General features: G+C 65.9%; 81 protein-coding genes and 11 pseudogenes. 34 read left to right on the top strand and 58 right to left on the bottom strand.

Translation table 11 applies throughout. The features are described 5' to 3' along the window. Positions 1-867: 867 nt before the first annotated feature. Positions 868-2184 carry a group II intron reverse transcriptase/maturase gene (gene ltrA / locus DXZ73_RS00440; RefSeq protein ID WP_205519306.1) on the top strand — a complete coding sequence of 439 codons (1317 nt, stop codon included), beginning with the start codon at positions 868-870 and terminating at the stop codon, positions 2182-2184. Positions 2185-2279: 95 nt separating this feature from the next. On the opposite strand, the pseudogene DXZ73_RS00435 reads toward ltrA, so the two are convergent. Then, positions 2280-2966 (bottom strand): annotated as a pseudogene (locus DXZ73_RS00435) (transposase family protein); the annotation flags it as partial. A gap of 101 nt (positions 2967-3067) precedes the next feature. Further along, entirely contained in the window at positions 3068-3343 is a 276-nt protein-coding gene (locus DXZ73_RS00430; RefSeq protein WP_116209076.1) for a WhiB family transcriptional regulator, read from the bottom strand. 2145 nt (positions 3344-5488) lie between these two features. On the opposite strand from DXZ73_RS00430, the gene DXZ73_RS00420 reads away from it, so the two are divergent. Next, positions 5489-5818 carry a histone-like nucleoid-structuring protein Lsr2 gene (locus tag DXZ73_RS00420; protein WP_116215332.1) on the top strand — a complete coding sequence of 110 codons (330 nt, stop codon included), beginning with the start codon at positions 5489-5491 and terminating at the stop codon, positions 5816-5818. 389 nt (positions 5819-6207) lie between these two features. After that, the gene (locus DXZ73_RS37750) at positions 6208-6348 is read left to right on the top strand and encodes a hypothetical protein (protein ID WP_162889908.1); all 141 of its coding nucleotides are present in this window, start codon (positions 6208-6210) and stop codon (positions 6346-6348) included. Positions 6349-7001: 653 nt separating this feature from the next. Here the strand turns inward: DXZ73_RS37750 and DXZ73_RS00415 are convergent. The 20 genes and pseudogenes from DXZ73_RS00415 to DXZ73_RS00330 form a co-directional block, all read right to left on the bottom strand. Then, a complete protein-coding gene (locus DXZ73_RS00415; protein WP_116209073.1) occupies positions 7002-8054 on the bottom strand; it encodes a hypothetical protein in 1053 nt (350 codons plus the stop codon). 28 nt (positions 8055-8082) lie between these two features. After that, the gene (locus tag DXZ73_RS00410) at positions 8083-9780 is read right to left on the bottom strand and encodes a hypothetical protein (protein WP_116209071.1); all 1698 of its coding nucleotides are present in this window, start codon (positions 9778-9780) and stop codon (positions 8083-8085) included. Next, the gene (locus tag DXZ73_RS00405) at positions 9777-12086 is read right to left on the bottom strand and encodes a hypothetical protein (RefSeq protein ID WP_162889907.1); all 2310 of its coding nucleotides are present in this window, start codon (positions 12084-12086) and stop codon (positions 9777-9779) included. The genes DXZ73_RS00410 and DXZ73_RS00405 overlap by 4 nt, the downstream gene beginning before the upstream one ends. Before the next feature lie 98 nt (positions 12087-12184). Then, a pseudogene (locus DXZ73_RS38980) lies at positions 12185-12700 on the bottom strand (transposase); the annotation flags it as partial. 72 nt (positions 12701-12772) lie between these two features. Beyond that, positions 12773-13015, bottom strand: a pseudogene (locus tag DXZ73_RS40230) (DDE-type integrase/transposase/recombinase); the annotation flags it as partial. Between the two features lie 185 nt (positions 13016-13200). After that, positions 13201-13377, bottom strand: a complete 177-nt coding sequence (locus tag DXZ73_RS00395; RefSeq protein WP_162889906.1) for a helix-turn-helix domain-containing protein — start codon at positions 13375-13377, stop codon at positions 13201-13203. 265 nt (positions 13378-13642) lie between these two features. Further along, positions 13643-15238: a hypothetical protein gene (locus DXZ73_RS37745; protein ID WP_162889905.1), complete on the bottom strand. Its 1596-nt coding sequence runs from the start codon at positions 15236-15238 to the stop codon at positions 13643-13645. Between the two features lie 43 nt (positions 15239-15281). Continuing rightward, positions 15282-18818: a hypothetical protein gene (locus DXZ73_RS00390; RefSeq protein ID WP_116209064.1), complete on the bottom strand. Its 3537-nt coding sequence runs from the start codon at positions 18816-18818 to the stop codon at positions 15282-15284. A gap of 17 nt (positions 18819-18835) precedes the next feature. Next, positions 18836-21361: a cellulose binding domain-containing protein gene (locus tag DXZ73_RS00385; protein ID WP_116209063.1), complete on the bottom strand. Its 2526-nt coding sequence runs from the start codon at positions 21359-21361 to the stop codon at positions 18836-18838. A gap of 32 nt (positions 21362-21393) precedes the next feature. Then, positions 21394-24090, bottom strand: coding sequence for a DUF6603 domain-containing protein (locus DXZ73_RS00380; RefSeq protein WP_162889904.1), 2697 nt, complete (start codon positions 24088-24090; stop codon positions 21394-21396). Between the two features lie 82 nt (positions 24091-24172). Further along, on the bottom strand, positions 24173-24484 hold the full coding sequence (locus DXZ73_RS40395; RefSeq protein ID WP_425315897.1) for a transposase family protein: 312 nt from the start codon (positions 24482-24484) through the stop codon (positions 24173-24175). A gap of 416 nt (positions 24485-24900) precedes the next feature. Then, on the bottom strand, positions 24901-26835 hold the full coding sequence (locus DXZ73_RS00370) for a M91 family zinc metallopeptidase (protein WP_162889903.1): 1935 nt from the start codon (positions 26833-26835) through the stop codon (positions 24901-24903). A 309-nt stretch (positions 26836-27144) separates the two neighbouring features. Next, positions 27145-28923 carry a hypothetical protein gene (locus DXZ73_RS00365; protein ID WP_116209058.1) on the bottom strand — a complete coding sequence of 593 codons (1779 nt, stop codon included), beginning with the start codon at positions 28921-28923 and terminating at the stop codon, positions 27145-27147. A gap of 204 nt (positions 28924-29127) precedes the next feature. Then, complete coding sequence (locus DXZ73_RS00360; protein ID WP_162889902.1) at positions 29128-29589, bottom strand: hypothetical protein; 462 nt, start codon at positions 29587-29589, stop codon at positions 29128-29130. 80 nt (positions 29590-29669) lie between these two features. Further along, positions 29670-30428, bottom strand: a complete 759-nt coding sequence (locus tag DXZ73_RS00355) for a transposase family protein (RefSeq protein WP_425315896.1) — start codon at positions 30426-30428, stop codon at positions 29670-29672. Between the two features lie 339 nt (positions 30429-30767). Continuing rightward, positions 30768-31892: a hypothetical protein gene (locus DXZ73_RS00350; protein ID WP_116209052.1), complete on the bottom strand. Its 1125-nt coding sequence runs from the start codon at positions 31890-31892 to the stop codon at positions 30768-30770. Beyond that, a complete protein-coding gene (locus DXZ73_RS00345; RefSeq protein WP_116209051.1) occupies positions 31889-32956 on the bottom strand; it encodes a hypothetical protein in 1068 nt (355 codons plus the stop codon). Before DXZ73_RS00345 ends, DXZ73_RS00350 begins: the two co-directional genes overlap by 4 nt. Positions 32957-33034: 78 nt before the next feature. Continuing rightward, positions 33035-36580 (bottom strand): hypothetical protein, encoded by a 3546-nt coding sequence (locus tag DXZ73_RS00340; protein WP_116209049.1) that lies wholly within the window; start codon positions 36578-36580, stop codon positions 33035-33037. Between the two features lies 1 nt (position 36581). Next, complete coding sequence (locus DXZ73_RS00335; protein WP_162889901.1) at positions 36582-38723, bottom strand: hypothetical protein; 2142 nt, start codon at positions 38721-38723, stop codon at positions 36582-36584. A gap of 23 nt (positions 38724-38746) precedes the next feature. Beyond that, complete coding sequence (locus DXZ73_RS00330) at positions 38747-41425, bottom strand: DUF6603 domain-containing protein (protein WP_162889900.1); 2679 nt, start codon at positions 41423-41425, stop codon at positions 38747-38749. Between the two features lie 342 nt (positions 41426-41767). Here DXZ73_RS00330 and DXZ73_RS40390 point away from each other — a divergent pair. Next, positions 41768-41875, top strand: a pseudogene (locus DXZ73_RS40390) (S-adenosylmethionine-dependent methyltransferase); the annotation flags it as partial. 425 nt (positions 41876-42300) lie between these two features. On the opposite strand, the gene DXZ73_RS00320 reads toward DXZ73_RS40390, so the two are convergent. Then, complete coding sequence (locus DXZ73_RS00320) at positions 42301-43674, bottom strand: FAD-binding oxidoreductase (RefSeq protein WP_116209043.1); 1374 nt, start codon at positions 43672-43674, stop codon at positions 42301-42303. A 172-nt stretch (positions 43675-43846) separates the two neighbouring features. Here DXZ73_RS00320 and DXZ73_RS00315 point away from each other — a divergent pair, with 172 nt between their 5' ends. Next, positions 43847-44806: a beta-ketoacyl-ACP synthase III gene (locus tag DXZ73_RS00315; RefSeq protein WP_116209041.1), complete on the top strand. Its 960-nt coding sequence runs from the start codon at positions 43847-43849 to the stop codon at positions 44804-44806. Here the strand turns inward: DXZ73_RS00315 and DXZ73_RS38970 are convergent. The 8 genes from DXZ73_RS38970 to DXZ73_RS00285 form a co-directional block, all read right to left on the bottom strand. Beyond that, complete coding sequence (locus DXZ73_RS38970; protein ID WP_240351842.1) at positions 44794-44943, bottom strand: hypothetical protein; 150 nt, start codon at positions 44941-44943, stop codon at positions 44794-44796. The two genes, DXZ73_RS00315 and DXZ73_RS38970, sit on opposite strands and share 13 nt — an antisense overlap. After that, a complete protein-coding gene (locus DXZ73_RS00310; RefSeq protein WP_425315801.1) occupies positions 44907-45989 on the bottom strand; it encodes an ISAs1 family transposase in 1083 nt (360 codons plus the stop codon). Before DXZ73_RS00310 ends, DXZ73_RS38970 begins: the two co-directional genes overlap by 37 nt. A gap of 174 nt (positions 45990-46163) precedes the next feature. Next, positions 46164-48074: a hypothetical protein gene (locus tag DXZ73_RS00305; protein WP_205519064.1), complete on the bottom strand. Its 1911-nt coding sequence runs from the start codon at positions 48072-48074 to the stop codon at positions 46164-46166. 70 nt (positions 48075-48144) lie between these two features. Next, positions 48145-48294 carry a hypothetical protein gene (locus DXZ73_RS38965; protein ID WP_240351842.1) on the bottom strand — a complete coding sequence of 50 codons (150 nt, stop codon included), beginning with the start codon at positions 48292-48294 and terminating at the stop codon, positions 48145-48147. Further along, the gene (locus DXZ73_RS00300) at positions 48258-49340 is read right to left on the bottom strand and encodes an ISAs1 family transposase (RefSeq protein WP_425315801.1); all 1083 of its coding nucleotides are present in this window, start codon (positions 49338-49340) and stop codon (positions 48258-48260) included. The genes DXZ73_RS38965 and DXZ73_RS00300 overlap by 37 nt, the downstream gene beginning before the upstream one ends. A gap of 173 nt (positions 49341-49513) precedes the next feature. Continuing rightward, entirely contained in the window at positions 49514-50788 is a 1275-nt protein-coding gene (locus tag DXZ73_RS00295; RefSeq protein WP_116209039.1) for a Tat pathway signal protein, read from the bottom strand. Between the two features lie 96 nt (positions 50789-50884). Beyond that, on the bottom strand, positions 50885-52762 hold the full coding sequence (locus DXZ73_RS37740; protein WP_162889899.1) for a hypothetical protein: 1878 nt from the start codon (positions 52760-52762) through the stop codon (positions 50885-50887). A 109-nt stretch (positions 52763-52871) separates the two neighbouring features. After that, complete coding sequence (locus DXZ73_RS00285) at positions 52872-53177, bottom strand: transposase family protein (RefSeq protein ID WP_162889898.1); 306 nt, start codon at positions 53175-53177, stop codon at positions 52872-52874. A 158-nt stretch (positions 53178-53335) separates the two neighbouring features. Between DXZ73_RS00285 and DXZ73_RS00280 the strand changes: the two genes are divergently transcribed. Together DXZ73_RS00280 and DXZ73_RS38960 are read left to right on the top strand one after the other, a co-directional pair. Then, on the top strand, positions 53336-54418 hold the full coding sequence (locus tag DXZ73_RS00280) for an ISAs1 family transposase (protein ID WP_425315801.1): 1083 nt from the start codon (positions 53336-53338) through the stop codon (positions 54416-54418). Continuing rightward, positions 54382-54531, top strand: coding sequence for a hypothetical protein (locus tag DXZ73_RS38960; RefSeq protein WP_240351842.1), 150 nt, complete (start codon positions 54382-54384; stop codon positions 54529-54531). Before DXZ73_RS00280 ends, DXZ73_RS38960 begins: the two co-directional genes overlap by 37 nt. A 333-nt stretch (positions 54532-54864) precedes the next feature. On the opposite strand, the gene DXZ73_RS39980 is transcribed toward DXZ73_RS38960, so the two are convergent. Further along, positions 54865-55059, bottom strand: a complete 195-nt coding sequence (locus tag DXZ73_RS39980; protein WP_162889897.1) for a transposase — start codon at positions 55057-55059, stop codon at positions 54865-54867. A gap of 92 nt (positions 55060-55151) precedes the next feature. Between DXZ73_RS39980 and DXZ73_RS00270 the strand changes: the two genes are divergently transcribed. From DXZ73_RS00270 to DXZ73_RS00225, 11 genes and pseudogenes are all read left to right on the top strand, one after another. After that, entirely contained in the window at positions 55152-55352 is a 201-nt protein-coding gene (locus DXZ73_RS00270; RefSeq protein ID WP_116215330.1) for a transposase, read from the top strand. A gap of 1263 nt (positions 55353-56615) precedes the next feature. After that, complete coding sequence (locus tag DXZ73_RS00265; RefSeq protein WP_162889896.1) at positions 56616-56903, top strand: hypothetical protein; 288 nt, start codon at positions 56616-56618, stop codon at positions 56901-56903. A gap of 713 nt (positions 56904-57616) precedes the next feature. Continuing rightward, positions 57617-58600: an AMP-binding protein gene (locus DXZ73_RS00260; protein ID WP_338059101.1), complete on the top strand. Its 984-nt coding sequence runs from the start codon at positions 57617-57619 to the stop codon at positions 58598-58600. Further along, on the top strand, positions 58600-59970 hold the full coding sequence (locus tag DXZ73_RS00255) for an aldehyde dehydrogenase family protein (protein WP_205519063.1): 1371 nt from the start codon (positions 58600-58602) through the stop codon (positions 59968-59970). Before DXZ73_RS00260 ends, DXZ73_RS00255 begins: the two co-directional genes overlap by 1 nt. Before the next feature lie 216 nt (positions 59971-60186). Then, entirely contained in the window at positions 60187-61164 is a 978-nt protein-coding gene (gene pseB, locus DXZ73_RS00250; protein WP_205519062.1) for a UDP-N-acetylglucosamine 4,6-dehydratase (inverting), read from the top strand. An 87-nt stretch (positions 61165-61251) separates the two neighbouring features. Further along, the gene (locus tag DXZ73_RS37735) at positions 61252-62265 is read left to right on the top strand and encodes a hypothetical protein (protein ID WP_162889895.1); all 1014 of its coding nucleotides are present in this window, start codon (positions 61252-61254) and stop codon (positions 62263-62265) included. 8 nt (positions 62266-62273) lie between these two features. Further along, positions 62274-63221, top strand: a complete 948-nt coding sequence (locus tag DXZ73_RS00245) for an NAD-dependent epimerase/dehydratase family protein (RefSeq protein ID WP_240351670.1) — start codon at positions 62274-62276, stop codon at positions 63219-63221. Beyond that, on the top strand, positions 63221-64255 hold the full coding sequence (locus DXZ73_RS00240; protein ID WP_162889893.1) for a PseG/SpsG family protein: 1035 nt from the start codon (positions 63221-63223) through the stop codon (positions 64253-64255). The genes DXZ73_RS00245 and DXZ73_RS00240 overlap by 1 nt, the downstream gene beginning before the upstream one ends. 156 nt (positions 64256-64411) lie before the next feature. Continuing rightward, positions 64412-64831, top strand: coding sequence for a YybH family protein (locus DXZ73_RS00235; protein ID WP_162889892.1), 420 nt, complete (start codon positions 64412-64414; stop codon positions 64829-64831). A gap of 133 nt (positions 64832-64964) precedes the next feature. Beyond that, positions 64965-66419 (top strand): amidase, encoded by a 1455-nt coding sequence (locus DXZ73_RS00230; protein WP_116209021.1) that lies wholly within the window; start codon positions 64965-64967, stop codon positions 66417-66419. A gap of 185 nt (positions 66420-66604) precedes the next feature. Continuing rightward, positions 66605-66956 (top strand): annotated as a pseudogene (locus tag DXZ73_RS00225) (transposase family protein); the annotation flags it as partial. 2140 nt (positions 66957-69096) lie between these two features. Here DXZ73_RS00225 and DXZ73_RS38950 read toward each other — a convergent pair. Continuing rightward, positions 69097-69706, bottom strand: a pseudogene (locus tag DXZ73_RS38950) (transposase family protein); the annotation flags it as partial. An 819-nt stretch (positions 69707-70525) separates the two neighbouring features. Continuing rightward, the gene (locus DXZ73_RS00210) at positions 70526-71194 is read right to left on the bottom strand and encodes a TetR/AcrR family transcriptional regulator (protein WP_240351018.1); all 669 of its coding nucleotides are present in this window, start codon (positions 71192-71194) and stop codon (positions 70526-70528) included. A 128-nt stretch (positions 71195-71322) separates the two neighbouring features. Here DXZ73_RS00210 and DXZ73_RS00205 point away from each other — a divergent pair. Beyond that, positions 71323-72531, top strand: a pseudogene (locus DXZ73_RS00205) (MFS transporter); the annotation flags it as partial. Positions 72532-72580: 49 nt separating this feature from the next. On the opposite strand, the pseudogene DXZ73_RS40385 reads toward DXZ73_RS00205, so the two are convergent. Both DXZ73_RS40385 and DXZ73_RS00195 read right to left on the bottom strand, forming a co-directional pair. Next, positions 72581-73153, bottom strand: a pseudogene (locus DXZ73_RS40385) (helix-turn-helix domain-containing protein); the annotation flags it as partial. Between the two features lie 695 nt (positions 73154-73848). Continuing rightward, on the bottom strand, positions 73849-74394 hold the full coding sequence (locus tag DXZ73_RS00195; RefSeq protein WP_116215323.1) for a Uma2 family endonuclease: 546 nt from the start codon (positions 74392-74394) through the stop codon (positions 73849-73851). 510 nt (positions 74395-74904) lie between these two features. Here DXZ73_RS00195 and DXZ73_RS38940 point away from each other — a divergent pair. The 4 genes from DXZ73_RS38940 to DXZ73_RS37730 all read left to right on the top strand — a co-directional run bounded on the left by DXZ73_RS38940 (position 74905) and on the right by DXZ73_RS37730 (position 79699). Further along, positions 74905-75291, top strand: a complete 387-nt coding sequence (locus DXZ73_RS38940) for a transposase family protein (RefSeq protein ID WP_240351017.1) — start codon at positions 74905-74907, stop codon at positions 75289-75291. Between the two features lie 448 nt (positions 75292-75739). After that, on the top strand, positions 75740-77332 hold the full coding sequence (locus DXZ73_RS00185; RefSeq protein WP_240351015.1) for a sensor histidine kinase: 1593 nt from the start codon (positions 75740-75742) through the stop codon (positions 77330-77332). Positions 77333-77348: 16 nt separating this feature from the next. Next, positions 77349-78002: a response regulator gene (locus tag DXZ73_RS00180; protein WP_116209012.1), complete on the top strand. Its 654-nt coding sequence runs from the start codon at positions 77349-77351 to the stop codon at positions 78000-78002. A gap of 1163 nt (positions 78003-79165) precedes the next feature. Further along, positions 79166-79699: a chorismate mutase gene (locus tag DXZ73_RS37730; RefSeq protein ID WP_162889891.1), complete on the top strand. Its 534-nt coding sequence runs from the start codon at positions 79166-79168 to the stop codon at positions 79697-79699. A 1525-nt stretch (positions 79700-81224) separates the two neighbouring features. Here the strand turns inward: DXZ73_RS37730 and istB are convergent. Beyond that, positions 81225-82049 (bottom strand): IS21-like element helper ATPase IstB, encoded by an 825-nt coding sequence (istB, locus tag DXZ73_RS00165; protein ID WP_116209007.1) that lies wholly within the window; start codon positions 82047-82049, stop codon positions 81225-81227. Continuing rightward, on the bottom strand, positions 82046-83683 hold the full coding sequence (gene istA / locus DXZ73_RS00160; protein ID WP_116209005.1) for an IS21 family transposase: 1638 nt from the start codon (positions 83681-83683) through the stop codon (positions 82046-82048). The genes istB and istA overlap by 4 nt, the downstream gene beginning before the upstream one ends. 981 nt (positions 83684-84664) lie before the next feature. On the opposite strand from istA, the gene DXZ73_RS00155 reads away from it, so the two are divergent. After that, a complete protein-coding gene (locus DXZ73_RS00155; protein WP_162889890.1) occupies positions 84665-85027 on the top strand; it encodes a beta/gamma crystallin domain-containing protein in 363 nt (120 codons plus the stop codon). Between the two features lie 285 nt (positions 85028-85312). Here the strand turns inward: DXZ73_RS00155 and DXZ73_RS00145 are convergent, their stop codons facing one another. The 3 genes and pseudogenes from DXZ73_RS00145 to DXZ73_RS40380 form a co-directional block, all read right to left on the bottom strand. Continuing rightward, positions 85313-85969 carry a hypothetical protein gene (locus DXZ73_RS00145; protein ID WP_116208999.1) on the bottom strand — a complete coding sequence of 219 codons (657 nt, stop codon included), beginning with the start codon at positions 85967-85969 and terminating at the stop codon, positions 85313-85315. A 1076-nt stretch (positions 85970-87045) separates the two neighbouring features. Continuing rightward, positions 87046-88818, bottom strand: a complete 1773-nt coding sequence (locus DXZ73_RS00140; protein WP_240351668.1) for a group II intron reverse transcriptase/maturase — start codon at positions 88816-88818, stop codon at positions 87046-87048. Between the two features lie 686 nt (positions 88819-89504). After that, positions 89505-90451, bottom strand: a pseudogene (locus DXZ73_RS40380) (IS630 family transposase); the annotation flags it as partial. Between the two features lie 101 nt (positions 90452-90552). Here DXZ73_RS40380 and DXZ73_RS00125 point away from each other — a divergent pair. Beyond that, a pseudogene (locus DXZ73_RS00125) lies at positions 90553-90990 on the top strand (transcriptional regulator); the annotation flags it as partial. A gap of 86 nt (positions 90991-91076) precedes the next feature. Here the strand turns inward: DXZ73_RS00125 and DXZ73_RS00120 are convergent. The 3 genes from DXZ73_RS00120 to DXZ73_RS00110 all read right to left on the bottom strand — a co-directional run bounded on the left by DXZ73_RS00120 (position 91077) and on the right by DXZ73_RS00110 (position 93623). Further along, positions 91077-91451, bottom strand: a complete 375-nt coding sequence (locus tag DXZ73_RS00120) for a DUF6573 family protein (protein ID WP_116208997.1) — start codon at positions 91449-91451, stop codon at positions 91077-91079. A 136-nt stretch (positions 91452-91587) separates the two neighbouring features. After that, positions 91588-92127: a hypothetical protein gene (locus DXZ73_RS00115; protein WP_162889889.1), complete on the bottom strand. Its 540-nt coding sequence runs from the start codon at positions 92125-92127 to the stop codon at positions 91588-91590. Positions 92128-92663: 536 nt separating this feature from the next. Beyond that, positions 92664-93623, bottom strand: a complete 960-nt coding sequence (locus DXZ73_RS00110) for a hypothetical protein (RefSeq protein WP_116208994.1) — start codon at positions 93621-93623, stop codon at positions 92664-92666. Here DXZ73_RS00110 and DXZ73_RS38935 point away from each other — a divergent pair. The 3 genes from DXZ73_RS38935 to DXZ73_RS00100 are packed head-to-tail and all read left to right on the top strand — an operon-like array spanning position 93603 to position 95642. After that, the gene (locus tag DXZ73_RS38935; RefSeq protein WP_162889888.1) at positions 93603-93914 is read left to right on the top strand and encodes a hypothetical protein; all 312 of its coding nucleotides are present in this window, start codon (positions 93603-93605) and stop codon (positions 93912-93914) included. The genes DXZ73_RS00110 and DXZ73_RS38935 overlap by 21 nt on opposite strands. After that, positions 93911-94810: an aldo/keto reductase gene (locus tag DXZ73_RS00105; protein WP_162889887.1), complete on the top strand. Its 900-nt coding sequence runs from the start codon at positions 93911-93913 to the stop codon at positions 94808-94810. Before DXZ73_RS38935 ends, DXZ73_RS00105 begins: the two co-directional genes overlap by 4 nt. 19 nt (positions 94811-94829) lie before the next feature. Further along, a complete protein-coding gene (locus DXZ73_RS00100; protein ID WP_116208990.1) occupies positions 94830-95642 on the top strand; it encodes a hypothetical protein in 813 nt (270 codons plus the stop codon). A gap of 53 nt (positions 95643-95695) precedes the next feature. Here the strand turns inward: DXZ73_RS00100 and DXZ73_RS00095 are convergent, their stop codons facing one another. From DXZ73_RS00095 to DXZ73_RS00085, 3 genes are read right to left on the bottom strand one after another with little or no spacing between them, the layout of a single operon-like run. Next, positions 95696-96016: a helicase associated domain-containing protein gene (locus DXZ73_RS00095; RefSeq protein ID WP_275898553.1), complete on the bottom strand. Its 321-nt coding sequence runs from the start codon at positions 96014-96016 to the stop codon at positions 95696-95698. Then, entirely contained in the window at positions 96013-96567 is a 555-nt protein-coding gene (locus DXZ73_RS00090) for an IS630 family transposase (protein ID WP_116208986.1), read from the bottom strand. The genes DXZ73_RS00095 and DXZ73_RS00090 overlap by 4 nt, the downstream gene beginning before the upstream one ends. Then, a complete protein-coding gene (locus tag DXZ73_RS00085) occupies positions 96564-97145 on the bottom strand; it encodes a helix-turn-helix domain-containing protein (RefSeq protein ID WP_116208984.1) in 582 nt (193 codons plus the stop codon). The genes DXZ73_RS00090 and DXZ73_RS00085 overlap by 4 nt, the downstream gene beginning before the upstream one ends. Before the next feature lie 132 nt (positions 97146-97277). Between DXZ73_RS00085 and DXZ73_RS00080 the strand changes: the two genes are divergently transcribed. After that, positions 97278-98462 carry an IS701 family transposase gene (locus DXZ73_RS00080; protein WP_116208983.1) on the top strand — a complete coding sequence of 395 codons (1185 nt, stop codon included), beginning with the start codon at positions 97278-97280 and terminating at the stop codon, positions 98460-98462. Between the two features lie 140 nt (positions 98463-98602). Here DXZ73_RS00080 and DXZ73_RS00070 read toward each other — a convergent pair whose 3' ends face one another. The 3 genes and pseudogenes from DXZ73_RS00070 to DXZ73_RS00060 all read right to left on the bottom strand — a co-directional run bounded on the left by DXZ73_RS00070 (position 98603) and on the right by DXZ73_RS00060 (position 100996). Then, complete coding sequence (locus DXZ73_RS00070) at positions 98603-99313, bottom strand: helicase associated domain-containing protein (RefSeq protein WP_240351014.1); 711 nt, start codon at positions 99311-99313, stop codon at positions 98603-98605. Positions 99314-99518: 205 nt separating this feature from the next. Next, positions 99519-99941, bottom strand: a pseudogene (locus tag DXZ73_RS40375) (TniQ family protein); the annotation flags it as partial. A gap of 77 nt (positions 99942-100018) precedes the next feature. Further along, a complete protein-coding gene (locus DXZ73_RS00060; RefSeq protein ID WP_162890488.1) occupies positions 100019-100996 on the bottom strand; it encodes an ATP-binding protein in 978 nt (325 codons plus the stop codon). 307 nt (positions 100997-101303) lie between these two features. Between DXZ73_RS00060 and DXZ73_RS40225 the strand changes: the two genes are divergently transcribed. Beyond that, a complete protein-coding gene (locus tag DXZ73_RS40225) occupies positions 101304-101762 on the top strand; it encodes a hypothetical protein (protein WP_338059100.1) in 459 nt (152 codons plus the stop codon). Here the strand turns inward: DXZ73_RS40225 and DXZ73_RS40220 are convergent. The 4 genes from DXZ73_RS40220 to DXZ73_RS00035 form a co-directional block, all read right to left on the bottom strand. After that, positions 101716-102162: a hypothetical protein gene (locus DXZ73_RS40220; protein WP_338059099.1), complete on the bottom strand. Its 447-nt coding sequence runs from the start codon at positions 102160-102162 to the stop codon at positions 101716-101718. The genes DXZ73_RS40225 and DXZ73_RS40220 overlap by 47 nt on opposite strands. 128 nt (positions 102163-102290) lie before the next feature. After that, positions 102291-103361 (bottom strand): hypothetical protein, encoded by a 1071-nt coding sequence (locus DXZ73_RS40215; RefSeq protein ID WP_338059098.1) that lies wholly within the window; start codon positions 103359-103361, stop codon positions 102291-102293. 5 nt (positions 103362-103366) lie between these two features. After that, positions 103367-104944 carry a TnsA-like heteromeric transposase endonuclease subunit gene (locus DXZ73_RS40370; RefSeq protein WP_425315800.1) on the bottom strand — a complete coding sequence of 526 codons (1578 nt, stop codon included), beginning with the start codon at positions 104942-104944 and terminating at the stop codon, positions 103367-103369. Between the two features lie 1265 nt (positions 104945-106209). Beyond that, a complete protein-coding gene (locus DXZ73_RS00035) occupies positions 106210-106755 on the bottom strand; it encodes a Uma2 family endonuclease (RefSeq protein ID WP_116208978.1) in 546 nt (181 codons plus the stop codon). 1283 nt (positions 106756-108038) lie between these two features. Here DXZ73_RS00035 and DXZ73_RS40210 point away from each other — a divergent pair. After that, positions 108039-108437, top strand: a complete 399-nt coding sequence (locus DXZ73_RS40210; RefSeq protein WP_338059097.1) for a DEAD/DEAH box helicase family protein — start codon at positions 108039-108041, stop codon at positions 108435-108437. A gap of 235 nt (positions 108438-108672) precedes the next feature. Next, positions 108673-109155, top strand: coding sequence for a helicase associated domain-containing protein (locus DXZ73_RS38925; protein WP_240351011.1), 483 nt, complete (start codon positions 108673-108675; stop codon positions 109153-109155). A gap of 115 nt (positions 109156-109270) precedes the next feature. Here the strand turns inward: DXZ73_RS38925 and DXZ73_RS38920 are convergent, their stop codons facing one another. From DXZ73_RS38920 to DXZ73_RS00015, 4 genes are all read right to left on the bottom strand, one after another. Next, entirely contained in the window at positions 109271-109531 is a 261-nt protein-coding gene (locus DXZ73_RS38920) for a hypothetical protein (RefSeq protein ID WP_240351009.1), read from the bottom strand. A gap of 401 nt (positions 109532-109932) precedes the next feature. Beyond that, positions 109933-110961 (bottom strand): hypothetical protein, encoded by a 1029-nt coding sequence (locus DXZ73_RS00025; protein ID WP_116208976.1) that lies wholly within the window; start codon positions 110959-110961, stop codon positions 109933-109935. Then, positions 110958-111734 (bottom strand): ATP-binding protein, encoded by a 777-nt coding sequence (locus DXZ73_RS00020; RefSeq protein WP_116208974.1) that lies wholly within the window; start codon positions 111732-111734, stop codon positions 110958-110960. The genes DXZ73_RS00025 and DXZ73_RS00020 overlap by 4 nt, the downstream gene beginning before the upstream one ends. Continuing rightward, positions 111721-113256: a Mu transposase C-terminal domain-containing protein gene (locus DXZ73_RS00015; protein ID WP_398502653.1), complete on the bottom strand. Its 1536-nt coding sequence runs from the start codon at positions 113254-113256 to the stop codon at positions 111721-111723. The genes DXZ73_RS00020 and DXZ73_RS00015 overlap by 14 nt, the downstream gene beginning before the upstream one ends. A gap of 368 nt (positions 113257-113624) precedes the next feature. Here DXZ73_RS00015 and DXZ73_RS00010 point away from each other — a divergent pair, with 368 nt between their 5' ends. After that, on the top strand, positions 113625-114410 hold the full coding sequence (locus DXZ73_RS00010; RefSeq protein WP_162889886.1) for a hypothetical protein: 786 nt from the start codon (positions 113625-113627) through the stop codon (positions 114408-114410). Positions 114411-114480: 70 nt separating this feature from the next. Next, complete coding sequence (locus DXZ73_RS00005) at positions 114481-115221, top strand: hypothetical protein (RefSeq protein WP_116208968.1); 741 nt, start codon at positions 114481-114483, stop codon at positions 115219-115221. The last annotated feature ends 122 nt before the right edge of the window (positions 115222-115343 follow it).

Here is a 115343-nt window from a genome sequence, read left to right as displayed (position 1 = left end):
CCGCCGGCTGAGGACAACACTGCGGACTCGTGCACACGGCGCGGGTCAGAACAGCCCTGAGATGGCCTTCACCCCCGCCGTAAACGGCGGAGCACTGGCCAAGATCAAAGGTAGAGAACACCAGCGCAACGACCAGGAGCCTCGCGTCGTCACACCCTCTGACCAGCCCGTTTCACCCTGCAGAGACAGGTTGAAAGAGGTTCAGTGAACCTCTTTCGTGCGCCCAGTAGAGCAGGAGGTGGCACCGTGACGTAGCGGTGTTCTTGCTGTTCGGAAGCTCGTCGTCGCCTGCCGGTGGAAGTCCGGTCCGGGTAGCTGCCAGGAGGCCCGGTAGCAGGCTGGCGGCGTCGGAGGGAAACGTCCGGCGTCGAAGCCCAGCGTCAAAGGCCCTGTAAAGGGGGAGCGACGATACGGTCCGTAGCATCACGCGAAGCCTGCGGCGTCGTTACTCAGCCACCCTTTCGGGTGGAACGAGGGAGTGCCGAGCCTCTCGAAATCGGGGCGAAGGCCATGGAAGCGGTGAAGATCCTGGACGGGCAGCCGTGAAGGACTCCCCGGCGTATGGGGCGCGGAACGTATCGAAGGTGGCGGCGGGAACTGGGGAGGCCCTCCCCGGCCCGATGACCTGCGGATATTCGTCATCGGAAGCGGCGCGTCCTATAACCGGCGATCCCGGGAAGTGGGCGCGGGCCGGGTGGGCGTCGGAGGTGGCCGTAGTACCGGTTGCAGCCGGGAGACAACACAACTCCCGGTGAGGGAAGGGCCACTGCTTCGTCGGTGCGTGTGGTGTGAAGGAGGGGCCCGGTGAGTGCCCAGGTGGCTATTCCCGCCGTCGGGGGACGTTCTCCCTCGGATACGGTCCGTGCCTTGCAGCATGCGCTTTACCGGGCGGCCAAGGCCGATCCCGGACGGCGGTTCCATGCGCTGGCAGACAAGATCCACCGCAGGGACGTTCTGCGGCGCGCGTGGGCTGCGGTGCGTGCGAACAATGGCGCACCAGGCATCGATAACACCACCCTGGCCCACGTTGAGGAGTATGGCATTGACCGTCTTCTCGGTGAGCTGGCTGGCGAGTTGCGGGCGGGCCGGTATCGGCCGCTGCCCACCCGGAGGGTGCTGATCCTCAAGCCGGGGACCGCGGGGGAGCGCAGGCCGCTTTCCATTCCTTCGGTTCGCGACCGGATCGTGCAGGCCGCGCTGAAGATCGTGCTTGAGCCGGTCTTCGAGGCGGACATGCTCGACTGCAGCTTCGGGTTCCGCCCGAAGCGGTCGGCGCACGATGCCCTGCAGGTGCTCGTAGACGAGCACGCGCGAGGGCGCCGGTGGGTGGTGGAGACGGACATCGCCGAGTGCTTCTCGGCGATTCCGCATGACGAGTTGATGCAAGCGGTTGAGGAGCGCGTGTGCGACCAGTCCGTCCTCAAGCTCCTGCGGCAGATCCTGCGGGCTGGAGTGCTGGAGGACGGGCGGGTGCGGCGGCCGGTGACAGGGACACCGCAGGGCGGCGTTGTTTCGCCCGTCTTGTGCAACATCTACCTGCACCGGCTCGACCGGGCCTGGGACGAGCACGACGGGATCCTGGTGCGTTACGCCGACGATGCCGTCGTGATGTGCTGGTCACGCAGCCAGGCCGAACGCGCACTCGCGCGGCTGACCGAGCTGCTGGCCCAACTCGGCCTGGAACCCAAGGCGTCCAAGACCCGCATCGTGCACCTGCAGACGGGCGGGGAAGGTTTTGACTTCCTCGGTTTTCACCATCGCCAGGTGTGTTCACGCGGGCTGCACGGGCGCCGGCGGTTCGAATTCCTCGCCCGCTGGCCCTCGGACAGGGCCATGCAGCACGCCCGCGACCGAATCCGGGAAATCACCGGACGGCGCTGGCTCCCGCTGCGAGTCGAAGCGATCGTGGAGGAGGCCAACATGTTCCTCCGGGGCTGGATGGCGTATTTCAAGTACGGCCATTCCGCCCGGCGCTTCAGCAAGATCGGCCGATACGCAGAGAAGCGGATCGCGCACTTCATCAGCAAGAAGCACCGGCGCAGCCGGGCCTTCGGATGGTGGGTACTCGCGGTCTCGTCCTCGAACCGGCTCGGCCTGATCAGCCCTTACGGAACCGTCGTTGCACCCAGGGCAGGCAAGCCCTGGCGGGAGAGACCGAATGCCGCCGGTGAACGGCGTCGGTGAGCCGTGTGCGGGAGAACCGCATGCACGGTTCGAAGCGGCGGGGGCTGGAAACGGAGCGGATGTACTCCGCCACCGCGCCAGCCCCCGACCCTACAACCTGAATAGTCGCTGGTCAGGAGGGTGCGGACTGCAGCGGTGATGGTTCCGGTCCGGTTTGGTGGAGTATCGGGTCCGGTGCAGGATGTGTCAGGTCTTCAGCCGGGCGTAGGCGCGTTCGCCGGGGGTTCGCAGTCTGGCGTGGCCGTGGGTGCGGGCGGTGGCGCCGGCTCTCTGGCAGGCGCGGGTCGGCCAGGACGAGGATCTGCCGGGTGAGGCACGCCTGGAGGGTTCTGTGTGCCCGGGCCGCGGTCAGGTCGTGCATCCTCCCGGCAGTGCGGGGGAGAGCTACAGAGGGGTCCCGTCCGGGCGAGTGATGGCCTGCATGTTGATGCTGTGCCGTCGGTGCTTCTGCGAGAAGTACGGCTCGTCCGCGGCGACCCGGTCGGTCGGGATCAGCGTCCCGTCAACGACGGCGAAGTCGCCCTTACCCAGGCCCACCAGGGCCGCCCGCGGGCCCGGGTACCCAGATCGCGAGGGCCTCAAGGGTATCGGCAGGCTGTGGACTCCGGGACACCGAAATCGGCACCGACCTGTGCGAACGTCTCGTTCTTCCGCATTGAAGACCGGGTGTCGAGCTCACGCTGACGGGCGTGGATCTGCTACGAGACATGCTCGACCAGCTGATAGGAGACGTCGAGCGTGGCTTGATGCGGGATCAAGCAGGGTTCCTTGGGACGAAGCATGGTGCGTAGAGAGCACCAGCGCAAACGACCAGGAGCCTCGCGTCGTCACACCACTCCTCTGGCCAGCCCGTTTCACCCCCCAGAACCAGGATGAAAGAATTTCAGCAAGGGGTGCTGTTGCTCGAAATCTTGAATCGACGTTTTCCCAAGCTGTCCCAGCCACGTTCTCGCGCAGTCGTACCTCCCCAAATTCCGTATGGCTCTGGGGCTTTCTGCGCATGTTCCAGGCATTCGTTTGTAACGGGACATGAACCGCATATCTTGAGAGCTATCTCGGTTTGCTCTCCTTCCCTTCTTCCTGCGATGAAAAACAGTTCAGGATCAACATCGCTACAGGCCGCTCTTTGGTACCAACTGGCGAGAGTGTGGAGCCCCATGAGGTAGCGGGGGAGTCGTCGTCTGGAGAGCGGGTCGATATCAGGAGAGCTAATTGGACGTGTCACGCTGGCTCAAGTTTTCAAGCGGGATGATTGTTTGATGCTGCGATCTGCTTCCTGAGCTAAATCCCCACTCTTGAAAGTTGGGGCCAGCTTGTGTTACGCCAGTCGTAGCGATCGATCTGGTGACTGTGCTGCCGAGGGCGGAGGTAAGAAGATGCCCGTGGCGTGAGTTGACGCGCTTCACGAAACCTACTTCGGTATGGGCAGATGCGTTTACCTGTCTATGATGCATCCTGCACTTGCCCTTGAGCCTCACACGATCGTATCCGTCGTTAAAAGCTTTATTCGTACACGTGCGTACAACTTTAGTTTAGGGACCGTCTGGCTGGTGAGTCTGCAGCAGCAGGTGAGGGCGCGGGCTGCGGCGTCCCGGGAGTCATGTCATGGTGCGTTTCGTCGGTCCATCGATGGCGGCTCAGCCGCTCAACAAGCTTTGTTGCCGCCTCACTCTGGTCCGGCAAGATCACGCAAACGAAATGACTTGCCAGCAGGTTCTTGTGGTGCGACACGACAGCGTATCCAGACCTTCTGTTGCGCCCGGGGTACAGTAAGACCAGGCGCTTCAGGAAGGAAATGAAGGGGTGCTCAATCGGCGACTGCTCTGTTCAGCACTGCCCCTGGAAAGCGTTGACTACTTCTGCATGGGCCTGTAAGTATTCCTGTGGACCCCATGGTAGTTGATCTAGAGGCGGGGCGACGAGCGTATTGCTGGTCATGGGTGACCGCGTCTATCCCTGGATCTACCTGTCCGGACTTCATGGGGTTTCCAAACTTCTAAGAGGATTCGGACCCAGCATGGTCCGGAGTGTCAGGAATAAGTGAAAGCGTAAGGCGCTGGCGCCTAATTCTATGAGCCGGGCTGGATCTCGAAATCGTATACCTAGGACTGAGGGGCGTGAATTCTTGCCTACCTACCCTTCGCTCACGCACGCGTTGACGGAAATTTCCGTCAATCTCGCCTGGTTCCTATCCTCTGCGGAGGAAGATCAACTCGACCCGACGGTTTCCATTAAAGAGCTGGAAGGGATGGCGTCCGTCTTGGAAAGGCTGTCCGAGTCTCAAATGGCTGATCTTTCGGATTCCCTCAGCTGGCTAATGGCCCAAGAGACCTCGGCGGTCCCGCGAAAATTCCTCTCATCGCTCTTGAGTATGTTTGGTGTCAGGGAATTCGAGAGTTGATTCGCGTATGTGACGCAGAATCACTACCTCCGAGAGGGCGCTAGCGCTCGGCTCCTGGACTGGACAGCAACTTCTGAGGATTTTTCTTTGGAGAGGCGGTCATGATGGAGCGAAGATCGGTTCGCGGAAGGCTTTTTCTCAGCTTTGATGCCGTGGCTCTGCCTTGACTCGTCTTCGAAGCGCAGCCACGTGCCCTGGTCCCTCAGTGTCTTTCCCTGCGCGGCCAGATTTCGGGTTCATCCGCGAGGCCCGCCCGATGGCTCCTTCGAGTGCAGAGACTCCGCACCGCCCTCCAGCTGGGCCGTATTGCCAGGCATGGGCCGGCTTCCGCGACACAGGCATCCGCCCGGCCGCCACTGGCAGAGAAGCCTCTACGGCAGGCAACCCGGCAGTCTCAAAACGGACTTGCTCTCTTACGGCCTGGTGCCCCGAGGGCACCCCCATTGGGATACCTCACCACACCGTCATGCATCCGCAGGCTGATCCGCCGTCACTCCGAAGGGAAAATCCCAGTTCATTGAGGGCTTCTGCAATCAGCGAAGACTGCGTTCCGTATTGGGTGCCAGTCTGGAAGTCTTTGACGGTGGTGACCGAGAGGCAATGCAGTCTGATGTGGCCAATTGACCGCAAGTCGGAGCCTTCGGGCATGTGTCAGACTGAGGGTCTTTTCGTTCTCTGGTCAGGAAGCTATCCGAACGCAGTCACCGTGCGGCGGCGGGGAAGTGTGAGGACACAAACCACGTCGGCAGGGCTGTCGCCACCGTTCATATCATCGAGACTGCCTGGCGCTTGAGGCGAGAAGGATTTAAGGAGACATGGGCCGTACAGAATCCTCTGCAGAACGGAGCTTTCTATTTTGTGGAAAATCAGGCGCCCTGGCCTCACATACTCTATAGTTTCCCCATGGCGCAGAAAATCATCACCATCTACACCGACGACCTCACGGGCCAGGAGTCCGCAGAGGCGGAAACTCACATCTTCTCCCTGGATGGTGTGGCATATGAAGTCGATCTCGGGCCAGACAGCTACGAGAGGTTGCTCGAAGCGGTGGCCCCCTTCGTGAAGGCCGGTCGCAAGCAGGGGAAGGGTAAGAAGTCGTCGGACCGGGGCGCTGGAACCCGGCCTGCTGAAGACACTGCCAAGATCCGTGCCTGGGCCAAGAAGAACGGGTACAACGTGAACGATCGTGGTCGCGTACCAGCTGGTATTCGTGAGGCTTACAGCAAGGCATAGCAACGGCTGACAGGATGAGTTGCCCGTCCCAACCTGATGTGAGGGGGACGGGCGGTTGGGCTGTGCGTAGTGGCGAAGCTCCCGGTAGATGGGTTGTCGACCAAGATCGACTGCCTGCACTGGGAGCTTCGTGTGCTTCTGATCCTCCGTCTCCGGGAGTGACGTCATGGGCTATTGAGGGTGAGTCCGGTTTCGGTGATGAAGCTGTTGAGGAGGCCGGGGCGGTGCTACATTTTCTGAGTCTGACCCGGGTCAAATCGGCGAGGGCGTCGATGCCGCAGGCGGCCATGTTGGCTAGGGCACATTTGAGGTGCGACCACACACCCTCAGCGGGGTTGAGGTCCGGTGCGTACGGGGAGGGATCCGGGAGGCCGCCAGTCAGGTGCTGTGTGCTGCTTCGAGTTGTCCTGTACCAGTACGAGGTTCCCGCCGAGCTGCTGGTGGGCCGTGTCGAGGGGGCGGGCGAAGCCGTCCTCGCGAAAGCCTCTCTTTCTGTGTTCCTGCGGCCAAGGTGGACGATCATCTGGTAGACCAGCCGCATGCGCTCGCCAGGCCTGCAGCAGACGAGACCGGCCATGCAGATCCGTCCGGAGACCCTGACACGGGTCCGGACCACGGGTGTGACGCCTCGGTGGGACCAGGCGCGTGCTTTTGTGGCCGCAGGCCTTGCATGGACTCGTCCCGAAGCACAGCCAGGCATCCCAGCCCCTCACTGTTTTTCCATGTGCGGCCACACCTCTTCAACCACACCGCCAAGGCCGCGTCGTCCCGTTCGGCGGCTCGGCGGCTCGGCGCACCGGGATCCGGGGCCGACGCCCAACTGCCGCAGGATGGCCCACGTCTGCGTGATGCCGAGGCGGAGCCACCCACTTCTCAGACAACTCCGCAGCCTTGAGGCACACGTGCCCGGCGCGCTGGCGGCCCGCTGATCAGGGGACAGGTCACCTCATCGGGATACCGCATCCCAGCCGGCATACCCGAATCCGCCACCTGCGTCACCCCGAAGAAGAATCAGAAGCACACCGGAACCGTCTACGAATCACATCTATGGCCCTGCACCAGGCGGGCCTCAGGGCTGACTTGCTGCCCACAGGGCGGCCATCACACGGTGGAACCAGGCTCAGCTGACCAGCACCGCTCCGAGATCACCAGACTTTTTCAGTTATTCTGGGGAGATGCGTTTTCAGGGTTTCGCGGCAAACGCCGGGTAGGCCGGGGCTACTTCAGCAGGTCGTCCGAAAGGATACCGTGGTCCGCCCGGCTGGTTGAATTCTGCCTTTCCTTCCCACTGTTCCTTCGTGAGCTTGACGAAATTCGTGGAGCCGGGGGCGTAGATGGTGGGGGTGGTCTTCGTGTCCACCGGGGCCCAGTATCCGATGAGTCCAAGATACCGGCCCTGGGATAACTCGTACGGATCGAATTGGTATTTCTCGTCGAACGACGTGTTGGTGGCGATATCGAGTCCGACATCATAGACCAGTTTGGCGATCTGTCTCGGAGCGGTCTTGATCCGGGTAAACCTGACCTTTATCGCCTGCCTGATGAGCTGCGGAGGAATATGCAGTACGGCATCCCATTCCGTAGCCTCGCGGGACAGTTTGACTGCGCGCGGCCCGGACAGCCGGCGGCGCTGCGGGTTTTGAAGATTTTCCTCGACGCTCACATAGTGCGGATCCGGCTTGATCACATACAGCCACCCCTCCACCCATCCGGCGGCCTTCCGATTCTCGGCCGCCGTCTGGGCCTTTTTGAGCGTCTCGAGCTCCTTCTTTTGGAGGTCTATAAGGATCTTGAGTCTCGCTGCCGGGTTCAGGCTCAGCTGTGCACGGAGCTCCGGATCGCTGGCCTGTTCGACGATTCGGCTGTAGTCACTCATGTACTTGGCCAGCTTCACGTCGATACCCCATGCCTTGGTCAGATCAGCCTTGCTGACCTTCCAGCTGATGAACATGTTCAAGGCAGTGGTTACGTCCGAAGCCGTGCTCACGAAGCCGCTTCGGCGCTGATACGCACTGAATCCGGCCACATGTCGGCACAGATCGAACCCGACCCCCCAGGCCCAGAACCCATCCTGAAACAGCTCCGTTGGCTCCCGCAGGTCGAAGCGGAACACATGAGGCGGCACCGGGCGCCGGAGGTAGGGGAACACGGGAATCTTGGGCAGATTACTCAGTACGGGATCGCCTAGCGTGGTTCCGCTTACTGTCGGTTCGTTCAGCATAACGTCGTCGAGCATGAGAAAAAGTCCAATCTGTGCCACTGTGTCATTGCTTTGTCGCGACCAGGCTGCAGGACGTCCAGGGGGAATTGAAACCCAGCACGAGATTCGAAGTGTCCTGCACACTGGTGTAGATTAATTTCGCCTCCTTGATCTCTGGCAGGATTTCCTCCGGGAACTCAGCCGGCAGTGACGCCCCGAAATATCGGACGAGCCGGGCCACCGGCAGCGGCGTGACGTTCTTCCAGCCAAGCTCGACCTCTACGTTCTTCTGGCTGAACGCAGAACTTCCAGTGAAGAGCAGGGGGAAGACATCGGGGGAGGAGAAGTCATCGATCAGCAGTCCGGCGTTCAGCCCCGTCCCTTGGGCAGTCTTCTCCGCAACGACGCCGAGTTCCAGGAACAGGTCCTGGAATTTCAGTGAGGCGTCACACATGGCGGTGAAGTCGCCAGAGGTGAAGGAGTAGATGACGCTCACCGCGTCGAGAGTGATCTGCGCGGGGACCGGGATGCCCATCCATTCGAGCACGGCAGGCACATCCACATCACTTACCGTGCCCTGGAATTCCCAACCGTCGGCCTTCACGAGCGTCACCGCGCAGCGCGCCCCGGCGATCTCCGCCCGCGCGCCTGCGGTAACCGTCAGGCCTGCGCCCTGGTCTGACGTCTCGACCGTGAGTCCGTCCAAACTCGTCTTCCCGGTGCTCAGCGATCCATCCCAACGGCACCCGAGCGTCCAGGACTTGCGGAGCAGATTCGCCTCGCCGTAGATACTGATGCCCGGCTTCTCGAGTGACAACCCGGTGCCGTTCCACTGCTGCTGTGCCGCCGCCGGCAAGGCCCCGGACATCGAGGCGTCCGGCAAATAGCCCACGAAGGACAGGTCCATCTGGGGCAAGGCCACCGAGACGTTCACCTCCGTTCCCGCAAGCGCGACGGTCGCGCTGAGGCCCGCCGACACCGCCGGGGGCGCCGGTGCAGGGGGAAACGCGACGGTGAAGCCGATCGCCACGTGCCTCAGCGCCAGTACGGAGACGTCTTTCGAGATCTCCCAGTCGGGCGTCAGCACCTGGATCTGCACGGATTCGAGACGGGAGCCGCGTGGGTCGACGACGAACCGCAGCGCCCCCAGACGCAGACCCGTCATGGGGATCTCTGAGGGGACAGTGAACGCACAGCTCTTCAGCTGGGGCAGCTTGATCAGCTCGTCCAGGGAGGAAAGCGGTGCCGTCTGGTCCGGCGGTGAGACGAGCACCAGCCTCTGCTCATCCTCCTCCTGGGACAGCAGCAGCACGAACGATGTGCCCCCGGAGACGGTGAGGGGCAGTTCGACACACGAGGTGTATGCACCGCCCAGAGGGGCGGTGATGACCGCCGTCGGCGTCGGCGGCGTGGCGCTGCCTTGCGGATACAGCGCTTTGCGCACCGCCGCCAGATCGTAGCTCCGCTCAGTGTCGCCGTAAGTCCAGCCGGGGCGGGGCAGGCGCAGCGTCAGCGAGGTGACAGGGTCCCCGGTGAAGAGAAAGTGAGCTTGGACGGGATCCTGCCCGGGAAGAGCGACGGTGCCCCGCACAGCCAATGTCTGGTCTCGGGGGGAGATCTCGACCTCGGTTGCCGTCACCGTGTCCGCGCCACTGAGGCAGTCCCACAGCTCCGCGAAGGAGGTGCCGAGCTCGTCGGCGGGAAGGCTGAGCACCTTGTCGGTGATGTGGTCCAGGATCTGCTGTCGCGTGGGCCCGGTCATGAGCTTCCTCCGTCATCTTCAGGGGGAGGGATCGTCAGCGTGGTTTCCGGTAGTTGCAGGATCACGGTGGCCAATGGCTGCGCTTTTGGGTCGACGGAGGCTACGGCTGTCCACCGGGCGGGAGTTCCGGGCTCGGTAGGCCGGTCGCTTGTGGCGGCCACCGGCAGCAGCAGCGGTGAGCCGACTGGTGCCTGCCACGGCCAGGCGCGTGCCGCGTCCCGGTCTGGTCGGCCGGAGACCACCGTCAGCGCCGCAGGTGCGGTGAACAGCCGCGGGCCCGTGGGCACCGCGCACAGGGCGGCGGCCGTCTGCGCCGCCGCCGCGTCGGTGTCCGAGGTCAGCACCAGGCGCAGACCCCCGGCGGACACCAGCACCATGGCACTGCCGCCCGCCGAATCGGTGCTGCTCGCCGACAGATTGGCGCCGAGTACCTGGAGAGCGGCGGGGCCCAGCGTAGCGAAGGGGCGGTCGGGGCAGCTGTACGCGGCGGGGAAGGGGCGTGCGTTGTGGGCCGTGAGCCACTGGGAGATGCTGTTGCCGGTCAGCGGCAGGGGTGCCTTGTCCCGTCCGGGCGCCCCCGCGTAGTGGACGGCTCCGATCTCGAGATCCCTGGTGACGGCGGGCAGCAGGTTGTAGCGCCGGGGCACGTCGCCGGTGAGCAGTACCAGGTCCAGTACGGGACGGTTTGTTGAACCCCTGGGCAGCCGGGCGAGCACCTTGGCCAACTTCTCTGCGTGCACCGCGGCATCGGCAGCCCCTACGCATCCGCCGTCGATCAGGGCCGTACGGGCACGTCCGCCGTCGGTCCCATGCACCTGCAGTAGGTGATAGTCGGCCTCGTCCGTGTCGGGGAGAAACAGCTCCAGCGAGACGGGCTGGGGTGTGGCTCTTCTGGAGGTACCAGCGGCCCCTTCCATACCTGCGGTTTCACAGTCGCTAGTTGACAGTTCCGGGCTTCTGGCCCGCATATCCATGATCCCGGTCGCCTGCGAGGACGCCCCCGTGGCCAATGATGGCGCAACTGATCGAACTGCCGAACCATCAGGTTGCGGTGCCCCTCCAGAGGAGCTGCCCCCGACGGACTTCGCGTCCCTGACCTCGGCCTGGTTCCGGACCGCCAAATCATCTGGCTCCCCGGCAACCACCTTCAATACCACGGGAAGGGCGGGAGCATCGGGCTCCAGATAGCGCGCCAGCTGCTCTGTGAGCGGTGCGCTCAGGGTCTTGCCGGTAGGGTCGGCATCGAGCGAGACCTTGACCAGGCCCCATATGTTCTTCTGGTAGCGGAGCGCTCCCTTTTCCTGCTCGGTCGCGCGGGATGCTTCGCAGTAGACGTTGTACTGGACTTCTCCGGCGAGGATGTTCCGTTTCTCGGTGTTTTTGAGATCGGAGCCACTGAGGCCCAACTCGACGGCCGTGATCGTGTCCGTCACCATCCGCGCGAGGGTCTCCGTGTACGCCTCGTCGACGTCCGTGCTCTCGGCTTGCAATCCGCAGCCGCGGCGGGATTGTGCATGGGTGAGTTCATGGGCCAGCAGATGCCGGCGTGCCTTGGGGTGCCGGTCGGCCTTCAGGGCGAGGTGGTACGTGATGGATTCCGGTGGTGCGTCTTCTTTGATTTCCTTGAAGACTGCCACACTCCGGGCCCGGCTCACAGCGGGGTTGTGCGATGTCTCGCCCGAACTGGGGTGCACGACGACTCCGGATTCCCGAAGCCTCTTCAGCAGCGTCTCACCTTCCGGCTGCTTGCCTAGCTGGCCGAACTCGCTTGACGGGAGGACACTGTCCCAGTTCAGCTCCGCAGACAGGACGGAATCGATTCTGAGCACCCGGTCGATTCCATCCTCCGCCAGGAAGTGGACGCGGTCCGCGATGCCTGGGAGCACCTCGGGCGCGGTCACCTTCAGTACCGCCGAGACCGCGAGTAAGACGCAGCGGAACCCCTCCGTCAGGAGATCCGCGTCCTCACTGCCGCCCGGCTTCCTGTAAGACGCAACCGCCGTGGCCACTGTCTCCCAGTACCACTCCGGCCGCGCCGACCCTACCCAGATCTCCTCGTGACCTTCCTCGGGTGCGTACCAGTAATTCTTCTGACACCACAGGATATTCGCGGGAAGTTTTACTTCGTTTTTCCCTTCATTGTCCTTCGATAGTGTATAGATCCGCCGCCCCTTAAAGTCCTTCGCGGACGTCCGCACATATCGCTCGTCGTTGGGGCGGGCCAGCTTTTCGCCCTTTTCGCGGCCGAGCCCCGGGACGCTGGCTATATCACTGAGGGTGAGCTGTCCCGGCTCTGGATTACCCATAACTGCTCCTGGGGAGTTATCGAGTTGCACGCATGGTCGGCGCCTTTGCGGATGAATGCCATTCAGGCGGACGCCTTACTGATTCCCAATGTTGGTTGTCAACCCTGGTTGGTGGCCCACTGTGAGCAGTTCAGCCCAGGGGGCGGAGTGGTTTCGAAAGTGTGGCCGTCGCGTATGAGGGCCCACAGGACGTTCAGGCGCCGTCGTGCGATGGCAATGACGGCTTGCTTATGGCTCTTCTTCTCGGCTCGTTTGCGGTCGTGGAAGGCTTTGGATGTGGGACAGCACCGGGCGGCGACCTGGGCGGAGATGTAGAAGACCTGCATCAGGCGGCGGCAGTAGTGCCGGGGCCTGCGCATGTTGCCGCTGATGCGCCCGGAGTCCTTGGGGACCGGGTGCCAGGCCGGCGACACCGCCAGGCGGTCGGGGCTGCCGAAGATACTCATGTCGCGGCCGGTGTGGGCGATGAACTCGGCGCCCAGGACCGGGCCGAGGCCAGGCATGCTCAGGATGGCCTCGGCGTGCGGGTGGTCGCGAAACCGGCCCTCGATCAGGGCGTCGGTCTCGGCGATCTCCTCATCGAGGGCCATCACCTCCTTCGCCAGCCTGGCCACCCCAGGACAGCGATGAGAAAGGTTCGCGGTGACGCCGTTCTCCCGGTAGGCGCGCTCGAACAGCACCTCGGCGGTGCGGGGTCTGGCGAACCGGCCGGTGAACTGTTTGCCGTTGTCGGTGAGGATCTCGGTTGGCACCCCGTAGGTACGCATCGCGCGCACGAACCCGTCGGCGACTGCCCGGCCGGACGGCACGGCCAGGACGGTGGTGATGACGACGAACCGGGAGTGATCACTGATCCCGGTGAGCATCTTGCACTCGCGGCCGTCGGCCAGGAAGATCCCGCCGGCCAGGTCCAGCTGCCACAGGTGCATCGGTGTCTCGCGCTGCCAACGTTTGCACTTGCGGTTCTGCTGCTTCTGGTGCCGGATGAGCCCGTTGCGTTCAAGATCGCGGTGCACCGTCGCCTGCGACGGCGCCGTGGCAGGGCTCGTCCGCGCGATCCTATAAGGCTATTCGCCGGGCACCCCAGCGCCTCGACCTCAGCCGGAAGCCGGTATCAGGCTCGTTCGCGGAAGCCAGGACTTTCTCCCGCAGCCCTTGAAACCCTCGGCTCGTACTTCGACGTCCACGTGCAGACCGCCTGGCGTGACACGCCGCACGAGATGGCCACCTCGCTGACCGGTGAGCCGCCGCGCAACTCAAGCACCGCCCGGTACCGCTGTTCAACCAGCAATACCGGGCCATGCTGCCCGGATGCGTCTCCCTCTTCTATAGCCGTTCATGATCCAGGATCAGCTGCGACGCCGTCAAGAATGTCCCGAGCCACCTTCAAGCCTCTCCCGGGACTCTTCTGCCAACTATCTCTTTGAGGCCCCACACGACACTGCAGGAACGGCATCTTGGCTGACATCCACACTACGCGGAATCCCGATGCTTTACAGCAGCTTCCCTAAGCCGCATGACATGCCTGTCGAGACTCTATCTTCTCGGCATTGTTTTTAAAATCCGCCCGAGCCGAGCGGAATCCAATAGGCGGATATACTTGAGAGTCGTTCCAGTGTGGTAATCTTGAATTCGTGATCCCTTTTTACAGGCAGGGTGCATGTGTCGTAGTAGTTCCAGTTGCTGGCAACCACATAGCCGGAAACCGACACCTCACCCGTAGTTATGGTCACGCCTCCAACTACTCCGCTTTTATAGTTAGCCTGAAATGTGACAATAACGAGACCGTCCGATGGGGCCGTAAAAGTTCCTCCTCCCCCGGATAGAGGCAGCTTCTGCCAACCCCCAAATATGTTGGACCTGGAGTCCACGTAGAGCTTTTTCATGCCCTTGAAGGACACGTCTCCGTTTGTCGTGAGTGACCCGCTTACGGTCAGGCTATTTGCTGCTGTCATGCTCCCGGTGGTGCTGAGGTTCTTGGTGATGCTTGCGTTGCCGTTGACCGTGAGGCCCGTTGCTGTAATGCTTCCCGTGTCGATTCCATTTGTGGTGAATGTGGCGTCTGCTTTGAAGCCTCCACCGGCAACATGGCTGATCGAATTGTAGTCCTTGTCGGTGCCCAGGTATAGCCTTTGTTTGGACCAAAGGTATCCTACTGCTGTAATGTTGGATTTACTCTCGATGTATCCCGCTGCTGTAATGTTGGATTTACTCTCGATGTATCCCGCTGCTGTAATGCTGGATTTACCTTCAATGACCCCTGTTGCCGTGACATTACTGCACTCAACATTTCCTGCTGTAAGTTTTTGTGTGATTTGCGCTGTTCCTATCGTTGCGGATTCGATGATAGGGTTGGTGACTCCTATGGTCGTGGTGAGATAGGCGGTGCGTTGGTGCGTGTCTTTCTGGTATGTGGCGTGGAGGGTAAAGGTGGTGTCGCGCTCAACGCCTCCCTCCACGACGTAGAAGCGGGTAGCGCTAGGGAGTGTCACCTCGCCTTTGAAGATGGCAGGGCTGTGTAGGGTGTAGTCGGTGTCGGGTCCGTCCCATTTGAGGGTGAATTTATCGCCTTTTCCGACTTGAGTGACTATTGTGTCGCCACTTTGGTCTCCTTTGACGATGCGGAGGTTGGCGAGGGGGACGAGGTCGGGCCGGGCCGGATATTTATCGAGTCTGTGGTATTCCGTCTCCCATGCGTAGTCAGTGTCACCTGGATTCCTTATATGGGTGCGGACTGCGATGGTGGCGGTGCCGACTTCACTGTTGACGCTGAAACCATCCAGGTGTAGGCGCAGTCCGTTCTCGGTAAAGGAATTGCTATCCGAAGATTTGAATATGATCTTTTTGTTTGCGCCGGGGAAGACGTATTCTTCCCCGGTGGGGATGCCTTCCAGGACACCGTCTTCAACCTCGCTGAAGCTCCAGGCTCTGGGACGGTCGTTGGCTGACGCCTGTATTTTTTCGCTGGTTTTAATGAGATCTTGAGCCAGAGTGCCTGCCGGGAGTATCACGATGATCTGGTCGCAGTAAACTTCGCGCTGTCCGCCGTTGGAGATGATGATGTCCAGCGCGGCGGGCTGGCTGATAGCGAGTGGGACGGGGTCGGTGAGGACTGCTGTGGTCAGGGCTTTACGGGGGGGTGCAGTAGTCATTTGGGCTCTCCGTATTCAGAGTGGCGCGGGGGCGCAGAGGTGGTCATGGGGTGTTGCCGGGTTCGCCGGGTGAGGCAGGGGTGAGTTTAAGGAGCCCGTTGCGTACAGCGGGCGGGGTGTCGCTGGCCCGGGGCTGTGTGTCGGCGGGTACCAGAGGCAGAGTGACGGCTGTGCCGTCAGGGGAGTGTTCGGTCCAGTTCCAGGTGCCGACGCGTAGTGATGGGCGCGGGGCTGCCAGGACGGTGTCCGGTGCCTGGCCGTGTCCGTTGTCAGTGGTGCGGGTGACTGTGAGGAGGGGACCGGCGCGGAAGAACACCTCAAGGGTGTTGAGCGGGTGCTGAGTGAAGCGGGCGGGCAGGCTCAGGCTGGCTGTGGGGACGATGCCGGTGGTTGCGTGGGCTTGTGCGGACGGGTCGAGGAGCAAGGTGAGGTAGAGAGCCTCAGGGTCGGCCAAGTTTCTGGTATGGGGATGGTGGTGGGCTTTGAGACGGGGGTAGTTGCTGGGGGTGATGGCTTTGAGGAATGCACTGTCGTCTTCTGTGGGGTGGACGGTGAAAATGGGGCCGTGTGTGTCGTGCTGGTATGCCAGCAGGCCGTCGCCGAGCCGGTCGTACTCGCCGAGCTGTACTGGCCATTCGTAGTTGGGGAATTCGGGTGCTGGGCGGTCAAGTACGTGCTGCCAGGTGGGGTCGGTGATGGGGCGCGAGTCGAGTTCGAGGGACAGTCGGCTGCGGACGAGGGCCAGTGGCCGCCCTGCGAGAACAGCGGGTGTGGTGTCGGCATGGGCGGTACCGGGGTGGATGCTGTTGAGTGTGTTGTCGATGGAGCGGAGTACCGCAGCGAGTGCAGCTGTGCCCCCGGTGCGGATGGGGTTGAGGAAACGGTGCAGGTGGGGCATCTGCTCTGACAGGCTTTCGAAGGTTCCGGCGGGAGACCCGGGCAGTGGGTACCAGGTCACGTCGGTGGTACCGGCCGTGTTGGTGACGGGGCGGAGTTCTCCTAGCGCTCTGCCGTCGGGTGTGTAGCAGGCGAGGGCTTGGTCGATATGGTTGGGTTGCAGCCATCCGCAGACTGGGTTGGCCCGGGGGTCGTGGTCTACCCGGATGCCGTCGTTGGTTGTGTCGACGAGGTCGAAGCACAGGCGTGCGCCTTGGACGAGGCGGGGCCGCAGATGCACTCCGCGTTTGTCGAGTCCAGTCACCTCGTCCTTGCTGGGGGTGGTGTCGGATGTTCTCTCCGGCGCCCACTGTTTTTCCTGGTTCTGTTCGATGATGACGTGGGCGCGCCCGAAGCGGTCGACGATCTTGAGCTCGGTGAACTCGAACTGCCCGGCTCGGATCTGCTGGAAGGGCGAAGAAGGATAGTTTTTGAACGGCTGGGGAAGCGGGCCGGGGTCGGGTGCGCTGCGCCAGCCTGGTCCGACGAGGTCGCGCAGTTCGCCGTCTGGTTGTACGTTTCGGGACTGGTCGTGGCAGGCGAGCTGGGCGGTGAAGCCCCCCAGGGACTGGGCGAGCAGGTCCCATTCCCTGGTGGAGTCGGCGAATTTTTCCAGGCGGTCGCGGACGTTGCTGTCGGGGTGGTGTTTGGCGTGCTGGCGGATGCGGGCTGCCATGTTGAACGCGGTGTGGGCGCTGAGCATGGAGCGGCCGTTGAGTGTGATGTGGATCTGGGGCTTTTCATCGCCTTCCTGTGATTTCCACTCGTAGCGTTTGCCGTTGAAGGCCCAGTTCGGTTTGCCGTTGCTCGCTGTGTGGGGGATCGGGTAATACCGCACCTGCCATTCCAGATACAGCGGCTGCCAGGGCTGGGTCCAGGGGCACAGGACGAAAGCCGGCGGAGGGATGGCCCCGTCGGGCAGTTCCGCCTTGTCCGTGTTGCCTGTCGTGTACCAGGCTGATTCGTGTGCTAATGCGCGTACGGGTGCGGGGACGTTGGCGAGCAGGCCGTCGATGGTGGCTTTGTGCTCGTCGCCTGGTCTCGGTGGGGCAATTGCTTCGACGGGGCGGCATGGCACGGTGGTGGCGGTGTCCATCGGTTCGTGCATGCCGGCGCCGCAGATGAGAACGACAGGGTCTTGCGGGGTATGGAACGGGGCCGCCGGGGCACGCCTGAGAAGCAGCCCTCCGGGAGCGGGGGGGTCGTTGGTGACAAGGGTCAGGCCAAGGCCGATCAGCCGTTCGACACGCTCCTGGACACGGAAGGCCAGGCTGTCTGCGCGGGCACTGCGAGCTTGGCCGTTGACAGAAACAGGCTCGCCGATCCTCTCGATCTCCTCGCGGACGCGCTGGGCGAGACTGCCGTCGGCCTTCGGATCGATTTTGCGGGCAAACACGCCGTAGTCCAGGTCACGGGGTAGGACGGGCAGACTGTGCAGCCACCAGGCATCGTAGAGCTGGCGGCGCAGGTCATGGAGTTCCCTCACCGCTGTGTCATAGGCGGCCTGGGCATCGTTTAGTTCAGCCAGGGCAGTACGCTGCTTTTCGTTGACCGCTGGGATGCTGTCGGCGGCCTTGGCAGCGTCAGTGATCTGCCACAGGAATCCGCCGGGCGCGTGAGTGAACCATTGCTTCTGTATCTGCTGCTCCAAGTCCAGCATGCCGTCAGGCTGGGAGATTTTGTCGAGCATCCCGTACTGGAGGGCTTCCAGCAGAGCGGATGAGGAGGCCAGTACGGAATCGGGTGAACTGTTGGACTCGACCATCGCGACCAGCGCATCCAGTGAACTGTTGCCCACGGCGACGCGAGTTTCCAGGGAGGTGCTTCCGGGCAGCTTGTCGGGGTGCCAGTCCACCAGACAGGTCATGCCCGCGTAATAGGAACGCTGGGCTGTGCCCTGGCCAGGCCGGACCTGCTCCCAGTGGAAGTCAGTGAGTATCCGGCTGAGGCCCTCCGCACTGTTAGCCGCGGCGAGCGGGTCGCAGCCAGGGGCCGAGTACCAGCCGACGACCAGGTAGCTGAATTTTTCGTCAGTATGCCTGTGGTCGTCGAGTGGGTCATGGAAGGAGAAGACGTTCTCGTTATAGGGCTGGTACTGGCTGAAGGCCGGGATGCCAGGTCCGTGCGCGGTCAGGAACGTACCGGGCTCGGGTTTCCATGCTTCGGCAGGCGGATCGGGCTCGGCCCAGGGCTGGTCGGTGGTTTCCACCTCGCGGCCGATACAGGTGATCCGGCGGACCCCGTCGCGGTCGGTGTACAGGAAAGGGGAGGTTCCGGTGATGCGGTCGAGATGGTCGCTTTCAACGACCCACATCTTGATATCGCTGCAGCGGCGGACGATCAGCCAGCGATTGGGGACCACGGGGAAGGAAGTGGTGTCCTTGTCCGCGTCGTGGGTGCCGCGGCGCAGTGCGTCGGGGATCTCCCATTGCAGGTACACGCCTTGGCGGCTGACGTCGGAGCTCATGCCGAGATCGAGGTCGCCGAAGGGGTCAGGTTCAGGGTTCAGGTGCAGGTTAAGGCGGTGGAAGTTGAGCTGCCAGCGCTGGAAGTTCCAGTGTGTCTGGACAGCTTCGTTGACGATCAGGGCTGAGAGCTTGACAGGGACGACAAGGCCGTCCTGGAGTGTGCTGGGCTGGTCCATGGCGAGTCCTCCAGTGGTCAGGGGCGTTGCAGGGTGATTTTTTCCGATGATTTGATCATCTGGAGGGCGAACTCGGAGGGCGTGAGGGAGTTGCTCCCGCCGGGCCTGAGTGCTCGGGCGATGGATTCCGCGAGGTCTGCAGCGCGGAGGGTTTCGATGCCGTCGGCAGACCGGCGGAGGAAGTCCTTCACCTCCATGGGTGCGAGCGTTGTTTCCTGGTCGCCAGCGTTGTCGGGGCTGACACTGCGTAATTCGATGGTGTTCTCAGTGGTGACGCCGAAGTGCAGTCCCTGGTGGGGCTCGGCCAGTTCGATGGTTTGAGGGACGCCGTCGAAAAGGACCAGGAGTGTGTCCTGGTCCAGGCGTTCATAGCGCAATGCCTTCAGCTGGTTGCTGTCCTGGTCGGTGGCTGTGACGGTCAGAGCGGGCCAGCCGCGTACCAGGGCGGAGCGGATGAGGATCCCGGCGGCGGGCGCCGAGGGCTCCTGAGGGGAGACCAGTTCGGAGAGGATTTTGTCAACCGGACCTTGTTCGCTGCGGTTTCTTCCGATGCTCAGGGCGCCGTCCCGCAGCACTCGCTGCCACGTCTCGTCGATGTGGAAGAAGCGCAGGCTTTCGTCCGGAAGCATGGTCGGGTCGGGGACGAGATGGGCGAACGGCACCGGCGTCAGCAGGGCCAGGCTGTTCAGCCACGGCAGGATGTGCGCGGCGGGCTGACCGAGCGTGGTCTTGGGGTCATGTGCTTCTTCGGCCAGGATGCTGTGGTGGTCCAGGACCGGCGGGGATTGACGCAGGGCTCCGCTGCTGGGCGGCGGGTGCTCGGAACCGGCACCAGGGGTGGGGGTGAAAAGCTGGCACAGTTCACCCTCGAGCCCCTCCTGGAGGAGGCTGTCCAGCATCGCGAGAGGGTCAGGTGTCCCGCCGGTGGACGGACTTTCGGCCCTGGTGGTGAGCCTGCTGCGGGCCAGGATGCCTGCAGCAGTGCCATTGACCTTGAAGCTAGCGGGGAAGGGCTCCATGTCGCCTTGGATCATTACGCTCACCCAACGGTTTTCACCCGCTGGGATCGGCGGCCAGTCCTTCGAAACCGTGCCGGTGACGTGGTTCCCATTCTGTTCAACCAAGATGTGCGTGCCATTACGAGCTGTCTGCCCCGGTGACAGGTCGAATTCCAGCGTCGTCACCTTCAAAGGGCTGGCAGTGTGGTTGTGGATGGCGAGTTTGACGGTGCCGCCGTCGTACCACCGCTCGTGAATGGTCGGCTCTACGAAGACCGTATATGCCGGTTTTACAGGTCTCATCAGGACTGGATACCTGGCGTGTTGGGCCATGAGCGCGAGGCGTTCGGCGGCAGTACGGCGGAACGCTGCCAGCTGGGTGGTGAAGTGCGGATCGGCCAGGGCCAGAGCGCGGCCGAGGCTGAAGGCGTTGGCGTAGCTGACGTCGAACACCCCGCTGTCCTTGACATAGATGAGGGCTTGCGAGGGGTGGGTGCACACCTTCGGCACAGGAGCGCTGACTGACGGGACGGGGATCAGCGGCCCGCGGTACCAGGCGAAGGTGCATGGCCCGGGGGCAGTGTGGTGGGCAAGCGGTAAGTAGCCATCACGCAGCCGTGCAACGGAGGGAGTGTCGTCCTCGGCGGGCAGGGGGCGGCGCAGTACCCCTGTGCGTCCGTCTTTATCCGGCTCGGGATGAGCGAGGTGTTCTGCCAGGGGGCCGAAGCCTCCGGTTTCGTCGGGGTGGGAGGTGAAGGCCCACGAAGCCAGGGAGAACATGCGCACCGGCCGGTCGGGGGTGGTTCCCAGGACGGTGTGGTGGCCTTCGAGGGATACCAGGTGTGCGGTGTAGGTGCCTGGGCTTTTGGCAGGGAAACGGTTGGCGATGATCACCGAGTACGGTTCCTCGCCTGGGGAAGGAGGAGAGTCCTGGGCAGGAGTGTCGTCGCGAGTGGCATCGGTGCCGCCGGAGCGGACGTGGGCCAGCAGGTTCAGATCCGCACGGGCGGGCAGCAGGGCTGCCGCCAGGGCGGGGGACAGGTCCACAGTGGTGCACGCCCCGGCTTCCTCCTGCGCGGTGAATTCAGCCTTCTCCAGGGCAGGGAGGCGAACGCTGGGATCGTCGGCAAGGGCCTCACGGACGGTCCAGGTCCGGGGCACGACCTTATCAGCGGGGGTCAGCACGAGTAACGCGAGCCACGCGGGCCCGTCGGTATCGGTGCTTCCCGGGGCCAGAGAGCGCTCCCATGGGAGCAGGGCGCGACTGAGGGCGATGTGCGGCAGGACTGAGTGGAAGGCCCCGTTCATCCCCGGTGGGGGATAGAGGGCGTGGACGCAACTGGCGTCCAGGTGGAACTGAGGGGCGCGGACCACGAAGTCATGTGTGGTTGGTTGGAGGTATTCGGTGCCGTCGACAAAGGTATTGAGATTGTCGATCTCCTGGGTAACGGTGAGGGTGTAGGTGCCGGCCCCTACTGCGGGTCGGAGGTCGTCGGTGAATTTCACCGTCTGCGAGGTCGGGCCGGGGGCGGGAGTACGGGGCATGAGGTCACCTCGGGGACATGCGAAAGAAGGGATCAGGAGGTTGCAACGAGGGGCTCATCGGCGAACAGGCGACCGGCCTGGTCAGCGAAGGGCGTCAGATCACCGTTCGAGTCCGGACCGAGGGGCATTCCCCATGCCCTCAGCCGCTCGAACAGGTCGGTACGGCTCCGGACAATATCTGCATCCATCACCTTGCTGCTGATCAGCTTGACCACACCATCCTTCCGTTCGGAGGAAAGAACTGCGGAACGGTCGTCGGCAGTACCCAGCGGGTTTATCCCATGGGTAAGTGCCGTGCTTGCCAGCTTGGCAGCCTTCACACACAGGGAGGTGCCGGGGACAGGCCCGGGCGCGGTGATACGGACGCCGGTGATCTGCCCGGCAACCAGCTGCTTGTCGGCAGACAGTACGTATGCCGTGTCGTCGGTGTACTGCCCCCACAGAGCACTTGGCACCAGGGCACGCTGGGCGCTGACGGTCCACTCGTGGCCGCGAGGGTCAAATGGGGTTCGTTCGCCGTTGTCGCCGTGTTTCACGAGAGCGATGCAGTGCCGCGATATGAGGCCCTGCCCGGCGTCGTGCATCGGCCGGATGTTCACCCGGGCCGGCTTGGGGTCCTGGAGCTCCTCTGCCAGGGGCTTTCCCCCGATGACCAGCTCGGAGGCCGGGACTGCGGTACGGGTCTCCAAGGTGAATCCGTGGCTGGAGAAGACCCAGAAGCCTGGCGCAGGGGCGGATGAACCAGCCGGGGTAGGAGGAGGAGGCATGAGGCCGTTAACCGGGAGGATCTGCAGGATCTGCTCCCGCTTGGGGAGGAGCGTGGTGAACTCTTCCCAGTCCAGTTTCGGGTCGGGTGCGGTGGCGGGTTCGCCGAAGCTGATGGTGATACCGATGCCGAGGACGTGGACGGTGACTTTGCCGCCGGTGGGTGGTCCCCATAGGTGCATGTCGGCGCCGACTTCGACGGTCCAGGTGCCGAAGATGTGGGTGTTGAGGGAGGCGCCGAGGGAGATGCCGGCGGTGAAGTCGAAGTGGAAGGGCTTCCACTGGATGAGGGCGTCGATGTGGGCGGTGAGCCAGGCGCGTACGTTTCCGGAGTGGTAGCGGATGTCCAGGCTGCTGCCGACCATGAATGCGGAGGGGGTCAGCGCGAGGTAGGAGCCGCCTTTGATGCTGACGGTGTCGCTGACGTCCCAGTTGATGCCGAGGCGGGGTGGGTTGGGGTAGTGGGAAGGGGGTTTGAACTGGGGGTGGTAGCCGCCGAGGCTGAGGACGAAGTCGCCGGGGTGTTCGCTGCCGTCGAACCAGCAGTGAAGGGCGAATCCGCCGGTGAGGTGGCAGGCGGGGTCGAGGAGGAATGACCGGGGGGTGAGCAGCGCGTCGACGGCCAGCATCGCTTTTTTGGTGCTGTAGACCGCTTCCAGTTCGAGTTCGATGTTGGCGTACTTGGGGGTTGTGACTCCGGATTCTTCGGGCGGGAAGGAAGCGTCAGCCAGGCCGAGGAGGCTGATGGTGAAACCGGAACCGAACTCTGCTGTGAGGAGCGCGCGGGCGTTGATGAGTTCGAAAAGTTTGAACGTCAGGCCTGCAGCGATCCAGATCTCGCCGTCGGCTGGTGTGACCCAGGCGTTGGTGCCGGTGGTGAGGCTGCCGAGTGTGGTGAGCAGTTCCTTCTTCTGGTCTTTGGCGCTTGTGGCGGCGGGGGTGGGGCCGCTGGAGGGCTTGCTGGAGAGGCCGGTGAGCAGGGGGAAACCGGATACTTCTTCCAGGGTGGGGATACGCAGGCTGCTGTTGTAGCCGAAGCCGCCCATCAGCCCGGTGACGATGAATGGCGGGGGTCCGCCGATCTCGGCGCCGACCTCGCCGAACAGGAACAGTGACGGGCGGCCTCCGGGCTTGTGAAGGTAGGCGCCGACAGCGCCGAAAGAGTACTTCGATGCCTTGACCATGAGCAGTCCGGAGATGTCCAGGTCGTAGCCTTCGGGCGGTATGCCCTTGAGGAATGCTCCGGCGATCTCCAGGGAAGGCGTGGAGTAGTCGATGCTCAGGCCGGACAGCCTTCCGTCGATATCAAGATCGCCCTTGAAAAGCTTGTCCAGCCGTACGCCGAGGCCGAGGCCGTCGACGCCGATGGCCAGTGGCCCGGCCTTCATGGTCGCGTCCGTCAGGACGGAAAGCTCCTGGTCGTGGTACCCGACACCGATCCGGCGCACTGTCAGCGGACCGAGTGTCTTGTTGACGTTCAGCCATGCTGCAGCCGGCGCCGCAGGAATGGGATCAGGGGCAGTCGGGGCACTGCGCCGGATCTGTGCCCTCATCGGAGGAGAGGGTATGTCAGCCTGGTCTTTGCTGCGGCCGGAGTCACCGAGGCGCAAACGGAAGGTGTGTGCCAGCTGGGGCGACACCGTGCAGGTCGTCTCGAGGGTAACCCCTTTGCCTACCTTGCCTGGCAGTAGTGGGGACGGCCGGTCTGGTCCGAGCGATTCCAGTAGCTGGTTGACCGCCTCGGCTTTCTCTGGTGGCAGGTCCTTGGAAGAGGCGATGAACCGCAGTCCAGAGAACTTGACATCTTCCGTCTCTGGGATCTCGTCACCGACGAGAGGAAGCTGGCGGAGTCCGAACTGGGCGCTGTGCTCGACCATGAGTACGTAGGTGTGGCCAGCGGGTTTCTTGGCGTCCTTGTCGTCGGTAGCGGTAAGCGGTGCGACGGGACGAGATGTCGGGTCCATGGAAATTCCTCGATCGGGGGAGAAGGAGTGATGTGGGGTTCCCTCTCGGGAGTGGGGCGCCGGAAGTCTTTTCACGTGTAGATCAGAGGGCGGGGATTGCTGCGGCGAATGACGTGAGCCTGTTCGGGCTGGTGCGGGCGCGGCGGAAGATCCCCCACTGCTTGATCCGGGAGATGGTCTGTTCGACGGATACCCGCAGGGCGGCGTGGACTTTGTTCGGCTTCTTCTGTTTGCCGGGCAGTTCGGTGTTCAGCCGGCGCTTGATCGGGGTGATGACGGTGCCGCTGGTGCCGGTGTAGTCCTTGTCGGCGAGAACCTCGAGGTCCGGCTGTGCGCAGGCCTCGACGATGCAGCGCTCACGGGCGGCCCGGACGTTGTGGGTGTATCCGAACAGGGCAGACGAGAGCCACAGAAACTTCGTTCGTCCGCTGTGATGACCTGCAGGTTCACGCCCTTGCAGCGGACCTTGCCGGAGAAACGGCCCTCGGCCTGGACCCGGTCGGTCTCTGTGACGGTGCCGTCTAACAGGACGTATCCGTCCGCGTGGTGACTGGCGAATGCTTCCATCAACAACGGCGCGAACGCGGCGAGCTGCTCGATCGTGTCATTCACGTAACGCCAGGCGGTGGCCATGTCCGATCGACACCCGGCGGCGAGTTGCCAGGCTGCAAGCCCCCGGCGAACGGGCCTTGCCCGGCTGAAGTCCTGACACATGCTCCGCCGGGCCCGGATGCTCCACCAACTGCATCAGCCGCATCGTCGCCACGATCTACACCGTCCTGACCAGCGACGGTTGAGGATGAAAGAGGTTCACTCGTCATCAACGAACCCGTGCAGGCTCCGGTCCCAGCCGGGCTGCGGCTGGGCAAGGCGCGCGGTGCACCAGGTGTTGGCGACTTCCCAGGGGACGATGATCTCGTCGCCTTCCTCTCCTTCAGCTGCGGCCATCGCGAGAATGATGCTCCGGGTACCCAGGGCATCCATGAGTCGTTGCTGCCCGGGGATCCCATAGTGCCGCTTGAGGGATTCGGCCTTCTGCGCTCCGGTCTTTTCACCGAGCGTAAAGAAGCTATCTGGTACGTAATGGAGCTCGAGCTTGGGAGCATCTTGACCGAGATGGATCTCCAGCAGCTGACAGGTCTTTGTCTCGGCCGGATCATCGGCGACCATATATCCGATACTGACGGCCCGTGTGCTGCCGATGTACATGGCTGCCCAGTCCTTGTTACCCTGTGAACTGTTATCGCTGCTTGAGTGGATCCTCTCCAGCATGCTGTCGGTTACGGCCTTCCGTCCGCCGAGAAAGCCGATCCGCCCAGGGAGGAGTGAGCTCACTGTGATCTCAGGGACTGTCATGCCCTGCCCTGGCCGTGGATTCGGTTCGGTGTCCGTGGAGACCATGGAATTCCCGACATCCTGCAGAGTCCCACGAGCTTCGTTCAGCAATGCGGCTGGAAGGGCCTCCTGTGGCACACAGTGGCCCATGGATTCCTCGTGACTTGTGCAGAGCACCTGCCGGACCACACCTGGTCCGACGGGGGCAGGGTTCTGGAGATCTGCGATATAGCGCTCGATTTCCGCCGCCGTCGTGGCATCCCCTGCCTCCTTCAATCCTTCCGCTAGTTGCGCGAGGTGATGTGCGTGTAGCGCCTGGTCAGGTACTGCGGATCTCGGCACTGTTGCGAACACGAGGCGGAGCCAGCCGGTCAGAGTGTCGTACGCGACTCTGGTCCTCAGATTCAACTCGCTGGCGATGCGGACCTCCGTGATACCACGGATGCGCAGGCGGGCATCTTTGATGGCATAGGCCAGGGAGACGGCGGCATCGATCTCGGCCGCATGCCTACCGGCCGCACGCCGGGCCGCCGCGGCAACATTGCCCAGCGCTACTTCGTCTGAGGCCAATTCACGGCGGGAGGGTTTGAGTACGATCTTCCCGTTCTTCTTCTCTGCTCCGTCGATCCATGCAAGTGCGACCTGATTGCCGTGTGTTCTGTACTCCTCATACGTGATCCCGTAGAGAAGTTCAATGCTGCCGTCCGGAGATTCGGCTACCGGTACGGGTTGTTCCTGCTTCCATGCCTGCTTGCGGAAATAAGCACGGTGGCTCTCATACTGGGCGATCGCGTTCTCCAGCTTCTTCCGCATCTCGGGAGTGACTTTTGCGTTCCTTAAAAATTTTTCGCGGTCTTGCTCGGTGCCCTTGGCCAAGCGCTTGACTATCCCGATGGGGGTCTTGGGATCCTTGACTGTGAGCGCGTGTGTTGCGTAGTCGTCTTCCTCTCCGGGTAAAGCTTTCATGTCTCCCAGACGTTGCTTGCCAGCTTCCTCCTCCAGAGTTCCCGAGAGAGCATGCGCAGCATGTATGAGCTCGTGCGCGAGGGTTAGTTCAGGGGGCAGTGCCACATCGTCGAAGAGCGTGAATTTCCTCGGATCCACGATGACCATGGAGAAAGCGCCCCTGCCGTCGCTTCTCGCGTCCTCGTCCCACGAGTGCTGCCCGGCCTTGCCCGTGGTGGACTGGACAATGAGAACATTCGTTGGCACGGATCTGCCGCGGCTGTCCCGCGCGTCCGGGCTTCTGGTGTTCATTCCGTGCATGGGGTGCGGGGGCCCGAATCCCCCGTCATCATCCGGAATCGGTCGTGCCTGGCCGAAGAACTCGAGCAGGCTTCTGCCCGACCGGCTCTGCTCGATCCGCCCCAGCAGGTCGTTGATTTCCTCGAGGAACTGCGCTTCGGGCAACGGCGGCCGGGCCGGTGAGCGTTTGCTCGGAGCATTCAATGGATGGCCCCACCGTTGCTCTGCAGTAACCGCGATACCAGGTCTTAGCTCTCGGGCGCTGATGGTCTCGCCGCCTGCCCAGGCGATGCTGACGGACCGGCCCCTTGGGCGCGGTGGACGTGCTCGTTCCACAAGGCGTTGTGCGCGGTTTGCGATGAGTTCGAAGAAGGACGCGGGGCGTTCAGCGGGCATGACGCGGATCCGTTTCGCTAGGTACCCGTGCGGTGACGGACAGGCGGGTAAAGGGCGGTGAATGGGGCAGGGAAAGGTTCAGAGCGCGGCAACCGCGGCCCGTGTGTGGCCGGTGCGGGTAAGCAGGCTGAGCATGCGACCACCGTTGCCTGGTGCGGTCCGCAGGGCGAGCTCGTTGATGTGCGCGTCGGGAAGATCGCCGACCATTACGCCGAAGGGCGAGAAGATTTCGGAGAGTGCCACGCCTCGCTCTCCGGTCCACGAGGCACTGAAGTGAGGATCTGCAGTACCGGTGGCGAGCTCTGCCAGGAAGTACGCCTGCTCAGGAGCGGCGTCCTTGGCCGGCAGATCGACGGACAGCGCCGCGGACACTTCAGTGTCCAGCGCAGCGCCGACGGCTTTGCCCTTGGTCAGGGACGCGTCCATGGAAGCGTCGACCTGCAGCGTACTGCTGAGCGGCAGGCTGCCGGTGACTCCGATGTCGAAGCGGGGACCGCTGGTGTCAAAGGACAGGAGCAGGTTCTCAACGATGAGATCCCGCACTGCGGCTGGGAGTCCGCTGCCATGGGTCTTGCGCAACCAGGCGTCCAGTGCCGTGAGGCTGATGTCACGTGCTCGGCCACTGACATGCCAGCCCTGTGCGTTGCCTCCGGCGTCCAGCCAGGCTTGGGACGAGCCGATCTCCAGCGTGCCGAGCAGGCCCGCTGTTGGGACCTGGCCACGTCCCCCGCTCAAAGTGAGAATGAGCCCGCGCAACGTGATGGGGTCGACGATGGTCCAGTCCGCCTTCAGTCCACACATGAGGACGTAGGTGCGCTGTCTGATATCGCAGCGCGCGTAGACGAAGTCCGGTGGCTCAAGGCCCTCTCCCAGGCCCGTTCCCGAGAGGTGGCGGGCAAGGAACTGATGATCGGGCACAGTCCCGAGTGTGGCCGTGAGGACCAGGTCCGGCACGCTGATCGTGGCCGCCATGTCGATGCCCATAGCGGTGAGGCGAGCCGTCAGTTCCGTACGGATCGCCCGACGGGCACTGTCGGCTCCTGGCTGGGTGCTCTTCTGGGGCGGTGGGCCGATGTGGAATTCGGCATGCAGGTCACGCAGCGTCAGATGGCCCGGGACAATGGGCCATCCGCTGGCTATGCCGACATCGACCCAGGCGCTGGTCACAGTGTGTGTTTTCGGCTGGTAGACCAACTGCAGCCCGTGGAGGGTGAGCGTGACAGCAGTGTGGGGCACTTGAGGCGGCAGGGCGAGATCGGTTGCCGTGAGATCTCGTGGAAGGCCTGGTGTTTGAGCGAGGGCTGCCAGGTCTGTCAGCGGCAGGCCTTCGCCGAACGCCCCGTTGATGATGTAGTCGCCCTCAGGCTCGCGCTGTGAAACCAGCGCAGTGAACCGCTGATCGGTCCCCGATGAACCGGCTCGCGAGAACGATACGGCCGCTTCGGCCAGGCTCACCGTCTTCCCGGACTTATCGGGCAGTAGGGACAGCACGAGATGCGGGGCAGTGAATCCGAGAAGCCGCAGGCCGCTCAGATCCACGTGCAGGAAGTCCGCGGCTACAGTCCATTGCGGAAGATCGACCGTGATGACGAGACCGGTAACGACGTCGTTTTCGGGGTCCCGGGCGAACTCCACCACCGCGGAGAGCTCCGAGGAGCTGACAGCGGGCAAGGAGAGAGTCCCCTGGAGTGTCAGGCTTTCAGAGTCGAATACTGGCTTGGCCAGCCGTAGTTCACCGCCGAGGAACCGGGCGAAGAATCGATCCTGAGTTTCGATGGCCAGCTGTTCCGCCGACAGGGTAAACGGGTCTTGTCCTTGAGAAGCGAGCCTGCGTAAAGCAGCTACTGAAAGTGTCATATCTCTCTCCGCTACTGGACGTCTCTCATCCTGTTCACCTTAAAGGAGTATCTCCGCGCTCCCGATCGCCATGGTCGCTGCGATCGCGGCATCGACCGGTATGTCGGTTTTCTTGCTGATCCGGAATTTGAAATCAGTGAGCCTGAGCGGTGACTCGCTCCGGTTCGGCCTCGGATCCGGTATGTGCAGGTCGGATTCGAGAGATTATTCGGCGGAGAACTCCTTGCTTCTGAACCCGTACTCCGCACGGAGATCGCGAAGGTGAACGCTTCCGTCTTCGAGATGCAGAGGTCCGATTTCTGTCACCTCGCGATAGCGGAGACTTTCCGGGTTGTGAGCGGTGAGCCGAAGGATGGGGTCGGGGAAGGTCGCCGAGGCGGTGAGCTCGATGTCCGCGGAGATCTTGCCGTGTGCGGTCAGGCCGCCGTGCAGCCGGTGGTCACTGCCGGCGTGAGGAGCCAGGACGAACCACAGTTGGACATCCTCGAGTGTCAGCAGGTCAGGTATGAGGGGCCAATGTCCTGTGGCCGTCACTTCCAGTTCTGGACTGGCCAGCGTCATGGACGGCAGGTCGAAGCACACCGACAGTCCGTTGATCGAAACCTGACCGATGAGTTCTGCCAGCTCTTGTGGGATGGCAGTGGAAAGATCGTGTCTGGCAGACATGAACGGAAGCTGGGACATGTCCTTGAGGCCGTTGAGAGCGGGGGTCTCGGCGAAACGTCCCGACCGTCAGTGAACTTCTTTCATCCTGAGCTCTCGCGGGTCAGCAGGGTGTGGACGGCCTGAATGATGCGGTTGGTTGAGCACCGGGCCCGGCGTAGGACACGCCAGGTCTTGAGCCGGGCGGAGGCGCGTTCGCCGGGAGTCCGGAGGCGGGCATGGGCGCGGTTGAACCTCCTGTAGTGCTTGGGGAGTTCGCGGTGGCCGTAGTGCGGGGTACGGACGGTGGCGCCGGCGCCCTGGTACGCGCGGTCGGCCAGCACCAGGATCTGCCGGGTGAGGCAGGCCTGGACGATGCCGTGGGCCCGGGCGGCGGTCAGGTCGTGGATCTGTCCCGGCAGCGCGCGGGAGAACCACAGCGGGGTTCCGTCCGGGCGGGCGACGACCTGCACGTTCATGCCATGCCGCTTGTGCTTCTGGGTGTCGTACGGTTCGTCCGCGGCGACGCGATCGGTGGGGATGAGGGTGCCGTCAATGATGACGAAGTCTCCTTCACCCAGGCCGACGAGGGCCTCGCGCAGGCCCGGGGCCCGGGCGGCCGGGGCCTCCAGTGTCTTGTCGACATACCTCCAGGCCGTAGCCTCCGAGGCATCGAAACCGCCTGCGACCTGGGCGAACGTCTCGTTCTTCCGTAGATGTGCCAGCACCAGCAGGGCCTGCTTGAAGCAGCCCAACCGCCTCCATCTGGTGACGAGTTCCTGTCGGCGAGCATGGATGGGCAAGGAGACATGCTCAACGAGCTCGTACGGAACGTCGAGTGTGGAAGGATACGGGACCAACAGAGCCCCTTGGCGCCGGTGTCGAGTGAGATCAACACCCCAACGACAAGGGGCTCTGCCATTTCACCAACCATCGCCTCTGACCTGCCCGTTTCACCCCCGTGGGACAGGATGAAAGAGGTTCACTGAAGCAACCCAGCTTTTTCCACGGAGACTTCAGCTCACGTCGACGGGCTTGGGTCGGCCAGGAGGCATGCTCGACGAGCTCGTAAGGGGCGTCGAGCATGGCAGGGTACGGAACCAACAGGGCCCCCGGAAGGCGAGGCAGCCGGGTAACGGTTTTCGTGCCGTCTACGGTTCCACGGCCCGGTGCAGGGCTACGCCGGGCCGCGCACTTCGATTTCACGTGGGGAACACGTGATTTCCCCACGTGATGGTGACCTTCGCGGCGCCGGTGTTGGTCACGTCGGCGGAGACGAGGGTGGCCTTGCCCGCGTCGAAGTAGCTGTCGCCGCCGTGGCCGCCGGTACCGCCGCCTCCGCCGGCTCCGCCGCCTCCGCCGCCGCCGCCTCCGCCTCCGGCGTACCAGCCCCACAGCCCTTGCCCGGAGCCGGCTCCTCCGCCTCCTCCGCCGCCCTGGCCCGTTGCGCCGCTGCGGCCGCCACTCGCGGTCCCGGAGCCGCTGCCGTTCGCTCCGCCGCGGCCGCCTTGCCCGCCGTCGCCGCCGCTACCGCCCGTGCCGCCCCATCCCCCGCGGTTGGAACCGTCGTCGGTGACGGGCGAGCCCTGCGAGCCACCGCTTTGTCCGGAGCCGTCGCCGCCACCGCTTCCGCCTTGGCTGCCGCCGCCACCGCCGGATCCGGCCGTGGACAACGTCCCTCCTCCGCCTCCTCCTCCGCCACCGCCGCCGTTGTAGGCCCCCGAGCCGTAGCCGTTGCCGCCGCTGCCTCCCCAGTCGCCCGAGCTTCCGTCGGTCGCGTTCCTGCCCGCGGTGCCCGCGAACGTTCCGCCGACGGCGTCGGCGAGTCCGGCATCGCCCCCGGAGCCTCCCTGTCCTCCGCTGCCACCGGTGCCGCCGGATCCGCCGCCGCCCCCGGTCGTCGAGCCGCCGCCGCCGCTGTCCCCGGCGGCTCCGTCGCTGCCACGGCCGCCCGGCGAACCGGCGTCCCCGCCGCTGCCCGCGCCCGCGATCAGCGTGTCGCCGTGGAAGACCTGTGCCGAGGCCGCCCTTGCTCCGTAGCGGGCGACGCGGACGCCGATGACGTCCCCGGGAGTGACGTAGAGCAGGGTCTGGATGTCGGCGCCCTTGCCCCCGCTCACCCCGTAGGCATCATTGCCCCCGGCGCCCTGGAGATGCAGCGAGAGGATGGTGACGTGGTCGGGGACGGTGAACGTTCGCTTTTCGTCCGTGCCCTCATAGAAGAAGTCCTGGCTGCGGCCCGCCGGGTTGCGGATCTTCAGGTGGCCGTCAGTCTTGACGTTTCCCGTGGCCTTGAGGCGTCCGCCGATGGTAATTTTGCCGGTCATGTCAGCTTCCCTCGCAGTGGTGTGCCCTTGGGGTCGAGGAACTGCGCGTCGGTCGTGATGTCCCCGGTCGCTTCGACGGCGCCGGCGACGTTCATGTCCTTGCTGACGGTGAGGTCCTTCTGCGCGACCACGTCATCGCCCACGGTGAGCGTGCCCTTTCCGCCGCACACGGTTCCGAAGAAGTGGCTCTCCTTTTCGACTCTGAGGGCTCCGTCGATGGTGAGGAGCTTGCTTCCGCGCCAGTTCTCCTCGCCGTTTGCGGTGATCTTGTCGACCGTCAGATGCGGGAAGCTGGGCTCTTCGACGGCGATGGTGGTGGTGAGGTAGGAGTCTTTTTGGTGTCCTACGCTCTGGGCTGTTGCGCAGAGGGTGAAGGTGGTGTCTCGTTCCACGCCTTTTTCGATGGTGTGGTCTCGTACGGTGTCGGCCAGGTCGGTTTTTCCGTTTGGCAGGGTGGGGCTGTAGAGGGTGTAGGCCGTGTTGGGGCCGTCCCATTTGAGGGTGAATTTTTGGTTGCGTTCGGTCTGGGTGATGACGGTTTCGCTGCTGGCGCCTCCTTGGACGATGCGGAGGTTGGTGAGGGGGACGAGGTCGGGGCGGGCGGGATATTTGTCGAGGTAGTGGTGGGAGTATTCCCATGTCCAGGTGTCGTTGGTGCCGGGATGGCGGACGTGGGTGCGGACTTCGAGGCGGGCGGTGCCGACTTCTTCGTTGGTGTGGAAGTTGTCGAGGCGGAGACGGAGTCCGGCTCTGGTGAAGGCGTGGGTGGTGTTGTCGGTGTCCGGGGTAGCTTTGTAGAAGGTGTGTTCCTCGTCTGGGGGCTGGCCTTCGATGACGCCGGGCTGGATCTGGGTGAAAGTCCAGGTTCTGGTGGTGTCGTGGGCGGTGGTGTTGGGCCGTTCGCCGGGGGCGAGGAGGTCCTGGGCGAGGTGGCCGGCGGGGAGGACGATGATGATCTGGTCGCAGTGGACGGGGTGTTGACCGCCGTTGGAGATGATGATGTCCAGTGCGGCGGGCTGGCCGACCGCGAGGGGGACGGGCTGGGTCAGGACGGCTGTGGTCAAGGACTGATTTTGGATAGCAGTAGTCATGAATCTCTCCGATATGTGGCAGGGCCTGTGGCCAGGGCCAGTTGTCGTGGATCAGGAAGTGCGGTCGGCCTGGTCAGGATCGGCGGGGGTGAGCGTGAGGAATCCGTTGCGTACGACGGGCTTGCCGTCGGTGAAGCGCGGTCGGCCATCGGATGGGGTGAGGGGGAGGGAACTCTCAGCGCCTTCGCGGTCGCGCTCGGCCCAGGCCCACGTGCCGACGCGGAGTGAAGGTCGGGGGGCAACGAGGACAGTGTCGGGAATCTGGTCGCCGCTGGTGGTGCGGGAGACGGTGAGCAGTGGACCGACGCGGAAGAAGAGTTCGAGAGAGTTCAGAGGGCGCTGGGTGAATCGGCCGGGCAGGCTCAGGACTGCCGTGGGCAGGATTCCGGTGGTGGCGTGTATGAGAGCGGACGGGTCGATGAGCAGCGTGAGGTACTGGATGTCCTGGTCCGGGGTGGTCGGCCTGTGGGGGTGGTGGCGGGCTTTGAGGCGTGGGGAGTTGTCAGGGGTGATGTGACGCAGACAGTCAGTGGGGTCCTGCGGGGGGTGGATCGTGTAGATGTGGTCGGGATCGTGGTCGGGGTGAAAGGCGAGCAGGCCGTCGCCGAGCCGGTCGGGTTCGCCCAGTCGTACTGCCCAGTCGTAGTCGGGGAAGTCGGATTGCGGGCGGTTGAGCACGTGCTGCCAGCTGGGGTCGGTGATGGCGGGGCCGTCGAGTTCGAGGGACAGTCGGCTGCGGACCAGGGCCAGGGGGCGCCCGGCCAGAACAGCCGGTGCGGTGTCGGCATGAGCGTTCCCCGGATGGACGGTCTGGAGTGTGTCGTCGATGGATTTGAGGGCTGCGGTAAGTGCCGAGGTGCCTTGTCCCTGGATTCTGTTGAGGAAGTTGTACAGATGCTTCAGCCCGATGTCCTTGATCTGGCTGAGGGATTCGACGGGACTGCCGGGGGGAGCCTCCCACGAGGCTTGGAGGTCGCCGCTCGCGGAGGTGGTGGAACGGAGTTCGCCCAGGGCAACACCGTCAGGGGTGTAGCAGGCGAGGGCCTGCTCGATGCGGTTGGGAAGGATCCAGCCGCACACGGGGTTGGCCCCGGGGTCGTGGTCGATCAGCACGCTGTCGTTGGCGGAGTCGACCAGGTCGAAGCGCAGCCGGGCGCCTTGGAGGAGGCCGGGGCGCAGATGGACGCATCCGCCCGTGAGGCGGGGGTGGGTTGGCTCGTCCTTGCCGGGGGCGACGTCCTGGGCGGTTACGGCGGCGAAGGAGGCCCCTTTGCCTTCTTCGACGAGGACGTGGGCGCGCCCGAACCGGTCAATGATCTTGAGTTGGGTGAAGGCGAACTGGCCGGCGCGGATCTGTTGGAACGGTGAGGCGGGGTAGCCCTCGAACGGTGCCGGGAGCTCGCCGGGGTTGGGGGCGGCGTGCCAGCCGGGACCGACCAACTCGCGCAGTTCGCCGTCTGGCGGCACGTTGCGGGTGACGTCGTGGCAGGCGAGCTGGGCAGTGAACCCGCTGAGGGCCTGGGCCATCAGGTCCCACTCAGCGGTGGAGGCCGCGAAGGACTCCAGACGGCGGCGGGTGTCGGGATCGGGATGGGCCTGTGCGTGGTGGCGCAGGCGGGCATCCATGTTGAAGGCGGTGTGGGCGCTGAGCATGCAGCGGCCGGTCAGCATGATGGGGTCGATCTGTCGTAACTGGTCGTCGGGCGCGGTGGTCCAGTGGTAGCGGTCGTCGTGGAAGGTCCAACGGGGTGTGCCGTCCGGTTTGGCGTAGGGGACGGGGTGGTAGTCGCCCTGCCATTCCAGGTAAAGCGGTTGCCAGGGCTGGACCCAAGGGTCAGTGACGAAGGGCGGCGGGACGATGGTGCCGTCGGGTGGTTGCGGTTCGTCGGTTGCATAGCAGACGAGTTCGCCTACCAGCGCCCGTACGGGTGCTGGTACGGCGGCCAGCAGAGAGCCGGTCTTGTCGCCCGCGGTGCCCGGGTACTGGACCGCCTGGGAAGGGCGGCAAGGCAGTGGCGTGGTGGTGTCCATGGGCTCGTGCATGCCTGCGCCGCGGATGAGGACGACCGGGTCCTGGGGCGAGCGGAAGGGGGCTGTCGGGACGCGCTTGAGCAGCCGTGCCTCCGGAGCGGGCTTCTCGCCGGCCAAGGTGAGGCCACGGGCGAGGAGAGCGCGGATGGATTCCTGGATGTTGTGGGCGAGGCTTCCCTCGAGGGTGGGGCGCAGGACGCGGCCGTTGGGGGACACGGGGTCGCCCAGCGCGTTGAGCTGATCGCGGACCCGGCGGGCCAGAGACTCGGGAGCTTGTGGATCCAGCTCGCGGGCGAGTACGGCTCGGTCCAGGTCGCGGGGCAGGACAGGCAGGCTGTGCAGCCACCAGGTGTCGTAGAGCTGCCGACGAAGGTCGTGCAGTTCTCGTGCTGCGTGGTCGTAGGCGGCCTGGGCATCGTTGAGCGCGATCAGCTCGGCGCGTTCGTCGGTGTCCACGTCTGCGGCTGTGCCATCGTCCGGGCCGGTGGCGGGGTCGGTGATCTGCCAGAAGTAGCCGCCGGGGCCATGGGTGAACCAGTACTCGCGGATCTTCAGACGAAGGTCCAACATGCCGTCTGGCTGGTCGATCTTGTCCAGCATGCCGTACTGGAGTGCTTCCAGCAGGGCTGGGGCGGATTCCAGGGTCGAGTCACCTGCGTCGGTGACCATGGCGGTGAGGGCGTCCAGTGAACTGTTGCCGACTGCGACGCGGGTGTTTCTCGCGAGGTCGCTTTCGACCGGCTGGTCGGGCGTCCAGTCCACCAGGCGGGCCATGCCTGCGTAGTAGGAACGCCTGATCGTTGTGCGCGTGCTGTCCCCTGATCCGGCCTGGGTCCAATTGAGCCCCTTGAGGAGTTCCTCGAAGCCCGGTACGTCCTGGGCCTTGTCAAGAGGGTCGTACTGGGGGTCGGAGTACCAGCCGACTACTTGGTAGGTGAAGCGCTCGGGTCGTTCCTCGTAGCGGGTGAGCGGGTCGTGGAAGGAGAAGACGTTCTCGTTGTACGGCTGGTAGTGGCTGAAGGCGGGGATACCGGGGCCATTGGCGGTCAGGAAGCTACCGGGGGCCGGCTTCCAGGTATCGGTTGGGAAGGGCGGCTCGACCCATGGCTCGGTATCGGTGACGGGGCGGACGCGGCCGATCCGGGTGATGCGGCGGACTCCGTCCTTCGGGGAGGTCCAGACGAACGGAGAGGTGCCGGTGGTGCGGCTGAGGTGGTCGCTTTCGACGATCCACATGGCGGTGGCCTCGCCGGCGCGGCGTGTGATCAGCCACCGGTTGGGGACCACCGGGAACGAGGTGGTGTCGGTAGTGGCGTCGTGGGTGCCGCGACGTAGTGCGTCAGGGAGCTCCCACTGCAGGTAGATGCCCCGGTGGCAGGCATCGCCCATGTCGAGGTCAAGGTCGTCGAACGGGTCGGCCTCGGGGTTGAGGTGCAGGTTGAGGCGGTGGAAGTTGGCTTGCCACCGTTGGAAGTTGCTGCGCTCCTGGACGTCTTTGTTGATCACTAGAGCGGACAGTTTGACGGGCACGACGAGGCCGTCTGAAGGCGCGAGCGGCTGGGACATATCAGGTTCTCCGGTGGTCAGGGTGGCGGAAGGCCAGCTTTTCGGGCGACTTGATCATTTGAAGGGCGAACTGGCCCGGCAGGAGCGGCCCGGGCTGCCCGAGGGCCCCGGCGAGTGCGTGGGCGAGATCGTTTACACGGAGCACTTCCATGCCGTGGCTGTCCTGGCGCAGGAAGTTTTCTTTGACGCTCTCAAAAGGACGGTCCGGGAGCTGCGTTCCGGCGGAGTCCGGGTCCAGGCTGCGCAGCGCGAGGCCGCCGGTGTCTTCGATGCCGAAGTGAAGTCCTTGGTGCGGCTCGGCGAGTTCGAGGGTGTGGGGGACGCCGTCGAAGAGGCAGAGGAGGACGGCCTCGTCCAGCTGCGTGTGGCGCAGGGACGTCAGCTGCCGGCCGGTGTGGTCGGTGGCGGTGACGGTCAGGGCGGGCCATCCCTGGACCAGGCTGGAGCGGATGAGGATGCCGGCCACGGGTGCGGGGTGGTCCGCCGTCGACACGAGGCGCTCCAGGACGGTGTCGGCATCGGTCGTGGTGGTGCTGCTGTGGCCGATGCTGAGTGCTCCTTCTTGCAGGAAGCGCAGCCATACGGGGTCGACGTGGAAGAACCGGAGGCTTTCGTCCGGGAGCATGGCGTGGTCGGGCACCAGGTGGGTGAAGGGCACGGGCCGGAGCTCGTTCAGGGAACGGAGCCAGGACAGAAGTTGGACAGCATGCTGCCCGAGCAGGGTCTGCGGGTCGCCTGACTCCTGGACGAGCACGTCAAGGGGACTCGGTGCCGGCGCGTAGTGGCGCGGCGGGGTGGCACTGCGTGGCACCCGCCGGGGGCCGGGGCCGCCGAACAGGGCGCTGAGGCTGCGTTGCAGCCCGTCCTCCAGCAGGTTGTCCAGACGGGTCAGGGCGTCGGTAGTGCCTCCCGTACGCAAGACCGGGTGGTCGTTGCGCTGGTGCATGGCGGCACAGCGTTCGAGCACAGTGCGCCGGAACGTCACCAGGCTGGTGGCGAAATGCGGGTCGGCAAGGCCCAGGGAGCGGCCGAGGCTGAAGGCGTCGGCGTAGCTGACGTCGAACACGCCGCCGTGCTCGGTGTAGATCAGAGCCTGGGAGGGATGGTCCGTGTGTGGCCCGCGCTCTGGGGTACCGACCGCTCGTACGGGTGTCAGGGGTCCGCGGTACCAGGCGAAGGTGCGCGGGCCGGGGGCGGTGTGGTGGGCCAGCGGCAGGTAGCCGTCGCGGATGCGCTGAGTGGCCAGGGTCAGGTCGGCGGTGGGGAGTGGGCGGCGCAGCAGCCCGATGCGGCCGTCCTTGTCCGGCTCGGGGTGGGCGAGTGCCTCTGCCAGGTGGCCGAAGCCTCCTTTGAGATCGGGGTGGGAGGTGAAGGACCAGGAGGTGAGGGAGAACAAGCGCAGCGGCTTGACAGGTGAGGGCACCGGCGCGGTTTGGTGGCCTTCGAGGGAGACAAGGTGGACGGTGTACGTGCCGCCTTGGGAGGAGGGGAAGCGGTTGGCGACCACTACCGCGTAGGCGTCGTCTGCGGCCTGGAGGGTGCTTCCACCGGCTGTGGCGTCGGTGCCGCCGGTGCGGGTGTGGGCGAGCAGACCCAGCTCGTCGCGGGTGGGCAGCAGTGCTTCGGCCAGGGCCGCCGGCACGTCGATGGTGGTGCAGCTGCTGGCCAGGACCTCGCCGGGGATGTCGCCTGTGTCCAGCTGCGGCAGCTGGACGGCGGGGTCCTCGGTGAGGGCTTGGCCCACGGTCCAGTTCTGGGGTACGACCTTGTCGGCGGGGGCCAGCAGGAGCAGTGCCAGCCATGGCGGGCCCTCTGTGCCGGCGCTGGGGTCCAGAGCCCGTTCCCAGGGCAGCAGGGCACGGTTGAGGGTGATGTGCGGGAGGACAGTGTGGAACGCGCCGTTCAGTCCGGGGGGCGGGTAGAGGGCATGGACGTCGCCGGCGTCCAGGTGGAACTGGGGGGCGCGGATCTCGAAGTCATGGGAGACCGGCTGGAGGTAGTCGGTGCCGTTGACGTGGGTGTCGAGTCCGTCGACCTCTTGGGTGACAGTGACGGTGTACCGGCCGGCTTCCACTGCGGGGCGGAGGCTGTCGGTGAATTCCACTGTCTGTGGGGGCTGGCCGGTGGCGGCAGTGCGGGGCATGGGTCTACCTCGGGTGTGAGGGGTCAGTGGGTGGCGACGAACGGTGCGTCGGCGAAGAGATGGCCGACTGTGTCGGCGAACGGCCTCAGATCCTGGTCAGCTCCGGGTTCCAGGCCCCAGCGGGTGAGTTCGTCGAAGAGCGCGGTACGGGCCTGGGCGGTGGTCGCGGTGGCGATGCTGTCGCGGATGAGACCGATCGCCGTAGCCGGGGCGGTGGGAGGTGGCACGATGGCCCGATCCTTGTCGGTGCCGAGCGGGACGGCTCCACCCGGGAGTTCTGCGCTCTCCAGAACTGCGGCTTTGATATGGAGAGATGTGCCGGCGTGCGGAGCTGGTACGACGATGCGGACACCCGTGATCTGGTCGGGAACGAGCTGGCCGTCGGCAGTAGGGACTTGGTCTGCAGGGTGAGAGGCACCCCACAGGGCACTGGGCACCGCCGTGGTCAGGGGAGTGACGGTCCACTTCTCCTGGACGGGGTCGAAGTCGTGCCGTTCGTTGCCGGCGCCGTGCTTGGTGAAGACGACACTGTGCCGGGACGTGAGGTTCTGGGCCTGCGGGCCCATGGGGCGGATGTTCAGCCCGGAGCGGGTCCGGTCGGGGGCGAGGGGTTCCTTGCCCACCACCAGTTGTGATGCGGGGATGACGGTGCGGGTCTCCAAGGCAAAGCCGTGGCTGGAGACGGCCCAGGCAGCGGTCGGGTCCTGCTCCGGGGGGTGGGCGTCGATGGGGGCGGGTGGCGGCGGCAGGAGACCGCCGGCCGGGAACAGCTGCACGGCCTGTGCACGGTCGGGCAGCAGGCCGGTGAACTGTTCCCAGTCCAGGACTGGATCGGGTACGGAGGCATGCTCGCCGAAGCTGACGGTCAGTCCGATGCCCAGTACGTGAACGGTGACCTCGCCGCCAGTGGGCGGCCCCCACAGATGTATGTCGGCACCGACCTCCACGGTCCAGGTGCCAAAGATGTGGGTGTTGAGCGAAGCTCCCAGCGAGATGCCGGTGCTGAGGTCGAAGTGGAACGGCTTCCATTGGACCAGTGCATCGAAGTGGGCGGTCAGCCAGGCCCGCACATCCCCGCTGTGGTACCGGACATCCAGACCGCCGCCGACCATGAAGGCCGAGGGGGTCAGGGCCAGATAGGAGCCGCCCTTGATGCTGACCGCGTCGCTGACATCCCAGTTGATGCCGATACGCGGCGGGTTGGGGTAGTGAGCCGGCGGCTTGAACTGCGGGTGGTAGCCCCCCGCAGTGAGAACGAAATCACCAGGGTGTTCACTGCCGTCGAACCAGCAGTGGAAGGCGAACCCTCCTGTGAGGTGGCAGGCCGGGTCCAGGAGGAATGACCGGGGGGTGAGCAGTGCGTCGATGGCCAGCATGGCCTTCTCGGTGGTGTAGACGGCCTCCAGCTCGAGTTCGACGTTGGCGTACTTGGTGTCGGATTCGGGCGGAAGTGAGGCTTCGGCCCGGCCGAGCAGGCTGATCGCGAAACCGGAGCCGAACTCCACCATCAGCAGGGCCCGGGCATGGACGAGCTTGCATACCTCGAATGCCACACCTGCCGCGATCCAGACTTCCCCGTCCGCAGGTGCCACCCAGGCGTTGTCACCACTGGTCAGGCTGTTGAGCTTGGCCAGCAGATCGTCTTTGTGGGCGTTGGCGTCGCTCGGGGCGGGAGCAGAGGCGGAACCGCTGAGTCCCGCTACGAACGGGAAGTCGGCCACTTCCTCCAGAGTGGGGATACGGACACGGCTGTTGTAGCCGAAGCCGCCCATTAACCCGGTGATGATGATGGGCGGCGGGCCAGGGATCTGGCCGCCGAGCTCGCCGAAGAGGAACAGTGACGGCTGGCCGCCGATCTTGCGCAGATAGGCGCCGATGGCACCGAAGCTGAATTTGGAGGCCTTGACTACCAACAGCCCGGAGATTTCCAGGTCATATCCAACTGGCGGGTCTCCCTTGAGGAATGCACCGCCGATCTCCAATGGAGGGGAGGAGTAGTCGATGCTCAGTCCCGAGAGCTTGCCTTCGATGTCAAATTCGCCATGGACGAGCTTGTCCAGGCGTACGCCCAGCCCCAGGCCGTCGACGCCAATGGCCAGCGGTCCGGCTTTCATCGTCGCGTCGAGGAGAACAGACAGCTCTTGATCGTGGTAGCCGGCGCCGAGCCGACGTACTGTCAGCGGGCCGAGCGTCTTGTTGACATTCAGCCATGTTGCCGCAGATGCCGCTGGTGCGGTGCCCGAGGTGTTCGGTGCGGCGTGCAGCAGTGTTCTCCTGGTCTTGTCGGGGAAAGCCACCTCTGACGAGCCACTCGTCGTGCCCTTCGGGCCGGACCCACCGGCATGGAGATGGAAGGTGTGCGGCGCCATGGACGGCACTGCGCAGGTGAGGTCGAGTGAAAAGCCTTTGTTTATTTTTCCTGACGGCAGTGCAGAGGCGCCGGATCCGAATTGACGTAACTGATCGTTGATCTTCTCTACCGAATCATCCCCCAGGTCAGCAGAGGCGAAGATGCCACGAAGCTGGGAGAAGTTCACGTTCATCGAGTCCGGAATCTCATGACCGACCAGTGGCAGCTTGGCAAGGGAGAATCCGGACTCCGATTCGACGGCAAGTAGATAGGATCGACCTCCGGCCCCTTCCTTTTTTGAGCCTTTGACGACATCTTGCGGTTGGGTATTTGGGAGAGGTGACGGCTTCATGAGGGGTCCCTACTCTGTTGAGGGCGGACAAGAAGGAGAATCCTTTGGCCTGAAGTCTCGCCACATGCACCGCCAAAAGGAACATCAGCCCGTCGCTGGCCACTTGCAGCAATGAACTGTCAGCATTGAAGCCGGATCCTCAGAGCGAACGAAGGCGACGAGGCCCATCACCCTGAGGGGCATCGTGTTCTACAGGCAGACGTTGAAGGTCTATCTCACGCAACAATTCGCAACTTCCCACATTCGGCAGGGACTTCGCATGGAGGGCGTAACCTACTGCCGAATGAAGTCGCTTCTGATTGCATCAGAATCCGATGTAACGAGTCCCGGGAGATCTCTTCGCGCGACGGCACGCCCGTCATCGACCTGGCGCCGTTCTTCCAGGAGATGGGCCCCTGCGGTTCGGTTCAGCAGCCGGGCTGGCCTGGTGAGATGCTCAAGGACTATTAGAACGACCCGACTGAACACTGACGACACCGCACAACCTGCTCGCGCCCCGAAGGCTGAACAGGTCCGAAGTACCAGGGAAGCGGAACGGCGAGAGGGTGATTGGACCAACAACCACGGATATCCGAATGGGCGCGGTTCCGGGTCGGGTAGCCCGGAGGTGGGATTCCCCCGGGCTACCCGACCCGGAGCTACACCCACCTGACTTTCTCCACGGCCTCGGCCGACATGCCGACGTCTGCCATCAGGTGTCACTTCCCTTTCGAAGATCCACCGTTGATCGCGAACCCCCGGCGTCCTGATGGTGACCGCGGCCCGAGTCGTCTACTGGTGACGGTCTGGGCCGCAGCGGCCCTCGCCGCACTGTGTCAGTTGGCCTGATACCGGGAGGTGTTGATGATCAGGCAAGCAGGGCAGTGACGGTACCGTCATAGGAACACCTTGCCAGGGTTGAAGATCCCCGTCGTGTCCAATGCGTTCTTGACGGCACGATGCAGAGCGAGCGCTTGCGGGCTTAACTCCGCGGCAAGGCCACGTCTCTTGAGTAGCCCCACACCGTGTTCCCCGGTGACCGTGCCTCCCAGCGCCAGGGCTTTGTCGATGACGCATTCCAGGGCCACGTGACCACGGGCACGCGCCGCATCGTCGCCATAGGGGACCACGATCACCGGGTGCAGGTTCCCGTCCCCCGCGTGTGCGAGTCCTGCGATGCGGACTTCGTGGCGCCTGGCGATGCCTTCAATGCACGCGAGCATGTCGGGGACCTTCATGCGGGGTACGCACACGTCCTCGGTGAGCACCTGGCCGAGCCGTTCCAGCGCGGGGTACACCAGACGGCGTGCGGTGAACAGGGCGTCCGCCTCGGCTTGGTCGGAGGAGCGGGCGCTCCAGGTGGCGCCGGCGGCGTTGAACGAGGCGAGCACTGTAGCGGCCTCCTCATCGCCTGCCGCGCCGGGTGCGTCGCAGCGGGCCAGCAGCAGGACGTCCCCCGCTGCAGCGAGCCCCATCTGCTTCCGGGCGTCGACCGCTTCCAGGCAGAAGCGGTCGACGAGTTCGAGGGCACTGGGCACCACCCCCGCGGCAGCGATCGCGGCGACCGCCCGGCCTGCGGTGGACGCGTCGGGGAAGTAACCGACGACCGTGCGCTCCATCGGCCGGGGGCCCCGCAATCGCAGGGTGATCTCGGTGATGAGGCCAAGGGTGCCCTCGGAACCGACCATCAGGCCGGTCAGGTCGTATCCGGCAACGCCCTTGGCGCTGCGGCGGCCGAGCCGTACGACTTCGCCAGTCCCGACGACGGCTTCCAAGCCGAGAACGTAGTCGCGCGTCACCCCGTACTTCACGCAGCACAGCCCGCCCGCGTTGGTGGCGACGTTCCCGCCGATCGTGGACCAGGGGGAGCTCGCCGGGTCCGGGGGGTACCACAGGCCGTGCTCGGCGCATACCTCGCTGAGATGGTCGTTGATGACGCCTGGCTGGACTATGGTCAAGCGTTCTTCCGGGTCGATGCGGAGTACGGCGTTCATGGCCTCGAAGGACACGACGACGCAGCCTTCGACGGCGTTGGCGCCGCCGGACAGCCCGGTGCCCGCCCCTCGCGCCACGACCGGGACGCCGTGTGCCGCGCACCACGAGACGAGTGCGGCCACCTCCTCGGTGCACTGTGGCCGTGCCACGGCGGCAGGCAAGGTGTAGGGCGCCCGTTCCGCCTCGTCGTGCGCGTAGGAGGCCAGCACCCCCGGGTCGGACAGGATCCGGCCTTCGGGAAGTACGCCTTCGAGTTCGGCAGGAGTCGCGCTCATTGCGCCACCGTACGTGCCGTACCCAGAGGCTCAATATTGTTCTTTGGTACATGTCCCAAAGGTCAATTGAGGGGCGGCGCAAGGACATGGAAAAGTGGCCGCCGCCGGTCAGCGGGATTCTGGAATCCCTGTTCACCGGAGTTTCTGGGAAAGTGGCCGGAGGGGGTTTCTGATGGCAGCGGTAATCGCGGGACTCGGGGGCTGGCTGCCCCCGCATGTGGTGACCAACGACGATCTGTGCGCAGTCTTGGACTCCACCGACGAATGGATTCGCACCCGCACGGGGATCAGCGAGCGACGTGTGGTCTCCGGTGGACTGTCCACCAGGGACCTGGCGGTGGAAGCTGGGGCGAGGGCGCTCAAATCTGCCGGGGGGACAGCGGCGGACGCCGTGGTGCTGGCCACCACCTCGTTCGACTGTTTATGCCCAGCTGTGGCGCCGGAGGTTGCCTCGTTGCTGGGTCTGCGCACGGTGCCCGCCTACGACCTGACATCGGCGTGCAGCGGGTTCCTCTATGGGCTCGCCACTGCAGCCGGGCTCATCGCCGCCGAGGTTGCGGACAGTGTGCTGTTCATCGGCGCTGAGGCGTTCACGACCCTGGTCAACCCTGAGGACCGCACGACGGCGCCGATCTTCGGGGACGGGGCGGGGGCGGTGGTGCTGCGCCGCGGCGAGGCGGACGAGCCCGGGGCGCTCGGCCCCTTCGACCTGGGCAGTGATGGCGCACTCGCCGATTTGCTGGCCGTTCCCGCCGGCGGTTCGAGGCAGCGCTCCGGTTCAGCGGGCCTCGGCCATGGCTCCGTGCCGACGGAGGACTGGTACCTACGGATGGAGGGCAGGCCACTGTACACACAGGCCGTGGAGCGGATGTCGGCCTCATCCCGTGCCGTGCTCGACCGTGTGGGGTGGACCGTCGATGACATCGAATGGTTCGTCGGCCACCAGGCCAACGTGCGGATCGTACAGGCCGTCGCCGAGGAGTTGGAACTGCCGGAGGAGCGCGTGGCGGTCAACATCGACCGCGTCGGCAATACCTTGGCAGCGTCGATCCCACTACTGCTCAACGACATCGTGCACAGCGGCTGGCTGCGGCCGGGGCACCGCGTGCCAGGGCTTGCTCAAGTTCCGTGAGTGGCCGGGTTTTTGGTGATGCCCGGGACGGCCAGTGCTTGTTCGGGTTCGTGGCGGATGGCGCGGGTGGTTTTGGCGATGTTGTCGGCTCCGAGGATCTTCAGGACGCCGATGGCGAGGTTACGGAAGCTGGCCATGGCGCGGGGTGCGCTGTCGGTGTGGACGGTTGAGGCGTCCTCGGCGAAGGTGACATCTCGGATGTGGTGGGAGGAATTCTCGATCCCCCAGTGCCCGCGAATCGCAGCGGCGAGGTCGGCCGGGCTGGTCTGGTGGGTATCCAGCTGGTGACCGCGAACACGCTCTCGCGGCTCTCCGTCCGGCCGGTGGGCTTGCGGCGGCGGTGGACACGGATGGCGAGCCGGGCATGCGGGAAGGCGATCTCGCCGAGGTTGCCGGCGAGGGCGCACGTCTTGATCGACCGGGACTCGCGCCGTCCGTGGGCGGTGACGGAAGACGTGTGCTGAACCTTGATGCACGTCCAGGGAAGAGCGGCGGGCTGAGCGTACGTGGTGGGCTGGTTGGTCTTGATGACCGCGATGTAGTGGGCCTTCTTCGTCTCGACCAGCCAGGTGGTGTTGGCCTTCACCGAGTGCAGGGCGTCGAAGGTGACCACGGTGTCCGCCAGGTCGAGCGGCGCGAGCAAGGGCTTGAAGTGCCGCGTCTCGTTCGTCTTCGCGCCGATCTCGACCTGGGCGAGCGCGGCGACGGGGTGGTGCGTGACCGCGGAGAGCAGGTGACGGCGCGGCGTATCGAGGCGGGCCGAGCCCTTCAGTGCCTTGCCGTCCACGGCGATGACCCGCCGCGGACGAGTCGCCGACGCGTCCCCGCACGCCAACTTGCGGTGCTGGTCGGCCAGGTAGGCGCCCACGGCCTGGTCCAGGGCGTCGCCGTCGAGCGCCATCAGGACGCGCCCGATCGTGACCGGCTTCGGGCTGCGCCGCCAGCCGAGCAGATGACGCCGCATCCCGAGGGAAGCCAGCAGGGTGTTCGTGGCCCGCTCGCCGAACTCGGCGGTCTCGTCCAGGCTCTTCGCGCCGGACACGACCGCGCAGGCACACACCAGCAGGACCGACACCAGCGAGTGCCAGCGGCCCCGGCGCGAGCGCGGGTCGGGCACCGATGCGAGATAAGGACGCAGGTCAGCGATCCGGTCCGCATCCAGCGGACCCAGCTTCTCCAGCACGGAAGGGATAGGGGAAGATACAACGGCAGGCACGGGACATCCTCGTGATCATCTGGCTTAGTCACCACAATGATCACGAACCCCCGTGCCCGCACTGCTACCCGCCCCTACCCGCCCCTACCCGCCCCGATCGCCAACCACCCGCGCATCCACGGAACTTGACGGAGCCCTGCATCACACGAGCTTGCAAAGGCCCCTGGGAGCCAGGTCGCGAGTACACCAGCATTTGTCCGGTCCCCCACAACACGAACCGGGCCTTCCACCGGACAGGGCATGCCTGCTCGCATATCCCCACAGCGGATTCCAATAGTTCTCGAGCAGGTCGGCCACCGCTTCTTCGCCCTCGATGACGTAGTTGAATTCCGATAGGAACCCTGGGTACAGGTTGTCCGACCCGACCACATACACCTCGTCGTCGATCACCATCAGCTTCGCGTGATTGCCGGGTGCCGAGGGAACCGTCGTGGATGTCAATCTCAATTTAAGAAGGTCAAATCCAAAACCCTTCCCTTTCTGCGCGGCCTCATAGGCATCGCCGATCACGCCCTCCTTCGGGCGCCGCTCGCTCAGTGGCGGCTGCTTGAGCGTGGCGGTAAAACCCGCCGTGGGGAGATGCGGCCACTTGTAGGTCTTGCCCTCGACGGTGTTTCGGGATGGGACATCCGTGTAGTAGAACGGGGCAATGAACAGTCGGCTCAAAGCTTCAAGTCGCCTGTCCTGGTCAGGATACTCGGCGTCGGTCTCCACGTCGTGCAGCATGTAGTAGCGCATCAGTGAGAATGTGCGGACCGCGCCGGATCCGAACGAATACTGGTCCCCCCCCGCACCCGCCCCGGCATCTAGTGGTGACACCACCACCTGCACGGTCAAATCCTTCTTTTCCAGCAACGCCTTCAGGATCGAGTGGCAAACGACATGGTCCTTCCAATTCTTCTTCCACGCGCTGATGAGGTCCATCTGCGACATCTTGATAGTGCGCTCCGCGCCCAGGATGAGGTCTTCCTTCATTTTCCCGGAGTCGTCCTCGTACCCCCCTTTTTCTGTCTTGGACCAGTACTTACCCACCGACCCGTATCTGGTGGCGAGCTTATATTCGCCGAGCGCGTCGTATCCCGCGAACGTCTGTCGCACGGGGAAGACGTCTGTATCGAGGTCGCCGTCGAGCACCTGGTACTGGTCGCGGGGCACCGGGCTCGGTGAACCAGCCGACACCGCAGGGGCGACGCCTTGGTGCAATTCCACAATCTCTCGCTGACTTTTACGGACGTTCTCGATTACATTCGGCGATTTGAGCGGGTTGGCGGGCCGGGTCTGGGTGTTGGTATGATCCTCCCATTTCGGTTTCGCGCTTTTGAGTGCCTCGAGTCGCTCGACGGCCAGCAGGTCTTTTCCGCAAGCCCACATCTTATCCAAATAGGTGTGCGCGTCCGCCGCTGCTGGCCCATGGACCACGACCGACAGGTCGTGCACGGGCGGATAGCTCAGGAACAGGTCCATGTTCAGGTTGTGCCCGCCGGCCAGTACCTCCGTGGCGTCGGCGACAATGATCTTCGAGTGGTTCCAGGTCATCCTCTCGTCGGGTGCTTCTACAACGTCCCCGAAGAGTTTCCAGTTGATGGCAGCCGCTATTCCGCCCGCCATCTGGTAGTAACGCCCCAACCAGATTTCTGGGAGGTGCGTCCAGTGTCTGCTCCGCTCTCGGACCATGCGGATGACGGCCTGCTTCAACAGCGTGTAGTTCTCAGGGGCGCCGTATTCTTTAAGCGCCGTTGGCGTCTGGCCGAACAGGAACCGGAACTGTGTGGGCGCGGGCCGGAGGATCTTCTGGCTCAGCGCGGTGTCCATGGCACCGAGAATGATGCCGGCCCAAGCCGGATCCGGGGCGTTGAGAGACGCTATGTCGCAGCGATACCGAGATTTTTGGACGACCTCCTCCAGTGCCCGCTGGAACTCGCCCTGCCGAGCCCACGACTGCTGCATGATCGCCGGGCCGAACGGCCTTCCCCAGACCCGCGGCGTGTCCATGAGCCGGATATAGTTAGGGGCTTCGTTGGGCAGATGTTTGACTTTGACGCTTTCATCCATGGCTTGTCTCCCTTAGCGTTTCGAGTCTGAAGTAGGTTTACGTCTGGTGCCGGAGGGAATCAGGGCTTGCTCAAGTTCCGTGAGTGGCCGGGTTTTTGGTGATGCCCGGGACGGCCAGTGCTTGTTCGGGTTCGTGGCGGATGGCGCGGGTGGTTTTGGCGATGTTGTCGGCTCCGAGGATCTTCAGGACGCCGATGGCGAGGTTACGGAAGCTGGCCATGGCGCGGGGTGCGCTGTCGGTGTGGACGGTTGAGGCGTCCTCGGCGAAGGTGACATCTCGGATGTGGTGGGAGGAATTCTCGATCCCCCAGTGCCCGCGAATCGCAGCGGCGAGGTCGGCCGGGCTGGTCTGGTGGGTATCCAGCTGGTGACCGCGAACACGCTCTCGCGGCTCTCCGTCCGGCCGGTGGGCTTGCGGCGGCGGTGGACACGGATGGCGAGCCGGGCATGCGGGAAGGCGATCTCGCCGAGGTTGCCGGCGAGGGCGCACGTCTTGATCGACCGGGACTCGCGCCGTCCGTGGGCGGTGACGGAAGACGTGTGCTGAACCTTGATGCACGTCCAGGGAAGAGCGGCGGGCTGAGCGTACGTGGTGGGCTGGTTGGTCTTGATGACCGCGATGTAGTGGGCCTTCTTCGTCTCGACCAGCCAGGTGGTGTTGGCCTTCACCGAGTGCAGGGCGTCGAAGGTGACCACGGTGTCCGCCAGGTCGAGCGGCGCGAGCAAGGGCTTGAAGTGCCGCGTCTCGTTCGTCTTCGCGCCGATCTCGACCTGGGCGAGCGCGGCGACGGGGTGGTGCGTGACCGCGGAGAGCAGGTGACGGCGCGGCGTATCGAGGCGGGCCGAGCCCTTCAGTGCCTTGCCGTCCACGGCGATGACCCGCCGCGGACGAGTCGCCGACGCGTCCCCGCACGCCAACTTGCGGTGCTGGTCGGCCAGGTAGGCGCCCACGGCCTGGTCCAGGGCGTCGCCGTCGAGCGCCATCAGGACGCGCCCGATCGTGACCGGCTTCGGGCTGCGCCGCCAGCCGAGCAGATGACGCCGCATCCCGAGGGAAGCCAGCAGGGTGTTCGTGGCCCGCTCGCCGAACTCGGCGGTCTCGTCCAGGCTCTTCGCGCCGGACACGACCGCGCAGGCACACACCAGCAGGACCGACACCAGCGAGTGCCAGCGGCCCCGGCGCGAGCGCGGGTCGGGCACCGATGCGAGATAAGGACGCAGGTCAGCGATCCGGTCCGCATCCAGCGGACCCAGCTTCTCCAGCACGGAAGGGATAGGGGAAGATACAACGGCAGGCACGGGACATCCTCGTGATCATCTGGCTTAGTCACCACAATGATCACGAACCCCCGTGCCCGCACTGCTACCCGCCCCTACCCGCCCCTACCCGCCCCGATCGCCAACCACCCGCGCATCCACGGAACTTGACGGAGCCCTGCCTAAAGATAGGTCCAGTGCACCCAGCCGGCGCCGGTGCGTTTGGCGGTCACGGGATAAGGCTGGCGGTATGAAGGGTCCCCGGCCACGTCCTCGAGGTACTTCTTGTTCATGGGGTTTCTGCCGTAGGCTGACGAGACGTACCGTACGTCGCCGTCGCGTCCCGAGATCGCGGTGCGTAAATCGCCGAACACGACCTTGTCGCGCCGCGACCCACCGCCCATCTTGTCGAAGGCGCCGTGATCGAGGTTAATCCTCTGCCGCAGCTCCAGCGCACCAAGATCAACAGCCGGCTCTCGTGAAAAAACCGTTCCCCAGTCCGTGAGATAGGCCCTGGCCATCTTGTAGACCAGGTGCGGAACCCGCGCGACGCTGGTGTCGGCGTTGGTCGGGTCGTACTTCCCGTCACGGGTCGTGTTCCCGGCGACCGTCGCATGTCGTCCACGGCACGCGAACAGCCGATAGCCGTCGGGCTGAGGGGTGCCAGCGATTTTGGCGGGTTCCAGCGGGTTCGCGCGCCCGCTCAGGTAGCTGTCGGCAAGGTCTTTCCATCCCAGCTTGTTCAGCTTCCTCACATCCGGTTCGGCTGTGCTGATCCGTGCCATCTTCGCGTTGGGCTTGGGCACAAGTCCGGGGTCGAAGAGTCTGTCCAGGGATTCGCCGATGTGGTCCCAGGCGGTGATCCCAACGTAGTTGGTGACGTTCGGGGCCAGCTTGGTCATGATCGAGTACCACGTTCCGGGGCCAGGAACCGGATCGATCGCGAAAATGCGCACGGGGACGTCCTTCTTTGCCCCACCGTAGGCATACAGGAACCAGGCGGCCATCATGCATTCCACGGCGCCCCGACTGTGCCCGATGAAGTTATACGCCGTCGCATCGCTGGCGGCAGCCAGGTTCGCGCCATGCAGAGCAAGGGCGGCCGCCGACGTCCGACCGATGGCAGTGTCCATATTAACGCCAATATCAGACCGCCGATCGCCCCGCGAATACTGCTCAGTAGCCTCTTTGAGGCCCGGGGGAATCTTCAGCGGAGCATTCAAGGTAAGCGCTTCGCTGATATCTACGTTGCCCCAGTCGTTCGCTCCCACGCCGCGCACGATCACGCTGGGATTCGTGGCTTCCAAGCGGTCGCCGGAGATCTCCATGTGGATACGGACCGGGATATAGCCGGTTTCTTTGCTGTAGATCCGCTTGTCACTATCAGAGCGTGACTCCTCGCCCTCATCACGAGTGCACGATGTCCCGCTGAAGCACACGGTGTATGTTCTGTCCATTGATCGTCCTTTAATTATTCCGCGAAACGGCCAGGCGTCGGCTTCTGTTACTTCCCGCTCCTGTCGAACTGTCGAACGGATGAAAAGCGGGCTGCTTCAGGCCGGTACCAGCAGGTCGACCGCCGTTGTGGCGATTTCTTTTTCCTTGAGGGACACGTAAGCAATGTGGGTATCGGCGATGTTGAGTGCTAGGGCGTGGCCTTTGTTCGAATGGGTGAGACTGGCGGTGATATCTTTGAGGTCGATCCCGGAAAAGACGGCGGGTAAGTCGGCAACGGGGATATCGAGGGCGGTGAGGAGGGTGGCGACGGTGAGAGTGTCATCGGTGGTGGTGAAACTGCCGGTGAGTGTCCAGTAGGGATCGGCCCCGGTCCTGTATGTGAGATCGCCGACGAGGCTGAGCGTGAGGTCGGGTGTGCCCGGAAGGGCGAATTGGAGCTCGGCACCGGCTTCGAGATCGAGCTGGCTCCAGCCGGCCTCGGGCTTAGAGCGGGTTTGAGTGAGGTCGACCCGGACAGTGAGGTTCGCAGGGGTGGGCGCGCTCGTGTCGAATGCGGTGTCCAGCGTGAAACCGAATACACGTTGCAGGCTGCTGTTGGTGACGCTGATGCCGAGTGTGTTGATAGTGGTGGCGGGCAGCTGAAAGGGGAAGACTGTGAAGGAATTATTGAACCACTCGGTGAATTCAGCCAGAGGCAGGTTTTCGAGTTCACCACTGAAGGTCCAACTGATGTCGCCGCGATGACCCATCAGGCGGACTGTGGTGTCGGCGATTTTCAGACCTCCGGAAAAACCGGTGTAGGTCAGGGTGCTGCCGCTGCCGGCGACGTTCAGCGACAGGTCGGTGACGGCGAGATTGTCGTTGAGCCGCCACACAGGGTTCGTGCCGCCGAGCAGACACTCGAGACTGTATTCCTTGGCGGCGGGGTTGATCTGGATTTCCAGGGTGTTGTCGTCGGCACCGGTGAGGTCGAGTTCAGGTGGGCAGCCGCCGGTGAAGCCCTTGCCCTTGATGGAGCCAGGCAGCTTGAAGCGGCCAGATAGCCGAGTGCCATAACCGGGGGAATACCTGCCGTCCAGGACCACGGAGTAGCCGTCGACGGCACCGCGCACGGTGATGCCTGTCTCCAGGTTCTGCGGGCCGCTGAAAGTGACTTCCACGGCGTCGATTTCGATCATGTCGGCAAGTTTGACCAGCGGAGTTCCGGCGCTTCCCACCACGCCGACCGATACGGCGATCTGGTTGACCTTTTTGGTTCTGGTGTCGTATTGCACATCGAGATCAGTCACGGAAACCGGTAGATCTTTGACCCAGCCGCCAACGCCGTCGGGCCACTTCACCGTGCCAAGTTCCGTGCCGAACACTAATTCCGACAATTCCGATAGTCCGGCGGAGATCGGAATAGGCGCGAACTTGCCACGCAGCCTGTAGTTATCCTGGCCGACTTCTATGACATGGATACGGTTCGTTGCTGCTGTGCCTGCTACACCGGTTGTGCCGCGCCCACCGGTGGTGCCAGGCGTATCGAAGTGGAAGCAGGCACCAACGATAGGATCCTCGCGCCACGGCTGGGGGGCAAGCATAATAAGAGCTTCGGGATGGTGCACTTTCGGCGCTTCGGGATCGTGCACTTCCGGCGGTTTGAACACGCTTATGTCCGGGGTGCGCATTTGGGGACCGATTGCCAACTGGTCCCAGCGGCCGGCCAGATCGGCGTAGATGACCAATCCGATCACCTTTTCGTCCCGGTCAGAAACGAACTCCACTCTCACCCCCCGCTCGGCCTTGGCGAATTGCGCTGTACCCGAGACCGATAGGGAAGATCTGTCAAATTTGGCATCCCTAACCCGCCAGGTAGTGCCGAGATTTGCATCGGAGAACACCGCTCGCGATCTCGCCCCCAGCCCCAGAACCGCGTCGGACAGTTCCAGCGTTCCGCTGGATGCCTGCTTTTCGATGTCAGCTACCAGCATCACTATCTCCTTCGAGAAACGGGTCGGGCAAATTTTGAAGGTGTCGCATATGAATTGCGTGACAATGTCAACATGGGAAACTGACGACACAGTGAGGTTTTCTCAGCGTTCATGGTCGCCAGGCGTTGTTGAGGACGAGGGCGGCTTGGGTGATGGCGCCGATTCGGTTCGGGCTGAGGGTGACGTATTGCAGGGTGCGCCAGCGTTGTTTGAGCTCGGCCATGGCTCGCTCGGCGGGGAAGCGGAGACCGCGTAGCAGCTTGTTGTACGTCTGGTTGTCCGTGCCCAGCTCGCCGGGCAGGTCGGGATGTTTCCGGAAGGGAATCTGCAGACCGCCGCCGGCGCCGATGTATCCGATGTCAGCCAGGACCGGCAGACCGTCACGGACGGCGGGGTACAGCCAGGGCTCCGTCAAGTTCCGTGGATGCGCGGGTGGTTGGCGATCGGGGCGGGTAGGGGCGGGTAGGGGCGGGTAGCAGTGCGGGCACGGGGGTTCGTGATCATTGTGGTGACTAAGCCAGATGATCACGAGGATGTCCCGTGCCTGCCGTTGTATCTTCCCCTATCCCTTCCGTGCTGGAGAAGCTGGGTCCGCTGGATGCGGACCGGATCGCTGACCTGCGTCCTTATCTCGCATCGGTGCCCGACCCGCGCTCGCGCCGGGGCCGCTGGCACTCGCTGGTGTCGGTCCTGCTGGTGTGTGCCTGCGCGGTCGTGTCCGGCGCGAAGAGCCTGGACGAGACCGCCGAGTTCGGCGAGCGGGCCACGAACACCCTGCTGGCTTCCCTCGGGATGCGGCGTCATCTGCTCGGCTGGCGGCGCAGCCCGAAGCCGGTCACGATCGGGCGCGTCCTGATGGCGCTCGACGGCGACGCCCTGGACCAGGCCGTGGGCGCCTACCTGGCCGACCAGCACCGCAAGTTGGCGTGCGGGGACGCGTCGGCGACTCGTCCGCGGCGGGTCATCGCCGTGGACGGCAAGGCACTGAAGGGCTCGGCCCGCCTCGATACGCCGCGCCGTCACCTGCTCTCCGCGGTCACGCACCACCCCGTCGCCGCGCTCGCCCAGGTCGAGATCGGCGCGAAGACGAACGAGACGCGGCACTTCAAGCCCTTGCTCGCGCCGCTCGACCTGGCGGACACCGTGGTCACCTTCGACGCCCTGCACTCGGTGAAGGCCAACACCACCTGGCTGGTCGAGACGAAGAAGGCCCACTACATCGCGGTCATCAAGACCAACCAGCCCACCACGTACGCTCAGCCCGCCGCTCTTCCCTGGACGTGCATCAAGGTTCAGCACACGTCTTCCGTCACCGCCCACGGACGGCGCGAGTCCCGGTCGATCAAGACGTGCGCCCTCGCCGGCAACCTCGGCGAGATCGCCTTCCCGCATGCCCGGCTCGCCATCCGTGTCCACCGCCGCCGCAAGCCCACCGGCCGGACGGAGAGCCGCGAGAGCGTGTTCGCGGTCACCAGCTGGATACCCACCAGACCAGCCCGGCCGACCTCGCCGCTGCGATTCGCGGGCACTGGGGGATCGAGAATTCCTCCCACCACATCCGAGATGTCACCTTCGCCGAGGACGCCTCAACCGTCCACACCGACAGCGCACCCCGCGCCATGGCCAGCTTCCGTAACCTCGCCATCGGCGTCCTGAAGATCCTCGGAGCCGACAACATCGCCAAAACCACCCGCGCCATCCGCCACGAACCCGAACAAGCACTGGCCGTCCCGGGCATCACCAAAAACCCGGCCACTCACGGAACTTGAGCAAGCCCTGCTTGCGCATACCGCATGGTGCCGTCGTACCGCGACGATCACCACACGTCACGGCCCCGCGGACAACGCCAGTTCAACCGGAGTAACGCAGCATGAGGCGGTTTGAAGCCTCCCCCCGCAGGGCGGCTTCGAAGGGCCACGAAACCTTCATCTTCCACACAGCATCACTCTTGGCTGCTGCCCTACAGTCAGCTTCCTTTCGTGTTCAGGACACAATCCCCCGCGAAATACTGGGCCGCCCGGCGCAGGATCTCCCGCTCGAGTTCCCACTCCTTCTCGGCCTTGCGCAGCCGGCCGTTCTCCGCCCGCAGTCTCGCCAGCTCCTCATCCCGGCTCTCCGCCGCGGCTGTTGTCGCGGCCGACCATCTCGTCGGCCTGGCGCACCCAACTGCGCAGGGTCTCGCCGGTCACCCCGACGTCCGCCGCGACCGCGGCATACGTGCGCTTCCCGCCCGCGGCCCGGTACAGCGCCACCGCATCGTTCCTGAACTCCGCCGGATACGGAGACCTACGTCCCACCAGGACACCCTTCCTCGGATCCACAAGATCCATTGTCAGAGTGTCCACACCACCGGGTCGCCTCAATCCAGGTAGTGAGCAAGAAGAGCAACATGAGCAAGCGGTACACGGCCGAGTTCAAGCGGGACGCGGTCGCGCTGGCGCTGTCCTCGGAGGAGACGGTGACCGAGGTCGCCCGGGACCTGGGCGTGAGTCCGGAGGGCCTGCGGGGGCTGGGTAAAGCAGGCGAAGACCGACCGGGGCGAGGGACCGGCCGGTGCGCTGTCGACAACGGGGGAACCTCACCCCAGTAGCGTAGACACCCGCTGCCCAGGTACAGGGGGGAACTTCAGTTATAGAACCCCTCCGACAGGGCAGCTGTGGATGCATGACGGCATAAGCGTCGTGACGATCAGCCAGCTGCGGGGCGCAAGGAAGGGCAGTTGCCATAGCGTAGGTGCCACCGAAAGCAAAATAGTGGCGTGTGGACCGCATCTCGGCCACACAGCACCACCATCTGAAGGCAGCGTGACACACTCCCCAGGATCCGTCAACAGCGAACCGGAAAAGGAGCGAGCGTGCATCAGGCGTTCGCTCCTTTTGCCCCACGTGGATGCTCTCGCGTTTGAGGACGGTGTGCAGCCGCGGTGAGCCGTAGATTCCGCCAGGGTCCGTGTGGATCCGCGGATCCACAGGCGGCTCCGGATCATGGTGGCGCCGCTCGCACGGCTGCCGTACCGCGCAGCACCAGTGGCAGTAGACGAAGGAGGTGATGTGCGGTTCCCAGATGCGGGTGCTCATCGCGGAACGCGGTTCCCCGAGCCGGGCTGCGCGGCAGAAAAGTCCCCGAGGCCGCCCGCAGGGCCCACGGGGGGTGCACACTCAAGCCGACGGCGTGCCGCTGGGTCTGGGTCTTGACACGGTGGTGCGGTACACCCGCACCGCATCCCCCCGCAAGTCCAGCAGGTGCGCCCTCAGTTGACATGTCCAGCTGCCACGTGCACGTAGGTGAACCCAGAGGGTCTGACTGTGACAGGGGATGGACGTAGGCAGTGGACAGCGATTGAGCACTCATGCTCGTGAAGTGTTGCCCCGGACAGAGGGTTCCTGGGCTGGGTAACTCTCCGGGAGGGGCCAAGGGCTGCGGTACAGCGCGCGTTCAGGGCTGTGTTCCAGGAGCTGTGTGCCTGCGGCGGGCGCCTTCAGGAGAGCTCTGCATGTCTGACCGCCCTGGCCAGGTGTTTCTGCCGGGAAGCGGGATGCACTGCAACTTTCGTCGTATCACGGTTCAGCGTAAGGCGGAGGCAGAATCGACCCCCGGGATGATCTTGAAACCGGCCGTAGCCCCCAAGAATGGAAGAGCACCCGCCGGGCAAATCGGCGGGGCTGGCTGGGACGGGAGGTCCTGTGTCGGGCGCCGGAAGTCTGTAATGGCTGACTGCCCGTCACCATGCGCACGGCCGCCTGCTGGAGGGCGTTTGCGGAGCGGATCGGCGGAGAGCAGGAGTCCGGTCTGGCCTCACCGGTGCAGGAGGCTCTGGCCAGCAAATCTGGTGCACCACCTGAGAGGCGGAATCATGAACCGAGTGCGCGCAGGCGCGCTATGCGTGCTCGGCGGTTTGGGCATGTCGTACGTTTTCGAGGCCGCTGCCCTGGCCGTCTTGGCCAAGTCCGCTGCCGACGGCCAAGGAGAGCTGAACTTCACTCCGGTTGTCGTGCTGGTGATCCTCGCCCTGCTCGGCTGGGCAGTGAAATTGTTCGGCGTAGCTCTGCTCGGCAAAGAGACGGTGCGCACCATCCGGGCCAAAGGGTGGAGAGCAGTACCGAAGGAGCTGTGGCAGATCATCCGGACCGGCTCCTCGTGATCTGCGCGCCCTGGGTGAAAAGCCTGCAGATCGGGCCAGAACACTAAGTAGCGGTGGGCTGAGCTCGTAGGCAGCGGTCTGTGTGGATGATCTGGCCCGACAGGCGCGCGCCGCAAGTGATTACGTGGTTGCCGACCAGGCCCCAGCCCACCGGACAACCGTCTGCGCCTGGTTCGTTGAGAACACCGGATGCGTTGAGCTGCGCCTGACCGGGCTGCCCTCGACGAGCTGCCGTGCACCCACCTCAAGAGGTCATGTCCGCGCGGCCAGCGGTACCTCGGCCGACGGCCTCACTCACGGAACGAGACGCTTCTGCGGAATCCAGAATTCCAGCTCCACATCGTGGTGCGCCAGCTTCGCTGCCCAGCACGCCCGCCACACAATTTAGGGCAGGTAGCTCATCACTCTCAGTGCTGCATGCATGTGAGGTGCCCAGGCGGTGCTTCATTAGCGAAGGCTTAGAGTTTTGTAAAGTTCGGATCCAATACTGTGCCATCCCTCTTGAACCAAGGGCCGCCGTATTCAGTCCGCTCTTTGTGCAGGCATCAGCATACGCTGATGTGTTTTACCGAAAAAAGATACGAGCGAATTAGGGTGCGATGTCTTCACCGATTCTCGATATTACGACGGATCCGTCCCGGATCGATCCTGATGAGTATGTGCGCGAGCTCATGCAGTGGCACTTCCGCCCCGAGACCGGCTGCTCGTTCTGGTTGCGCCGCGCGGCCCGACTCGGCTTTGATCCACTCACCGATGTCAACGGCGTCGCTGACCTTGCGAAGTTCCCCAATTTCATCGACGAGTTCCGCGACACTGCGATCGAGGACCTGATTCCGCGCGGTCTCGGGCAGAGTCAGCAGATCGCCGGGATCTACGAAAGCAGTGGCACCACGGGACCGCCCAAGCGGTTCGTCATGTTCGAGGAGTGGCTCGAGGGGTTCCTCTCCTGGTGGGGTGACCGGCTGGACGAGATCGTCGCGGAGACGGGACCGCTCAACTCACTGGCTATCGTGCCGTCCGGTCCTCATATGTTCGGTGAGGTGACGACACGCTGGGCCCGCCGCTGCGGGGGCGTTAAGTTCACCGTGGACCTCGATCCCCGTTGGGTGAAGGTCCTCATTTCCCAGGGACGAACGGGGGATGCGGACGCGTACGCCGAGCACATCGTCGACCAGGCGGCACACATCCTGCGAACCCAGGACGTCGGGGTCCTGGCCACCACCCCTGCACTGCTGGAGCGCCTCGCACGCCACGCGGACCTGGTGGACCTCATCAACAAGTCGGTACGAGCGATCATCTGGTCCGGGGCGCAGATGGACGCGGACACCCGGGAACTGCTCCGCTCGCAGGTTTTCCCCGGCATCCCGCTGCTCGGCATCTACGGGAGCACCACCATCCTCGGAGGCGCGAAAGAGCGCCACGACGAGGAATTCGACGGGAACCCTGTCAGTGATCCCTTCTCGCCGTACATCTTCTTCCGCGTCGTCGACCCGGAGACGGGCGAAGAGGTCGGGTTCGGCCAGCGCGGGCAGGTCGTGATGAGCCATCTCACGAAATACGCCCTGCTGCCGAACAATCTGGAGCGCGACATGGCGACCCGGATCAAGCCGCCGGAAGGTGTGATCGGCTCCTCAGTGGCCGGAGTCGGCCCCGTGTCCACATTCGGGGGCACCCCGGTGATCGAAGGGGTGTACTGATGGCAGAGCTGGTGCATGTTGACGCGCTCGGCGCCGACGGCATCTACCGCACTCGCCGGCGCATGGACCTGACCAGCGTGTCCGGTGAGAAGATCGGCGAGATCGGCCTGGTCTCCCCTCTGTACGTGCGGCGTACGGTGGCCGCCATGCGTGAAGCGCCGGTCCCGAGCGCAACCGACCGCATCGCGATGCTGGACAAGGCTGCCGACATCTATCTGACCGGCACCATCGCAGACATGAACGCGGACCAGTACGCCCACCTGGTCTCGGTTGCCTCAGGGGTGCCGCTGTCTGTCGTCCGGGGATCGATCGCCGGGGTCGCCGACGCCTTGCGAGCGCTGCGCCATACCGCCGGGCTCGCGATGCCGATGGGGGCAGCTGCCTGCTGGGACGACCCCAGGACGGAGAGCGGCTCGGCGGTATGGACCCGCAAGGGTGATGTGTTCGCGGTGCATGCCTCCGGCAATACCCCAGGCGTGCACGGGCTGTGGCCGGAGGCGCTAGCGCTGGGCTACAAGGTGGCGGTGCGGCCCTCGAACCGTGAGCCTTTCACCGCATTCCGGCTGATCTCGGCCCTGCGGGAAGCAGGTTTCAGCGATGACAGCGTTGCACTGCTGCCCACCGATTACGAGACGGCGGATGTGATCATCGCCGAGGCGGACTACGCCATGGTCTATGGCGGCCAGGACGTGGTCGACAAGTACGCCGGCAATCCGCGGGTACTGCCGCAGGGCCCCGGCCGGTCCAAGATCCTGGTCACCAAGGACGTCGACTGGCGCGACAAGGTCAGCCTGATCGCCGACGCGGTGAGCTACCTCGGCGGTACTGCATGCGTGTGCACCACCTCGGTGCTCATCGAAGGTGATCCCGCTCCGCTCGCGGAAGCACTGGCGGACAGGCTCTCCCAGATACCGAGCCTCGCAGCTGAAGATCCGGCGGCGGTCCTGACAGTCCAGCCGTGCGAACAGGCCGAAAAGATCGACCAGTATCTGCACACGGTCGCCGAGGGAACCCGCCCATGGCTCGGAGGGGACTCCATCGTCGACGAACTGCCCGCCGGCGGGGCCGTCCTGCGACCCGCCGTACACGAAGTCCGGTCGCCGGACGCCTCCCAGCTCAACGTCGAACTGCCGTTTCCCTGCGTATGGGTGGGACCGTGGGCACCGGAGGACGGGATCGCCCCGCTGAAGCGGTCCCTGGTCGTGACCGCGATGACCGAAGACCGGCAGCTGATCGAGGACCTGCTGCGCGAGCCGAGCATCACCAATGTGTACCTCGGCGACACCCCGACGACCTTGATGCTGCCCGGAGTTCCACACGACGGATACCTCGGGGAGTTCCTCATGCGGACCAAGGCAGTGATCCGGTAGCCCCGCGAGGGGCACGTGTCCGTGTGGCCGGGCCGGAGCAGGTCTCCAGCCAGCCTACGGGCAGAGCGCTGCGGCATCTGGTGCGCCGGGCGCGGGAACCGCCAGCGTACTCATCCCGCATTCCTGAAAGTGATGTCACGTTTTCGGCGTGGTCACAGACATATCCGCCCTGGTCTCGTCAGTGCGGAACAATGAAAATTTCGAGCCGAGGTAAAATTGTCAACGAATGAATTCGCCGACAGTGTCATCTTGATCACCGGAGGGACGGGGTCCCTGGGGAAAAAGTTTATCGAGCATGCGCTGGCAAAGCTGGGGCCGCGTTCGGTTATCGTATATTCCCGCGATGAGCTCAAGCAGTTCGAGCTGCGAGAACACTTCGGCCGGGATCCGCGGCTGAGGTGGATGATCGGAGACATCCGGGACCGTGAGCGGCTGTGCAAGGCCATGCACGGTGTCGACTTCGTGGTCCACGCCGCAGCGCTCAAGCAGGTCGACACGGCCGAGGTGAATGCGTACGAATACGTGCGCACCAACGTGACCGGTTCGCAGAATGTGATCGACGCAGCCGTTGGTGCTGGGGTTCGCAAGGTGGTCGCCCTGTCCACGGACAAGGCGTCCAGTCCGGTCAATCTCTACGGTGCCAGCAAGCTGTGTGCGGACAAGCTGTTCACCTCGGCCAATCTGGATTCGCGCAACCAGGCGACCAAATTCAGCGTGGTGCGTTACGGTAATGTGCTGGGCAGCCGGGGTTCAGTGATCCCGTTCTTCCGCAGGCTGGCAGCCGAGGAAAAGTCGCTGCCGATCACTGACAAGCGGATGACCAGGTTCTGGATTACGCTTGACCAGGCAGTGGAATTCATTGTCAGCTCGTTCAGCTCTATGCAGGGTTCCGAGCTCTTCGTCCCGAGAATCCCAAGCATGCGAGTCGTCGACCTGGTAGAGGCCATTGCGCCGGGAGCAGCCACTCATGAGGTGGGCCTGCGGCCGGGGGAAAAGCTCCACGAGGAGATGATTTCCACGGTCGACGCTGTCCGGACGTTCAAACGCGGCGACCGTTACATCATGCTGCCGCAGTCCGGCCTGCTCGACGGAGATATGCCGACGGACGGCCGCCTGCCGGACGGGTTCAATTACCAGTCCGACACCAACGACCAGTGGCTGTCGGTGGCAGATATCCAAGAACTCATCGCCTGACGCCCGCAACGGCGAATTTGAGCACTCATTTCGTACATCTTTTTCCGGACAAGGAGATCCGTTCAGTTGACTTGCGAAGAGATCGACATGAATCAGCGCATTGAAATCTACAAGGCAGCCTCCTCGCGGGCAGCTGACCGGCTGGCGCAGAGCCAGCGCCCCGACGGCTCGCTGCCGTCATCCCGCGAGGTGATCGAGTCCTCCTACAAGGGAATCTGGGCACTGCAGTGCGCCGGTAAGACAACCGAAGCTGCGCGGCTTGCGACCTACGTGCGCTCACATCTCGCCGCTGACGGCGATGTGCCCTCGCCCCGTCAGGAACCTTACTTCCTCGACATCCACTACCTGTACGCCAACGGCTACCTGGCTATCGGGACGCACCTGCTCGGCCAGTTCGACCTGTCCGAACGATTCATGTCCTTCATCGCCACCATGCAGAACCCGGCCCATGGCGGGTTCCGCTCGGTGGGCCCGCGGGCCAGCGACGGGCACTGCGACACCGTCTCGACCAGCATCAGCGGGCTCGCCGCGCTGTTCCACGGGAAGCAGGACGTAGCCCTGGCCGCGGCCGATTTCATTGCTGACCTGTGGAATTGCCAGCCCGGCCGCACATCGGTGTTCTACACCTCGGCTACCGCCGAGGGCGAACTGCTGACCACATACGATGCCCACCACCTGAACGTCCAGAAGCCAGGACAGGACTGGTGGTTCCTGGGAGCCCCGGCCGTGTTCCTGACTGCGCTCTACGAGAAGACCGGCGATACCAGGCACCTCGCACTGGCGCACGACCTGATGACCTACATGGTGCAGTCGTGCAACCCGGATGCACTCCTGCACCCGTCATGCGGCAAGGTAGGACTGAGCGCCGCAATGCTGTTCCGCCTCACGGGCGAGTGCCACTACGCGGAACTCGCTGTCCAGATCGCCGATCTGATTGTGCACAACCAGGACCCCCAGGGCGTATGGACGCGGGACAAGTGGTTCCACGGCACCGACTGGGACAGCACGACCGACCTGATCTGGTACGACCTGGATATGTCGCTCGAGTACGTGCTGTGGCTCGACCTCATCGCCCGCGAGCTGGCCAGCGCGGGTGCGTGACGGGCGCCATGCGAGTTGTGGTGACCGGGGCAACCGGATACCTGGGTCTCAGCGTCGTCGCCGCGTTGTCGGCTGCCGGACATGAGATCGTGGCGCTCTCCAGGACCAGCCGATCCGACTGGCCGCCTGGTGTACACGGTCATACCGCGGACCTCGCCGACCACGAATCGACGGGCCGCGCGCTGCGCGGAGCAGACGCGGTGTGCCACCTGGCGGCACTGATGCGGGTCCGCTCACCCCTCGCTGTGGGCGACTACTACCGCACCAACGTCGCCGGCACCGTACACCTGCTCGACGCGATGGTCGCAGAGCACGCCCGCACCGGTCACCCGATGCGCATGGTGTTCCTGTCCAGTGCCGCCGTCTACGGCACCGGACAGGAACGGCCCCTGCAGGAAACCGATCCGGCAACGCCGACAGGGGTGTACGGCCGCACCAAGCTCGCCGCCGAGCACGCGGTCGACAGCTATGCCCGCACCGGCGCGCTCGGCGCGGTCACCCTCAGGCTGTTCAACGCCGCCGGAGTCACCCCTGAAGGCAAGGCTCCCGGCAGCAACGCACTGATACCCCAGGTGCTGGACTGCGCAGCCTACGGCCGCACCCTGCGCGTCCACGGTGACGGCAACGCGATCCGGGACTTCGTCCACATCGCCGACGTCGTCGACGCAGTCAGCCTGGCACTGGACGCCGCAACGCCGGGCACGGCACAGACATACAACATCGGTGCCGTGCCGGCCAGCGTGAATGAAGTCATCGACACCGCACAACAGATCTCCGGCCGCAGCATCACCGTCGACCACCAGCCGGCCCACACCAACGAGGTGACCTGCTCGATCGCGGACGCACGGCAGGCCATCAAACATCTGGGATGGACCCCGAAACACTCCAGCCTCGAGGCCATGATCAGCGATCACTGGCAGCGAGTCCACGCTCAGCACGTTGCAGAGGGCGGATAATGGCAGACAGCCAAGTACTGGCCCTGCGCGCCGACGCCACACCTGATATCGGCACAGGGCACATCATGCGCTGCATCGCCCTGGCACAGGAGGCGGCCGCACGCGGAATGCGTCCGGTCCTGCTCGGGACGTGCGAGGTGCCCTGGCTGACAGAAGTCCTGGCCGCCACGCCAGTCACAGTGATGGACGCGCCGGACACCGCCGAAGGCCTCCGTATGTGCCTGAGGACGCTGGCACCCGCGGCTGTCGTGGTCGACGCCTACCACATACCCACGGCGCACTATCGCGCGGCTGCGACGGCCGCCCCGGTCATCGCAGCCTACGACGGCGAGATACGACACGCCTGCGCCGATGTGCTCTACGACCAGAACATTGGCGCCGACCGCTCCAATCCGCCCCCCACCAACGGCGGGCTGCTGCTGCGCGGACCCGCCTTCGCCGTCATCCGCGACAACATCCGGGCACTACGCCCCGCCGACCCGGTGCAACAGGTACTGAGCCGAGCGGCAACACCAACACCACGTGTGCTGCTGGTTCTCGGCGGCACCGACGTCCGCCGCGCCGCGCGGAAACTCACAAAAGCATTGCTGCAGATCCCGGCCCTGCACCTGACTGTGGTGACCGAAGACAGCGCTGGTGTGCGCGCTCTGCCAGTTGCCCCGGGGCAGCAGCTGGACGTCATCGCCCCCACACCCGTACTGCCGCAGACGATGGCAGGAATGGACCTGGTGATCAGCGCGGCCGGGACCACCACGATCGAGCTGTGCTGCCTGGGCGTGCCTGCAGCGCTGATCCAGGTCGTCGACAACCAGAAGCCGGTCTACGAAGGGGCGGTTTCCCACCGGTGCGCCGAAGGCCTCGGTTCCATCAGCGAAGTGCTCGCACACCCGGCCACCATGGCGCAGCACGTGCGTGATCTGCTCGCCCAGCCCGCCAGACGCGCGGAACTCGCCCAGCGTGCCTGGCAGATGGTCGACGGCCTCGGAAGACAGCGGATTCTCGAAACCGTGACAGGTGCCGCAGCAGCCAGGTAACGAACCTGTTCCAAGGCGGAGCCCGTGTGGCATCCCCCCGAGCCCTCGCAACACCCCGGCTCGCCAACACTCCCCGCCACAAACAGAGGCCCACCCCAAAGTGCCCTTGCCGTCGCACCCAGCCGACAGCTTCACACCAAAGGAGAGTACATTTCAGTGACCACCCCTTCCCACCCCTCCACCGGACCGGCTACGCCCAGGACGCCGCTCACCGATCCGACGATGATCGGCCATCGTTTCAACGAGCTCTGCAACGCCGGCGCACTCAACGAACTGGTCGCCCTGTACGAGCCCGACGCCGTCATCGTCGATGAGTCCGGCCAGATACACCGCGGCACCCTCGAAATCCGCGCCTTCTTCTCCGAGATGCTGGAGATGCAGCCGACCGTGCAAACCCTTGCCGCCCAGGTCATCGTGAACGCAGACCTCGCCCAGAGCAGCACCCACTGGCAGTGCGACACCACAGCACCTGACGGCACCCCCATCCGCATGGAAGCGCAAGCCTCGGAACTGTTCCGCAGGCAACCCGACGGAACATGGCGTGTACTGATCGACAACCCCTGGGGCGCACGATAGCCCCGCTCATCCGCCCCCGGAGACCCCCGGCTGTCCGGCACCTTCCGGACGGACAAGTGACACGTATTCCCCCTCACTACGCCACATGACCAGCCACCTGTCCCTACCCCGACGCGGAATGAGCACGCGACAAATGAACAACGACATCTGCTGGACCTCTGCCAGCGACCTCGCGGAGGCGATCCGCAACGGCGACCTGTCTGCCACCGAAGTGGCCAGCGCCATGGTGGCGCGGATCGAAGACGTGAACCCGGCCGTCAACGCGTTCGTGAGTTTCGATCCCGAGCAGGTCCTTGCCGACGCGCGCGCTCTCGACAAGCGGCAGGCAGACGGAGAGGAGCTCGGTCCGCTGCACGGTGTTCCGTACTCCATCAAGGAACTCACCGCGATGAAAGACCTGCCTCTCACGCTCGGCCTGGCCCCCCTGAAGGGAAACCTTGGGGCACGAGACGCGGCGTTCGTCACGCGGATGCGGGGGGCTGGCGGGCTGTTTCTCGGCAAGACCAACGCACCCGAGTGTGCCTACTACGGCGGGACCGACGGCCACCTCTACGGCCCGACGCACAATCCGTGGAAACACGGGTACAGCGCGGGCGGGTCCAGCGGCGGCGCGGCGGCAGCCGTCGCCGCAGGTATGGGTCCGCTCGCGGAAGGCAGCGACGGCGCGGGCTCGGTCCGCATCCCGGCAGCCCTGTGCGGTGTCGTAGGAATGAAACCCTCGATGGGCCGCGTTCCGCAGTCCATGCTGCCGGGCCGCTTCTACACCTGGGCCCACCACGGCCCCATCACACGGACCGTGCGCGACGCCGCACTGATGATGAACGTGGTCGCGGGACCCGACACGGAAGACCCGCTGAGCCTGCCTGCCGACGGTACCGACTACCTGACGGAAATCGGCAAGGACCTCAAGGGCTGGCGGGTCGCCTGGTCCCCGGACCTCGGGCTCGGCTACATCGACCCCGAGGTCGAGCGAATCTGCCGGGATGCAGCGGGCGCATTCGAGCAACTCGGCGCCACCGTCACGGAGGCGACCCCAGCGTGGGGGAACCCCGAAGAAGCGATGTGGCACGGCGTCTGGCTCCACGGGTACGCGTCCGTGTACGACATGCTCGACTGGGAGTCGATGCAGGGCCAGGTCGACGACAACCTGATCGCGCTGATGAAGGAAGCCAAGACACTGACCGCCATCGACATAGGCCGGGCAGATGTTCTCCGCGGCGCAACATGGGACGCATTCGCAGGATTCATGCACGAATACGACATCCTCGTTTCCCCCACCCTGTCGTCGGCCACGTTCCCCTTGGAACAGTTCGCACCCGACTGGCTGGCCGGTGAGCCACTGCGACGCCAGCTGTTGGGCTGGCTGCTCACCTACCCTTTCAACATGACCGGGACACCAGCGATCACCGTGCCCGCCGGATTCACCGCAGACGGCCGCCCCGTCGGCCTCCAGATCGCCGGACGGCTACACGCCGACGCCTCGGTACTGCGTGCAGCAGCGAACTTCGAATCGGTACGTCCCTGGGCGGCTCGTCGACCGGAAAACCATCCCGAAGCTACGCGAGACGAGAACGCTCAGAACGTCTAGCCACGGCGGCGTCAACTGCCTTCACGACACCGGCCTGAACCTGCTTGGTTTTTCAGAGCAGAGCAATCAGCAGTCCGGGCTCGCCACCGGTCAGGCTCAGGCTCCAGGTCACCTCCTCGCCGCCGGCGAGGGGAGTCAACGAGATGTCTGACGATTGAACTCCCGGCCAGAGAGCCCTGTTGGTCGCCCACCCCGACGGTACTTCGTTGTGGTTTTCCCGCGCACTGCCGGGACGGACGCACGATCTGACCGCCGCCCGCGTGCACGGGATCGTCCAGACATGTCCGACCAGGGGGATCCTGGCCGACCGGGCATACCAGGGCGCTGGCGCGACCGTCCGCACCTGCTACGGACACCGTGAACTCCCCGAGCACTGCAAGAGGTTCAACCGTGTCCATGCCCGCCTCCGGGCACCCGGCGAATGCGCCTTCGCCCGGCTGAAGACCTGGCGCGCCCTCCGCCGGATGCTCCACCAACCGGATCGGAACCATCACCCAAGCTGTCCACACCCTCCGCACCTGCGAAAACGGAGGATGAGAGAGATTCGGTCAGGAAAGTCCCAGGCTTGACTGAGGGACCGTAAGAGCCGTAAATGGTGTCCTGTAAGGGCTCGTAACGGGATCTTGTTGAGTTTGGATGGTCAGCCGTGACGTCAGGGGCGCCTCGGCAGTTTGTGACGGCGTGAGCAAGCGGCCGCGGATCGTGGACGATAAACTCTGGGCAGTGATCGAGCCGTTGCTCCACTATGGCCCGAGCGGGCTCCGGGTCCGCGGCCGGTGTCCGACAGACTGTGCCTGGAGGGCATCGTCTGCTGGAGACGCCTCAACAAGTACAGACCACGATCCTGTTACGAGCTCTTAGCTAAGCGGTATTTCCCACCAACCTGCCGGGAGTATGAGAAACCTCAGTATCCCTTCGGTGGTCGGTTCGGGTCCGCTTGTTGAACCTTGGCTGTCAGATTACTGCCGTCGCTGTTCACTTTATAGATGGTGATGATGTAGTTGATTCCGGCTGCGGCAGAGGCTACGGGATCGTAGATTTTTTCGGATGTCCCGGCCTGGTGGTATCGCGCGAAGGTCTGCGGAATTGCCTGGATCATACCGCGGGAGCACATTCCCGGATATCCATCGGGCGCCTTTCCGCCACCATATAGTTCAGGAGTGTTCCGGGCATTGCTGTCCGTAGTGTTAATCTGCCATTGTGGCGAGTTGAGCGCTGTCTCGCGCTGGGCGATGGTGAGCATGCCCGGGAGCCAATGAGTCTCCGGATGCCCCATGATCCGCAGAGCTTCTTTGATGTAGCCGGTGCATGCGGCGTGGCCGGAGTCCCATGAGCCTTTTCCGGAGAAGTCGATCTGGTCAGCCCCGATACTGCCGGAAGCGCTGGCGCTTCCACTGCGGATGTCAAACCCGTACTTCTCCGCAAGCTTGCGGAGGGATTGCTGCCCAGGTATGCCATCCGCAGCGGTTCCGCTGTATCCGAGAGATTTCTGCCAGCGGCTGTAAGCGCTCTTCGTCTTTTCGCCAAAGGCATCCCCATCATCGGAGAAGTCGATGTTGCCGAATTCCTTTATGAGGGCCTCACGTACCAGGCGTGTACTGGCTGGCCACTTCTCGGGTGAGCTCCCGACATTTGCCAGGACCCATGGCCTCTCCACAGACACAGGAGCAGTAGGCTTTCCCTCCGAATCGGTTTCGGTTCCCGGATACTCTCCTCTGACCTCGAACCCGTATTTTGCCCCCAGTGCGGTCAAGGACGTCCTCCCGGGTATGCCGTCTGCGTCGGCTCCGGAGTACCCCAAGGACTCCTGCCAGCGTGCGTACGCCTCTTTGCTCTTCTCCCGGTACTCCCCTTTATCGGAGGAGAGATCTATATCCGGGAACTCCTTCTTCAGGGCAGACTGGATCAGCCTGGTGTCATTCGGCCACTTGTGCGGAGCTGATCCAGCATCGGCCCATACCCAGGGCTTCCCTGTAACCGGGGGCGGGACATCCCCCTTACCGCCCTCCGCTGCCGCCACCCCGCCGAATTTAGGGTCTGCGGATACGAGGCCGTCCGCATATTCGGGATAGCCGTACCCGTAGGTATATACATCACGGCGGCCGCGTTTCTTAAGGTAGACGCCGTCACCTTCGGCCGAGCCGGAAGTGTTGGTATTCCCTTCGACCGTATATATGTAATCCGCGTCGTACTTATAGACGAGGCCGACATGGGAACCCCCGTTGGGGCCGTAGAAAACCATGGCCCCAACGGCCGGATAATAGCTGAATCTTCCCTTGTTCTTGTACCAGTTAACCGCCGTCATGCATGATGCAGTCACAGGCGCAAGAGGCTTCAGGCCGACCTGCTGGAACGCCCATGACTGAAACGTCTGACACCAGGCCTGGTTCTGACTCCATTCCAGGCCCGGCACGGCCGGGGAGAATTTTTGCCAGTTATTGTAGTGGCCGTTCGAGTACCCTTCTTTATATCCGACCTCGGCTTTTTGAACAAGAATTACCTGATCCGCTTGGCTCATGATGCTGCCTTCCTGCGTCCTGATTTCCGATCCTGAGCGCCTGAGATTTCCGGACTGTAGTCCGGTGCCCTGTGGTCGCATATTGGGCTGAAACTGGCGGGTTTTCTGTTCGCTGGCCAGGTGTGAGTGAACCTGTTTCATCCTGTTGTTCTCGCCGGTCAGGATGAGGGCGTGGATGGCGGCAACGATGGTTCCGATGCGGTTGGTCGAGCAGCGGGTCGGTGGGGGATCCGTCAGGTCTTGAGTCCGGGCGAAGATGCGTTCGCCCGGGGTTCGGAGTCTTGCGTGGTTGCGGTTGAACCGGTGGTAGTGGTCAGGGAGTTCGCGGTGCCCGTGGCAGGGGGTGCGGATGGTTGAGCCGGCGCTACGGTAGGCGCGGTTGGCCAGGGCAAGGATCTGCCGGGTGCGACAGGCCTGGACAATGCCGTGCGCACGGGCAGCGGTCAGGCCGTGGGTCCGGCCCGGCAGGGCACGGGAGAACCGCAGCAGCGTCCCGTCTGGGCGGGCGTTGACCTGCACGTTCATGCCGCGTCTCTTGTGCTTCTGTGAGTAGCACGGCTTGTCCGCGGCGGTCCGGTCGGCGGGAATGAGGGTGCCGCCGACGATGACGAAGTCGCCTTTGCCCAGCCCTGCCAGGGCCTCGTGCAGGCCCGGCGCCCAGTCGGCCAGGACCTTGGGTCTCGTCCACGTACCGCCACGCTGTCGTGGTCTATACCCCGAAACCACCTGCGACCTGCACGAACATCTCGTTCTTCCGTGGATGCGCCAGCACACCGCAACGACGAGGGGCTTCGCCACGTCACCCGTACCCCGCCTGACCAGCCCTTTCGACCCTTACGGCACAGGGTGAAACGGGTTCAGTAACGAAACCTGCGCGCTCGTAGGGCGGTTCGAAAGTTTCCTCACAGGTGGGAAACGTATCTTCAGCGTGTAGGCGAATAGTGACATACCGCCATGAGGTGGTCAATGGGGAGTGGAAAATCTGCGGGCGGTTGTCTGCGTGGCAGGCCGGCCCGATTGTGGGCTCAGTGGGTGCAGCGGTCGTCGATTGCTGTTGTTGGTTGGTCTTCTGGTAGCAGTCGAAAGGCTCTTGGGCGTTTCCCTGGTGTGTGGACACTCTGGACACTGGATTGGGTTGGCCAGAGGGAGCAGGAACCCCTTGTAGGGAAGACCACCCGGCTGGAATCAAAGCAGACGCGGTTGCCATGCCGGTTGCATCTTGGGGCAAGCGGCAGCGAGCCAGCCGCGGTAGGCCGGCGAAGGCATCGTTCGGCGCTGGAGATGGTTGCGGGCCAAGCCCTGAAGCGCTTCGGGGCAGCGGTGAGTGGGATGTTCTTGGCCTGGCGGGTCGGCTTGAGGCCAGTGGTCTCGGGGGTCGCGACCGCCGTGGCGAGTACCGGAAGGTCTCCCGCGTGATGGCGCGTTTGAGGAAGCAGATGATCTCCTTCTTCGTCCGCCCGGTGCCGGTTTGACGGGCGATGCCGGCACGGGTGTGCTGGTCGCGGACCATCCGGACGAGGTGCGGTCATCCGCGGTCCTGTCAAGATTCCGGCCGGAATCCTGTTGAGCCGTGCGTTCGGGGTGACTCCTACTCGTGTTGCGCTGTCGCCGTTCCCAGGGTGGGCATGGTCTTGAGGACCTGTTCCATGTCCAGTGAGGGTGTTGCGATGGGGTGGGCAGCGGTGGCACGGCATCCGTCCAGCAGGAAGGCCAGGTGCCGGCGCCAGGCGTCGGGAGCGACAGCAGCTGTGGCTTTGATGATGGAAATGCTGGACCAGATCACGAACGTCAGATCCTGCGGGGTGAAGTCGGCGCGCAGGCTGCCGTCCTGTTGTGCGCGGGCGATGATGCGGCTGGTTCGTTCGTAGCTTTGCGCGCATGCCTGGCGGAGTTCCGGGGTGTCGGGAAGACGCCGGGATAGCAGGTCGCTCAGGCCGCGGTCGCAGGCCTGCCGTTCGCAGAGCCTGGCCAGGTACCAGACGAACCCTTCCCAGGGGGCGCATTCGAGGGCCCGGTCGGCGTCCTCGATCTGCGCGGCGAATTTGGCGGGATAGAACGCTGCAATCAGGTCGTCCCGTGAGGGGAAGTGGTTGTAAAGCGTGCCGATGCTCACCCCGGCGCGCCGGGCGATCTCCTCCAGCGGCACGTCCAGTCCTCGCTCGGTGAAGACGTCCATGGTGGCGTCGATCAGCTTCTCGCGGTTGCGCTGCGCGTCTCGCCGCTTGGCGCGGGCCTTCGGTGTCGCATCAGTACTCATGCCCCTCATTCCACCCCGTCAGACCTAACTTGAGACTCCCTTCAATTTAGCGTACGGTCGCCGGGCATAGAAGTTGAGGGTTCCCTCAAGTTATTGGTGTGATCAAAGCAAGGGCAGGGAGAGAACGTATGGAAGGCCGCCGATCCGCGGGGGAGTCCCTGCAGGCACAAGGGGGAGACGGGCATCCGCGCCGCTGGTACATCCACGGCGCCGTGGTGGTCAGCCTGCTGATGGTCATCATCGACACGACCATCCTGAACGTGGCGCTCAAGACCATCGCCGACCCGGTACAAGGGCTGGGCGCGACACAGGGACAGCTTCAATGGGCGATCAACGCCTACATCCTGGTCTTCGCCGGACTCCTGTTCACTTTCGGCGTGCTCGGTGACCGCATCGGACGCAAGCGCGTACTGCTGGGCGGCATGCTGGTCTTCGGAATAGGGTCACTGCTGGCCTCGTTCGCACAGGCCCCCGGGACGCTGATGTGGACGCGCGCGTTGATGGGCATCGGCGGTGCGGCGATCATGCCGCAGACCCTGGCGATCATCACGAACGTCTTCGGCGCGCGTGAACGAGGTAAGGCCATTGCACTGTGGGGCGCGGCGATCGGCACTTCTGTGGCGATCGGCCCGGTGATCGGAGGGCTGCTGCTCGAGCACTTCTGGTGGGGCTCGGTCTTCATCGTCAATATCCCCATCGTCATCCTCGGGCTGGCAGTGGTGGCCATCCTGGTCCCCGAGATCAGGAGCGCAGCAGGCGGCTTCGACCCGATCGGTGTGGTGCTGTCCTTCGTCGGGCTGGTGGCTGTCATCTGGGGGATCGTCCATGGCGGCGAGAGTTCCGACTGGCTGAACCCGGCAGTGGCCGTCTCGATCGCGGGCGGCCTGGCTGTACTGGCGGTGTTTGCCTGGCACGAGACACGCACCCGCTTTCCGGCCTTCGACGTCCGGCTGTTCCGCGACGCCCGGCTGTCCGCAGCGGTCGGTGCGATCTCACTGGGATTCTTCGCGGTCGGCGGGGTGTATTTCTTCATCTCGATCTACCTCCAGTCCGTACGCGGGCTGACTCCGCTGCAGGCGGGCATGATGATGCTCCCGTTCGCCCTGGCCCAACTTGCCCTGGCGCCGCGCAGTGTCGCGCTCGGCCAGCGGTTCGGTGCCAAGGCTGTGGTCGTCGCAGGCCTGAGCATGACTGCTCTCGCGATCCTGCTCATGCAACTGGTGAACGTCCACTCGTCGCCGTGGCTGCTTGCGGTGGTCTTCCTCCTGTGGGGAGCAGGCATGGCCAATGTGGTGCCACCTGCTACGAACGCCATCATGGGCGTGCTGCCGTCGGCCAAGGCGGGCTCGGGCGCCGCCCTGACCAACACCGCGCAGGAGGTCTCCATCGCCCTTGGGGTCGCCGTGCTGGGCTCATTGCCGGGGGGTGTCCGCGCCGGCCCCAAGGTGTGTCCTCTGGGGGGCGGCGGGTGAAGCCTGCCTTGTCCTCGAAGCAGATGTAGCCCCCGCAGGGTCGCCCGGGCTTTTTTACCTTCGCCCAGGTCGACTCCTTCCATACCTTCACGGCCTGCTCATCACGCTCGGCCACCCGCCGTGCAGGCACCTGCGGGGAGAAACTGAGCCGGCGTATCAACCGGGTGGCGCCCGAGACGCTGCAGGAGACGTGGAACTTCTTGCCGATCAGCGTGGTCATCCGGCTGGCGGTCCAGACCTGGTCTTCCACCCAGCCGTGGGCGGCCGGACCCTGCTCGAGACACGCGGCGAGTTTGTCCAGGCGGCGCGGCGGGAGACGGCACCATGGTCTGCTCGGACCACGCGAGGCCAGAACGGCAGCTCCGCCACCCCGCCACATCTGATGCCACTGGTAGGCCGGCTTCCGGCTCACCCACAGCCGCCGCGCCACCTCCGACGGCTTGGCCTTCTGCTCGAACAACTCGGCCGCCTGCAACCGTGCGGTTTCCGGTGTGGAGGCGGGGCTGGTTGCGCTTGACGGTGAGCAGGTAGTGGGCCTCCTTCCGCTCGACCCAGGAACTTCGCGTGTGCGCGCTGGGCGTGCAGGGCGTCGGTCATCACCACGACGCTGGTGAGGCTGAGAGGATCCAGAAGGGCGGCGAAGCAGGTGATCTCGTTGCTCCTGCCCGGCACCCGCAGCTGGGTGACGGTCTGTCCGGTGCCGGTCACAGCGGCCAGCAGGTGCACTGCCGGCGCGTCATCGGTCCGTGAGCCCAGACTGGCCAGGCCCCCGGGGCACACCGCGAGCAGGACGTGGTGGATGGTCGAGGTGCTGGGCGCCCGTTGTACGGCAAGGGGTCCGGTGGCACGGACACCGAGGCGGGCCAGGGCATGCTGCGGTGCACTGCGGGCCCACTGCCCGGCCGAGAGGTAGGAGCGGGCGTCGGCGAGGGGCGGGCAGAGTCCGCAGCCGTCCCTCCAGCCCCGCGATCCGTGTTGACGCGTGGGTGACTTCACCAGGCAGATGGTGACAGAGTGACGGTACATCGGGGCTCCGGTTCAGCAGGGCGACTTGGACGGGCACCTGCTTCAAACGGAGCCCCGTTGTTGATGAGACGGCCCGACCCGCCATCGTCACAACGCTGTGACCAGCACACTCACATGACCACCACGACCATGAACCAACCCTGGCTGTAGCGCAGGTCAATATTGCAGGAGACGGCTGGTGTCGAGGGTGAAGGAGAACGGCGCCGGGATGTGGATGTCCTCCCCGAACGCAGCATCTTCCCTCTGGCGGTAGCGTCCGTTCTCGGGCTCGCTGAACAGGGCGACGGTCTTCTCGCGGGCATCCACGATCAGGTAGAGAGGGATGCCCATTAGAGGGTAGTCGCGGACCTTGCCGACCCAGTCGTTCTCAGGGTTGGAAGGGGATACGATCTCGACAGCGATCAGAGCCAGTTCAGCAGGGATCTCATTGTTCTCCCCTTCAGGGACATCTTCGGGGAGAATCGTCAGGTCAGGAGTCCGCGATTTCCCTGTCTGGGGGGATGCGAGTCCGCTGTTCTGGCTGGCAAAGTGGTCTGCAGGAACATAGCCGGCGAACTGTCGGGCCACCTGGTCAAGATTCCGCTGATGGATGGCCGACGGGGCCGCCTGCATGATGATGATTTCACCAGAGAACTCGACTTTAACGTTCTCCGGAGCGATCCTGCGGGTTTCCTCGATCAGTTCGAGGTGCTTCGGGTTCATGGTGTTCTCCAAGAGGCGGCGTTGATCAGGAGAGGCGCTTCCACCGTACAGCGGGAGGTCTACGGTGAGCGTTGTCAACTTGGCTGAAGCGCTGGGCGGGGGCAAAATTGTGGATTTGATCGTCTCTGGGAGGAACCGGCCGTGGACACGTCGTGGCGTTGCGGAACGCGTCAAGTCAAATGAGACGTGTGTGACGTTATGAGGCTTGTGGCTGTTGCAGGGCTTTGGCATGAAGGTGACTAGAGCGCGTTCACCCCAACTCGCCTTCTTTGTCGGTTTGGTGATGAGATATGGCAGGCGCGGTCACCAGGGATCATGTGAGTGCCTACGTCCCATGATCCTGCCGGAAGACCGTGCCTGCCGTTGCTGAATCATCTCCCATGCCCGCCTCGCTTGGTCAACTCGCTGCCGCGCCATCCCTGTCGGTTGAGGAGTGTCCGGGCCTGTTGACCTGCCTCGCGACAGTGATGGATCCCCGTGACCCACGGTCGGCTTCATCCCCTGGTCGGCATGCTCGCCATCTGCGCCGCCGCGGTCCTGACCGGCGCGACCTTGCTGCTGGCGATCAGGGAGTGCGGCGCTGACGCTTCGCAGCCGGTCCTGGCCCGGCTCGGTGCCCGCCGTGATCCCTTTACCGGTCGGCACCACGCTCCTGGTGAGGCCGCCATCCGCCGGGTGCTCGCCCAGATCGAGGGTGACCTGCTCGACCGGGCTGTCGGCAGCTGGCTGTCCGTCCGGTGCCTGCAGACCGGTCTGCTGTTCCCCGGCGCTGCCCAGGCCATCGAAATCAAGCGGCACAGGGTGAACCGCAGGACTGGCAAGATCAGCATCAAGACTGTGCGCGCCGTCACGAGCCTGGCCGCTGAGCAGGCCACTCCGCCCAGCTCGCATCCCTGATCTGCGGGCACTGGCCGGTGGAAGCCCTGCACCTTGTGAGAGACACGGCTTTCGCCGAGAACGTCTCCCGGCTGTGAACGGGCAACGCCCCCCCCGAGCCATGGCCACCTGGCGCAACCTCGCCATCGGAGCCCTCGGCCTGGCCGGACACCACGCGATCGCCGCAACACCCGCGACGACACCCGACCCCTCACCATCCTCATTATCCCGTGATCAAGAACAGGAAATTACGGCTTCACGACGAAGCCCTGCGACTCCGCCGAGCACTCGCAGAACACCCGCTCAGACCTCCGGGTAGGGCGAAAGTCGCGACGTTAGATGTACGCCACGGACGGGCGGAGCTGCCTATCGTGCGGGCATGAGAGCAACATTGTGGGCCTGCGACCTGTGGCGACGGCTGATTGGACCGGAGCAATGGCCCTGGCGGCGGCTGGCGGGAGAAGGTGCGATGGCCGCGGTGCTCGCCCTGCTCGCGGCAGGAACAGAGGATCTCACCGGGAGCGACTGGCCGCGGATGCTCGCGGCGGCGCTCGCCGTCGCCGCGCTGTCACTGCTACGGCGCGCACTGCCTGTGCCCGTCCTGCTCGCCACGGCGGTCCTGACCGGGGCAACCCCGGGCGGACTGCTGCTGCTGGCGCCAGTCGGCTGGTCTGCGGGGCACCGGATCGCCGGGGCGGTGCGGGCAGTGACGGCATTCGCCGTGTCCTGCGTGGTGTGCGTGGCAGCCAGCGCCGTTATTCATCGTCTGACCCCCTGGGAGCTGGCGTTCACCACCCTCGTCTTCCTGGCATCGGCGGTCGTTCCGGGACTCACCAGCCGCTATTGGTACCAGCGGCGCACCCTGATGCGTGCCCTGCAAGAACGCAACGCCCAGCTGCTGCGCGAGCGCGAGATGGTCTCGGGACAGGCGCGGATGCGTGAGCGGCAGCGGATCGCCCAGGACATGCACGACAGCCTCGGCCACCAGCTTGCCCTGATCGCCGTGCATACAGGCGCCCTCGAGGTGGACAGAAAACTGACCGGCCAGCAACGCGAGGCGGTCGCCGTGCTGCGGGAGGCGTCCGTGGCCGCGATGCACGAGCTGCGCCAGGTGGTCGGCATCCTCAAGGGCAGCGCTGCGGAGGAGACGCCGGTAGTGCAGCCCGTATCCGGGGCGGTAGCCGGGATCGAGGCGCTGGTTGAGTCGGCGGCCGCGGCGGGCACTGCGGCCCGGTTCGAGCGCTCGGGGGAGCCGCAGCCGCTGGCACCGGTGGCCGACCACGCCGCGTACCGCATCGCGCAGGAGGGGCTGACGAACGCGTACAAACACGCGCCCGGTGCGCCGATCACCGTCAGCCTGCGCTACGAGCCGGACTCGATGGTGGTGGAGGTCGCGAACGGTCCGGTGCCGGGGGACTCCGGGCCGTGGCCCGCCGCGGTCAGCGGCGGTCAAGGGCTGACCGGGCTCCGGGAGCGGGCCCGGCTGGTCGGCGGGATGGTGCACGCCGGACCGGTGGATGGCGGGGGCTTCCGGCTCGCGGGGGTGCTCCCGTACGGGACGGGGGAGAAGACCTTCGTCGACGCGGCAAACGACTTTCGACAGCAGACCCGCCCTGCAGCTCCCGGCGAGGGTGGACCGGTCACTGACTGGTCCGATCCGCGCGAGGAGTTCAAGAACATCATGGGTTCGAAGAAGAGTCGTGGTCTTCTGATCGGCTGCGGCGCAGCCCTGCTGCTGATCCTGGTGGGACTGGCGGCAGTGCTGGTGTATGGGGTGGGCAAGCTGCTCGATGAGGCCGAGAAGGCGACGATTGACCCCAGTGTCTACACCTCGGTGAAGGTCGGCGACTCCGAGGATCAGGTGCGCGAGAAGCTGCCCTCAGGCGACTCGATCCTCACCACTGGTGCAAAAGACAAGGGGCCGGCCGAGCCGGCTGGCGCGAGCTGCCTTACCCTTTTGTCCACCGATGTGTCCAAGGGGATGCTCACCGACATCGTGTACCGGTTCTGCTTCAAGGACGGGAAACTGATCGAGAAACGTGAGTTCGAAGTCAAGAATTAGCGCAACAGGAGATCAGTTGATCCGCGTCCTCATCGCCGACGACGAGCCGCTCATCCGGGCCGGGATCAGGATGATCCTCACCTCCGCCGACGACATCCAGGTCGTGGCAGAAGCGGTGGACGGGCGCGAGGCAGTCGAACTGGCGCGTCGGCACCTGGTAGACGTCGCCCTGCTCGATATCCAGATGCCTGCCCTGGACGGGTTCGCGGCACTCGCCGAACTAGGACGCACAGCCCCAGGTGTACGGGCACTGATCCTGACCACCTTCGGGGAGCGTGACAACGTACTGCGGGCTCTGCGGCACGGCGGAGCCGGCTTCCTGCTGAAGGACTCGGCACCCGCGGAACTGATCGGGGCGGTACGGGCGGCAGCTGCGGGCAACGCATACCTGTCGCCCGCAGCTGCGCGCCACGTGGCGGACTCGCTGGCGGGCGACCGCGCCACGGGCCGGGGTGAGGCGGCGCGACGGCAGGTGGCAGCGCTGAGCGAGCGGGAGCGCGAGGTACTGGCGCTGCTCGGCGAGGGGCTGTCCAACGCCGACGCGGGGCAGCGCATCCACATGAGCGAGGCCACGGTGAAGACCTATGTCAGCCGGATCCTCGCGAAGCTGGACTGCGATAACCGGGTGCAGGCGGCACTGCTGGCGCGCGACGCGGGGTTCGGGGCCTGAAGTGACGCACCCATAGGCCGACGGCGAGCCCTGTGTATCGGCCCCGCCCTGGGCACGCCGGAAGTCACCATCTCTCTTTCCTGGCGAGGCAGAGCCGTCGCCCCACCGTACTGGTGAGTGAGATGAGCGTGAGGTTTCAACTGGCTCGTTTGAAAGCCCTGTTGGCCACATGCCCTGCTGTAAATCAACCTATTGCATGTGCTCGTGGACTTGGGGTGCGATATTGATCGTCATCCGTGAGGGTGGCCGCTACTGCAGGGGCTGCTGCCGTCCTGGCGTGCTCTGGTCGCGCTGACGTACCCGCGCCAGCACAATACCGTCACCGAGGTTGTGGCCGGATTCCAGATGGGTGTCGGCACCGAGACCTGCGTACGCACCGTCACTCCTGCTCACGAGGAAGCTCGCAGAACCCTCACGACCTCCTTCAAATGCCTCTACGGCCGCGGCTTCACCGTCAGCAGGAAGCCGATCAACCGAACGCGTGCCTGCCTGAAGTTCCCGTGAGCGGGTCTTCGGCAAGGGGTGTCCTGGGCCTCATTCTGATTCGGCTGGGGTCATCGGTCTGCGCCTGGAAGTCTGGCTTTTTTCGTCAGGGTGTCAGTAAAAGCCGTCCTAGGCATCTGGTGGATTTCCTCTATGAGTCCCTCGGGGCTGGGCGTATTGGTTCGCCTTCGGCCGCCGGGGCGGGCTGTGGATATCCGAGACTAGCTGTGAAGGAGTCGTCGGCGATTACCGGGCGTGAGTTGAATGCTGTACCACTTGACGGATGTTAAGGTCGATCAGCAGGACGCAGCGAGTGATCCCGTGCTCATTCTGCCCTGCCTCGGGGCAGTTCCGCGGGGATTCTCCCCATGCCCGCACCGAGGGGCCCGTTGAGAGAGCCGGGCCACGAAGCTGCCCTCACGCTCAAGATCTCGGATATCTCTGGACCCTCAGCACGGAGATGGTCACGAACCAGGTCTCATGCTCCTTGGGGATCGGGAGATGCCCGTACAGGGGCGCTCGGAAAATATGAAGAGAAAGGTTTAAGAATGCAACTTCCCGCTAATCGCCGATGCATACGCCGCTCGCAGAAACTCACCCGGACGTTTGTGGCCTGCTCAGCAGGTGCCGGTGCCGTCATCGCCCTAGTCGTCGCAACGCCGGCCGTTGCGGCAACGGCAGTGACCGAGAAGGCGCCTTATGCCAGTCACCGTACGGAAAACCTCACTGAGCAGGCCATGGGGCGGCTGGCGAAGTTGGCTGCCGAGCGCGCGCTGACCGCCGATCAGGTCGCCGCCTCGAAGTGGCTGTCGGGCCGCTCCATCGAGGATCCGGTCCGTGAGCGGCAGGTTCTGGAAGGTATGGATGCGCAGGCACGGGAACTGGGCGTCGATCGGGCCCTGGTACAGGAATTTTTCAAGGACCAGATCGAGGCCAATAAGCTCATTCAGTACGGGCTCCACGAGTACTGGCGAAATAACCCTGCCGCGGCTCCCATGCAGGGCCCTGATCTGGACCAGGTCCGAGTGGAAATCAACCGCATCAACGCAGGGATGCTGACGGCAATTCGGGAATATCAGCCCCTCCTGTCCGAGTCCCGGTGTGCGGCCGCAGTGGCGCGGGCGCACAGTCAGGTGGCAGAGAACATGAAGCTGGATGAGCTGCACAAGAAGGGCTTGCGGCGCGCTCTGCAGGGCCTTTGTGCCACTCCTTGAGCCGTAGCTCGGCAAGACCGGAAGACCGTTCCCAGCGGCGACCGCTGCCCTCGTGAGGAGCCTCTGGCCGACTCGTTGCCAAATCTCGCCGACGGAGCGGCCCGGCAGCTGAGGATTCGTTGCTGGAGTGACGGACCTGGTGGTCCGAGATGTATACCGGTGGTGTGCGGTATCCGGCCAGGCAGGCCTCGCGCACTTTGCAGCAGACGGGCTGGTGCCCGCGCATCCCGGCACGCTGGGGTGCCGGTGCAACGATGTAGCGGTGCCGGACCTGCTGAAGAGCTCTGGCCACGCGGAAAGACGGTCAGGGACTGGGGCGCGTGGCTAGGTTTCGCCGACAAGGCGGGGCAGAGCCTGCGCCCGCCGAAGGCGCGGACCTGGTCCCGACGAGGTGTCACCCCCGTAGTCAGGGGCACCGGCCGGCTTGTGCAGGGTCGCGTTGCTGCGCCCTGGCCTGCACCAGGCGCCCCAGCCCCTCTGATCTTCCGGATGCGAGACTGCCAATCGGATAGCTCTTCCAAGGTTCCGGTGAGGACAGGCCGCCAGCCTGGTGGCAGTGTGCCGACTGTGTGACACCGGACTGCTGAAGACCGCCTCTCAGCCAGCCGCGCTGCTGGTTAGGCGTGTTGTGGTGCGGGGTTGTGTTGCCTGGACCCCAGGCAGGCCGGATGGCCTGTCTGCGCGGGAAGCTCAGCGAGCGGGCGCACGGATGCACCGGAGCCGTCTTGAGGAAGGGCCCGGCGTGATCGAGCCGACCGTGCGTTGGCCAGAGTGCCCTCGGTCGACGCTTCGGGAGCTCATCAGCACAGCGCCGGCCGAGACTGCCGCATCCCGTCTGCCGAAGATACTCGCGGTGGCAATCAGCGACACTACGATCCTGGGCCTGCACAGGGCACTGCTGTGCCCGCGTAGGAGGTGCCCGAAGTGCTGAGCTTGGACGTTCTGCCATGCGATACCGCCACCGGTGCACGGTGCTGCTGCCGGACGTGGATCCTCACGGCCGCATCGACGCACATACGTACCGGAAGACCGACAGTCTGGTGCGTAACTGCACGAGGTATCCCAGAGTCTGGGCGGTGTGCCGCGACGAGCCGGCCTGACCGGCCTTTCTGGACGGGATCGCAGCCTCTGCCAGGGTTGTGTGTTTGTGACAGGTTCTGTTGGCCCCACTCCGACATTGAAGTTGGCCCCACTGAGGGTGTGACGGGGCTCGGGTGAGGGTCGTCAACCTGGCATCGACAAGTTGTTTTGGCCCCACCCCGAACGAGTGGGTTCCCTGGTCGGGGGGCGGGGTCGGAGCGGTAGCGTGAAGGACATCGGATCCGGACTGGACGACGGGCCCCGACACCCCGCCGGACCACAGGATCTCGACCCGTGTTCGATAGGGACCGCTGGATTCTCCGATCCGCGGTGGCCGACGAGCGCGGGCATTGGCGCGACCGGCGGAGAACGGTTCGGGCCCAACCGGGCCGAGGCCGGTGCCCCTGTAAGGGGCGCCGGCCTCGGTTCTTGAGGCGGGGATGGTTCAGGGCTTGGGCTTGCGGTGCTTCTCCTGGGTCTTCTTGAAGCGGAAGCTGTCGGTGCCGGTCTCGACGATGTGCGCGTTGAAGGTCACCCGGTCCACGATCGCCGAGCAGAGCCGGGGATCGGTGAACGTCTGCTTCCACTCCGAGAACGGCGCGTTCGAGGCGATGGCGATCGCCCGTCGTTCCTCGCGTTCGGTGAAAACCTGGAACAGCAGCTTCGCGCCGGGCTTGTCCAGGTCGAGATAGCCGAACTCGTCCAGACAGAGCAGGTCAACGCGTCCGTAGCGGGCGAGGGTCCGGCTGAGCTTCTTCTCGTCGGCGGCCTCGGCAAGCTCGTTCACGAGGTTCGCCGTGGTCGTGTAGCGGACCCGCATGCCGGCCTCGGCGATCGCGGTGCCGATCAGCAGGTGCGACTTGCCGGTGCCGGAGTCGCCGATCAGGCAGAGCGGCAGGCCCGCCTTCACCCAGGCCGGGTCCGCCAGAGTGCTGACCTGCTCGGGGGTGATGTTCGGGTTCTTCTCGAACTCGAAGTCCTCCAGCCGCTTGGGGCGGGGGAAGTTCGCTTCCCTGACCAGCCGGTTCTTCTTCCGCTCCTCCCGCTGGAGGCATTCGGCTTCCAGCAGATCAGCCAGAAAATCCTTGTAGCTGGCCCGCTCCTTGAGCGCGGTTGCCGCGATGTCCTCGAAGCGCGAACGGATCGTCGGCAGGTGCAGGGCCCGGCAGGCTTCATCGATCACGGTCTCGACGGCTCCGGCGGCCGAGGCGTCCTTGCGGGGCCCCGGGACTCGCTCACCGACGTCGAAGAGGGTGGTGGTGTCGTTCATGCGGAACCTTTCGGATGGCGGGTCAGCAGCTGGTCATAGACGTCCACCGACGGCGGAGGACGGTTGTCCTGGGGCAGTTCGGTCCGGCGGGCGGGCAGCGCCAGCAGCTGTCCGCCGGGGATGTCCACCCAGGGCGGAGGATCGTTTTCGTCGTCCTCCGGCTCGGGGTCCCGGGCGGCGGACTCGGCCTTGCGGGCCTCGATGGCCACCACATCCGTGCTGATCGACCCGGCCTTGATCGCGGCCGCCATCCCGGCCTGGACCGCCTCGGCGGGCATTCGCCGGTGCAGCAGCAGGACCTCGATCAGCGCGCGGGTGCCGGCCGCGTCCCCGTGGGCTTTGAGGGCAGCGGCCCAGAACGCCTCATGGACGGCCGTGAAGGACCCCTCGGCCCGCGCGGCGGCCAGCGCGGTCGACCCGGCCATGGCCCCGGGCTTGATCAGCAGGATCTCCAGGTAGTGGTCGAGCACGTCGCGGTATCCGTATCGTTTCGTCAGCCGCGGGTGCCGGGCGACGACGTTCCGGCGTTCGAGGACCAGCAGCTCGTTGCCTCGCAGCAGAATGCGTACGCGTTCTCCGATGAAGCGGGCGGGCACTGAGTAGTGGCACTGGCGGACGCTGATCCGGCTGGTCCGGTCGACCTTCGGCGTCAAGGTGAGGCCGCACTCGAAGTCCTCGGTCGGCAGCGGGGCCAGGGCCTCGGCTTCGATGCGGAAGTTGAAGCCGATCGAGGTCAGCTTCCCGCGCAGGATCCGCTCGTCCTCCGCCTCATCGATGATGGCGATCCGGGCATTGAGCTCCTCCAGCGAGGGAACGTCGGGAACAGGGACCAGGTGGGCCCGGCGGAAGCGCCCGCCTTCCTGCTCGACCCCGCCTTTCTCGTGAGCGCCTTCCTCACCGGGGATGCAGTAGAAGGCGTCGAAGCCGTAGTGCGAGCGGAAGGTGGTCCACCGCTCGGATTCCACCCGGTTGCGGCCGGTGCAGACCTGACGGACCGCGGGCTTGAGGTTGTCGTATCGGATGTGCCTGGTCGGGACCCCGCCCAGCACCCGGAATGCCTCCGCGTGGCCCTCCATGAACGACTCCTGGGCCTGCGAGGCGAACACGCGGTGGACGGCCTTGCCCGAATGCGACAGCCGCAGCGTGAACAGGTGGCACTTGACCGCCTCGCCGGCCACCCGCACCCACACATCCGCGAAGTCGACCTCGGCTTCCTCGCCGGGCAGGTGGTCCTGCGGCACCATTCCCTCCAGGTGCTGGCGGCCCTCACGGTCCTCCGCCACGATCTCCGGCCGCCGTTTGCGGACGTAGTCCCGCAGCGTGGAGTACGAAACCTGGTCGAAGCCGTGCTCCTCAGCCAGGCGTTTCTGGATCCGTTCGACGGTGTGCTTCTGCTTCCGCGGGGCCCTCAGATCGGCCCGCAGCATCGCGTCGATCCACTCCGCGGCCGGGTCCAGGACGCGGAACTTCCGTCTCACCGCCTTGCGCTGAGGCGGGATCGCGGAGGCCATGGCCTGGCGGACAGTCCGGCGGTGGACGCCGTATTTCGCTGCCAGAGCTCGATGTGAGAGCGACGGATCGAGACGTACGTCCCGACGGATGTTTTCGAACAGCTCGACACGCGACAGACGCACCCCGGCCTCCCGACACGGCCATGACCAACGACACGGCCTCCGACATGACCGTGAACGACGGACACACCCTGACGGGATCGGGCAGACAGCTCACACCATTCACTCGGACGAGGGCACGTCGCCTCTCACCAGGACAGGTGGGGCCAATTCAAATGTCGATCAAGCTGGGGCCAGACCAACCTGTCGGAGTGGGGCCACTGAAACCTGTCACAAACAGTTGTGAGTTGTGAGGCTCGCACCCTATTCCCCCAGGTAGACAAGGTGACCTGTGAGGCTGTGAGCTGTGAGCCACCCCTCGCCAGGCATCACCGGCGCCGCGGTGTGGCCCTGCACCTCCGGTGCGGCCGCGGCGGGATCAGAGCGGGCAGAGCCACGTCGGTGAGGCTTCCCGTGGATACGGTCACGAACCCTCGGCGGCAGACGTCCGGCGCACCCACTGCACCCTGCCGTCGCGCTCTCCGAGCGTCAGGCGGTGCGTTTCGGGCAGACCCACGCGCCGTTGCTGCGTCCAGCAGCCGGTCCGCGAGCACCTCATCTACCACTTTGCCCGGCCCCTTCTCCGCCGGCCGTCCGCTGGCCTGCCGAATGCCGGCGGACACGAACTCGCGCTCGCTGGTCGCCTTCAACGCCAGCCTCGGGAGCCGGCCCTGCCACTCGACCCGCTGGATCATGCAGGCCAGCACCGGCGAACTGCCCGTTCGCACCCACGCATCGCCCCTGCCTACGGCCCGCGCCTCCTCCGTGGCCCTCCGCAGCAGGGCTTTGGGGGAGATGTGGCCGGAGACCAGCCCTCCGCGGGGACTGTCTCCAGCCATACTCCGGCCCCCACTTCATGTGTGAGGCGGAAGATGTCACGCTCGAACGCAGGAGTTCTGAATGAGGTCACGGCCCAGGACCGCCGCCATCGCGTTCCAGGGCAGCCCACGAGAGGTCTCGTCGGGGTCACGCGCGCAGTCCGTTCAGCCAAGGAGGAGCCATCACATGAAGATGCTTCGCTTGATTGCCACACTCACTGCCACTGCCGCGCTCGCCCTGACCGGCGTCGCCTCCGGCGGCACGGCGTTCGCCGCCCCGACTCCTCGCTCCGTCACGAACATCACCGATATCACCAACCCGCCGTGTGGCAATCGCACCGATTTCGTCAGGGTGTACGCCTATAGCCGAGGTGACACCTGCTACGCCAATGCCGGATACACCACTCCGAATATCACCGCTGTCTACCGGGTGTGCAGCGGAAACAACGATATCTCGATCGGATTCAACGCTGAATCCTTTGAAATCTCCCGGAACAACTGCCAGGACTTCGGGGGAGGAAAGTACCTCACACGCCTCCAGATCTGGTAGCCCAAGCCCATCGACACCCTGTTCGCTTTCATCCCCCGAGAACCGCTCAGGGGGCGGCCTCCGGCCACATTTCCTCCACGAGCACAGCATGTCCCTCTCGGCCCTGGCATGACAGCGACGGCCAGGCCAAGAGTCCCACCGCCGCCCCCCCGGACACCAACTGCGCCTTCCTCTCCACGATCAAGTCCCACCTGCCCATCGGCGCGCTGCGCCACAACCCCACCGTCATCGCTGACCTGGCCCGGTGAAGGCGGCGCCGCCTGGAGCGGGCCCGGTGATTCCAAGTCAGGCGCCGACCGGCGCCTTCCCCTCGGCAGCCTTCTCCTCCCCTGCGCCAGCTTCAGGCACTGCCGCCAGGGGCACTGTCTGGGGTGCGGAATCCGCGGCCGCGGTGGCGGTATAGAACACCGACCCCCGCTTCCGCTCGCGCTCCAACCTGCCCTTGGCAACGAGTGCTTCGACCGTGTTGCGCACCACCTGGGCGCTCACGGTGCGTTCCGGGTGGGCCTGGCCTAGTTCTGTGATGACCTCGCCGACCATACGCGGCTGGCGGTGCCCGGCGAGCAGAGCGAGAACCAGCTCACCCAAAGTGGGCCCGCCACTCTTCCTGGCACGCACCCCGGGAGCCTTCAAGGCGCCCGCGCCCTTGGCCTGCGCGGACTTCTCCTTCCGACGGCCCGGCGCGGCGACCGAATTGGTGGCCCGGCGCGGCTGCGGTACACCTCCCGCAGCCGCAGTGCCGGTGCCCTCAGCAGCGCCGCCCGTCTTATCCTGCTTCCCGGCCACCGCGTCCCGCATGCCCAGCAGCCACGCATGCTCCTTCTCCAACTGCTCAAGACGGGTCCGAAGCGCTACCTGCTCCTTCTCGTTGCCCTCCAGATCAGCGGCGAACCGCGCCGCGTACCAGGTCTGGATGCCGGCGTCGGCCATGGCCTCGCTCATGACGGCTCCCCATTTTTCAGGTATCGGGTGTTGCTGAGGGATGCTACTCACCCCAACGCGGTGCCAGTACCACCCGCCACACTCAATCCCCCCGCCCCAGAAAGCCGCGCCTCACGGTCCGGGACCCGCCCCCTGTGCCTGCCGGTCGCAGAGACGGACCGGCCACTGGGTAAGGCAGCAACTCCCGAAGAGTGCAAACCTCTCCAGGAACCTGCGCCGCCCCGGGCCCCTTCCGGCTTTTCACCCCAGCCCTCCCACCTGCCCCGCACACCACCCAGCTGCGCCCCGGGACCGACGCCTGCCGGGCCACCCGGTGCGACCCGTCACGAGAGGTGAGATGCGAGTGGAGGAGACAAACACGGGTATCAGGGACTGCCCAGGCATGGAAGAGCGAGGAGCAGTACCGGGATGCCACTGGACACCGGGCGTTTTCGCGCGCTGGACCCGGTCCCGTGCGGGTCCAGCCCGGAAAGGGGCAGCTCCGACCGAGAACCCTGCGCCTGCGAGCAGCCAAAGGGCTGATAGCAACGCTGGCATGGTGGTGGTGAAAGCCGGGTAAGGTCGCTGCGGTGGCCGTTGCGGCGTGATGGGGACGACGCGACGGCCACCAGGACTCTTCCCGCTACACCCCAGGACCGGTGCCCCAGACAGGGCATGTGACCTGGTGGACGTGATGGCACATCACAGTCCCGCCGATGGAGATACGACGGCTAGAGACGACCTTGCAGCAACTGCGCTCCCGCACCGGCAGCGGCTCCGGAAGCAGCTCCGGCACCACATCGTCAAGGAACACGGGCGGGGCGGGTACGGCATCCGGTCCGTCGGCCACACCAGCCATCATGGCGGTCAGGACAAACCGGCGGCCGCGCCGGGGCCCACTTCTCATGTCCTCCAGCATGCAGCCCGCCCTGTCCCAGCAGCAACACCCGCCCCGCGTCCCGGCACGCGCCCCCTCCCAGCGACTGCGCACACCGCTTCGCCCCCATCCCGACGGCCTGACCCGCGCGGTCGGGTAGGTGCATTGCTGCGCCGCACCCCCCTCAGAACCGTGCAGGCCCGTCGTCCGAGCACACGGCTCAAGCAGGCCCCATGGGCCCGTGGGCAGGTTGCAGTGCTGTTCTGCTGCCGGTGCTGGCGCCGCGCCAGCGGTGGCAGTGGGTGTGGATCAGGCGGAAGGATGCGGCCCCATCCGGCGTGCTGCGCCCCGGGGTGGCGGTGACCGCGTGCTTGCGGACCGCCATCCGGGTCACCTTGAGCCACTGTTCCCATTCGGATGGGCTCTGTGGCTCGCGGTCGGCGTGCAGGAGGAACCCGTCGCAGAGCGGACACCGTCCGTGCTGTTTCTGCAGCAGACCCAGCCCGGCCGGACTCAGCGGGGGTTTCCTCCTGCGCCGTCGTGCAGCCCAGTACCCGGCCAGGGCTGGGTCGTCCACCGACGCCCGGCCCGGGACCATCTGGTGCCGGACAATCTTGGTCCAGGCGAACTTGGTGAGATAGGCACCGGTCTCCCGGTCCCCGAAAACCCACCGGTCCTGCCTGGCTCGGTTGAACCGACCGAAATACCGGGACGCCACCCAGTGCTTCGACTTCTTCGGGTGGCTGTGCTTGGCCCACTTGTAAGTGAGCTTCCACATGTGGAAATCCAGCGAGGCGAATGCCTCGCTGGACACCACGCCCCGGTAGTAGGCGGCCCAGCCCCGGATGATCGGGTTCAGCTTGGCGATCACCGCCGCAGCGTTGAGCCCTCGCAGGTTCACCACCTCGGCAGAGAGCCGGTCCCGAATCCGCTGCAGGGAAGCCTTGCTCGGCTTGATCAGCAACGTGCCGTGATAGCGGCGGATGTTGAACCCCAGGAAGTCGAAGCCCTCGTCGAGGTGCGCGATGCGCGTCTTGTCCTCGTTGAAGACCAGGCCCCCGGGCAACAGCCACACGGCAAGCCGCGCCTTGATCTGTTCGGCCTCGCCACGGCTGTGGCAGAGGGCTACAAGATCGTCGGCGTATCTGATCAGAACCGGCGAGCCCGCCTCGGTTTCCCCTGCGCGAGCACCGGTCGTCCGATAGCGGATCCCTGCCGCCTCCTCCAGCCCGTGAAGGGCCACGTTCATCAACAACGGTGAAATGATCCCGCCTTGCGGGGTCCCCTCCACCGTCGGGGCGAACCTCCCTTGATCGACCACCCCGGCCCTGAGCCACTGCTCGACCAGCCCCCGCGCCGGGAACCCACCGAGCAGCCCGAGGAGCCGGTCATGATCGATTCGGTCGAATGCTGCCGTCAGGTCGGCATCCAGCACCCACTGCCGCTTGGGGGCTTTGCCCTTCGCGGTCTGGAAGATGGCCTGGATCGCGTCGTGACAGCCACGGCCGGGCCGAAATCCATAGGATCGCGGCTCGAACCGTGCCTCCCACTCGGGTTCGAGTGCACCAAGGGCCAGGGCCTGAAGGCACCGATCCAAGATCACGGGAATGCCGAGCGGTCTTTGACGCCCGTTTGCCTTCGCAATGAACACTCGCCTGACGGGCCTGGGCCTCCAGGGGGCGGCCTTGCCCTGGGGCAGCAGCACGACCATCCCGTCGATACCCGCCGTCTTACGGCCAGCGTTGACCTCCGTGACCCGCCGCACGCTCATCAGCGTGTTCGAGCGGGAACGGAGCATCAACTTCTGCAAATTGCGGACCCGCTTGAGGTCCCCTGCCTTCGATGCCGTGAAGATCCTCTGCCGCAATCGCCGTACGTTCTCCTCGGCCGCCTGCCAGTCGATCGACAGCCAGTCGGTGGAGTCGCCCTCCGGTCCGTTCACCGCAGCCCCTGCACCCGCAACGGCATCCGCCGTGGAGATCGGTGTCGCCATGGTGTCCAACTTGCCCTTCGGTTCGAGCGTTGAAGTCATCGGGTCTTCACAGGCCCACCTGATCCACGTCAGCACCCTTTCGGGTCCGGGCAGTGCCCGTATCCGGCCAGTTGTGCGGGACGGCCGACAGAGGCGCCGGCCACCAGTCCCGGTTTCCTGCTGCCTTTCGGCTGCCGGCCTTGGCTTCTTGGAACATCCTGTGCCCGCTGGGGAGTTGGGCCTTCCTTGCGGTCGGCTTACCGGAGAAAGCGCCTCCGGACCCCATCGGGGTTACCACGTTCCACGCGAGCGAGATACGACCGGGATGGGTGCCCCCTCTACTCCGGGACGGCGATGCTCTCCCGGCTGACAAAGAATCCCCAACCGGCGCCTGCCGCTTCTCAACGGCCAGTCCTGCACCCCGCTGGAACGTCCCATCTGCGAGGCCGAAAATCACGAAGCATCATCAGGGGTTCAGTCGCCTTCACCCGTCCGGTCTTCCCCTTGCCTGTGGCCTCCGGATGGAACAGAGGCCCTTGGGCTTTTCCCCCGAGCTCCGCACCGAGCCGTTACCGGCAACGCACGTCGGGGTGGGGACAGGCCCTGAGCACTGGCCCGGAACTACGCTGTCGACATCAGTCAGTCCTCCCACCAGCGAATTCGCTCGTCTCGTGCGGCCTCGTGTCGCACCACTCTATTTTTCGTGTCAGGTTGGCCAGGCTGCGTTTGATGTGGGCCCATGCGCCTTCGACCGGGTTCAGATCGGGCGAGTAGGCGGGCAGCAGGAACACCGTCAGCCACTCGCGCTGGTCGATCAACTTACGCATGGCGTGGGAGACGTGGGTGTTGAGCCGGTCCCACACCAGCACGATCGGCGCTTTGACGAGCTGGTGGGCGCCGTCGATCAGCGCGATGAAGTTGCGTTCGCCCATGCTGCGGCGCTTGCCCTTGCCCGCCGGGTGGGAGATCAACCGGTGGCACAGCCGGGTGCGCGAGCCGGGCCGCATGGCGATCAGGCCGGCGACCGACAGCCGTCCCGAGTGCCGCCCGCCGACCGTCACGACCGGCGTGTGGCCGCGTCGGCCCCAGGTGCGTCCTTTGGGCGGACGGCGGGTGAAACCTGCTTCGTCCTCGAAGCAGATGTAGCCCCCGCAGGCCGCCCGGGTTCTTATACCTCCGCCCAGGTCGCCTCCTTCCGTATGACGACGGCCTGCTCGTCGCGTTCGGCCACCCGCCGGGCGGGCACCTGCGGGGATAAGCCGAGCCGGCGCATCAGTCGCGTGGCGCCCGAGACGCTGTAGGAGACGTGGAACTTCCTGCCGATCAGCGTGGCCACCCGCGCGGCGGTCCACACCTGGTCCTCCACCCAGCCATGCGCGGCCGGACCCTGCTCGAGGTAAGCGGCGAGTTTCGCCAGGCAGCGCGGCGACAGACGGCACCGTGACCCGCTCGGGCCACGGGACATCAGCGCCCCGGACCCGCCGTCCCGCCACAGCTGGTGCCACTGGTAGGCCGATTTCCGGCTCACCCGCAGGCGCCGTGCGACCTCAGGCGGTTTGATCTTCTGCTCGAACAACTCAGCCGCCTGTGTTCGTACCGCCTCGCGGCGCTGACGTCCCGCAGCGGTCAGCCCGCTCCCATCCGCATACCTCACACACCACGGAATGCAACCAACACCCCAGCCACATCAGTGGCTTCACAAAAGATCACCCTGACGAGCCGAAGTCAGTAACGAAACCCTCCACACTCAGAGGGGATAGACACTATTTGACGAAGTCGGGTAGGAGCCGCCAGGCCGCGCGGGATGCGGGGCTGACGGTCACGGACCGGATGCTGAAGGCGTGGCTGGAGGGCAAGCGTCGCCCGTCGAAGGTGAACCTGGAGTGTATCGACGCGGCGTACCGGGCGGTGCGCCGGCAGAACGTCGCCCGGCACCTCCTCAAGCGCCTGAACCGCGAGGGACGCGGGACGCGGGTGGAGATCCACCCCCTCAACCAGTCCCAGGTCGCCCGGCCGCTCCAGCGCGTGGTGGAGTACCGGACGATGAACGTGCGCCGCTGGGACAAGATTGTCGCCTCCTGGGCGGCCGGCGACTATCAGGGCCTCGACGCAGCCTGGGACGACACGATCGTCGACCTGTGCTCGCAGTGGGGCCAGTACGAGTACGTCACCAACGTCGGCTTCGCTGCATAGAAGCCCCTCGGCAGGAGGCGGCCCGGATTCATACGGATCCAGGCCTATCCATGTGACTGGCCTTTGAGTTGGCCGGCCGCTCGCGTTCACATCTCGTGGGGGAGTATCAAGGTCATGACGGGCTTGCCCGTATCGCCGGGCTCCGTGATGGCGAGGAGCCGGTCGGCGCCGGTGGGTGCATCGCCGGAGGGAAGTTCTTGCGCGGGTACCACGAAGCACACTTCATTCGCGGGCGCCTGCTCGACAGCCTTCGCTACGGCGGACAGCACCGTGCGCAAGCGCTCTCCCCCGCCCTCCCTGTCGCCTGCCACGAATTCCTGCCACGCACTCGCGGTGATGATCAGCGGCATCTCGATGCCCACGGCTGAGCCCGCCGCAGGCACGATCGGAATGAAGGTGCCGTCCGCGAACGCCTCAGCCCGCGTATAGGCGGCGACCACGGGGCCGTAGTCCTCGTCCATTTCGCATACTCCGCTCTCTCAAGTCCCGCTCGTCGTCCTGCCTGTTGAGCCTGTCGTCTTCGTCCCCTGAACGCTGTCCCTCGAACGGGCGGGCGTTTCAGTCCGGCGCTCACCTGGCCAAGTGAAGCGCTCATGACTAGTCGAGGCGGTGGACGGTGATGCGGGCGCCGACGAACTGTCCGGCTGCGGCGGCTTCGCGCATGAGGCGGTTCTTGGCTTTCTGGTCGCTGGCGGGGATTCCGGCGAGTCCGATCTTCCCCACATAGATCACGCTCCAGCCGTACTGCTCGACCCCGGCGACCCATTGTGGCGGGGGAGCGATGGTGCCGGTGTAGAAGAGCGTCCCGTCGGGTTCCATGACAGTCAGCTGCGCGATGCGGTCCGGTCCGGCGGGAGTGCCGTAGGTGGCCAGCCACTGGTCCGCGTGCGCGGGTGCCTGGCGCATCCGTCCGACGGGGGAGAAGCCGTGGGCAAGGACGCGGGAGGCGAGGACGTCCAGGAGCTCGGAGCCCGCTCCGGCTCCGGCGTGGAGGTAGACCGGTGCCTCGGGTTCGGCGATGAGGGGGGGCAGCACAGAGCGGCCGTGTTCGACTGCGGCGGCGGTCATCCGCATCGCCATCCCGTCGTCCGCCGCGGCCGGCGGCATGGAGGAGCGGGCCTCTGGGATTTCCACCACGGCCGAGGCGTGGCAGCGGGCGTACGCGTACCGCACGTGCGCAACACGGCCCGTGGCCCGCCCGACCCCCGCGATCCGTACGACGACGTTGGCCGGCTCGCTGGGGTAGATCTTCTTTTCGCAGCCAAGGCAGATCGCGTTGTTGAGGGTGACGGCCCCGGCCTTGGCGACCCGGACCCGGCCCCAGCGCGTTCCGTACGTCAGGGCTCATACGGATGTCGGTCATCATCGCTCCCCAGAAGAAGTACCGGTGTGTGCTGCTGTCCAGCACGCCGGATCCGCAGATGCCGGAGGGGCACTTGGTGGTTTTGGGGTAGCCCGATCAACCGCCCCGCGCTGCGCCCTGTCACCCGTCGCCCGGCGCTGGCTCAGGTGGAACCGGGCAGCCGTGCCGCTGGCGGAGGCGCAGCCGGGGGTGCTGAGAGAGCCGTCGTGAACGTGCCGGCCGCCGTCACGCGCTTTCCCGGGATAACGAAGCGCCCGGCCTCCAGGACCGGGCGCGGGTGCAGTCCTCTTGGGTTCGGGGGAGGAGCGGGTCATAGCTCGGGGGCGAGGCCGGAGCGTTTGGCCATGCTCATGAGGGAGGGCTTGCTGCGCTGGTGGAGGATGACCAGGACCCGCAGTACCTCACGGGACATGGGGTGTATCTCTGTCATCTCGGGCGCGATCCGGAACGCCGCCTGTAGGGCCTGCTCGGCGCCTTCGAGGTCGTTGATGGCCAGTCGGGCCCGTGCGGTGTCGATGCACAGGCGGCCCACCCTCGACGGGCGCAGGCCCTTGGGCGGGGTGTCCATGAGGGGCTGGGCCATCTCTGACGCCTCGTGCGGGTGGTCGAGTTCGATGCTCGATCCCACCTCGTACAGGGCGAGGTTGCCCGGCCCGAAGGTGAGGTTGTGCATGATGAGGTCGCCCTGCCCGGCGGGGATGCGGGCGGCCAGTTCCCGGGCGTGCCGGGTGTGCGCGGTGGTCGCGGCCTTGTCCCTGTCCCGTGAGGCGAGCACGATACCGCGCAGGTGCAGCGAGCCCAGGGCGAGAACCTGCGTGGGGCCGTACCCGCCGAGTCGGGCTGCGCCCTCGTAGGTGGTGATGGCGCGGTCCACGACTGTCAGGCCGTCGGTGTAGTGTCCGGCGCTCTGGTGGGTGCCGGCCTCGGTCCAGGCGGCGACCGCCTCGGTCCCGGGGTTCCAGGTCTGCCGGGCGGCCCAGGTCTGCCGGGCCACGACGGTGTCGGCGAGATCAGGCTGCATCAGCCGGTGCGCGATCGTGTACGCGCAGCCGTAGACGTCTGTGACGCGTGACCAGATGCCCGCCTCCCCGGGGCTGCTCAGGGCGGCCGCGGTGACCTGTCCGAGCAGGGTGGGCAGCAGGCGCAGCAGTTCGTGTGCCGCCTGCGCCAGCTGCTCGCCGAGCAGCTCGCCGACCCGCACCTTCTCGCCCGGTACACCGCCGATCTCGACGGGCAGGCCCTCGGCCGGATGGCCCCCAGCCTCCCCCACCTGGACACCATCCCGGCCGACCCCCGGCTGCGCGTGCGGATGACCACCGCCCGCGCGGTGCTGACCACCACCGAGGACGCGGTGCACCTGGCGGCCGCCGGCAGCGTCTACGAGTTCGACCCGGCCGCAGGCCCCGCCCTCCGGGCCCTCGTGGACGGCCGCGAATGCCCCCTGGGAGAACTGGCGGACGCCGCGGGCGTCAGCGCGGGCGTCAGCGTGGCCGACATCGCCGGCCTGGTCTGCGAACTCGTCGCCGGACAGGCCGCCACGATCACCGGGACCGGCCGGTGAGCGCCGCCCTCGGTCTGGGCACCTACCGCGTGCGCGAGACGGACCTGGCGGCGCTCACCGCCATCCAGGGCGGCGCGGCGTGGGTGGACACCGCCCCCGCCTACCAGGACGGCCGGGCCCATCATCTGCTCAGACGAGTGCTCGCCGCCCACGTCGACGTTCAGGTCTCGACGAAGACCGGGTTCTTCACCGCAGCCCAGGGGCGTACGGCGGTCGCGGCCGGGGTCCTCAGCGAAGCGCAGGCCGCCCGGGGCCACGACCTCGGCCCGGCCTTTGTCCGGTGGCAGACCGGGCAGTCGCTCGACGACCTCGGCGGCTGGGCCAACGTGGTGTTCGTCCACAACCCCGAACGCGTCAGCCGGCACCCGCACGTCGTGCGCGGCGCGCTCCGCAGGGCGTTCACCGTGCTCGAAGAATTCCGCGCAGCCGGGCGGATCGGCGGGTACGGCGTCGCCACCTGGTCCGGGCTCGACGAACTGTTCAGCGTGCGCGACCTCCTCGAACTCGCCCAGCAGGCCGCAGGCTCCGCCCGCCATTCCCTCATCGCAGTGCAGCAGCCGGTGAGTCTGGTCATGGACCGGCCCATCCGCCAAGCTCTCGACGGCCGCGGGCCCCTGGTGCAGGCGCGCGCGGCCGGGCTGATGACGTTCGCCTCCGCACCACTCCACGGCGGCGAACTCCCGGGGATGGTCTCCCCGGAGCTCGCCGGTCTCATCCGCCCCGGCCTCTCGCCGGCCGCCGCCTGCCTCCTGGCCACGGTGTCAACCCCGAGCCTGGACGTCGTCCTCCTCTCGGCCAGCGACCACCAGCACTGGACCGAAGCAGCCCAGGCCACCGCCCTATCGTTGGACGCCCGCCGACTCCGGGAGATCACCGATGTACTCGCCACCCCATGACCCTGCCACCACCCACCGCATGCGCACCCAGCACGACCACGCCGCCCGCACCCTGGGCATCACCGTCGGCAACGACGACGCATTCTGGGGCTGGGAAGGACGCACCCTCGGCCGCGCAGGCACCACCACCGACAGCCGCCACGTGTGGCTGCGCCTGACCACCGCCCCGGAGGCCAAGGCGACGGGCAAGCTCTGGGAAGGCAACGAGACCGCGCAGAAAGCCTTCGGCACGCTCAGCGGCCACCGGCCCGCGCTCCTCACCATTCACGACTGGACCGAGGACGGCACCGCCTACCGGGCTGAACTGAACGAGCACCTCGATACGCCGGTCATCTCCTCCGACCCCATCCTTCGCACCCCCGCGACCCTCTTCACCGACTGGTGGACGGACCTGCGCACCGCCCTGGACGCCGTCGTCGCCACAGAGACCGACCGTGTCGCCGTACGCCAGGAGTACATCGAGAGGGCCCTGCCCGAATTCCTCGGCCTCCCCGCTCCGGAAAACATCCTGTGGGCCACCGCCCACGGTGACCTGCACTGGGCCAACCTCACCGCACCCGGCCTGCGCATCCTCGACTGGGAGGGATGGGGCCTCGCCCCGTACGGGTACGACCAGGCCACCCTCTACGCCTACAGCCTGCTCGAACCGGCCACCGCGGACCGCGTCCGTGCGATCTTCCCGCAGCTGGGCACACCAGCGACATGGGCAGGCGAAGCGGTGATCGTCGCCGAACTCCTGCAAACCATCTCCCGGGGCCACAACCAGGACCTCGCCGAGCCCCTGCACGCTTGGGCCGGGCACCTGCGCAACCACGCCCCCCAACGGCCTTGACAGAGGCCGCTGCGCTGGTGGGGCCGGTTCCCGGGATCGGCCCCTGTTGTCCTTTACCGAGACCGTAGCGCCGGGCTGGTCCATCGCATGCCGAGTGCGTCCAGTTCCGCCCGGCGCTCCGCACTCAGCTTGTCGGCTCGCTTCCGAAGGTTGTCGAGCACCATCCCGAGCTTGATCCCCAGGCCGTCAGCGCCTCCCGAACTGTCTTCCGGCTCCAGCTGCTCCACGTGCTTTCGGGGTACGTTGAGGTGGCCTTCGCGGGCGTGGAACGCCTTCGCGGCCCGCATGTTGAGGGTCCACTTGTCGTTCTGTGTGCGTTTGACGGGCCGTTCGTGTTCTTCGGCGGGGGTGAGGCCTAGTGCTCGATTCCTCAAAGGCGGTACTCAAAACGGCGTCGGAGTGTGCGTGTTGGTGGGGCGGGGCGGCCCCAGATCCAGGGTTTGGCACGGGCGTTGAGCTGGGCGGTTGCGATTCTGGTGGCGTGGTCGATCTCGTCGGGGTCGGCGAAGGACTGCCCTGCCAGGGCCGCTTTGCGGAAGAGGCGCCACCAGCCCTCCTGGAGGTTCAGCCAGCACGCACCGACGGGGATGAAGGCGTGGGAGATCCTCGGGTGGCCCTCCAGCCACTCACGGGTGGCCTTGCTGTTGTGGGAGGAGAGATTGTCGGTGACGATCACGATTTTCCCGGCGGGGTTGGCGTCTTCGACCAGCTGCAGGAACTGCTGGTAGTTGGCGCTGTTGCGGGAGGAGGCGGCCATCGTGATCTCGTTCCCGTCGGCCGGCCGCAGGGCGCCGTAGACCCAGGTCTTCTCCGGCCCGCGGCTGTAGTCGAGCTCGGCCTTGATGCGGTGGCCGTCCGGTGACCAGCCCGGGGCGGGCGGGAACGTGCGCGGGATCACTGGTCCGAGCTCGTCCGCGCAGATCACCGTGGCGTTCTCCGGCGGGTCCGTGTACAGGCCGACGATCCTCGTCCTTTTGGGGAGAACTCCGGGTCACGGCTGGTGATCCAGGACCGGGTGCGGCGCCAGCGCACGCCCTCGGCCAGGAAAATTCTGCGGACCTGGGAGCGCTGGATATCGATGCCCTGGCGCCGGGCCGCTTCGGCGAGGGTGTCCAGGGTCCACTCGCCCGGGGCCGATTCGTCCTCGGCGGCCAGGTCGCCCCAGGGCTCCCGCACCAGCCGGCCCGGCGGGTCGCAGCGGACCAGCTCGATAATCCGCGAGCGTTCGTCCTCGGTGATCCGCCGCTTGCGCCCGCAGCCGGGGCGGTCGCCGAGTCCATCCATGCCCTGGGTGTTGAACCGGTGCAGCCACTTGCACACCGTCTTGTGATGACATCCGAGCCGGGACGCTATCACCGGAACACGGTCGCCTTCCCAGCTCAGCACGATGATCCTGGCCCGCAGGATCCAGTCCGCCGGCGCATGCCGGGCACCGGCCAGCCTGCGGACCTTCCCCTCCTCGGCCACGTCCTGGGCAGGACGGCCCGACAACAGTTTCGGCACGGCAACTCGCCCCCGAGAAGCCCGAACCGGCAACCCCACACCCCTACAACTACCCCGCCAAAGCGGAATCGAGCACTAGTACTGCAACGGTCTTTGCTGTGACGGGTGGGCAGCTGGGTCGTTGGTGGGGTTGTGGGTGGGGTACTTGTTGATGTCTGGTCGTGGGCTGGCGAGTTGAAGGCTCTGCACGAGCGGTTTGTGCACCGCTTCAGCAGGTCGGAGCCTCGTGAGTCGGCTCTGGCCTATATGCGTGGGCTGCTGGCTCCGCTGGAGCGGAAGAACGGCTGGACGCTGGCGGAGGAGGCCGGGCATGCGGGCCCGGACCGGATCCATCGGCTGCTGAACCGGATCGACTGGGATGCCGATGATGTCCTCGACGACGTCCGGGAGTACGTGGTCGAGTATCTCGGCGACCCGGAGGCGGTGCTGATCGTGGACGACACCGGCTTCCTCAAGAAAGGCACAGCCTCGGCCGGGGTGCAGCGAATGTACTCCGGCACCGCGGGCCGGACGGAGAACTGCCAGGTCGGGGTGTTCCTCGCCTATGCCACCGACCGTGGCCGCACCCTCATCGACCGCAGGCTGTATCTCCCGGTGTCGTGGACGGAGGACCGTGATCGATGCCGCCGGGCCGCCATTGATGACAGCACCGGCTTCGCGACGAAGGTGGCCATGGCCAAGGCCATGGTCCGCCGGGCGATCGAGGAGAAAGTCCCGTTCCGGTGGGTGACCGCGGATGCCGCCTACGGCTTCTCCAAGGGCTGGCGATACGAACTCGAGCAGGCGGACGTCTTCCATGTCATGGCTACCACCCGGCATGACACCGTCGTCACCCGCTGGGCTCTCGACCACCCCGTCCATGACCTGTTCGAGGGCCTGTCCCGGCAGAAATGGAGGCGCCGTTCCTGCGGCAACGGCTCCCACGGACCCCGCGTTTATGACTGGGCCCGGGTGGAGGTCCGGCCCTGGCACCGGCCGGACCGGCAGCACTGGGTCATCGCACGCCGCAGCATCCGCCGGCCCGAGGAGATCTCCTACTACATCGCCTACTGCCCGGCCGGCACCCCCCTGGATGACCTGATCCGCATCGCCGGCAGCCGCTGGGCGGTCGAGGAATGCTTCCAGAGCGCGAAACAGGAATGCGGTCTGGACGACTACCAGGTCCGCCGCTACCCCGGCTGGCACCGCCACATCACCCTGGCCATGGCCGTCCACGCCGCCCTGACCGTCCTGCGGGCCCGGGAACTCGACGCCGGGAAAGCAGAAACGGATCCCCCGGCCTCATCCCGCTCAGCCTCCCCGAACTCAGACGCCTGATCACCCGCCTCACCAACCGCCGTCCCGCACCAGCTGACCATGTCCTGCACTGGTCACACTGGCGACGCAGAAGGCAATACCAAGCCCGCATCTGCCACTACAAACGACGAGGCCACACCCCACCAGAAGCTGCACAACCGTCACAACAAAGACCGTTGCAGTACTAGGACGTTTTCGAGGAGCCATTGCTGGACGGGCAGCAGCCGGCCCCAGTCGAGTCGCTGCGCCCACGCCCAGTGGCCGAGGTCTTCGCCCTGCATGATCACCTCGCCCGCCGCCGTCGGCACTGTTCCGCCGCCTTCGACGTGGGCTTGGGTGAGGCGGAAGCAGCGTTGCCACCCGGCATCCCACACGGGGCACCAGCCCGGGTCGATCTCCTCCAGTGCCTCGCGCCGCGCCTCGGTGAGGGCTTTGGCGCTGGATTCGACAGGGAGGCCGGCCGCGCGGCGCTCCGCGATGTTCTCCGCGAGTCGGGCTGCGGTGCGCTGGTTCTTCGCCCAGGTGCCGACGGGGTAGCCGTCCCAGACGGCGGTGGCGGGCGGGAGGAAGTGTCCGTGGACGGCCGTCCAGGCGCGGGCGGCGGTGAGTCCTTCCTCGAATGCGACGTCCTGGTGGGACCAGACCATTCCCAGCCGGTCCAGTTCCTCCGCCCGGGCCCTGTCGAGGTTGCCGGCCTTGGCGAACTTCCGCTGGTCGGCCAGCCACGTCCCGAGCGGGAACCCCGCAGGCTTCCATTCCGTCGGGGTGATGTACCCGTAGGGCACCCGCAGCTGCTGCGCCCCGGTCTCGGTGATCCAGCGGGTGGCTGCCTCGATGCCGCGCCGCCAGAACGTCGTCTCGGGGTTGATCACTCGTAGCCGGATGAACTGTGCCAGGACCGCCGGGTTGTGACGGGGGTGGTGGTTCTGTGGTAGCTGGGCTGTTCTGGTCTGGTGTTTTGTTGTTGGGCTGGGGATTTGCGGGTGGGAGCAGTGGCCGGTGATGGCTGTGTCCGGGCACGGCCCTGATGTGTACCGGTGTGTCGAGTCGCGGGTCGGGGGCGGCTTGCTGGTGGCGTGGGCAGACCAGTTGGTGCCACGGCCGCACTATACGTGCGGTGTCGGTGGCGCCGTGGCTGTGGTGGCGGACGCATATCGTGCAGGCGGCTACGGCTTGCTGTCGGCGCTCGACGGGTCTCCAGCGCGCGGTGGCCGGACCCGCCGCCTTTGCGCCGTCCTGGGTCAGGCCGGGCAGGGCGCGTGCGAGGGCGTCCGGCCGGAGACGGGCCACTTCAGCCACTCGGCTTGCGGCGGTGGGGGAGAGGACCAGTGTGGCTGCAGGCGTGGTGCCGTGGCCGTTCAGGGTGATGCTGGTGCCGTCGAGGAGCCGGGGCAGTGTCAGCCGGTAGACACTGGCCAGGCGTTCCAGGTAGGAGGCGGTCGCTTCGTACGGCAGGGGCCGTACCCGGAACGCGCCCGCTGCCGGGGGCGGGATCTGCACCCGTGCCCCAACGACGGGCGCGCCGCCCCGCTCGGTGTCGGACGCGGCAGCCGCAGCGGCCGCGAGAACGCTCTGGCTCACCGGGTCCTGGTGCTGGTGCGGGGCCGGTAGTGCTGTTCGGCGAGGTGGTCCAGTCGGACAGCCTCGAGGGTGGTTTTGGTGATGCGTTCGGTGCCGTCGGCCAGCGCGGCCAGGGCCGCCTGTTTGATCAGCCGGGACAGGGATCCGATCCGGCCGGCGGTGCGCGCGTGGAGGTACGGTGCCAGCCGCACCAGGCTCCCGGGGCGGTGGTGGCGGAGGTCGAGTGCGTTCTCCATCGCCCGTACCAGGTCCTTGAACGGTTCATGCGTACCGTCGCGGGCGGGGAAGGGGTCGCAGTCGACGAGGCTGGCGCGTGCGGCGAGCTGCGCCCCGCGCACCCCCGTGAACAACGGCGTGGCAGCCACGTCGATCCCCGCGTACATGAACGTCGCGCCGATCCGCTCGGTGAGGTCTTTGATCAGGTCGGCGCTCTGGGCGCCGGTGGTGGTGCGGGGGTTGAGCCGGTGGATCTCGTCGATCATCACCAGCTTCACGTCGGCTGCCTGGTAGGTGTGGCAGACGCTGTTGACGATCTGGGCCTGGGACATGCGGGCGGTGGTGGGGATGCCGAGGTAGCGGGCGAATTCCAGGGCGAGGGTCTTGGCGCCGGCCGCGGGCGGCACCAGCACGTAGGCGACCGGGACCTGCCCGCCCGCAGCCGCGGCGACGCCGCCCTGGCGCCGGATGTGTGCCAGCTGGAAGACACGCCCGACCTGGAGCAGAGCCGTGGTCTTCCCGGCCCCGGCCGGACCGGTGACGATCAGAGACGGGCGTGCGGCGACCTGCTGGTGGCAGCCCAGGATCATCAGGGTGCGTACCTGCTTGGCCAGCATATCGATCGCCGGGGTGCGTACGGTGACGAACCGCGAGTGGTAGGCCAGGCGTTCGGCCAGGCTGCGCGGGGGTGCCCCGGGCGCGGGAGGCGCGGTCACGGGCGCGGTGGCGAAGCGGGTGAACCCGTCCCACACGGTCACTGCCCCGGGCTGCGCCTGCCCGTCGTCGCCTGGGATGTCCTCGGTGTTCGCCGAAGAGCCCGCCGGTTGGTGTGCGGGTGAAGCGGCGCCGTCCATCGACGCCTCTCCCGTGCCCGCAGGGCTGCTCACCACTGTTCGGCCTCCGCTTCGGCGTCCCACAGCTCGTATCCGTCGGTACCGACTCCAGCCGACGAAGCGCCTGCGTCCGCTTCCTCTGGCTCGTCGATGTCGGTCCTAGCCGTCGCGCGGGTGGCGGCGAGGTCGTCCAGGCTCTCGTCCCACTCCTCGCCCGGTACCGGCCCGCTCCGTGCCGTTCTTTCGTCGTCTGCCGGGTCTGCCGCGCCGTCCTCACGGCACGTGGCGCGGTTTCAGGCTCTCCGAGCTGGCCGCCATCCGGGACGGCGGCAGCCGACTGGCGTGGTGCCGGCAGACCGGCGGCGAGGCCCTCGAGCACGGCCGTGCTGCCGGGCACGATGATGGGGCTCTTGCGGCCCCGTCGCTTCCGCGGCTTCCCCGCGCTGGCACGGGTGCGGCGCAGGAGCTGGTCGAGGGCATCGGCGAGGTCGGCCTCGTGCTGTTCACGGTCGCCCCGCTGGGCGACTTCGCCCTGGATATGGCGCCACGCCTGGTCGTTGAACGGCTGGTGGACGTGGTCGCGGTGGATCCACGGGATCTCATGGAGCCTCCCGTCGCCCAGGCGCGCCCAGACCTGGCGGGCATCATGCGGGTTGTGGTGGACCTCCCATCTGCCGTCCCTGGCCATTGATGTCGGAGCGCTTGCCGCGGCAGGCATCCAGCACCTCATGGTCGTAGGCGCGGTAATCGATGCGGATGCCGCGTTCGGTGATGGGCTGCCACCGCACCGGCAGCAGCTCCAGCCAGTCGGCTCCGGTCAGCGGCACGGGCACGTACCCGCACACGGTGATGAGAGCGGCCCACATCTCGTTCGGGGTGAGCACCGTCTTCGGCAGTACGGGGTGGCGCAGGCCTTCGTGCGGCCGGTTCTGCCAGCAGACGATCCACTCGTCGAGGAAGTCCTGCAGCTGCGGGATCGTCCACTGCGCCTCCGCCATGGTCTCCCGGCCCCGGCGCAGCACACTGGATCCGGTGTGGCCGGCGACGTGCTGGCAGAGCAGGTCGTTGATCGACCCGAAGGTCCGCTCCACCACCCCTTTGGCCTGCGGCCGCCGTGGCGGGGCCGGCTACACACTCACCCCGAGTGTCTCGCACGCGGCGACGAAGCTCTCGGAGACGTAGATCTTCCAGCGGTCCACGACGATCGTCTCCGGCACGATCACCGGCCGGGCCGCCGCCCCTTCCAGCCGCGCATCCAGCGACAGCATCCGCGCATACGGCACCTGGGCCTCGCCGGATGAGGAACTGCCATCTCGGCCAGCAACAGCGCCGCGTCCACGGCCTTCGTGCCGTGCGGCCGCAGCACCACTGCCAGGATCGACCGCGTCGCCACGTCCACCGCGATCGAGAGTTCAGGGCGTCCCAGAGTGCCGTCCTCCAGGACGGCCATGATGTCCAGCCGGGTGGTGTCGATCTGCACCTGCTCCCCGGGCCGCAACGCCACCGGCACCGGCGCTCCCCGCACCGGGGCAGTGGCCGTCCGTGCCCCGTATCCCGGCCGATCTGCTGGATCCGCCAGCACGCTCACCAGCCGGTAGAACGACGACCGTGACGGCATCTCCACCACCCCGCGCCCGTGCGTCTCCTCCAGGATCTGCTTGACCAGCACCTGCAGCCCCTTCACCGTCCCCTTCGACCGGCCCCGCTGCCGGCGCAGCCCCTCCAGCACCGCGGCCACGACCCGCTCGTCGGCATAACCCGTGGGACGGCGACTGCGCATGGGTACCGTGCGTTTGTCGACCAGCCCCCACAGCCCCTGCTTGCGATACGCCAGCCGCATCTTCTGCACCGTCAAACGCGTCACCCGCGTAAAGCCGAGCGCCGTCATCTCCTTCGCCTTGGTTTCCTCCCGCTGCGCCAGCATCCACCGCCCGGGGTCGTACTCCTCCCGCATCACCTGCCCCTCCCGGCTGCCCTCAGGGTGCGGCCAGCCGGTCTCCACCTCCCGGATGTGTGGCAGCCACGCCAGTGCCCGCTGCTGGGCTGCCAGCGGTACTGTCTCGAACAGCCCCCACTGCGGCACTACGTCCGGCGCCCGCGCGCCCACCACCGCAAAGCCCGGATCGGCGAACAACCGCCCCAGCAGCAACGACGTGTCCGTGCCGTCCTCACCCAGCAGAGCCACCCGCTGCCCCTGCAGGCCGACCACCTGAAACGTCTGCCCCCGGTAGACCACGTGGCCGCCGACCTCCACCACCGGACGCCGCCCCGCCTCCTTGCTGCCGCCCACCGTGCTCACTCCCCACCCAGCATGTCGATCCCCGCTCCCGATCCGCGCTCTGGGCCACCATCGGCAGGCACCCGGACCAGCGATCCGCCATGCAGCGGCTCATCGAGTCCCGCCGCCAACTGTCCCGACCACAACGCGTGGTAGACGACGGGCAAGACCTGCAGCGGATCACCCACCGACGCCGCCCCCTCCAACAACGGCCGCGACACGGCGAACGCCTCCACCAGCGCGGCCTGCAGCCCGGACGGCCCCCGGTACCGGGGATGGCGGTAGCCGGCCAGCCACCGCAGATTCCCGGCCACCACCGCCAGCAGCGGCTCCAGCCGCTGGTACGCCCACCCCACCCGCGCACACGCCGCTTCCAGCACGGCCCCCGCCCGCTGCGCCCTGGCCCCGCCGGAGGCCGGGCTCGAGGGACAGTCCGCGAACAGCCCGGTGCCGTCGGCGTACCGGGCGAACAGCTGCGGCACCCACGAGCGCACCCGACCATCCGTCTCATCCCGCCACGCGAACCGAACAGGCCGCCCCGCCAGACCGGTCACCGCCGGATCCCGGTCCAGCAGCATCAGCTGGGTGCGCATTGCAGCCGAACCGTGCACGACATGCCGCCCTGTGGTCGCCGACCACCACCAGCCGGGCCCCCACCGACGCCCCGGCACCACCGGGAACGCCGACACCGGCGCCAGTTCCTCGAACCGCACCGATGTCACCGCCTGCTCCCACGACAGCTGCGTCACCTGTCCAGCAGGACTGCTGAAAGCGACCTCCATATCCAGCCTCACCCCGGCGTTCACGGCCGCCACCATGACCCGCAGCAGCACCTGGTCGAGCAGATCGCTCCCACGGCTCAGACCCTCCAGCATGGACCGGGCCACCTCAGCGGTGGTGCCGACCTGGGCGCCGTGCAACTGCTGCAACTGCTCCTCGGCCTCCCCAAGGAGATTGGTGATCAGGAAGCGCTGCTCCGCGGGCACCACAGCGCGCCAGTTCGTCCCGGAGCCGGGTGCCTTCTTCTCTCTGGACAAGACCCGCAGTCCGGCGGCCATCGTCGATGGCCGGTGTTCCTGCCGCACCCACCACGGGTTCTCGTCGAACCGCGCATACGGCCCGGGCCGACCCCCGGGGTGGCGACGCAGACGGATAACGCTCCCCATCCACGCGAGCAGCGGACACCCGTAGTCGACCGCGATCAGCGGCCCCAGCCACTGCTTTCCCAATCGCTCGCCGAGCCGACGGCAGAACTGCCCATCCGCGGGCAACGCCCGCGGCCGCTCACCGCCGCTGTCCGCCCACACCAGCTGCGCCATGACCGGATCCAGCAGGGCATCTGCGACCGCCACCACCTCGGGGAAGATGACCGCATCGCGCCCCACCGCCCGCCACCACTCCAGATCACTCCCCGCATCACCCCCGGCGACCTGGTGCAGGCGGCGCGGCCAGATCTCCTCCTGCTCCCACCCGTACGCCCCCTCCCACCACCGGGCCACTACCGCATACGCCAGCCCGAACACCTCACCCGCATCAACCCCCGCCCGCGCCGCCCGCCGCACCACACCCCACCACGACCGCTGCGCGACGCCCACCTCCGGAACACCCTGCACATCCAGGTACTCCAGTGGCTGATCAGCATCCGCGTCCAGGGCCCACCGCCCGTGCCGTACGCACACCCGCTCCCACCGCGCCGCGTACCGCACCACCCGGGCCGGCTCGCCCGTACGCCGTGCCGTGCACAGCCGGCACCCGAATGCCACCGGCCCCACCACCGCACCTCCCACCCGCCACAACGCCCGCTCCACGGCGTCCTGCTGCGCACCGAACTTGGGGTCTTCCCGTCCCCAGGATGCAACGCCCGCCCCAGCACCCCCTCCTCAGCACCGCCCAACCTCACCAGCGCGCGCCGGCCCGCTGCGTTCAGCAGCACCTCCGCATCCCAACGCAACGCCCCGCCCTCATGCCGAGGCCGGTGACCGACCCCCTTCCAGCAGGACAGCAACGCCTTCTCCTCAAGTCCGTAGGAGGCAGCGATCCGGCACAAGTAGGACAACGTCGTCTCTCCGGCCAGGGGAGACACGCAAAAGATCCCGGCAGACATCCGCCTCAACCTCCTGTGCTCTGTGCCCACTCCAGGATTTCTGCGGCGCCCCGACGAACGACTGCTTCCGGGTCTTGGACCAGCCTTTCGCACAGGGCCAGGAGGTTCGGTACCCCGGCCCTCCCCGCGAGCGCATCGTGCACCCCCGCCAGCATCCAGTCGCCGTGACTGACGCTGGCCCCGGCTACCGCCCGCGCAAGGACCCGGACCGAGGCCACCGTCCCCGCCCGCGCCAAGGCCTCGGCCGTCTGCCGCGTCACCGCCGTGTCCTCCACGTCCAGGAGCAGGCTCCCCAGTGCCTTTGCGGCTTCAGGAACCCCGGCGAAGGCGAAGGGGGCCAGGGTATTCCCGGCCTGCGCACGCCGTACCCACGAAGGCGACGATGCCTCCGCCAACGCCTCCAGCAACCCGTCCACTACGACCGCCCCACCCTTGCTGCTGTCCACTGCATGCCGAGTGCGGCCCGCCGTTCCGGGTTGGGCTTGTCGGTCCGTTTCCTGATGTTGTCGAGGACCATGCCGGGCTTGACTGCCAGGAGCTCCTCGGTGCTGCCCTGGCGGCCTGTCGGCTTCTGGTCCCACGTGCTCGGCGTGTTTCGCGGCGACGTTGAGGTGGCCTTCGCGGGCGGGTCTGGCAGGGGCCGGGTTCCGCCAGGTGCCGGCTGCCGCCTCCCGGCTGCCTCGTGCGGTCCGGTTCCGGACCGCTGTTGTGCCCGTGCGGGCTGTCTGCTGGTGCGGGTCCCGTGGCAGACCGGGGTCAGTAGGGCTTCAGGCCGGTGGTGTCGAGGAGGAAGGAGAAGGGGGCAGGGATGTGAACGGGTTCTCCGAAGTCGGCGTCTTCTCTCATGCGGTAGCGGTCGTTTGCAGGCTCGCTGAAGAGCGTGACGGTTTTCTGCCGGGCGTCGACGACGAGGTAGAGCGGGATGTCCATGCGGGGGTAGTCGCGGAGTTTCCCGACCCAGTCGTTCTCCGGGTTGGACGGTGAGACGATTTCCACGGCGATCAGGGCGAGTTCTGCCGGTACGCTGCTTTCGGTCGTCGTCATCGCCTCTTCGGGCAGGTACGTGAGGTCCGGGTTGCGTACGGCGGATGTCTGGGGCGAGGCCAGATCGGTGTTCCCTGTGTCGACGTATCCGGCCGGGGCGTGTCCGTCGAACTGTTTCCGGATTTTGCTCAGGTTGAGCTGGTGGAGGGCCGAGGGCGAGGCCTGCATGACGATGATGTCGCCGGACAGTTCCGTTTTGAACCCGTCAGGAAGAACGCGGCGTGCTTCCTCCAGCAGCTCGAAATGCTCAGGGTTCACGGCAGCTAGTCCTCCCTTGGCGGAATTTCCCCGGCGTCGTGGAAAGTCTTGGTAAGCGAGTCTAGTGGTCCGGCAGGCTGCCGGGCCCGGACAGGCGGCTCTCTGCGGGATCTGCGCCCGGCCTGCCGGTCCGCCCCGGCCGCTCCCGCGGGCCCGGTCCCGGCACCACGGACTGTCCCTGCCGTTGCCCGGACCAGGCCCCGGACACGCGCTGTACCGATACAGGCGCGGGGGCTGGCCTGGCCGTGGCAGACGGCGTGCAGGCACTGCCGGAGCGGGTACTGCGTCTGGGCAGCCTGCCCCAAGGAGACTGGGGCTGTTTCGAAGGCACCCCTACGCCCTGGCGTCTGTCTTTCGAAGGCAGATCTGGTGATCTTGCTTTGTTTTCGGTGGAGCGCAGAGGAAGGAGGGAAGGGGGAGGGAGAGTGGGTCTGCCGGCGCGCGGCCGGTGTGGTCTGGCAGTTGGCCATGGATGATTCCGGGTCCCGGATCAGAGCGTCGTGCACCGTTGAACGAGTACTGTTCATGCTCGCGGGGGTTCTCGTACGCCGGTGACCGGGTTGGCCGCCCGGCCGGGGTGTGCCTGCGAAGGCGGCAAGGACGATGGGGCTTTCCGGAAGCGACGACGACGGTTCCTGCATGCCTGGGCGGGCGCGGGCGCCGATGGGGGCGGCCGGTCGCTGTGGAAGAACTGCGGGGATTCCTTGACCTGGGGCACACCGGCCGGCGTCACGGGAACGTATGCGTCGGCGGTCGTCGGCGGACCAGTACGGGACGGCGTCGGCAGTGCTTTTCCAGGCCTGAGCGCCTCCAGCAGGGAAGCTACCGGGGGACCGTTGCCCGGCAGCCGGGAACGTACCGGCGATCCGCGCGGTGCGCCCCCGGTTTCACCAGCGGATTCCGGGGTGCCGAGGCCGGTGCGGAGGGCGGACAGGGGCCTGCAGGAAAGTAGCCCGGAAGCCCCACCGTCACCGTGGCTGTGGCTCCGGGGTCTGCCACTTCGCCCGGATTCATCTCATGATGTCCGCAGGGGTTTCAGAGCAGGAGTCCGATGTCGCGGGCTTGCTGGTGGTCGTTCTGTTTGGGCGCTACGGCTTGTTGTCCGGAAGGAGAGTCCTTGCTGCGTCTCGTGCTCGTGTCGGGCTTCTGTGTGGCCGCTGGTCTGTGGGCTGTGGGGTTCACGGACTGTTTCAGCAGGTAGACAGAGCGGACTGTGAGGTATGAGGCTGTGAGCCGTGGCTTCTTTGAAGGAGGGGGCCGGGCACGGTCGTTGTGGTGACGGTATGCCGTACCTGTGGTGGGCCTGGCCCTGCAGCAGTGGATCAAAAAGGGCTGTTCGCGGCCGTGCGTGGTCCGGCAGTGGTTGCTGGCGCTGGTGCGGGAGGATGAACTCTGTCGGCTGCGCCCTTGTTTGTGAGTTGAGGTCCGTCATGCCCTCCAGCCCTGAGCCCGCGGCTGAGGCTTCTGTCGCTACGGCTTTTCGCGCCTGCCCTGCTGGCCGTCGTGTGCTGCGCCCGGATCAGCAGCAGGCAGTCGATAAAGCGGTGCGTCACCTTGCCTGCCCCCACACCCGCGGGCACGTGGCCTCGGCCTGTGGTACGGGCAAGACCCTGACCGCGCTGCGTACCGCGGAGGCGCTGGACACCCGTCATCTGTTGGTCGGGTGCCATCTCTGGACCTGATCGCGCATTGGGCCCAGAGCACCCGCGCGGATGGGCGCCTGGAGCCGTTGATGGCGGTTTCCTCGTTGAAGGCGAGTAAGCATCCGGTTCTTGCGGGTGCCGTGGGGTGCACAGCACCAACAGCCCCGGGTCCCTGGCGTCGTGGCTGGCCCGGCGCGGGCGTGCGACGGTGTTCGTGACGCTCTTGACCCCAATACCATTGCCCGCACGATGGACCTGCTCGCCTGGCCCGCCGATGGGACTGCCCACTTCGCTCCCCGTCGGCCTGGCCGCCGCTACCCGCTTCCACACCGAACACCAGCAACTGCCTGTTCCCGCGGACTATGAGGATGCCTACGGCTACCACCTGGGCATCCTCATCACCGGCCAGCGCACCGCCCGTCGGCAAGGCACCCTCACCGAGGACTGGATCACCGAACTCGATGCCCTCGGCATGATCTGGGACGATCACGAGGCCACCTGGCAGGGCCACCTGACTACCGTTACCGCCTACCAGGCAGAACACGGCCACCTCGCCATCCCCGCCCAGGAACCCGGTGGCCAGTTCCTCACCGACCAGCGCGCCCTCGCCCGCAAGAACCGCCTCACCCCCGAACGCCAGCTCACTGCCCTCGACCCCCACTGGACACGCCCTCACGGCCCAGACTGGCACACCGCAGATACCACCTCCTCAAGCGCCACATCGAAGCCGGCCACGACCCGCCACGCTGCGCCGTGACGCGGTGATTGAAGGGGTTAAAGGTCGGCAGCCGACTGCACCGCCAGTTCACCACTTGGGACCGGCTCGATCCCGGCCAGCAAGACCTGCTCACCCGCCTCGGATTGACCCTCAGTCAGGTCCTGCTGCTGCACGGAAGGCGGCCGCCACGCCTGGCCCAAGGTCTCGCCGTTCCTTCGAACAGACCGTCCTGCTGCTGCGTGCCTTCGCGGAGCGTCATGGCTGCCCACTCGGCGCTCGGGAGTGGATCGAAGTCGACGGCGAACGCGTCATGATCGGCCCGTGGCTGTGCAAAGTCCGGGTGAAAGAGAACACGGTCCAGTTCACCGGCGAACAGGATCGGCTGGTGGCAGAGATCCTCCAGGCTGGCCGGCACGACAATGCTGCAGGCCCCCTGCGAACTGAGGTGCTGACGGTCACATGCTAGCGGCTGCGCAGGTGGGGTGTGGGCGGTGCCCGCGGGGGCTCAGCCCTGGCTCGGTGCAGGGCAGAGACGGTGCTGGTGGGCCGGGGCGCGGATGTCGAGTGCCGAGTGAGTGTGCTGGGGTGTGTTTCCTGCACGGTACGTCCCCTCAGAGCTTCCCTCTCGTGATTGGTGATCTCGGTGGGTTTGTCGTGGTGGGTTCGGTGCTGCTGTGTCAGTGATGTGACGGGTGTTTGTGCTGGTGGGAGTGCGGCCTGCTGCTGACGGTGGGTGCGGGGTTCGTGCTGTCGTTTTTGCGGAGTGTGCCGCCCAGTTGGGTGCCGAGTGCTACCGCGGTGGGGTGTTTGCGCAGGTCAGTGGGTGTCTGGCGGTGTGGGCCAGGCGGGGTCGCCGGTGAGTTGCTCAATGGCAGCGTGGATTCCTAACGCGGCGGCGATGCCGGTGAGTTGGTTGTGGTGGTGGAAGTTGGTGTGCTGGAACAGGTGGTGGCTGTCGTGTGGGTGGCCACTGAGGTAGTGCCAGGCCCGGGCGGCGGTCAGTAGGGGCTGTGTCCATGCGGGGGCTCGGTGCCATCGGGGTGTGCTCGTGGGGCGGTACGGGGGGTGGGGAAGAGCGAGGGCGGTGGCGTCGGGTGCCAGGTCGGCGAGTCGCACGGCGGTGAGTTGTGCGGCGGTGGCGTCCGGGGCGAGTGTCTGGGCGGCGAGGAGTCCGGCGTGGAGGGGGTGCCCGACCTGCTGTATGTCCCTGGTCTGCCTGAGCTCGGTGCTGCTCGAGTCGCGGGGGCTCTCGCCGGCGTTTCTCGGCGGACCCGGGCGTACCGGGCCCTTTTGGTGGAAGCGGGCTCGGACTGTGTCCAGGTCGTGGATCTCCTGGTGTGCGGTGCCGAGTTTGGCTGTCCGTGCCTGGAGGTGTGCGTCCGGCTTGGCGTGCCAGACGAGGGTGAGGCGGATTCCGGTGCGGGCCCGCAGCGTGCCGAGGTGTTCCCAGCGTGTGGGGGTGAGGGTGTGGGCGCGCAGCACGATGAGGTGTCCGACGCGGTGCGCGTTGATCCAGCTGGCGGCGGCGGTCCAGGCGGGTTGGACCATGTCGGCCCATGAGCTGTGGTGCCGGGGCACGTGAGGGTCATGGCCCGGGAGACGTTTGCCGAGTGCGGTCAGGACGTCCTGGGCGAGGCCGGGCGGGTGGGAGGCGCCCGGGGTGGGGTGGACGGTGATGCGTCCGCCGGTGGGGGAGTGGGCGTTGAGGGCGGCTGCTGTCACGTCGGGGTCGTCGTCGGGGTCGATGATGATCGTGGTGGGTGTGCCCGGCGCGTGATGCCGGCTCCCGGCCTGCCCGGTTCCGGCTGTCGTCGTGCTCGGGCGTTTGACGGGCGGCGCGGTCACATGCCGCCGATCTTGCTGTAGACCCAGTGGACGAGTTCCTCGTTGACGTGTTCGGTGCCCGTGCTGGCCATGCCCTCTTGGAGGAGGGCGGTGATGCTGGCCCAGTTGCGGAAGCTGCCGTGGGCGGCTTCGGCGTCGATGGCGTCGATCAGTTCAAGGTCGCAGGTGGCCCAGATGGGGTGGAAGGCCTGGACGACGGGGCGGATCTCGGTCTTGGGGATCCGGGTGAACTCCTGCCAGATGAAGATCCGTGAGGCGAGCATGGGTTCGCGCCGCAGCACTTTGTAGCAGTTGTCGCCGCCGGCGAAGATGATGGCGATGTCGGTGTTGCGGTCGTCCCACAGGTGGCGCCAGTACTCGAATCCGGTGCGGCTCATCCACTGGGCCTCGTCGCAGACCAGCACCCTGAACTGCTCGGCGAGGACCTCTTTGAGGAGGGTGTCGAACTCGATGGGCCGCCGGGGTGGTTCGCCGGGCAGGCGCAGGGCGTGGAACAGGCCGTGGCGGATGTCGCGCGGGGTGGGCCCGCCGCGCAGTTCGAGCCGGTAGGTGGTCTTCGGGGCCAGGGCGCGCAGGGCGGAGTTCACCGCCATGGTCTTGCCGTAGCCGGACGGCCCGTATGCGCACATCATCGCTTTGGCCGCGATGACCATCTCGATGTTGTCCCGGGTGGTCAGCAGGGCGTCGGTGCCCACCAGCTGTGCCGCCTTGACCAGGAAGTGGTCCTCGTGCTCGGCGGGCAGCCGCCCATAGGACAGGTCAGTCTTCGCCACCGTGATCGTCTTCCTTCCGCTGTCGGGGTGGGGGCACGCCGGGGAGCGCCCAGTGCTTGGGGGCCGGGCCGTGGGGGATGAGGCCGGGGCGGGCCAGGGCACGCCGGTCTTCGCCTGTGCGGCCGGTAAGTTCGCTGGTCGCCTCGCCGTGTGTGGGGGTGCGGCGGGGCTGTGCGGGGCCGGGGACGGTCTGCGCCTTGAACCGGTCCCGGCGCAGTTTCTCGGCCGCTTTCAGGTCGGCGCGCAGCCGGCGCGCGGCTCGGGTACGCGCGGCTCTGAGCGCGCGGATCTGCTCGGGGGTGGCGGCATCGGCCAGGTACGCGCTGCCCAGGTGGCGTCCTGTGGCGGCCTCGAAGACCTCGATGACATCGTCGTGGTGGGGCAGATGCCGTACGACGACCCGCATTCCGGTGCGGCCCACCATCCAGTCGGCGATGTAGTCGCGCCGGTGCCACCGGACGCCGTGGCTGGTGACGGTGCGCTCCCGCCCGTCGTCTTCCAGGGCGAAGTGGGCCAGCTGTTCGGCACCGGCGTCGCTGACGGGGGTGGGATCGGCCGCCCACGCCTGAAGCGGCGTCCGTCCGGCCAGCGCGTCGGGGTGGTGCTCGCTGTTCCACCAGCGCGCCCACTGGAGCAGGTCGGCGACGAAGGCCTCGAAGGCCAGTGCGGGCGCGCCTGGATCAGCGCTGCGCCCGCCGGGGAGCTTCTGGCGATGGGTGTAGCGGGGCAGGACCGCGAAGTGCATCTCCTCGACTGCGTCGTTGAGCGCCTCGACGGTGCCCTTCAGGTGCGGGGTGTAGGCGGGCAGGTCCACCACGGCCACGGCGAAGGCGCCCATGGCGGCCGTCACCGTCTGGCACAGGAACTCTTTGCCCCGGTCCACGCGGATCGCGGCGGGGATCCCTCCCGCGGGCCCGTACGGCTCGCGCCGGTCGATCGCGCTCCGCAGCGCCGCCAGGACCGCGTCCCGGCTGGGCTCGTGCGGGGTGACGGCCACCCCGACGATCACCTTGGTCGCGCAGTCGATGAACCAGGTCACCCACGGACGCTCCAGCACGCCGTCCACATCGACCTCCACCGGGACCTGCTTGTGGTCGCCCTCCCAGACCGCGTTGCGGTGGGTGGGCGGGCGTTTGGCGAACACGTCGTGTACCCGCCGCGCGGCCTCACCGCGGCGCAGTCCGGCGCGCTCGCCGGCGGTCAGGTCCCGCCTGATCGCCCGGTGCAGCGTCGCCAGCGACGGCACCGGCCCGTACGCAGGATCCGACCGGGCCCGCTCGACCAACTCGGCGTGCACCCGCGAGGCGTTGCCGCCCCACAGCGCCAGCAGCCGCCGGACCTCATCGGTCACCGCGAACCGCCCGGCCGGCACCCGCTCCAGGCGCCCCTCCGCCCGCGCGGCCGCCAGCCACCGCCACACCGTCCGCTCCGACCTGCCCAACGCGTCGGCTACCAGACGGACATGAGTTGACGCCAGCTCGCCACGGGAGTCCAGCTCCAACAGCCGCCCCACGGCCGCCATCCGGCTCACACCGGCGGGCACCACCGCCGCTCCGGGGCGGCCACGAGGGACGTCATCGCGCATACCACCGTCTTCCCATAGGCTCCTGGCCTCAGCGACGGGCTTCGGTATCGCGATGACAGCGACCGTCTGCATCTGCTACAGCACTTCCGCCCACGCGGGGGACGGACAAGCAGCTGCCATGTACAGTGCCCGCGGACCTGTACAGCGCCGAGATGTTGGCGGACACCGCCGGCACCCTGGTCGCCGGACTTCAGCCGTGCTGGACGGACTTCCTCGACCGGTGACCGCGCCCGGGCCCCACCGCGCCCGCCCCTGGATTCCCGTTTCCCGGTGGGCTGTCAGTACCCGCTTCTACCCTTTGCGTCATGGCATTAGCGAGGCCCAAACGGCCGGTCACTGAGCTCCCGGGCGATCCCGCCCGGCTTCACCTCCACTACGGTCACGGGCATCCTGCGGTGCCTTACGACTTCGAGGACACGCTGGAATCCTGGTACGTCACCGTCATCTACGGGCAGGCGGGCGACGAGGAGTGGGATGACGAAGAGGACGAGAACAGCCACGCTCCGGCTGCGGGTACTGAGGTCGGGCACCTCATCTTGTGGAGGCTGCGCGACTACACCGGCGACAACCGGTGGGAGGCGGCGGACGCCGAGTCCGGCGATCTCGAGGTCATAGCGTCCGCGGTCCTTGGCCGGTCCGGACACGACGGCTACAGCGCCGCGTTCGAGAAAGCGGTCACCCACCCCGTCGGCGACTTGCTGCTCCTCGATCGCGTCAGCCTCGACAAGGCGTGGAGGGGCTTCGGGCTGGGCCCGGCCCTGGCGGCCGAAGCGATCCGACGCCTGTCCGGCGGCTGCTGCGCGGTCGCGGTCTATCCGGCCATGGGCGAGTACCCCGAAGACCGTGAGAAGGCCACCGAGGCCTACCGCCGCCAGGCGAAGAAGAAGATCGCTGCCTTGTGGGAGAGCGTCGGCTTCCAGCCGTTTCGCCGTGGCGTGTGGCTCCTGGACACCGCCCTGCGCCAGCCAGAGGAGCTCATACGGGCTCGCCGTGCCGAACTGCACGCGCTCAGCGCGGCCTTCCATCGGTCCGGCCCGCCTGAGAACGGCCCGGCGGACGGCGTGACGACAAGGGGTCCCGGCCTGGACTGACTTCCCGTAGGCGCTGCACCGCGCGGCTGTACAGGAACACCGAAGATTCGAATCGAGGGTGCGGAGAACCATGGGGGAGAGGCAGCCGGTGGGCGAGGACATCCAGGACACGCTGGACTGGGCACGGCAGCGCCTTCGGGAGATGGGCGTCTTCGAGACGCAGGACGGACTGCGGTGGGCAGCGGCCCACGGGATCGTCCTGTCCGTCTGGCGCAACGGTCCGATCGAGGACGCGCACGCCTCCCGGCCGACCAGCCGGCGCAAGGCATTGCGCGACGGGACGATGTTCGCCCGCAACACCTGGCTCACCCGGCAGGCGTTCGATCTCCTGGGCTCTGACGCCCCGTTCCGTCTGTACGCACTGGAGGACCTGATCCTGGACCGGGAGATGGTCTGGCCGGGATGCGAGGGGACCCTGACGGACTTCGGCTGGGGATTCCTCGGAGAGATCAAGAAACAGGTGAAACAGCGCATCGACATGTTCAGGCACTTCGAGAAGCGACTGCCGCCGGATGACTTCCTCCTCTTCGCCGGCGCTCCCCGCATCGGGACTCACGATGGCCATTACGGGATGCCGAAATGGGCTGCCTGCGTGGACGCGGCGATGCGTCGGCTGCGCGATGAGGACGAGGAGTTCCTGCACGAATGGGGTGACCTGATGACCCGCATCGGCCCCGCCCCTGCTCCCGTCACCGCGGACCTCGGGGCAACCCGGAAACTGCTGCTGGAGTCCCCGTGGGAACTCGGTGAAGGAAACCTGGGCTGGTTCGCCTGGAACCCGATCATGGAACCACCTGACACGACACCCTAGGCACGGGGCAGCAGCCGCAACGACCATGCATGCCTTCTCGACACGTAGTGATGAGCCCCGTGTGGCCTTGAGTTCGCCCATGCCGCTTCGACAGCTACTCGGCTTCGCCGGGCAGGCCCGTA

The sequence above is a fragment of the Streptoverticillium olivoreticuli subsp. olivoreticuli genome, from assembly GCF_003391135.1.
Lineage (GTDB): Bacteria > Actinomycetota > Actinomycetes > Streptomycetales > Streptomycetaceae > Streptomyces > Streptomyces blastmyceticus.
This window is presented reverse-complemented; position numbering and strand designations above follow the sequence as displayed.

Bases quoted from the DNA above. Each gene is read 5' to 3' on its own strand.
- DXZ73_RS00430 (WP_116209076.1), bottom strand. From the start codon at position 3,343: ATGGGGCTCCACACTCTCGCCAGTTGGTACCAAAGAGCGGCCTGTAGC.
- DXZ73_RS00420 (WP_116215332.1), top strand. From the start codon at position 5,489: ATGGCGCAGAAAATCATCACCATCTACACCGACGACCTCACGGGCCAG.
- DXZ73_RS00415 (WP_116209073.1), bottom strand. From the start codon at position 8,054: ATGCTCGACGACGTTATGCTGAACGAACCGACAGTAAGCGGAACCACG.
- DXZ73_RS00410 (WP_116209071.1), bottom strand. From the start codon at position 9,780: ATGACCGGGCCCACGCGACAGCAGATCCTGGACCACATCACCGACAAG.
- DXZ73_RS00405 (WP_162889907.1), bottom strand. From the start codon at position 12,086: ATGGGTAATCCAGAGCCGGGACAGCTCACCCTCAGTGATATAGCCAGC.
- DXZ73_RS37745 (WP_162889905.1), bottom strand. From the start codon at position 15,238: ATGACTACTGCACCCCCCCGTAAAGCCCTGACCACAGCAGTCCTCACC.
- DXZ73_RS00390 (WP_116209064.1), bottom strand. From the start codon at position 18,818: ATGGACCAGCCCAGCACACTCCAGGACGGCCTTGTCGTCCCTGTCAAG.
- DXZ73_RS00385 (WP_116209063.1), bottom strand. From the start codon at position 21,361: ATGCCCCGTACTCCCGCCCCCGGCCCGACCTCGCAGACGGTGAAATTC.
- DXZ73_RS00380 (WP_162889904.1), bottom strand. From the start codon at position 24,090: ATGGACCCGACATCTCGTCCCGTCGCACCGCTTACCGCTACCGACGAC.
- DXZ73_RS00365 (WP_116209058.1), bottom strand. From the start codon at position 28,923: ATGACACTTTCAGTAGCTGCTTTACGCAGGCTCGCTTCTCAAGGACAA.
- DXZ73_RS00360 (WP_162889902.1), bottom strand. From the start codon at position 29,589: ATGTCTGCCAGACACGATCTTTCCACTGCCATCCCACAAGAGCTGGCA.
- DXZ73_RS00350 (WP_116209052.1), bottom strand. From the start codon at position 31,892: ATGACCGGCAAAATTACCATCGGCGGACGCCTCAAGGCCACGGGAAAC.
- DXZ73_RS00340 (WP_116209049.1), bottom strand. From the start codon at position 36,580: ATGTCCCAGCCGCTCGCGCCTTCAGACGGCCTCGTCGTGCCCGTCAAA.
- DXZ73_RS00335 (WP_162889901.1), bottom strand. From the start codon at position 38,723: ATGCCCCGCACTGCCGCCACCGGCCAGCCCCCACAGACAGTGGAATTC.
- DXZ73_RS00330 (WP_162889900.1), bottom strand. From the start codon at position 41,425: ATGAAGCCGTCACCTCTCCCAAATACCCAACCGCAAGATGTCGTCAAA.
- DXZ73_RS00320 (WP_116209043.1), bottom strand. From the start codon at position 43,674: ATGAGCGCGACTCCTGCCGAACTCGAAGGCGTACTTCCCGAAGGCCGG.
- DXZ73_RS00315 (WP_116209041.1), top strand. From the start codon at position 43,847: ATGGCAGCGGTAATCGCGGGACTCGGGGGCTGGCTGCCCCCGCATGTG.
- DXZ73_RS38970 (WP_240351842.1), bottom strand. From the start codon at position 44,943: ATGGCCAGCTTCCGTAACCTCGCCATCGGCGTCCTGAAGATCCTCGGA.
- DXZ73_RS00305 (WP_205519064.1), bottom strand. From the start codon at position 48,074: ATGGATGAAAGCGTCAAAGTCAAACATCTGCCCAACGAAGCCCCTAAC.
- DXZ73_RS38965 (WP_240351842.1), bottom strand. From the start codon at position 48,294: ATGGCCAGCTTCCGTAACCTCGCCATCGGCGTCCTGAAGATCCTCGGA.
- DXZ73_RS00295 (WP_116209039.1), bottom strand. From the start codon at position 50,788: ATGGACAGAACATACACCGTGTGCTTCAGCGGGACATCGTGCACTCGT.
- DXZ73_RS37740 (WP_162889899.1), bottom strand. From the start codon at position 52,762: ATGCTGGTAGCTGACATCGAAAAGCAGGCATCCAGCGGAACGCTGGAA.
- DXZ73_RS38960 (WP_240351842.1), top strand. From the start codon at position 54,382: ATGGCCAGCTTCCGTAACCTCGCCATCGGCGTCCTGAAGATCCTCGGA.
- DXZ73_RS00270 (WP_116215330.1), top strand. From the start codon at position 55,152: ATGAGCAAGCGGTACACGGCCGAGTTCAAGCGGGACGCGGTCGCGCTG.
- DXZ73_RS00265 (WP_162889896.1), top strand. From the start codon at position 56,616: ATGAACCGAGTGCGCGCAGGCGCGCTATGCGTGCTCGGCGGTTTGGGC.
- DXZ73_RS00255 (WP_205519063.1), top strand. From the start codon at position 58,600: ATGGCAGAGCTGGTGCATGTTGACGCGCTCGGCGCCGACGGCATCTAC.
- DXZ73_RS37735 (WP_162889895.1), top strand. From the start codon at position 61,252: ATGAATCAGCGCATTGAAATCTACAAGGCAGCCTCCTCGCGGGCAGCT.
- DXZ73_RS00245 (WP_240351670.1), top strand. From the start codon at position 62,274: ATGCGAGTTGTGGTGACCGGGGCAACCGGATACCTGGGTCTCAGCGTC.
- DXZ73_RS00240 (WP_162889893.1), top strand. From the start codon at position 63,221: ATGGCAGACAGCCAAGTACTGGCCCTGCGCGCCGACGCCACACCTGAT.
- DXZ73_RS00230 (WP_116209021.1), top strand. From the start codon at position 64,965: ATGAACAACGACATCTGCTGGACCTCTGCCAGCGACCTCGCGGAGGCG.
- DXZ73_RS00210 (WP_240351018.1), bottom strand. From the start codon at position 71,194: ATGAGTACTGATGCGACACCGAAGGCCCGCGCCAAGCGGCGAGACGCG.
- DXZ73_RS00195 (WP_116215323.1), bottom strand. From the start codon at position 74,394: ATGAACCCGAAGCACCTCGAACTGATCGAGGAAACCCGCAGGATCGCT.
- DXZ73_RS38940 (WP_240351017.1), top strand. From the start codon at position 74,905: ATGCTCGCCATCTGCGCCGCCGCGGTCCTGACCGGCGCGACCTTGCTG.
- DXZ73_RS00185 (WP_240351015.1), top strand. From the start codon at position 75,740: ATGGCCGCGGTGCTCGCCCTGCTCGCGGCAGGAACAGAGGATCTCACC.
- istB (WP_116209007.1), bottom strand. From the start codon at position 82,049: ATGAACGACACCACCACCCTCTTCGACGTCGGTGAGCGAGTCCCGGGG.
- DXZ73_RS00155 (WP_162889890.1), top strand. From the start codon at position 84,665: ATGAAGATGCTTCGCTTGATTGCCACACTCACTGCCACTGCCGCGCTC.
- DXZ73_RS00145 (WP_116208999.1), bottom strand. From the start codon at position 85,969: ATGAGCGAGGCCATGGCCGACGCCGGCATCCAGACCTGGTACGCGGCG.
- DXZ73_RS00140 (WP_240351668.1), bottom strand. From the start codon at position 88,818: ATGGCGACACCGATCTCCACGGCGGATGCCGTTGCGGGTGCAGGGGCT.
- DXZ73_RS00120 (WP_116208997.1), bottom strand. From the start codon at position 91,451: ATGGACGAGGACTACGGCCCCGTGGTCGCCGCCTATACGCGGGCTGAG.
- DXZ73_RS38935 (WP_162889888.1), top strand. From the start codon at position 93,603: ATGGCCCCCAGCCTCCCCCACCTGGACACCATCCCGGCCGACCCCCGG.
- DXZ73_RS00100 (WP_116208990.1), top strand. From the start codon at position 94,830: ATGCGCACCCAGCACGACCACGCCGCCCGCACCCTGGGCATCACCGTC.
- DXZ73_RS40210 (WP_338059097.1), top strand. From the start codon at position 108,039: ATGCCGTACCTGTGGTGGGCCTGGCCCTGCAGCAGTGGATCAAAAAGG.
- DXZ73_RS38925 (WP_240351011.1), top strand. From the start codon at position 108,673: ATGGGACTGCCCACTTCGCTCCCCGTCGGCCTGGCCGCCGCTACCCGC.
- DXZ73_RS00015 (WP_398502653.1), bottom strand. From the start codon at position 113,256: ATGGCGGCCGTGGGGCGGCTGTTGGAGCTGGACTCCCGTGGCGAGCTG.
- DXZ73_RS00010 (WP_162889886.1), top strand. From the start codon at position 113,625: ATGGCATTAGCGAGGCCCAAACGGCCGGTCACTGAGCTCCCGGGCGAT.
- DXZ73_RS00005 (WP_116208968.1), top strand. From the start codon at position 114,481: ATGGGGGAGAGGCAGCCGGTGGGCGAGGACATCCAGGACACGCTGGAC.